The organism is Zhongshania marina (genome assembly GCF_002915595.1).
In the GTDB taxonomy this organism is placed as follows: Bacteria; Pseudomonadota; Gammaproteobacteria; order Pseudomonadales; family Spongiibacteraceae; genus Spongiibacter; species Spongiibacter marinus_B.
This window is the reverse complement of sequence record NZ_PQGG01000031.1, coordinates 1-113,146: the sequence shown is the minus strand read 5'-3', so window position 1 is coordinate 113,146 and position 113,146 is coordinate 1. Positions and strand designations below refer to the sequence as shown.

Annotated in this window: 118 protein-coding genes and 1 pseudogene (1 of these 119 cut by a window edge); 69 read left to right on the top strand and 50 right to left on the bottom strand. The window is 49.8% G+C overall.

Annotated elements, in window-relative coordinates; all coding sequences use genetic code 11:
• The 5 genes from C0068_RS13615 to def form a co-directional block, all read right to left on the bottom strand.
• Positions 1 to 78, bottom strand: partial view of a TrkH family potassium uptake protein gene (locus tag C0068_RS13615; RefSeq protein ID WP_103685027.1) — the 5' portion only. 1,371 nt of this gene lie to the left of the window's left edge; the window shows 78 of its 1,449 coding nt (coding positions 1-78); it begins with the start codon at positions 76 to 78; its stop codon lies off the left edge, out of view.
• 37 nt (positions 79 to 115) lie between these two features.
• Positions 116 to 1,489: a Trk system potassium transporter TrkA gene (gene trkA, locus C0068_RS13610; RefSeq protein ID WP_103685026.1), complete on the bottom strand. Its 1,374-nt coding sequence runs from the start codon at positions 1,487 to 1,489 to the stop codon at positions 116 to 118.
• Between the two features lie 133 nt (positions 1,490 to 1,622).
• The gene (gene rsmB, locus C0068_RS13605; protein WP_103685025.1) at positions 1,623 to 2,930 is read right to left on the bottom strand and encodes a 16S rRNA (cytosine(967)-C(5))-methyltransferase RsmB; all 1,308 of its coding nucleotides are present in this window, start codon (positions 2,928 to 2,930) and stop codon (positions 1,623 to 1,625) included.
• Positions 2,927 to 3,913 carry a methionyl-tRNA formyltransferase gene (fmt, locus tag C0068_RS13600; protein WP_103685024.1) on the bottom strand — a complete coding sequence of 329 codons (987 nt, stop codon included), beginning with the start codon at positions 3,911 to 3,913 and terminating at the stop codon, positions 2,927 to 2,929. The genes rsmB and fmt overlap by 4 nt, the downstream gene beginning before the upstream one ends.
• Positions 3,910 to 4,419, bottom strand: a complete 510-nt coding sequence (def, locus tag C0068_RS13595; protein WP_103685023.1) for a peptide deformylase — start codon at positions 4,417 to 4,419, stop codon at positions 3,910 to 3,912. Before def ends, fmt begins: the two co-directional genes overlap by 4 nt.
• 187 nt (positions 4,420 to 4,606) lie before the next feature.
• On the opposite strand from def, the gene C0068_RS13590 reads away from it, so the two are divergent.
• From C0068_RS13590 to C0068_RS13565, 6 genes are all read left to right on the top strand, one after another.
• Positions 4,607 to 5,632, top strand: coding sequence for a LysM peptidoglycan-binding domain-containing protein (locus tag C0068_RS13590; RefSeq protein WP_103685022.1), 1,026 nt, complete (start codon positions 4,607 to 4,609; stop codon positions 5,630 to 5,632).
• A gap of 60 nt (positions 5,633 to 5,692) precedes the next feature.
• Positions 5,693 to 6,778 carry a DNA-processing protein DprA gene (gene dprA, locus C0068_RS13585; RefSeq protein WP_103685021.1) on the top strand — a complete coding sequence of 362 codons (1,086 nt, stop codon included), beginning with the start codon at positions 5,693 to 5,695 and terminating at the stop codon, positions 6,776 to 6,778.
• A gap of 173 nt (positions 6,779 to 6,951) precedes the next feature.
• Positions 6,952 to 7,518, top strand: a complete 567-nt coding sequence (locus C0068_RS13580; RefSeq protein ID WP_103685020.1) for an L-threonylcarbamoyladenylate synthase — start codon at positions 6,952 to 6,954, stop codon at positions 7,516 to 7,518.
• Positions 7,519 to 7,558: 40 nt separating this feature from the next.
• Positions 7,559 to 8,461, top strand: coding sequence for an oxygen-dependent coproporphyrinogen oxidase (gene hemF / locus C0068_RS13575; protein ID WP_103685019.1), 903 nt, complete (start codon positions 7,559 to 7,561; stop codon positions 8,459 to 8,461).
• A gap of 21 nt (positions 8,462 to 8,482) precedes the next feature.
• A complete protein-coding gene (aroE, locus tag C0068_RS13570; protein ID WP_103685018.1) occupies positions 8,483 to 9,316 on the top strand; it encodes a shikimate dehydrogenase in 834 nt (277 codons plus the stop codon).
• Between the two features lie 34 nt (positions 9,317 to 9,350).
• On the top strand, positions 9,351 to 10,319 hold the full coding sequence (locus C0068_RS13565) for a calcium/sodium antiporter (RefSeq protein ID WP_103685017.1): 969 nt from the start codon (positions 9,351 to 9,353) through the stop codon (positions 10,317 to 10,319).
• A 3-nt stretch (positions 10,320 to 10,322) separates the two neighbouring features.
• Here C0068_RS13565 and C0068_RS13560 read toward each other — a convergent pair whose 3' ends face one another.
• On the bottom strand, positions 10,323 to 10,880 hold the full coding sequence (locus C0068_RS13560; protein WP_103685016.1) for a gamma carbonic anhydrase family protein: 558 nt from the start codon (positions 10,878 to 10,880) through the stop codon (positions 10,323 to 10,325).
• Positions 10,881 to 11,020: 140 nt separating this feature from the next.
• On the opposite strand from C0068_RS13560, the gene C0068_RS13555 reads away from it, so the two are divergent.
• The 3 genes from C0068_RS13555 to C0068_RS13545 all read left to right on the top strand — a co-directional run bounded on the left by C0068_RS13555 (position 11,021) and on the right by C0068_RS13545 (position 13,812).
• Positions 11,021 to 13,054 carry a M3 family metallopeptidase gene (locus C0068_RS13555; RefSeq protein ID WP_103685015.1) on the top strand — a complete coding sequence of 678 codons (2,034 nt, stop codon included), beginning with the start codon at positions 11,021 to 11,023 and terminating at the stop codon, positions 13,052 to 13,054.
• Between the two features lie 2 nt (positions 13,055 to 13,056).
• Positions 13,057 to 13,344: a YheV family putative zinc ribbon protein gene (locus tag C0068_RS13550; protein ID WP_103685014.1), complete on the top strand. Its 288-nt coding sequence runs from the start codon at positions 13,057 to 13,059 to the stop codon at positions 13,342 to 13,344.
• A gap of 87 nt (positions 13,345 to 13,431) precedes the next feature.
• A complete protein-coding gene (locus C0068_RS13545; protein WP_103685013.1) occupies positions 13,432 to 13,812 on the top strand; it encodes a SpoIIAA family protein in 381 nt (126 codons plus the stop codon).
• A gap of 70 nt (positions 13,813 to 13,882) precedes the next feature.
• Here C0068_RS13545 and C0068_RS13540 read toward each other — a convergent pair whose 3' ends face one another.
• The 6 genes from C0068_RS13540 to C0068_RS13515 all read right to left on the bottom strand — a co-directional run bounded on the left by C0068_RS13540 (position 13,883) and on the right by C0068_RS13515 (position 19,249).
• Positions 13,883 to 15,100 (bottom strand): saccharopine dehydrogenase family protein, encoded by a 1,218-nt coding sequence (locus C0068_RS13540; protein WP_103685012.1) that lies wholly within the window; start codon positions 15,098 to 15,100, stop codon positions 13,883 to 13,885.
• Between the two features lie 410 nt (positions 15,101 to 15,510).
• Positions 15,511 to 16,227: a ZIP family metal transporter gene (locus tag C0068_RS13535; RefSeq protein ID WP_103685011.1), complete on the bottom strand. Its 717-nt coding sequence runs from the start codon at positions 16,225 to 16,227 to the stop codon at positions 15,511 to 15,513.
• A 12-nt stretch (positions 16,228 to 16,239) separates the two neighbouring features.
• Positions 16,240 to 17,088 (bottom strand): alpha/beta hydrolase, encoded by an 849-nt coding sequence (locus tag C0068_RS13530; protein WP_103685010.1) that lies wholly within the window; start codon positions 17,086 to 17,088, stop codon positions 16,240 to 16,242.
• Between the two features lie 74 nt (positions 17,089 to 17,162).
• Positions 17,163 to 17,588 (bottom strand): CBS domain-containing protein, encoded by a 426-nt coding sequence (locus tag C0068_RS13525; RefSeq protein WP_103685009.1) that lies wholly within the window; start codon positions 17,586 to 17,588, stop codon positions 17,163 to 17,165.
• A gap of 161 nt (positions 17,589 to 17,749) precedes the next feature.
• A complete protein-coding gene (locus C0068_RS13520) occupies positions 17,750 to 18,613 on the bottom strand; it encodes a pirin family protein (RefSeq protein ID WP_103685008.1) in 864 nt (287 codons plus the stop codon).
• Between the two features lie 33 nt (positions 18,614 to 18,646).
• Positions 18,647 to 19,249 carry an FMN-dependent NADH-azoreductase gene (locus C0068_RS13515; RefSeq protein ID WP_103685007.1) on the bottom strand — a complete coding sequence of 201 codons (603 nt, stop codon included), beginning with the start codon at positions 19,247 to 19,249 and terminating at the stop codon, positions 18,647 to 18,649.
• Positions 19,250 to 19,361: 112 nt separating this feature from the next.
• Here C0068_RS13515 and C0068_RS13510 point away from each other — a divergent pair, with 112 nt between their 5' ends.
• Both C0068_RS13510 and C0068_RS13505 read left to right on the top strand, forming a co-directional pair.
• Entirely contained in the window at positions 19,362 to 20,258 is an 897-nt protein-coding gene (locus C0068_RS13510; RefSeq protein ID WP_103685006.1) for a LysR family transcriptional regulator, read from the top strand.
• A 44-nt stretch (positions 20,259 to 20,302) separates the two neighbouring features.
• Positions 20,303 to 20,869: a DinB family protein gene (locus C0068_RS13505; protein WP_103685005.1), complete on the top strand. Its 567-nt coding sequence runs from the start codon at positions 20,303 to 20,305 to the stop codon at positions 20,867 to 20,869.
• Here the strand turns inward: C0068_RS13505 and C0068_RS13500 are convergent, their stop codons facing one another.
• Positions 20,870 to 21,202: a hypothetical protein gene (locus C0068_RS13500; RefSeq protein ID WP_103685004.1), complete on the bottom strand. Its 333-nt coding sequence runs from the start codon at positions 21,200 to 21,202 to the stop codon at positions 20,870 to 20,872.
• Positions 21,203 to 21,409: 207 nt separating this feature from the next.
• A complete protein-coding gene (locus tag C0068_RS13495) occupies positions 21,410 to 22,732 on the bottom strand; it encodes an MATE family efflux transporter (RefSeq protein WP_103685003.1) in 1,323 nt (440 codons plus the stop codon).
• Between the two features lie 453 nt (positions 22,733 to 23,185).
• Here C0068_RS13495 and coxB point away from each other — a divergent pair, with 453 nt between their 5' ends.
• From coxB to C0068_RS13475, 4 genes are read left to right on the top strand one after another with little or no spacing between them, the layout of a single operon-like run.
• A complete protein-coding gene (coxB, locus tag C0068_RS13490; protein WP_103685002.1) occupies positions 23,186 to 24,343 on the top strand; it encodes a cytochrome c oxidase subunit II in 1,158 nt (385 codons plus the stop codon).
• A gap of 12 nt (positions 24,344 to 24,355) precedes the next feature.
• Positions 24,356 to 25,915 carry a cytochrome c oxidase subunit I gene (gene ctaD / locus C0068_RS13485; protein ID WP_103685001.1) on the top strand — a complete coding sequence of 520 codons (1,560 nt, stop codon included), beginning with the start codon at positions 24,356 to 24,358 and terminating at the stop codon, positions 25,913 to 25,915.
• 15 nt (positions 25,916 to 25,930) lie between these two features.
• Positions 25,931 to 26,500 carry a cytochrome c oxidase assembly protein gene (locus C0068_RS13480; protein ID WP_103685000.1) on the top strand — a complete coding sequence of 190 codons (570 nt, stop codon included), beginning with the start codon at positions 25,931 to 25,933 and terminating at the stop codon, positions 26,498 to 26,500.
• A gap of 40 nt (positions 26,501 to 26,540) precedes the next feature.
• Positions 26,541 to 27,521, top strand: coding sequence for a cytochrome c oxidase subunit 3 (locus C0068_RS13475; RefSeq protein ID WP_103684999.1), 981 nt, complete (start codon positions 26,541 to 26,543; stop codon positions 27,519 to 27,521).
• A 90-nt stretch (positions 27,522 to 27,611) separates the two neighbouring features.
• On the opposite strand, the gene C0068_RS13470 is transcribed toward C0068_RS13475, so the two are convergent.
• Entirely contained in the window at positions 27,612 to 27,863 is a 252-nt protein-coding gene (locus C0068_RS13470) for a DUF2909 domain-containing protein (RefSeq protein WP_103684998.1), read from the bottom strand.
• A gap of 53 nt (positions 27,864 to 27,916) precedes the next feature.
• Between C0068_RS13470 and C0068_RS13465 the strand changes: the two genes are divergently transcribed.
• From C0068_RS13465 to C0068_RS13445, 5 genes are read left to right on the top strand one after another with little or no spacing between them, the layout of a single operon-like run.
• Complete coding sequence (locus tag C0068_RS13465) at positions 27,917 to 28,663, top strand: SURF1 family protein (RefSeq protein WP_103684997.1); 747 nt, start codon at positions 27,917 to 27,919, stop codon at positions 28,661 to 28,663.
• A complete protein-coding gene (locus C0068_RS13460; protein ID WP_103684996.1) occupies positions 28,660 to 29,280 on the top strand; it encodes a redox-active disulfide-containing membrane protein in 621 nt (206 codons plus the stop codon). Before C0068_RS13465 ends, C0068_RS13460 begins: the two co-directional genes overlap by 4 nt.
• A gap of 36 nt (positions 29,281 to 29,316) precedes the next feature.
• A complete protein-coding gene (locus tag C0068_RS13455; protein WP_103684995.1) occupies positions 29,317 to 30,366 on the top strand; it encodes a COX15/CtaA family protein in 1,050 nt (349 codons plus the stop codon).
• Positions 30,363 to 31,274 (top strand): heme o synthase, encoded by a 912-nt coding sequence (cyoE, locus tag C0068_RS13450; RefSeq protein ID WP_103684994.1) that lies wholly within the window; start codon positions 30,363 to 30,365, stop codon positions 31,272 to 31,274. The genes C0068_RS13455 and cyoE overlap by 4 nt, the downstream gene beginning before the upstream one ends.
• A complete protein-coding gene (locus C0068_RS13445) occupies positions 31,274 to 31,942 on the top strand; it encodes an SCO family protein (protein WP_103684993.1) in 669 nt (222 codons plus the stop codon). The genes cyoE and C0068_RS13445 overlap by 1 nt, the downstream gene beginning before the upstream one ends.
• A gap of 8 nt (positions 31,943 to 31,950) precedes the next feature.
• On the opposite strand, the gene C0068_RS13440 is transcribed toward C0068_RS13445, so the two are convergent.
• From C0068_RS13440 to C0068_RS13430, 3 genes are read right to left on the bottom strand one after another with little or no spacing between them, the layout of a single operon-like run.
• A complete protein-coding gene (locus C0068_RS13440; protein ID WP_103684992.1) occupies positions 31,951 to 32,748 on the bottom strand; it encodes a metal ABC transporter permease in 798 nt (265 codons plus the stop codon).
• Positions 32,741 to 33,490 (bottom strand): zinc ABC transporter ATP-binding protein ZnuC, encoded by a 750-nt coding sequence (znuC, locus tag C0068_RS13435; protein WP_103684991.1) that lies wholly within the window; start codon positions 33,488 to 33,490, stop codon positions 32,741 to 32,743. Before znuC ends, C0068_RS13440 begins: the two co-directional genes overlap by 8 nt.
• On the bottom strand, positions 33,483 to 33,968 hold the full coding sequence (locus C0068_RS13430) for a Fur family transcriptional regulator (RefSeq protein ID WP_103684990.1): 486 nt from the start codon (positions 33,966 to 33,968) through the stop codon (positions 33,483 to 33,485). The genes znuC and C0068_RS13430 overlap by 8 nt, the downstream gene beginning before the upstream one ends.
• A 74-nt stretch (positions 33,969 to 34,042) precedes the next feature.
• Here C0068_RS13430 and C0068_RS13425 point away from each other — a divergent pair, with 74 nt between their 5' ends.
• Entirely contained in the window at positions 34,043 to 34,894 is an 852-nt protein-coding gene (locus C0068_RS13425; protein WP_146047900.1) for a metal ABC transporter solute-binding protein, Zn/Mn family, read from the top strand.
• A 34-nt stretch (positions 34,895 to 34,928) separates the two neighbouring features.
• Here C0068_RS13425 and C0068_RS13420 read toward each other — a convergent pair whose 3' ends face one another.
• Complete coding sequence (locus tag C0068_RS13420; RefSeq protein ID WP_103684988.1) at positions 34,929 to 35,195, bottom strand: hypothetical protein; 267 nt, start codon at positions 35,193 to 35,195, stop codon at positions 34,929 to 34,931.
• 261 nt (positions 35,196 to 35,456) lie between these two features.
• Between C0068_RS13420 and polA the strand changes: the two genes are divergently transcribed.
• Positions 35,457 to 38,231, top strand: a complete 2,775-nt coding sequence (gene polA, locus C0068_RS13415) for a DNA polymerase I (protein ID WP_103684987.1) — start codon at positions 35,457 to 35,459, stop codon at positions 38,229 to 38,231.
• A gap of 157 nt (positions 38,232 to 38,388) precedes the next feature.
• Here polA and yihA read toward each other — a convergent pair whose 3' ends face one another.
• On the bottom strand, positions 38,389 to 39,057 hold the full coding sequence (gene yihA / locus C0068_RS13410; RefSeq protein ID WP_103684986.1) for a ribosome biogenesis GTP-binding protein YihA/YsxC: 669 nt from the start codon (positions 39,055 to 39,057) through the stop codon (positions 38,389 to 38,391).
• A 172-nt stretch (positions 39,058 to 39,229) separates the two neighbouring features.
• Between yihA and C0068_RS13405 the strand changes: the two genes are divergently transcribed.
• From C0068_RS13405 to C0068_RS13395, 3 genes are all read left to right on the top strand, one after another.
• Complete coding sequence (locus C0068_RS13405) at positions 39,230 to 39,532, top strand: c-type cytochrome (protein WP_103684985.1); 303 nt, start codon at positions 39,230 to 39,232, stop codon at positions 39,530 to 39,532.
• A 42-nt stretch (positions 39,533 to 39,574) separates the two neighbouring features.
• Positions 39,575 to 40,201, top strand: a complete 627-nt coding sequence (locus C0068_RS13400) for a c-type cytochrome (protein WP_103684984.1) — start codon at positions 39,575 to 39,577, stop codon at positions 40,199 to 40,201.
• A 175-nt stretch (positions 40,202 to 40,376) separates the two neighbouring features.
• Positions 40,377 to 41,084: a thiol:disulfide interchange protein DsbA/DsbL gene (locus tag C0068_RS13395; RefSeq protein ID WP_103684983.1), complete on the top strand. Its 708-nt coding sequence runs from the start codon at positions 40,377 to 40,379 to the stop codon at positions 41,082 to 41,084.
• Between the two features lie 145 nt (positions 41,085 to 41,229).
• Here the strand turns inward: C0068_RS13395 and C0068_RS13390 are convergent, their stop codons facing one another.
• From C0068_RS13390 to C0068_RS13355, 8 genes are all read right to left on the bottom strand, one after another.
• The gene (locus C0068_RS13390) at positions 41,230 to 42,291 is read right to left on the bottom strand and encodes an alpha-L-glutamate ligase-like protein (RefSeq protein WP_103684982.1); all 1,062 of its coding nucleotides are present in this window, start codon (positions 42,289 to 42,291) and stop codon (positions 41,230 to 41,232) included.
• A 1-nt stretch (position 42,292) separates the two neighbouring features.
• Positions 42,293 to 43,825, bottom strand: a complete 1,533-nt coding sequence (locus C0068_RS13385; RefSeq protein WP_103684981.1) for an inactive transglutaminase family protein — start codon at positions 43,823 to 43,825, stop codon at positions 42,293 to 42,295.
• A complete protein-coding gene (locus C0068_RS13380) occupies positions 43,822 to 44,379 on the bottom strand; it encodes an ATP-dependent zinc protease family protein (protein ID WP_103684980.1) in 558 nt (185 codons plus the stop codon). Before C0068_RS13380 ends, C0068_RS13385 begins: the two co-directional genes overlap by 4 nt.
• Positions 44,380 to 44,492: 113 nt before the next feature.
• Entirely contained in the window at positions 44,493 to 45,872 is a 1,380-nt protein-coding gene (gene phrB / locus C0068_RS13375) for a deoxyribodipyrimidine photo-lyase (RefSeq protein ID WP_103684979.1), read from the bottom strand.
• A gap of 3 nt (positions 45,873 to 45,875) precedes the next feature.
• Positions 45,876 to 46,826 (bottom strand): YbgA family protein, encoded by a 951-nt coding sequence (locus C0068_RS13370; RefSeq protein WP_103684978.1) that lies wholly within the window; start codon positions 46,824 to 46,826, stop codon positions 45,876 to 45,878.
• 114 nt (positions 46,827 to 46,940) lie between these two features.
• Positions 46,941 to 47,336: a c-type cytochrome gene (locus C0068_RS13365; RefSeq protein WP_103684977.1), complete on the bottom strand. Its 396-nt coding sequence runs from the start codon at positions 47,334 to 47,336 to the stop codon at positions 46,941 to 46,943.
• A gap of 70 nt (positions 47,337 to 47,406) precedes the next feature.
• Entirely contained in the window at positions 47,407 to 48,132 is a 726-nt protein-coding gene (locus tag C0068_RS13360; protein WP_103684976.1) for a class I SAM-dependent methyltransferase, read from the bottom strand.
• Positions 48,133 to 48,221: 89 nt separating this feature from the next.
• Positions 48,222 to 48,740, bottom strand: a complete 519-nt coding sequence (locus C0068_RS13355) for a MarR family winged helix-turn-helix transcriptional regulator (protein ID WP_103684975.1) — start codon at positions 48,738 to 48,740, stop codon at positions 48,222 to 48,224.
• 250 nt (positions 48,741 to 48,990) lie between these two features.
• Between C0068_RS13355 and ectA the strand changes: the two genes are divergently transcribed.
• The 10 genes from ectA to C0068_RS13305 all read left to right on the top strand — a co-directional run bounded on the left by ectA (position 48,991) and on the right by C0068_RS13305 (position 59,262).
• The gene (ectA, locus tag C0068_RS13350; RefSeq protein WP_233208821.1) at positions 48,991 to 49,518 is read left to right on the top strand and encodes a diaminobutyrate acetyltransferase; all 528 of its coding nucleotides are present in this window, start codon (positions 48,991 to 48,993) and stop codon (positions 49,516 to 49,518) included.
• Between the two features lie 62 nt (positions 49,519 to 49,580).
• Positions 49,581 to 50,855 carry a diaminobutyrate--2-oxoglutarate transaminase gene (gene ectB, locus C0068_RS13345; protein WP_103684974.1) on the top strand — a complete coding sequence of 425 codons (1,275 nt, stop codon included), beginning with the start codon at positions 49,581 to 49,583 and terminating at the stop codon, positions 50,853 to 50,855.
• A gap of 130 nt (positions 50,856 to 50,985) precedes the next feature.
• Positions 50,986 to 51,369: an ectoine synthase gene (locus C0068_RS13340; protein ID WP_103684973.1), complete on the top strand. Its 384-nt coding sequence runs from the start codon at positions 50,986 to 50,988 to the stop codon at positions 51,367 to 51,369.
• A 48-nt stretch (positions 51,370 to 51,417) separates the two neighbouring features.
• A complete protein-coding gene (locus C0068_RS13335) occupies positions 51,418 to 52,854 on the top strand; it encodes an aspartate kinase (protein WP_103684972.1) in 1,437 nt (478 codons plus the stop codon).
• Positions 52,842 to 53,735 carry a TPR end-of-group domain-containing protein gene (locus C0068_RS13330; RefSeq protein WP_199176176.1) on the top strand — a complete coding sequence of 298 codons (894 nt, stop codon included), beginning with the start codon at positions 52,842 to 52,844 and terminating at the stop codon, positions 53,733 to 53,735. Before C0068_RS13335 ends, C0068_RS13330 begins: the two co-directional genes overlap by 13 nt.
• A 45-nt stretch (positions 53,736 to 53,780) precedes the next feature.
• A complete protein-coding gene (locus C0068_RS13325) occupies positions 53,781 to 55,202 on the top strand; it encodes a sodium/proline symporter (RefSeq protein WP_103684971.1) in 1,422 nt (473 codons plus the stop codon).
• A 251-nt stretch (positions 55,203 to 55,453) separates the two neighbouring features.
• Positions 55,454 to 56,368: an MbnP family copper-binding protein gene (locus C0068_RS13320; RefSeq protein WP_103684970.1), complete on the top strand. Its 915-nt coding sequence runs from the start codon at positions 55,454 to 55,456 to the stop codon at positions 56,366 to 56,368.
• 8 nt (positions 56,369 to 56,376) lie between these two features.
• On the top strand, positions 56,377 to 57,540 hold the full coding sequence (locus C0068_RS13315; RefSeq protein ID WP_103684969.1) for a methanobactin export MATE transporter MbnM: 1,164 nt from the start codon (positions 56,377 to 56,379) through the stop codon (positions 57,538 to 57,540).
• A 3-nt stretch (positions 57,541 to 57,543) separates the two neighbouring features.
• Positions 57,544 to 58,734, top strand: coding sequence for a hypothetical protein (locus tag C0068_RS13310; protein ID WP_103684968.1), 1,191 nt, complete (start codon positions 57,544 to 57,546; stop codon positions 58,732 to 58,734).
• Positions 58,735 to 58,809: 75 nt separating this feature from the next.
• Entirely contained in the window at positions 58,810 to 59,262 is a 453-nt protein-coding gene (locus C0068_RS13305) for a DUF3465 domain-containing protein (protein ID WP_103684967.1), read from the top strand.
• Positions 59,263 to 59,265: 3 nt separating this feature from the next.
• Here C0068_RS13305 and C0068_RS13300 read toward each other — a convergent pair whose 3' ends face one another.
• Positions 59,266 to 60,042, bottom strand: coding sequence for a sulfite exporter TauE/SafE family protein (locus tag C0068_RS13300; protein WP_103684966.1), 777 nt, complete (start codon positions 60,040 to 60,042; stop codon positions 59,266 to 59,268).
• Between the two features lie 564 nt (positions 60,043 to 60,606).
• Between C0068_RS13300 and C0068_RS13295 the strand changes: the two genes are divergently transcribed.
• From C0068_RS13295 to C0068_RS13280, 4 genes are all read left to right on the top strand, one after another.
• Positions 60,607 to 60,906 (top strand): helix-turn-helix domain-containing protein, encoded by a 300-nt coding sequence (locus C0068_RS13295; protein ID WP_103684965.1) that lies wholly within the window; start codon positions 60,607 to 60,609, stop codon positions 60,904 to 60,906.
• Positions 60,899 to 62,140: a type II toxin-antitoxin system HipA family toxin gene (locus tag C0068_RS13290; protein ID WP_103684964.1), complete on the top strand. Its 1,242-nt coding sequence runs from the start codon at positions 60,899 to 60,901 to the stop codon at positions 62,138 to 62,140. The genes C0068_RS13295 and C0068_RS13290 overlap by 8 nt, the downstream gene beginning before the upstream one ends.
• 81 nt (positions 62,141 to 62,221) lie before the next feature.
• Entirely contained in the window at positions 62,222 to 63,529 is a 1,308-nt protein-coding gene (locus C0068_RS13285; protein WP_233208820.1) for an RNA polymerase sigma factor, read from the top strand.
• Between the two features lie 73 nt (positions 63,530 to 63,602).
• Positions 63,603 to 63,938: a YciI family protein gene (locus C0068_RS13280; RefSeq protein ID WP_103684962.1), complete on the top strand. Its 336-nt coding sequence runs from the start codon at positions 63,603 to 63,605 to the stop codon at positions 63,936 to 63,938.
• On the opposite strand, the gene yihG is transcribed toward C0068_RS13280, so the two are convergent.
• Positions 63,935 to 64,840: a 1-acylglycerol-3-phosphate O-acyltransferase, YihG family gene (gene yihG / locus C0068_RS13275; protein WP_103684961.1), complete on the bottom strand. Its 906-nt coding sequence runs from the start codon at positions 64,838 to 64,840 to the stop codon at positions 63,935 to 63,937. The two genes, C0068_RS13280 and yihG, sit on opposite strands and share 4 nt — an antisense overlap.
• Before the next feature lie 198 nt (positions 64,841 to 65,038).
• Between yihG and C0068_RS13270 the strand changes: the two genes are divergently transcribed.
• The 18 genes from C0068_RS13270 (at position 65,039) to C0068_RS13185 (ending at position 83,114) form a co-directional block, all read left to right on the top strand.
• The gene (locus tag C0068_RS13270; protein WP_103684960.1) at positions 65,039 to 65,470 is read left to right on the top strand and encodes a YciI family protein; all 432 of its coding nucleotides are present in this window, start codon (positions 65,039 to 65,041) and stop codon (positions 65,468 to 65,470) included.
• Positions 65,471 to 65,495: 25 nt separating this feature from the next.
• Complete coding sequence (locus C0068_RS13265; protein ID WP_103684959.1) at positions 65,496 to 65,927, top strand: VOC family protein; 432 nt, start codon at positions 65,496 to 65,498, stop codon at positions 65,925 to 65,927.
• 19 nt (positions 65,928 to 65,946) lie between these two features.
• A complete protein-coding gene (locus C0068_RS13260; RefSeq protein ID WP_103684958.1) occupies positions 65,947 to 66,306 on the top strand; it encodes a DUF1428 domain-containing protein in 360 nt (119 codons plus the stop codon).
• An 84-nt stretch (positions 66,307 to 66,390) separates the two neighbouring features.
• On the top strand, positions 66,391 to 67,782 hold the full coding sequence (locus C0068_RS13255; RefSeq protein ID WP_103684957.1) for an ethanolamine ammonia-lyase subunit EutB: 1,392 nt from the start codon (positions 66,391 to 66,393) through the stop codon (positions 67,780 to 67,782).
• Positions 67,779 to 68,588, top strand: coding sequence for an ethanolamine ammonia-lyase subunit EutC (gene eutC, locus C0068_RS13250; protein WP_103684956.1), 810 nt, complete (start codon positions 67,779 to 67,781; stop codon positions 68,586 to 68,588). The genes C0068_RS13255 and eutC overlap by 4 nt, the downstream gene beginning before the upstream one ends.
• A gap of 163 nt (positions 68,589 to 68,751) precedes the next feature.
• A complete protein-coding gene (locus C0068_RS13245) occupies positions 68,752 to 69,738 on the top strand; it encodes a sensor domain-containing diguanylate cyclase (RefSeq protein ID WP_103684955.1) in 987 nt (328 codons plus the stop codon).
• A 145-nt stretch (positions 69,739 to 69,883) separates the two neighbouring features.
• Positions 69,884 to 70,300: a GFA family protein gene (locus tag C0068_RS13240; protein ID WP_103684954.1), complete on the top strand. Its 417-nt coding sequence runs from the start codon at positions 69,884 to 69,886 to the stop codon at positions 70,298 to 70,300.
• Position 70,301: 1 nt separating this feature from the next.
• Positions 70,302 to 70,520: a hypothetical protein gene (locus tag C0068_RS13235; RefSeq protein WP_103684953.1), complete on the top strand. Its 219-nt coding sequence runs from the start codon at positions 70,302 to 70,304 to the stop codon at positions 70,518 to 70,520.
• A 169-nt stretch (positions 70,521 to 70,689) separates the two neighbouring features.
• Positions 70,690 to 72,096, top strand: a complete 1,407-nt coding sequence (locus C0068_RS13230) for a PepSY domain-containing protein (protein WP_103684952.1) — start codon at positions 70,690 to 70,692, stop codon at positions 72,094 to 72,096.
• Positions 72,097 to 72,208: 112 nt separating this feature from the next.
• Complete coding sequence (locus tag C0068_RS13225; protein WP_103684951.1) at positions 72,209 to 72,640, top strand: acyl-CoA thioesterase; 432 nt, start codon at positions 72,209 to 72,211, stop codon at positions 72,638 to 72,640.
• Positions 72,641 to 72,844: 204 nt separating this feature from the next.
• On the top strand, positions 72,845 to 73,249 hold the full coding sequence (locus C0068_RS13220) for a GFA family protein (RefSeq protein ID WP_103684950.1): 405 nt from the start codon (positions 72,845 to 72,847) through the stop codon (positions 73,247 to 73,249).
• Between the two features lie 144 nt (positions 73,250 to 73,393).
• A complete protein-coding gene (locus C0068_RS13215; protein ID WP_103684949.1) occupies positions 73,394 to 73,792 on the top strand; it encodes a GFA family protein in 399 nt (132 codons plus the stop codon).
• 184 nt (positions 73,793 to 73,976) lie between these two features.
• Positions 73,977 to 74,822, top strand: coding sequence for a MipA/OmpV family protein (locus C0068_RS13210; RefSeq protein ID WP_103684948.1), 846 nt, complete (start codon positions 73,977 to 73,979; stop codon positions 74,820 to 74,822).
• 80 nt (positions 74,823 to 74,902) lie between these two features.
• Positions 74,903 to 76,141, top strand: a complete 1,239-nt coding sequence (locus C0068_RS13205) for a TIGR03862 family flavoprotein (protein ID WP_103684947.1) — start codon at positions 74,903 to 74,905, stop codon at positions 76,139 to 76,141.
• A gap of 17 nt (positions 76,142 to 76,158) precedes the next feature.
• A complete protein-coding gene (locus C0068_RS13200) occupies positions 76,159 to 76,413 on the top strand; it encodes a DUF2164 domain-containing protein (RefSeq protein ID WP_103684946.1) in 255 nt (84 codons plus the stop codon).
• 33 nt (positions 76,414 to 76,446) lie between these two features.
• Positions 76,447 to 79,116, top strand: coding sequence for a PD-(D/E)XK nuclease family protein (locus tag C0068_RS13195; RefSeq protein WP_233208828.1), 2,670 nt, complete (start codon positions 76,447 to 76,449; stop codon positions 79,114 to 79,116).
• Positions 79,113 to 82,472, top strand: a complete 3,360-nt coding sequence (locus C0068_RS13190) for a UvrD-helicase domain-containing protein (protein ID WP_103684944.1) — start codon at positions 79,113 to 79,115, stop codon at positions 82,470 to 82,472. Before C0068_RS13195 ends, C0068_RS13190 begins: the two co-directional genes overlap by 4 nt.
• Before the next feature lie 60 nt (positions 82,473 to 82,532).
• A complete protein-coding gene (locus C0068_RS13185; RefSeq protein WP_103684943.1) occupies positions 82,533 to 83,114 on the top strand; it encodes a hypothetical protein in 582 nt (193 codons plus the stop codon).
• On the opposite strand, the gene C0068_RS13180 is transcribed toward C0068_RS13185, so the two are convergent.
• From C0068_RS13180 to C0068_RS13155, 6 genes are all read right to left on the bottom strand, one after another.
• Positions 83,111 to 84,199: a CNNM domain-containing protein gene (locus C0068_RS13180; RefSeq protein WP_103684942.1), complete on the bottom strand. Its 1,089-nt coding sequence runs from the start codon at positions 84,197 to 84,199 to the stop codon at positions 83,111 to 83,113. The genes C0068_RS13185 and C0068_RS13180 overlap by 4 nt on opposite strands.
• Positions 84,200 to 84,311: 112 nt before the next feature.
• The gene (locus C0068_RS13175) at positions 84,312 to 86,072 is read right to left on the bottom strand and encodes a SulP family inorganic anion transporter (RefSeq protein WP_103684941.1); all 1,761 of its coding nucleotides are present in this window, start codon (positions 86,070 to 86,072) and stop codon (positions 84,312 to 84,314) included.
• An 11-nt stretch (positions 86,073 to 86,083) separates the two neighbouring features.
• Positions 86,084 to 87,757: a bifunctional protein tyrosine phosphatase family protein/NAD(P)/FAD-dependent oxidoreductase gene (locus tag C0068_RS13170; protein WP_103684940.1), complete on the bottom strand. Its 1,674-nt coding sequence runs from the start codon at positions 87,755 to 87,757 to the stop codon at positions 86,084 to 86,086.
• A gap of 20 nt (positions 87,758 to 87,777) precedes the next feature.
• Positions 87,778 to 88,665, bottom strand: a complete 888-nt coding sequence (locus tag C0068_RS13165) for an MBL fold metallo-hydrolase (RefSeq protein WP_103684939.1) — start codon at positions 88,663 to 88,665, stop codon at positions 87,778 to 87,780.
• Positions 88,666 to 88,686: 21 nt separating this feature from the next.
• Positions 88,687 to 89,679 (bottom strand): cytochrome d ubiquinol oxidase subunit II, encoded by a 993-nt coding sequence (locus C0068_RS13160; protein ID WP_103684938.1) that lies wholly within the window; start codon positions 89,677 to 89,679, stop codon positions 88,687 to 88,689.
• Positions 89,680 to 89,682: 3 nt separating this feature from the next.
• A complete protein-coding gene (locus C0068_RS13155) occupies positions 89,683 to 91,035 on the bottom strand; it encodes a cytochrome ubiquinol oxidase subunit I (RefSeq protein ID WP_103684937.1) in 1,353 nt (450 codons plus the stop codon).
• 232 nt (positions 91,036 to 91,267) lie between these two features.
• Here C0068_RS13155 and C0068_RS13150 point away from each other — a divergent pair, with 232 nt between their 5' ends.
• From C0068_RS13150 to C0068_RS13130, 5 genes are all read left to right on the top strand, one after another.
• Entirely contained in the window at positions 91,268 to 92,575 is a 1,308-nt protein-coding gene (locus C0068_RS13150) for a sigma-54 interaction domain-containing protein (protein WP_199176175.1), read from the top strand.
• The gene (locus C0068_RS13145) at positions 92,572 to 92,889 is read left to right on the top strand and encodes a hypothetical protein (protein WP_103684936.1); all 318 of its coding nucleotides are present in this window, start codon (positions 92,572 to 92,574) and stop codon (positions 92,887 to 92,889) included. Before C0068_RS13150 ends, C0068_RS13145 begins: the two co-directional genes overlap by 4 nt.
• Positions 92,890 to 92,978: 89 nt before the next feature.
• Entirely contained in the window at positions 92,979 to 93,797 is an 819-nt protein-coding gene (locus C0068_RS13140) for a Stp1/IreP family PP2C-type Ser/Thr phosphatase (protein WP_103684935.1), read from the top strand.
• A gap of 69 nt (positions 93,798 to 93,866) precedes the next feature.
• Positions 93,867 to 94,520 (top strand): FHA domain-containing protein, encoded by a 654-nt coding sequence (locus tag C0068_RS13135; protein WP_103684934.1) that lies wholly within the window; start codon positions 93,867 to 93,869, stop codon positions 94,518 to 94,520.
• Positions 94,521 to 94,656: 136 nt separating this feature from the next.
• On the top strand, positions 94,657 to 95,610 hold the full coding sequence (locus C0068_RS13130) for a quinone oxidoreductase family protein (protein ID WP_103684933.1): 954 nt from the start codon (positions 94,657 to 94,659) through the stop codon (positions 95,608 to 95,610).
• Between the two features lie 10 nt (positions 95,611 to 95,620).
• Here C0068_RS13130 and C0068_RS13125 read toward each other — a convergent pair whose 3' ends face one another.
• The 8 genes from C0068_RS13125 to coaD all read right to left on the bottom strand — a co-directional run bounded on the left by C0068_RS13125 (position 95,621) and on the right by coaD (position 102,592).
• Positions 95,621 to 96,028, bottom strand: coding sequence for a lysozyme inhibitor LprI family protein (locus tag C0068_RS13125; protein WP_158249997.1), 408 nt, complete (start codon positions 96,026 to 96,028; stop codon positions 95,621 to 95,623).
• A 168-nt stretch (positions 96,029 to 96,196) separates the two neighbouring features.
• Positions 96,197 to 96,463: a hypothetical protein gene (locus C0068_RS13120; protein ID WP_103685199.1), complete on the bottom strand. Its 267-nt coding sequence runs from the start codon at positions 96,461 to 96,463 to the stop codon at positions 96,197 to 96,199.
• Between the two features lie 465 nt (positions 96,464 to 96,928).
• Entirely contained in the window at positions 96,929 to 98,137 is a 1,209-nt protein-coding gene (locus C0068_RS13115) for a CaiB/BaiF CoA transferase family protein (protein ID WP_103684931.1), read from the bottom strand.
• Positions 98,138 to 98,173: 36 nt separating this feature from the next.
• Positions 98,174 to 99,097, bottom strand: a complete 924-nt coding sequence (locus C0068_RS13110; RefSeq protein WP_103684930.1) for an alpha/beta hydrolase — start codon at positions 99,095 to 99,097, stop codon at positions 98,174 to 98,176.
• 64 nt (positions 99,098 to 99,161) lie between these two features.
• Positions 99,162 to 100,340, bottom strand: a complete 1,179-nt coding sequence (locus C0068_RS13105; RefSeq protein WP_103684929.1) for a hydroxymethylglutaryl-CoA reductase — start codon at positions 100,338 to 100,340, stop codon at positions 99,162 to 99,164.
• A gap of 42 nt (positions 100,341 to 100,382) precedes the next feature.
• Positions 100,383 to 101,654, bottom strand: a complete 1,272-nt coding sequence (locus C0068_RS13100) for a dicarboxylate/amino acid:cation symporter (RefSeq protein ID WP_103684928.1) — start codon at positions 101,652 to 101,654, stop codon at positions 100,383 to 100,385.
• A gap of 193 nt (positions 101,655 to 101,847) precedes the next feature.
• Positions 101,848 to 102,099, bottom strand: coding sequence for a YfhL family 4Fe-4S dicluster ferredoxin (locus C0068_RS13095; protein ID WP_103684927.1), 252 nt, complete (start codon positions 102,097 to 102,099; stop codon positions 101,848 to 101,850).
• A gap of 7 nt (positions 102,100 to 102,106) precedes the next feature.
• Positions 102,107 to 102,592 carry a pantetheine-phosphate adenylyltransferase gene (coaD, locus tag C0068_RS13090; protein WP_103684926.1) on the bottom strand — a complete coding sequence of 162 codons (486 nt, stop codon included), beginning with the start codon at positions 102,590 to 102,592 and terminating at the stop codon, positions 102,107 to 102,109.
• Between the two features lie 178 nt (positions 102,593 to 102,770).
• Here coaD and C0068_RS13085 point away from each other — a divergent pair, with 178 nt between their 5' ends.
• Positions 102,771 to 103,541, top strand: a complete 771-nt coding sequence (locus C0068_RS13085; RefSeq protein ID WP_103684925.1) for a dienelactone hydrolase family protein — start codon at positions 102,771 to 102,773, stop codon at positions 103,539 to 103,541.
• A 108-nt stretch (positions 103,542 to 103,649) separates the two neighbouring features.
• Entirely contained in the window at positions 103,650 to 103,949 is a 300-nt protein-coding gene (locus tag C0068_RS13080) for an SET domain-containing protein-lysine N-methyltransferase (RefSeq protein WP_103684924.1), read from the top strand.
• 7 nt (positions 103,950 to 103,956) lie between these two features.
• Here the strand turns inward: C0068_RS13080 and C0068_RS13075 are convergent, their stop codons facing one another.
• The gene (locus C0068_RS13075) at positions 103,957 to 105,156 is read right to left on the bottom strand and encodes an Nramp family divalent metal transporter (RefSeq protein ID WP_103684923.1); all 1,200 of its coding nucleotides are present in this window, start codon (positions 105,154 to 105,156) and stop codon (positions 103,957 to 103,959) included.
• A gap of 109 nt (positions 105,157 to 105,265) precedes the next feature.
• Here C0068_RS13075 and C0068_RS13070 point away from each other — a divergent pair, with 109 nt between their 5' ends.
• A complete protein-coding gene (locus tag C0068_RS13070) occupies positions 105,266 to 106,642 on the top strand; it encodes an ABC1 kinase family protein (protein ID WP_103684922.1) in 1,377 nt (458 codons plus the stop codon).
• Between the two features lie 90 nt (positions 106,643 to 106,732).
• Here C0068_RS13070 and C0068_RS13065 read toward each other — a convergent pair whose 3' ends face one another.
• On the bottom strand, positions 106,733 to 107,314 hold the full coding sequence (locus tag C0068_RS13065; protein WP_103684921.1) for a YceI family protein: 582 nt from the start codon (positions 107,312 to 107,314) through the stop codon (positions 106,733 to 106,735).
• 35 nt (positions 107,315 to 107,349) lie between these two features.
• Positions 107,350 to 107,916 carry a cytochrome b gene (locus tag C0068_RS13060; protein WP_103684920.1) on the bottom strand — a complete coding sequence of 189 codons (567 nt, stop codon included), beginning with the start codon at positions 107,914 to 107,916 and terminating at the stop codon, positions 107,350 to 107,352.
• A 309-nt stretch (positions 107,917 to 108,225) separates the two neighbouring features.
• Here C0068_RS13060 and C0068_RS13055 point away from each other — a divergent pair, with 309 nt between their 5' ends.
• Positions 108,226 to 108,645: a MarR family winged helix-turn-helix transcriptional regulator gene (locus tag C0068_RS13055; protein WP_103684919.1), complete on the top strand. Its 420-nt coding sequence runs from the start codon at positions 108,226 to 108,228 to the stop codon at positions 108,643 to 108,645.
• A gap of 5 nt (positions 108,646 to 108,650) precedes the next feature.
• Here C0068_RS13055 and C0068_RS13050 read toward each other — a convergent pair whose 3' ends face one another.
• A complete protein-coding gene (locus C0068_RS13050) occupies positions 108,651 to 109,529 on the bottom strand; it encodes an LLM class flavin-dependent oxidoreductase (RefSeq protein ID WP_103684918.1) in 879 nt (292 codons plus the stop codon).
• 135 nt (positions 109,530 to 109,664) lie between these two features.
• Between C0068_RS13050 and C0068_RS13045 the strand changes: the two genes are divergently transcribed.
• Together C0068_RS13045 and C0068_RS13040 are read left to right on the top strand one after the other, a co-directional pair.
• The gene (locus C0068_RS13045; protein WP_103684917.1) at positions 109,665 to 110,633 is read left to right on the top strand and encodes a zinc transporter ZntB; all 969 of its coding nucleotides are present in this window, start codon (positions 109,665 to 109,667) and stop codon (positions 110,631 to 110,633) included.
• On the top strand, positions 110,624 to 111,133 hold the full coding sequence (locus tag C0068_RS13040) for an MgtC/SapB family protein (RefSeq protein ID WP_103684916.1): 510 nt from the start codon (positions 110,624 to 110,626) through the stop codon (positions 111,131 to 111,133). Before C0068_RS13045 ends, C0068_RS13040 begins: the two co-directional genes overlap by 10 nt.
• Before the next feature lie 57 nt (positions 111,134 to 111,190).
• On the opposite strand, the pseudogene C0068_RS13035 reads toward C0068_RS13040, so the two are convergent.
• Both C0068_RS13035 and C0068_RS13030 read right to left on the bottom strand, forming a co-directional pair.
• Positions 111,191 to 111,313 (bottom strand): annotated as a pseudogene (locus C0068_RS13035) (tyrosine-type recombinase/integrase); the annotation flags it as partial.
• A 190-nt stretch (positions 111,314 to 111,503) separates the two neighbouring features.
• The gene (locus tag C0068_RS13030; protein WP_103684915.1) at positions 111,504 to 112,451 is read right to left on the bottom strand and encodes an integron integrase; all 948 of its coding nucleotides are present in this window, start codon (positions 112,449 to 112,451) and stop codon (positions 111,504 to 111,506) included.
• Positions 112,452 to 112,848: 397 nt separating this feature from the next.
• On the opposite strand from C0068_RS13030, the gene C0068_RS19670 reads away from it, so the two are divergent.
• Positions 112,849 to 113,146 (top strand): hypothetical protein (locus C0068_RS19670; protein ID WP_233208819.1); only part of this gene is annotated, 298 nt, incomplete at its 3' end.

The following is a 113,146-nucleotide window of genomic DNA, read 5'->3' as shown; positions in this document are numbered from 1 at the left end:
AATGGCGGGTAGAGCCATAGTTAAACTGAATATCATCAGTAACATGCCGATGATTCGACCGATGATTCTCAGGTGCATAAATGCTCACCCTTCATTGCGATAAACTGGTTTGTCATCAGAAGAAGGTAAACCCGACCTGGAATAGTTTTTCGACCATTTTGATTTTGCTCTTATCGACGAGGAATAAAATCAAGTGATCTTCGGATTCAACGAGCAAGTGGCTGTGGGCGATCATGACCTCCTCGCCTCTGACTAACGCGCCAATGTTGACGCCTTCGGGTAAGACGATTTCATCCAGTCGGCGACCAACGACTTTGGAGGAGCGACTGTCACCGTGGGCAATAATTTCGAGCGCCTCAGCAGCGCCACGTCGCAATGAGTGGACATTGTAAATATCGCCGCGACGGACATAGGTGAGCAGGCTGCCAATGGTGATTTGCTGGGGTGAGATGGCGATGTCGATATCACCACCCTGCACTAAATCGACATAAGCCGGATTGGTAATTAAGGTGATTACTTTTTTGGCGCCCATTCGCTTAGCCAGCAAAGACGACATGATATTTGCTTCATCGTCATTGGTGAGCGCGAGAAACACATCAGTCTCTTCGATGTTTTCCTGGGCGAGTAAATCGTGGTCAGAAGCGCTGCCATGTAACACTATGGCTTTAGATAATTGCTCTGATAGGGCGCGGCAGCGATCGTAGCTGCGCTCAATAATTTTCACGTGATAACGGCTTTCTACCGCCCTCGCAAGGCGTTCGCCAATATTACCGCCGCCGGCAATAACCAAGCGCTTATAGGGGGTGTCTAAGCGACGCAACTCACTCATGACCGGCATAACATTCTTTTTGGCGGCGATGAAAAATACCTCATCACCGGCTTCAACCACGGTGTCGCCGCTGGGCAAAATGGCTGTTCCGCGCCGGAAAATAGCGGCAACACGGGTGTCGACGGTGGGCATGTGGTCGCGGATAGCGGCCAGCTCATTGCCCACCATCGGGCCACCGTAATACGCTTTTACGCCAACTAGCTGAACCTTGCCGTCGGCAAAATCTAAAACTTGGAGTGAGCCGGGGTACTGTAATAGGCGTTTAATGTAGCGTGTGACTAATTCTTCTGGGCTGATAAAGACGTCAATCGGCACAGCGTCATTGCCAAACAACTTTTCTACATTAGTGTAGGCATTGGAGCGAATCCGAGAAATTTTAGTCGGGGTGCGAAACAGTGTGTAGGCCACCTGGCAGGCGACCATATTAATCTCGTCGCTATTGGTTACCGCGATTAATAAATCTGCATCTGCGGCCCCCGCTCGGGCTAGCACGTCGGGGTGTGAGGCTTGGCCGGTCACGGTGCCGATATCTAGGCGATCCTGCAGCTCTCTGAGTCGATCAGAGTCTTTGTCTACAACAGTAATGTCATTGTGTTCACTGGCGAGGTTGGCGGCCAGTGTGCCCCCTACCTGCCCTGCGCCGAGAATAATGATTTTCATTGTTCGAAGTCGCCTGCGCTGCCTGTTATTGATTCATACCTGATACGGTTACCACAGCGAGATGACGCGTGCTGGGGTGAGAAAAACATAGTAACGATCAAGCCCGTCATTGTGCGGCGACGGGGTGCGCCACTCAATAGCCGCGATCAGAGTTTTTGCGAATTTTCGCGTAGAAGAAGCCATCGTGTCCGTCAATTTGTGGGAAAAGTTGTCGGCAACCTTCGCGATCTATCCCCCAATTGGCGTTTATTGGCACTAATTCGGCATCTGAATGATTGGCCAAAAATGCGGCTATTTGCGCTTCGTTTTCCGCAGGTAACAATGAACAGGTAGCGTAAACAAATATGCCGTTTGGTTTTAGGCTCTGCCAGAGACGGCCTAATAGCTTGGCTTGTAGTTCTACCAGCGGGCCGATATCTGTGGCGAGCCGGTTGAGCTTAATGTCGGGATTGCGGCGAATAACGCCGGTGGCGGAACACGGCGCGTCCAGCAAAATGCGATCAAAATGAATCCCATCCCACCAAGCGTCCATATCGGCAGCGTCGGCACTGAGGAGTGTTGCGCTAAGTTCGAGGCGATCTAAGTTGTCTTGAATTCGGGCAAGACGCTGCTCGTCTATATCAAGGGCGACAACTTCTGTTAATTGCGGCTCGCACTCTAAGATGGCGCCAGTTTTACCCCCTGGCGCAGCGCAGGCGTCTAGCACTCGCATGCCAGCCGATAGCTCCAGCAATTGGGTGCACAGCTGGGCGGCTTCGTCCTGCACGCTGACGTGACCGTCGTGAAAGCTGGGCAATTTGTCTACGCTACAAGCCTGCTCAAGACGTATGCCTAAGTCGGCGAAGGCACAGGCTTGGGCGGCGATGTCGGTCTTGGCAAGAATAGTTAAATAGTCTTCTCGGCTTTGCTGCAGTGCGTTTACGCGTAAACAAAACGGCGGATGGGCATTGCTGGCGGCGAGAAGATCCTCTAGCTGTTCTGGCCACGCCTGCTTTAGGGCGTCGAAAAGCCATGCTGGAAAGGCGGCATCAGCATCTGCGCTGAGTGCTGCGAATATGCTGTCTTGTTCGCGCTGGCAGCGGCGCAAAATCGCATTGGCCATACCCGATGCCCATTTTTTGCCAAGGCTTCGACAGCCTTCAACACTGCTATTGATGGCTGCGTGGGCAGGAATGCGGGTGTAAAAAAGTTGATATGCGCCAAGGTAAATCAGCATTTTTACGTCGCTGTCTTTGGCTTTTAAAGCCTTACTAAAAAAGGGCTTTAGGGCTGCGTCTAGCTTCCAGTAATACCGTAGGCTACCGTAGCAAAGTTCGCGATAAAGCGAGCGTTGAGACGGCTCAACATCCTGTTCGTAACGAGCTAATACGCGAGAGAGCGAACTACCCTCCTGCTCAATGTTTGCAAGGCAGCGCGCGGCGGCGACGCGGGGACATTTCATAGTGTGCCTGAGGGCGAAGCCATTAGTGTGCCGGGGCTAAACTGCTCAGCGCGGGCATTGAGAATATCGCGAGCAGACAGTACTTTGCCGCCGGGCATTTGTAAATCGAGAATACGCAGTGCGCCGTGGCCGCAGGCGATGGTGATGCCAGATTTATCCGCACTGAGAATTTCGCCGGCAACTGTGTTTGAGCCAGCCACAGAGACGGGTTCTGCCCGCCAGATTTTAATGCGTTGGTCGCGGCTGTTCGCGGCAAATTGCGTATAGCAGATGGGGAATGGATTAAAGGCGCGAATTTTTCTGTGCAGCGTGATCGCGTCCTCCTGCCAATTAATAAAGGCTTCGTCCTTGGTAATTTTTTTGGCGTAATTACTGAGGGCGTTGTCTTGAACTTCTTTGTGCGCGGTGCCTTGGGCTAGCGCAGACACGGCTTTAATCAGCGCGGGGCCGCCAATCTCTGCTAGTCGCTCAAATAGATCAGCGGCGGAGTCAGTATCTAGAATGTCACATTCGACCTTGCTAAGCATGGCGCCGGTGTCTAGGCCGGCATCCATTTGCATAATGGTAACGCCGGTTATTAAATCCCCCGCTTCAATGGCGCGCTGGATCGGCGCCGCGCCACGCCAGCGCGGCAGCAGTGAACCGTGAACGTTTATACAACCAAGGCGAGGAATATCTAAAACGCTTTGTGGCAGTAGCAAGCCGTAGGCGACCACTATCATTAAGTCTGCTTGATGACTGGCGAGAAGCTCGCGGTCGGCGGCCTCTTTGAAATTATAGGGCTGGTATACCGGCAGTCCCGCCGCTTCTGCACATTGCTTTACGGCGCTGGGCAGGGTTTTCTTACCGCGTCCCGCTGGGCGGTCAGGCTGGCTGTAAACGGCGACAATGTTGTGGCTGCCGTCGTCTATTAGCGCCTGCAGGTGTTGGGCGGCAAAGTCTGGGGTGCCAGCAAATATTAGCCGTAAAGGTGCTGTGCTCATGAGGATTGTTGCTTATGGAGTTTTTCCAGCTTGCTGCGAATACGGTTGCGCTTGAGCGGCGAAATATAATCGACAAACAGTTTGCCCAAGAGATGGTCATTCTCGTGTTGAATACACACCGCTAGCAGACCTTCTGGCTCCATTTCAAAGGGTTCGCCGTTGCGGTCTAAGGCTTTTACGCGAATATGTTGTGGCCGCACCACCGTTTCGTAAAAGCCGGGCACGGACAGGCAGCCCTCATCGTATTCAAAGGTGTCTTGGTCGATGACGGTGATTTCAGGATTGATAAACACCAGCGGTTGACTGCGGTCATCGCTAACGTCAATCACCACAATTTGCTCGTGTACATTGATTTGGCTTGCCGCCAAGCCAATGCCAGGTGCGTCGTACATCGTTTCAAACATGTCGTCGATTAATTGACGGACGCGATCGTCAACATCCTTAACGGGTTTTGCCACCGTCCGCAGTCTTGAATCGGGAAACTCAAGGATTTCAAGTACAGGCATAGTAGTTCGTGACCATTTATCGTGTAAGTTGTGTAACTATTGCTAAGATAATGATTGAGTAGACATTTTGGCCTACAAAATATTCGCCTGTTGTGGCGTATCCTCTATATTATACAGAGAGCGTATAAGAAATGCCTGATTCTTGCCATTTGCTGGCGGCCAGTTTAAAGAGTAATAGGATTTAATTATGAAGAACACGGTATTGGGGCTTTGTCTTGGTCTGGTGATGACGTTGGCCCAGGCTGGTGATGTGCTCTCCTTAAAAGCTGGTCACCCGCAAAGCTATGTGGTTAAAAAGGGCGACACGCTCTGGGCTATTTCAGGCATGTTTCTGGATGATCCGTGGCTCTGGCCGGAGTTGTGGTATTACAACCCACAGGTGAAAAATCCGCATTTGATCTACCCCGGCGACGTATTGAAGTTGATGTGGGTAGATGGCAAGCCGGTGCTGGTGAGAAATCCAGCGCCTGACAATAGTGTTGTAAAGCTAACACCAGAAATGCGTATCTCTGAGATTACCGACGCTATTCCGGCAATCCCTCTCGATGTGATTGCGCCCTTTTTAACCCGCAGCCGCGTTGTTAGCGATGCTGAATTGGAGCAGGCCCCTTACGTTTTGGCGGGTAAGCGCGGCAATATCGTTGCCGGCGCGGGGGATCAGATATTGGGGCGCGGTGATTTTAGTAATGATGAAACCTACGGCGTTTATCGTCGCGGTCAGGTCTACAAGGACCCCGTCACCGGCGAGGTATTGGGTGTAGAGGCTACTGATATTGGTACGGCCAATCTACTTGCTACCGAAAAAGACATTGCTACGCTGACCTTAAATCGCAGCACCCAAGAAATTCGCCGCGCCGACCGCTTCTTGCCGATGGAAATTCGTCATATTCATGCGCGCTTTGAGCCAAAGGCGCCGGCGGAAGACAGCAATGGTTTTATTATTGCGGTCGAGGGTGGTGTGACCCAGATCGGCAGTCTTGATGTGGTCACCTTAAATTTAGGTGAGCGCAATAAGCTAGAGCCCGGTGATGTGATGGCGATTTATTCTGCTGGCGGGGTTGTGACTGACCCCGTTACCAATGAGCGGGTAAAGGTTCCCGATGTACGCGCTGGCTTATTAATGGTTTTCCGCAGCTTTGAACGGGTGAGTTACGCGTTGGTATTAAAAGCAGAACAGCCGTTAAAAGTTGGTGATATCGTTAAAAACCCATAGTAGAACTGTTAACAGCGGGTCGCTAATCGCGGCCCTGCCACAACACGCAAGGATGCGAATGTGGAAATACTTGCCCGTCGCTGGCTACAAGCACAGCAAACCCTCACGCCGTCACCTGCGAATTTTCGCCGCTTGATGAGCGCGTTTAACACCCCTCATGCATTACTTGAGCGCCCCGCTTCTGAATTAATACAATTTGGCGTGAGTGCTAAGCAGCTAGATTTACTTGCTCAGGCTTTGGGGTGTTCAGATCATGGCGCAGTTGATGACATGCTAGACATTGCCAATGCTGAGCTCGTGTGTTGGCATGACGAGGACTACCCCGCCCTTCTAAAAGAAATTCACGATGCCCCGCCGTTGATGTATTACCGAGGTCGCCGTGAGCTGCTGAATCAGTTGCTGTTTTCTGTGGTGGGTAGTCGTCGCCCCAGCCGTATGGGTCATAGTGATGCAAAGGCATTTGCCAGCGCGCTGGGTCAGGCTGGCTTTACGGTGGTTAGTGGCATGGCGCTTGGCGTGGACGCCGCAGCCCATACTGGGGCTATCTCGACACCCGCCTCTACCATTGCGGTATTGGGAACGGGGGTGGACTGTTGTTATCCACGAAGCAATGCAGCGCTATATCAGCAAATAGGTGTAGAGGGCTTGCTTCTCAGCGAGTTTCCGCTCGGTAGCCTGCCGTTGCGCCACCAATTTCCGCGCCGTAATCGCATAATCAGTGGCATGAGCTTGGGTGTGCTGGTGGTTGAGGCGGCAATACACAGTGGCTCCTTAATCACCGCTAGGCAGGCACTAGAACAAAATCGCGAAGTATTCGCCATACCAGGATCTATTCATAATCCCGCTAGCCGTGGCTGTAATGCTCTGATTAAACAGGGAGCAAAATTGGTCGAAACCCTAGCTGACATCGTTGAAGAATTTGCTGGGTGGACGAGCGGCGAATTGCCATTAGAGACTGCGTCAACATCAAGCGAAAGCAGTGTTGCCTCTAAGGTTTACGACGCGCTTGGCTACGAGCCACAATCCCTCGATGAACTCGTGCAGCATTGTGGCTTGGGGGTAACTGCTACCTTGGCTGAACTCAGTGAACTTGAAGTAGAGGGTTGGGTTGAACAGCAGCGCGGCGGTTGGCTGCGTTGTCGATAAGCTCTCTGCTGTATTGTGAGCGAATAAAATTAGCGCAAGCAAATGTTCACGGCTTGCGCGGTTTGATTGCTGTTCCGTATTCAATCGTGAATTTACGGCTCATCGCAGGGTAAAAACGGGTATACTTTGGCCGCATTTTGTCGCTTTCGCTAATCACTATGCGGATCAATTTTATGGCCTTGCCAGAATCTTATCGTTTGCGCCGTGCTGCTGCCCTGCTGCGCGCGGGCGCTGTTGTGAGCCATCCTACTGAAGCGGTGTGGGGATTGGCCTGTGTGCCCTGGGATCGCACTGCGGTGGGGCGTATTTTGAGTATGAAAAATCGCGACCCCGCCAAGGGTTTGGTTTTGGTCGCTGATTGCCTTGCCCGTTTTGACGAAATACTGCCAAATCTGCCTGAGGCGGCGCGTAACACGGTCGAAGCCAGCTGGCCTGGGCCGCACACTTGGGTTGTGCCTGATTACGCGTGGGCACCGTCGTGGATTCGCGGAAGCCATCAGAGTGTGGCTATCCGCGTTAGTGGTCACCCACTTACAGCAGCGCTTTGTCGTGCTGCCAATACCTGTTTAGTGTCGACTTCCGCCAATCCAGCAGGGTATGAGCCCGCCAGAACCCAGCGTGAAGCGCAGCGGTATTTTGGCCCCCAAATTGATTATTACTTGCCAGGCCGCACAGGTGAGCGAGCGCAACCGACGGATATCCGCGATGCCTTGAGTGGCGAATATTTACGCGGTGCCTGAGTAGTATTAACGGCGCGAATTTTGCTGCCGTGGAGAGCTTATGAATAATGTAGATATCGCTGCGGTTAAGCAGTTTTTATTATCCCTCCAAGATCGTATCTGCGAGCAGTTGGAGGCGGCGGATGGCAAAGCGAAATTCGTCGAAGATGATTGGGGTCGCGGCCGCAGCCGAGTCATGACCGATGGCGCCGTGTTTGAAAAAGGCGGCGTGAATTTTTCCCATGTCCAGGGTGATGCCATGCCGGGCAGTGCAAGTGCTCACCGCCCCGAGTTGGCGGGCCGCAGCTATCAGGCAATGGGGGTGTCTTTAGTGATGCATCCACAAAATCCCTACGTGCCCACCAGTCACGCCAATGTGCGATTTTTTGTGGCAGAAAAGGCGGGAGAAGAGCCGGTTTGGTGGTTTGGGGGCGGCTTTGATCTTACGCCCTATTACGGTTTTGAAGAGGATTGCCGGCACTGGCATCAGGTGGCTAAAAAGAGTTGCGACCCCTTTGGCGGTGAGGTGTATGCCAAGTATAAAAAATGGTGCGATGACTATTTTTATATGGGGCATCGCAATGAGGCTCGCGGCGTCGGTGGCTTGTTTTTTGATGATTTGAATGACGGCGGTTTTGAACGCTGTTTTGAGTTTATGCAGGCGGTGGGTAATTCCTACACCGACGCTTATGTGCCAATAGTTGAGCGCCGTAAGGGAATGGAATGGGGTGAGCGTCAGCGCCAATTTCAGCTCTACCGCCGTGGTCGCTACGTAGAGTTTAATTTAGTGCACGACCGAGGCACCTTGTTTGGCTTGCAGAGCGGTGGTCGCACCGAATCTATTCTTATGTCACTGCCGCCCCTGGTCAGATGGGAGTATAATTGGCAGCCCGAAGAAGGTAGCCCTGAAGCCGCGTTAACTACGCAATTTTTGCCGTGTAGAGATTGGCTATCATCGGATTAATAAAGGCAGTATTTTTTGCTTATGGAAAGTAAAGATCAGTACGCAGTGTACGGAAACCCCGTTAAGCACAGCAAATCCCCCCAAATACATGCAGCCTTTGCTGAGCAAACTGGCCAGCAATTGCATTATCGCGCCCACAAAGTGGAGTTGGAGCGTTTTGCTGAGACCGCGGGCCAATTCTTTAGTCACGGTGGTAAGGGCTTAAATATTACGGTGCCCTTTAAATTGGACGCCTTTGAATTTGCCGACCAGCTCAGTGGTCGCGCCCGCCGCGCTGGTGCAGTAAATACCCTTGCTTTACAAGAAGATGGCAGCATTTACGGCGACAATACCGACGGTGTTGGCCTAGTTCGCGACATGCATGACAACCTTGGTTGGGAGTTGAGTGGACGTAGGGTGCTAGTTTTAGGTGCTGGCGGTGCGGTGCGGGGTATTCTTGGGCCTCTACTAAAACAAGGCCCCGCCCATGTTTTGGTGGCGAACCGGACGGTGGATAAAGCGCAAAGTTTGGCTGCGCATTTTGATTCGCTGGGAAATATCGCCGGCTGTAGCTATGACGGTTTGGCTGGTGGGCAATTTGACCTCATTATAAATGGCACTAGCGCGAGTATGAGTGGCGATTTGCCGCCCTTGCCTCACCATATCTTGAGCACGGAGGCCTGTGCTTACGATATGATGTACGGGCCTGAACCAACACCTTTTATGCGTTGGGCCGCAGGTGAAACCGCATGGGCAGTATCCGATGGCTTGGGGATGCTAGTTGAGCAGGCGGCGGAATCTTTCTGCATTTGGCGCGGAGTGCGCCCAGATACCAAGCCTGTTATTGAGTTAGTTCGTCAATCTTTGTCGGCATAAACTTTATGCCGATGGTCTAGTTGGAAATAATTGTATGTTATTAACCGTTGTCGCCTTGATAGTGGGTTTGGTTTTACTCGTGTGGAGCGCAGACCGCTTTGTTATCGGTGCCTCGGCTACCGCCTCAATCTTAGGTGTATCGCCTTTGGTGGTGGGTATTTTGGTAGTGGGTATTGGCACCTCTGCGCCGGAAATGTTGGTGTCTGCCATTGCTGCTGTAGACGGTCAGCCCGGCCTAGCCGTTGGTAATGCGCTGGGCTCAAATATCACCAATATCGCCTTAATTTTAGGTTTTACCGCCCTGCTAATCCCTCTTAATGTGCAATCTAAGCTGATTACCCGCGAAATTCCCCTGCTGATTTTGGTGATGTTGGTGGGTTTCGTCTTGCTGATGGATGGGCATTTAGGTGTCATGGACGGCAGCATCTTATTAGTAGGTTTTTTGCTGGTGGTGCTTAGGCAATTGTGGGAGGCCAAGCACAGCAAGGGCGACAGTATAGAGGCTGAGTTTGAAGCAGAAATTCCCCGCGATATGTCGCTGGGAGTTGCGCTAGGCTGGCTGTTATTTGGCTTTTTGCTGCTTATTGGCTCGGCGCGGTTGCTGGTGTGGTCAGCGGTGGAGATTGCCCAATTCTTCGGCTTGAGTGACTTGGTTATTGGATTGACCGTTGTGGCGGTAGGCACCAGTTTGCCGGAGCTGGCAGCGTCGGTTGCGGCTGCGCGCAAGAACGAACACGACATCGCGATCGGTAATGTGGTGGGCTCAAACCTATTTAACCTATTGGGGGTTATGGCCCTACCCGGGGTAATTGCGCCAGGTGTGATAGATGAAAAGGTCTTGAGCCGAGACTACCCAGTGATGCTTGTACTCACCGGGCTGTTCTTTTTGGTGGCCTGCGGGCCCCGTAAAGGGCGGCGTATTTCTCGTGTAGAGGGCGGCGGTTTACTGTTAATTTATATCGCCTATATCGTTTATCTGTTGCACGATGCGGGCGTCTACTAGGGTTTAACGTGATAGCGCTGCAATATGCCGATCTTTCAACTTGGCATAATTTGTAGCGCTATAGCTAAAGTACTTGTACTCCCCTTCACTAAGTTCCCGTACTGGTTTTGCCGGACTGCCCACATACAGCCAGCCGCTGGCTAGTTTTTTACCGGGTGGCACTAGCGAATTTGCACCAACTACCACATCGTCCTCGATTACGGCGCCGTCCATCACAATGCTACCCATGCCAATGAGTACGCGGCTGCCTATGGTGCAGCCATGCAGTGTTACGCTGTGGGCAACGGTGACTTCGTCGCCAATGCTAAGAGGGTAACCTTCGGGATTGTAGGGGCCAGCGTGGGTAATGTGTAAAACGCTATTGTCTTGAATACTGCTGCGGGCGCCAATTCGGATGCGGTGCATGTCGCCGCGCACAGTCGTGTTTGGCCAAATTGAACTGTCGTCACCAATACTCACATCACCTATAACCACGGCGCTGGGGTCAATAAAAACGCGTTCACCTAAGTGCGGAGTGTGCTCTTCAAATGTTCTGATAAATTGCTGGGCTTGGTAGCTCATTATTTTTCTCCGGTAGGCGTGTGAGGTACTTACTTTTCGGTGGCCCCGCCTGTTAAAAGAATACTAACAGGATTCGGCAGGGCGGTAGATTTGATACACTGGGTGCATTCTCGCTTTCCAGTTTATAGGTCTTTTTCACCATGACGGCTAATAGTTTACCAATTTTCTCTACCCTTGATCCTCAGGCAATGGCAAAAGAATGTGAGGATTTATTAGCGGAGTCGCGGCGGCAGGTGGCGGTCGTTGTTGCCGATGAGTGCAGTCCAGATTGGTCAAATTTAATGGCACCGCTGGAAGAAATTGATGACAAAATTGGTTGCTTCTGGGCGCCGATGAGTCATTTACACAGCGTTCTCAGTGGCGATGCATGGCGCGAAGCCTATAGTGCTTGCTTGCCATTATTGACGGCGTACAACAGCGAAATGGGTCAAAACCGCCCCTTGTTTGAGCGAGTGCAGGCCTTTGCTGAAAGTGATTCATTTAGTTGTTTAAGCGGGCCCCGCCAGCAAGCTGTGCGCAATATGCTGCGAGACTTCACCCTGTCAGGCGTTGCCTTAGAGGGCGATAAAGCCAGCCGATTTAGCGAAATTCAACAGCGCCTAAGCGAATTATCGACGGGGTTTTCAAATAATGTTTTGGACGCCACCGACGGTTGGGAAAAGTTAATTAGCGACGCTGCTGACCTAGCTGGTGTGCCAGCCACGGTGCTTGATAATTTGCGTGAGTCTGCTCAGGCCAAAGGTTTTGATGGTTATCGCCTCAGCTTGGATATCCCCACCTACCTTCCCATTATGCAGTATGCCGACAACCGCGAACTGCGCGAGGAAATGTACACGGCCTATGCAACGCGTGCCTCTGCTCAAGGGCCGCAGGCCGGTAAGTGGGACAACGGCCCCTTGATGGTAGAGATTTCACAGCTGCGCCAAGAAATGGCGCAGCTACTCGGTTTTGAACATTATTCTGAGTACTCCCTTGCCAGCAAAATGGCGGAATCTAGCCGGCAAGTTATCGACTTTTTGGAAGAACTGGCCGAGGCCAGCAAGCCGGTGGCAGCGAAGGAATTTGCTGAACTGGCGGCTTTTGCTGCTGAGCAAGGCGTCGGAGAGTTGAAGGCCTGGGACGTAGCCTATTTTAGCGAAAAGTTAAAAGAAGCCTCATTTACGCTTTCCCAAGAGGCATTGCGCCCTTACTTTCCAGTCGAAAAAGTGATGAGTGGCTTATTCAAGATCACCGGTCAATTATTTGATATTGAGATTAGTGCACTCAATGACGCTGATTTTTGGCATAAAGATGCTCAGTGCTATCGCATCTCTCGCAATGGCGAGGTGCTCGCACATTTCTATTTAGATTTATACGCCCGCAACAATAAGCGCGGTGGTGCGTGGATGGCAAACGCACGGGGCCGCCGCCTGCTAGACGATGGCAGTGTGCAGCAGCCAGTCGCGTTTTTGGTGTGCAACTTTTCGCCGCCAACCAGTGAGCGCCCTTCTCTACTAACCCATAATGAAGTGACCACCTTATTTCATGAGTTTGGTCACGGCCTTCACCATATGTTGACGCAAATAGATTGCCTGAGCGTGGCGGGTATAAGTGGCGTTGCTTGGGATGCGGTAGAACTACCCAGCCAATTTTTGGAAAACTGGTGTTGGGAAAAATCGGTGATCCCCGATATTTCTGCTCACTATCAAAGCGGTGAGCCATTGCCAGAAGAGTTGCTAGACAAGATGTTAGCGGCGAAGAATTTTCAATCTGGTATGCAGATGCTGCGTCAAATAGAGTTTTCTTTATTCGATTTTAAATTGCATATGCAGTCTGGCATTTGTGATGAGACGGATATAGATTCGGTTATTAACGCTGTTCGAGATCAAGTTGCAGTCTTTCAGCCACCGGCATTTAACCGCTTTCAAAATAGTTTTTCGCATATTTTTGCTGGTGGCTACGCTGCGGGCTATTACAGTTATAAATGGGCTGAGGTTTTATCAGCAGATGCTTTTTCTTTGTTCGAAGAGAAAGGCGTGATGAATGTTGAAGTCGGCAAAAAATTCCGCACTGAAATTTTAGAGCGCGGTGGCTCCGAAGCCGCCGATGTTTTATTTAAAAATTTCCGTGGTCGGGCCCCAGCGAATGATGCCCTATTGCGTCATTCTGGCATCGCTATTTCCAAGGGAGCGTAAACGTGGCTACGGTATTTAATCAACGTCGTTTTATAGCGGGAGCCGTTTGCCCCAAGTGTGCAGAAATGGATAAAACCGTGATGTACCGAGTGTCTGATGTAGAGCAAATTCGTGAGTGCGTGCGCTGCGGATTTAAAGAATCTATTCGTGACGACACCGGCAAAATTGAAGAGCCGACAACGCGTGTTAATCAGCCGAGGCCAGGTGAGAAAGTGCTGGCCCATGAGGACGAAGTGCATATTGTGTCTTTGATTGATCCCCGGGATGGCCGCAATCGCAACGATCATTGAGGAATAATACCGATTTTTTATTTATAGGGAACGCAAATGCGCTGATCTTGCCTATACTTTTTACAAAGCATTTGCGGAGGAAATTCTATGCTGGAGTTGTTAGCCCTTCCATTCCCCCACGTTGTAGGTGTTAGGGTTTCTGGCAAGATTAATCACACAGACATTGAAGTCATATTGAAGGAAGTTGAGCGCAAACTGATCGATGAAGATAATTTAAATATCTTTATTGAGCTCGATCATTTTGAAGGTTTTACGGTGCGCGGCTGGTTAAAAGAAATGCGGTTTTTAGCCAAGTATATAAACCGTTTTACACGTACAGCTATTCTCGGCGAGCCCCGTTGGTTTAACCGCGGTACAGCGCTTATTACACGTGCTTTTCCGAATATTGAAATTGACCACTTCATTCCTTTGCAAAAGGATGAAGCATTAATTTGGGTGAGCGAGCGGGATGTGGGTGCACTTGGTTAAGCTGTAGTTTGTGCTGAGTGGATTTTGTACTTAATTGCTGTACCAACGCCACTCAGCCTTTATGCAGATATTATCGAATCACGCTAAACGTTAGTCCTGAGTACGCCTTTAAACGCTCGATTAGAATATTGCCAAAGCAACTTGCGGGGGTGAGTAAGCCGCCTGCAAGTTCTGCTTTATCAATGTCACGGGCAAGGCAAATGCTGGCTTGGCCGAGCATTTTTGCGGTTGAGCCGTAGCCGGGGTCCTTGTCGCCGGTGACTCGACATTGTAGCTTTTTACCCGAGGCGGTTTTGCCATAAAAATACAGATCGTAAAAACCGTTTTCTTGTTCTTGCGGGCTGGGGCCTTCACCCGGTGACGGCAATACCCGAGATAAAATCCAGCGCCCAGGTTTGAGGCTGGCGGTGAGCATGAAGCCGGCGAGCCCTCCGCCAACGGCACCGGCGCGCAGCCGACCACTGAAACCTTTGCCAAGCATCATCGCCTCGTCGTAAAAAAAGGGCTTTGCGTAGGCTTCTTTTAGTAGAAAATTTGAGCGCTGTACTACGCGAGTGTTAATTGCCGCCATGATAAAGGGTGCCGTCCAGCTTCCTGAGATCTTGTCGAATTGGGCTAGGCCGGTGTTTATTTGACGCGCTTTGCTCTCTTCGTCGGGGCATAGGGAATAAGGATCGGCCATTTCCTTGCGCAATGCGGGATTAGTGGATGCCTCTTTCATTAGGTTGAGCAAGCTGGCAAAGGTTCCGCCGGACAAGCCACCTTTGGCGGTTTTTACCCGCATACTGACGGTGTCGCAGTACTCACCAAAGAGCTCTTTACTTTGTTGCTGGGTGTAGTACACACCGAGATCCGATGGAATGGAGTCGAAGCCGCAGCAGTTTACAATGCGCGCCCCGGATGCTTTAGCGGTGGCGTCGTAGCGCTCGATCATTTTTCTGATCCACTGGTTTTCACCTGTTAGATCGCAATAGTCGGTGCCGGTTTCGGCGCAAATTTTTAATAAGGTTTCGCCATATAGCGCATAGGGGCCGACCGTTGTTGTGACCACGTGGGTTTGTGCGCATAGCGCCCGCAATGCCTCCTCGTCGGCAGCGTCTGCAATGATGATGTCTAAGTCGGGCTTGTCGAGCTTGGCTTTTACCGCTTCTAGCTTCGCACTAGAGCGACCTGCAATGGCCCAGCGCAGAGTGGGTTCTTCGCGATTTTTGCTTAGGTAGTTGCATAAAATTTCGCCGACAAAGCTGCTGGCGCCAAAAACCACGATATCGTATTTATGCTCTGCCATTGTTGTCCCCTTTTAGTTTTAGTGTATTGCGCTAGGGAGGTGATTAGCGTCAATCAGGTGAATAGTGACTTATTGGGACAGGAGCTTAGCACTATTTGTTCACTGTAAACATTGTTCTTAAAAATGCCGAATATCACGACAAGCTATAGAGAGCCCATTTGTGGGAATAAGTGTTTGCGGTTGATTATTTATAATATGGTGTGTTGGTTTTGCAGTTGGCGCGGTCGGTGTCGTTAAGTATTTTTTCGCATTCTTGCAGACGCCATTCTCGCGATTGGTCATAGGACGAAAGTCCACAGGCGCTGATTAGGCTAGTGAAGATGATTAACAGCAAAAACCGCATAAATGAAAACCCGTTGATACATTTGAGTTAAAGATTGTACCGGACTACAGCCCACAAGAATATTTGCCTAATACTGACTAAGTACGCTACCTAGCATGGCGATAGCAAAGCCAATGACCGCTCCAAGCGGTGGACCACGGTGTTTGCGTATGGGTATTTGCGGGGCAATATCTTGAAATATTAGGTATAAAATTCCGCCGCTGGCAATTAGCATAATACTTCCCAGAATTTCATTCTGTTCACCTAAAAAAGTGTAACCTGCTAAGCCAAATAAGGGGCCGAGCGGCACTAGTGCGAGCATCATCATTAGTACTTTATTCGCGCTGCGTCCGGTATCGGTAAGCTCTTTGAAGGCGTTGAAGCCTTCGGGCAAATTTTGCAAACCAATCAGTACAGCGAGCAGAAGTGTGGTGTCTGCACCGCTTGCCGCTATACCGCCGAGGGCCAATGACTCGGGAATATAATCTAGCAGCATACCTGTTAATTGTGGCGCGGATCGGCGGTGAATATCTAAATATTTTTCTAGATAATAAAAAATGCCACCGCCACTTAGTAATAAGAGAATAGACCACGGAGAGTGATTGAGGTGCTCCAATGCATCAGGCGCTAATACTATGGCGACCGCGCCGAGTAGAATCCCTGCACCTAACGATATAATAGAGTGGCGTAGCTCTTCATCCAGCCAATGCTGTTGAATACGGGTTCGGCTGGCAATATAGCCGCCAATCGGAATACACGCGCCAGCTGCGGCGGTTAACAGAATAATTGTGAGTATGCCGTGCATAGTTACGTCTATTTACTGCGTTGCGGGTGCCAAAAAATCCTTAAAGCGTGGATCGAGGCTGCGAATAAATTCTTCTATATTTTCTGTGTAATGCGAGTCTTCACCGAGATTAGCGTTTATTTGGGTGTGGGATAAATCTACGCCTAATTGTCGCGCGTCCACCCCGAGAGTGCGCGCCTTTTTGACGAAGGCACTTGCCTGTGCACAGCTATTGTCGCGCTGAGTTGAGCACACAGCTAGCATCGGTTTTACTTTGCTGTGGAGATGCTCAATGGCGGAGGTTTTACGCCAATAGACGGGATCTTTGCCAAAGGCCCGATCATAGAGGCGCGGATGTTTTTCACTCATAATTTTAGTGATATCTAGAGCGGCGCTGTCGAGGAGAATACCGCCTTGTATTTGCTTCATTGCCTCGGCGTCATAAAGAGCGGCATCAGTTAATACCAGGGAAACTAGATGCGCGCCGGCGGAATGCCCCATTACGACAAGTTTGCCTGGGTCTGCGCCCCACTCTGTACTGTGTGCCTGCAGATAGGCAAGGGCTTTGGCGACGTCGCCCGCCTGCCGATAGGGATCTGTCTTTGGCAGCATGCGGTAATTAATGGAAACGAATACCCAGCCTTGTTTTACCCAGCGCTCAACTTTGGCTTTAACTACGCTGTGATTTTGTTTGTCGCCAATTCGCCAAGCGCCGCCGTGAACCATAAATAATATCGGGCTATTTAGTGATTTTGCTGGCAGATAGACATCGAGCTTTTGTTCTTTGGCCTCACCGTAAGGGAGATCGGTGAGGGTGTTTGCCTGCGAGTGCGGGGCAAGAAAAAAGCCAAAAATACAGCTGAAAAGAATGGCAAGCTTCATCCGTGTGCTCCTTTAAGCTGTGTTGTTTAAAGGACGCCGTTGCGGATTGTCGCAGCGGCGATGTACTTGGCGCTTTACTGTTTGTCGTTGGGTAGGTCGCAGCTAGCCCTGTTTGCCCAGAGCGATTCTAAAATGGCGCTGCGGGTAACTAGGCCGATTAATTTGCCCTCATCAATCACGGGGTAGGACTTAGGTTTGTTCTTACCCATTTTTTGCGCGAGGTCGATAATAGATGAGTCAGCTTCAACGGCTAGCACTTCCCTGCTCATGACATCGTCTACAACCGGCGACCCTTCGCAGTGATAGCTGCTGACTAATACTGAATGTATACAGTCTTGCTCTGAAACAAAGCCGACTAGTTCGTTATTGTCGTTAATTACGGGCAGGCCAAAAACGCCGTGTTTAAGTAGAGTTTGTACGACTTCGCCGAGATCACAGCCTTGCTTTACCAGTGGTGATGGTGAGGTCATTACGTCGCGGACGAGCATTGAGCTTGTCATAAAATACTCCTGTAGAGCTGAGCTCTAATATATCCTGCTGGGATTAATAGCGTAAATGCAAAGTTTCGATTAAGACAAAAGCTTTTAACTATTAACAGTCGAGAGTTGACGAATGTGCTCTGTATCTAAGTGTATTTTATGCCCATCTATTCCGCTAGTTACTACGCGATGGCAAGTACGCCGTCTCGATAGTCTTTGAGTGCCTGTTCAATTTCATCACTGCTGTTCATTACAAAAGGCCCGTATTGAACAATCGCTTCGCCAATTGGCTGGGCTGCTAGTATGAGCAGCCTAGCGCTATTTTTGGTTTCTAAGCTTAGCGTGTCGCCGCTGCTGAGTATGGCGCTGCGGTTACTGCTGAGAACTTGGTCGCCAATAGCGACTTCACCTTCGTAAACATATACCAAGGCGTTGTGGTCTGTCGGCAAATTGAGGCTGACATTCTCAGCTGAGCCGAGTTGCAGATCGATATAAATTGGGTCGGTACTCATCGAGCGACCGTCAAGACCATTTATATAGCCAATGGCGTCGTGGCCATTAATATTGCTGCGGCCGGCAATAAGTACAGCTTTGCTATGCTCGCTTAAAACTAAGTTCGGGATGGCGTCAGCCGGAATATCTTGGTAACTTGCCGGCTGCATTTTTTCCGCTGCCGGAAGGTTGATCCATAGCTGAAAACCCCGCATGCGACCGGCTTCTTGTTGTGGCATTTCGGAATGAATAACCCCGCGCCCAGCAGTCATCCATTGCACGCCGCCGTCTTTGAGATGCCCTTTGTTACCGAGATGGTCTTCGTGAAGCATATGACCTTCAAGCATATAGGTTACGGTTTCAAAGCCGCGGTGCGGGTGCGAGGGGAAGCCCGCCAGATAGTCAGCGGGTTCATCGGAAAAGAATTCATCCAGCATCAAGAAGGGATCATGACGAGTGGCGTTTGACTGCCCTATGCTGCGTTTGAGCTTTACGCCGGCGCCGTCAGAGGTTGCCTGTGCAGGAATAATGCGGGTCACAGTGCGTATCGTCATGGTCATTCTCCAATATATCTTGGCTAAGTCTGCTTAAGCGGCCTTTTCAAGCAATTGTTTGCGGGCGTCCGCTAGGGCTTTATCGGCCACTTCTGGCCCCATGTTTAGTCCTTCCGCATAGACAAACTCAATATCACTGATACCCATTAGGCCGAAAATATGGCGTAAATACGGAGTTTGTGTGTCTAGTGGGGTGTCTTTGTACTGACCGCCACGTGCGGCAAAGACATACACTTTTTTATTGCTTAGTAATCCTTCTGGGCCGTTAGCGGTGTAGCGAAAGGTCTCACCGGCGCGGGCGATGTGGTCAATATAGGCTTTAAAGGTGGATGGCACGCCGAGATTGTAAAGCGGTATGCCAAGGATGATGATATCGGCATCGCGCAGTTCATTTATCAGCACATCTGATTCGGCCACGATGCGCTTTTGGGCATCGTTTCTATTTTCTGCTGGTGTTACAAACGCAGAGAATCGCTCACCATCTAAATGGGGAAGTGGGTTGCTATGTAGATCGCGGGACACCAACGCAGAATTATCTAAGTTACTGCGTAGGGCTTGAATAAATTCATTCGCCATTTGGCTTGATTTGCCACCTTCGCCAAATAAGCTGCTATTTATATGAAGAATATTCATCATGATTTGCTCCAAAGTGGGTATCAGTAAGTGTTCGATGACTTCATTAAACTATTGATAAAGTTGTTTAAAAAGCGCAATTTATTGACATTAATGATCAGAAAAGTTGATTTATATGTCTGGACCTAGAACAAATCTTGAGCAGTGGCACTGCTTTTTGGCAGTTGTGGATGAGGGTAGTTATGCCCGCGCTGCGGAGGTGCTGCATAAAAGCCAGTCGGCGGTGACCTATACCATTCAAAAGATGGAGGAACAGCTCGGGGTTAAGGTATTTGAAATTCGCGGCCGGAAGTCTGAGCTAACTGAAGTTGGGCAAATGCTGTATCGCCGTGGTAAGGCTTTGATTGACGAGGCGCTGCGTTTAGAAAAATCAGCTAAGTCCGCCGCCCTAGGCTGGGAGCCACAATTGCGCATAGTGTGCGACACCTTGTTTCCCAGTCACGCCATGTTGGATTGCTTGGCGGATCTTAGCGAAAGCTGCCCGGACACTCGCATTGAATGTGTTGAAAGCGTATTAAGTGGCGCCGAAGAAGCCCTGCTTGAGCGGCGCTGCGATGTTGCAATAACGGGCATTGTGCCGCCAGGGTTTTTAGGTGATCACTTACTGCGGGTTAAATTCATTGCAGTTGCACACCGAGATCATCCGCTACATAAGTTGGATCGCATGCTAGATTATCGAGATTTACGGCCTTTTCGGCAGCTTGTGGTACGGGATTCGGGGGTGAGGCGTCAGCGCGACTCGGGTTGGTTGGAGGCATCTCAGCGTTTAACCGTTAGCCGCATGGAGGTATCGATAAAAGCGGTGGCAAGGGGCTTGGGTTTTGCGTGGCTTCCCGAGTTGGTCATGCGGGAGGAGCTAGCGAGCGGCGAAATTGTCCCGCTCCCAATGATGGAGGGTGGTGAGCGTTTTGCCGATCTGTTTTTGATTTTACCAAATAGGGATCTTGCGGGGGCGGCTGCGCTGCGCTGTGAGCAATTATTAAAGGCTTCGGCGGCCAGTTTGTCGTGTTGAAGTTGTGTGGTTTGGCCATGTGTTGGACTAGTGGAGTTTGAGAAATGGGGCGTCAACAGCAATATGTTTTGATGGGCCGTTATAACCGCGATATGAATCAGCGTCTTTATGCGGCGGCGCAGTCACTAAGTGAAGAGCAACTAGCAAGTAATGTGGGGGCGTTTTTTCAGTCTATTTTGGGGACCTTAAACCATCTTCTGGTGGCAGACATTATGTGGCTGCAGCGCTTCGCAAAGCGATCTTTTGCAGGGGCGCCGGTACTGGTTGAGATTGCGGCGATGCCTGCGCCTGCTGCGCTAAACGAGGTGTTGCATGAGGAGTTCGATGCTTTGTTCGGCGCTCGCCGGGTGATTGATACGCAGATTTGCCGCTGGACCGAGTCCTTAACGGAAGACAGCTTTGATCGGCCTTTAGAGTATAAAAACAGCAAGGGCCACGACTTTAATAAGCCATTTGGTTTGGTGCTGCAGCATTTCTTTAATCATCAGACCCATCATCGGGGGCAGGTCACTACCCTGCTAAGTCAGCAGGGTGTGGATGTGGGCCTTACTGATTTGCTGCTGTGGATTGATGAATTGCCCCATGATGATGGCGGCATTCCTAGCAAATGATTAGTTGGAGGCGACGTTATTGGACGCAACGGTCGCGCGGTTATAAAACTCTGCGATTTCGTTATATGCCCTGGCGACTCTTTCCATGCGACCTATGGCAACATTGTGGGCAAATGGTGAGGCTTTACGGCCGCATTCCTGCAGTCTTTGATCCGCATCTTGTATATAAAATTTGACTTCCGCTTCAAGCTGAACGGCTTGTTCGAAACTGGTGTCTTTCAAATCTGGGATTTCTGGAGCGCGGTAAACGGCGCGGGCGGCACATTCGGCGAATACGCTCGTGCTGATTAAACATAACAGCAGGCTGCCGAGTAAGTATGTGGCTTTTTTCATTGGTCATACCTCTTAAAAAAATGACACTGAAAGATCGCAGGGAAATGCAGGTGGATGTTTTGATACCTAAATACACAAATATTGTTACCGATATTCGCGAAATAATCAATCGCTATTAGGTTTAGATTGAAAATCTGAGCTTGTCAGCGTTTGCGCGGGGTATGTATGGGCTTAAAACCACAGAGAAGTGTTACTAGGGGTAGCGGATTAACTTGAACTGGCTTTTAGCTCTTTTAGAACGCAGCGCCGAAACATAAGGGCTAGGCTAAGTCCTCTAGCAAGGTTAAAGATGCAGAACGCAAACCACAGGCCATTATTGCCCCAGTGCTGGCTAAGGCCCCAAAGCGGTAAAAACACTAGGCAGACGCAGAACAGCATGCACCACTGCATGGCCTTGGTTTTGAGGGTGCCTATATAAATACCGTCTAATAGATAGCTTGGAGCGCACAGTATTGGCAGCCATACTAGCCAACCATAGTAATCACGCACGAGCTCTCGAACGGCGGTCAAATCTGTCATCACCATAATAATGGGTGGCTCTAGTAAAAAAAGCGCTGCGCTTACGGTGACGGCGGTAATTGCGCAGTATTTCGCACAGGCTCGGCAGGTGGCGATTAGCATTTGAGCGTCGCGGTGTTTATACGCTTCCCCCACTAAGGCTTCTGCGGCATGGGCAAAACCATCTAAGCCGTAGGCACTAATCATCATAAGTTGTAGCAATATCGCGTTTGCGGCGAGTTGATTTTGTCCTAACGCCGCGCTTTGGGCTGTGAAAAAAGCAAAGCTGAAAAGAAGTGCTGCGGTGCGGATAAAAAGCTGCAAATTACTGCTAAGCAGTTGCTTTATTTGGGGTCCGTACCGCCAAGTTTGCTTAATACCGAATGAAATGCTGTGTTTTAAACTCGATCGCACCGCCCATAATGCTAGACCAAAACCGCAGTACTCACTTATAACGCTGGCTATTGCCGCGCCGTCGCTGTGAAGGTTCAGTTTGACAATAAAAAGATAATCTAGCGCGATATTAAGCACATTGGTGCCGATGGCGATAAGTAGTGGCCAGCGCGTGTTTTGCTGCCCAATAAGCCAGCCGATAACGACGTATGTAGCTAATACGGCGGGCGCGCTGAATAGGCGGATATGTAGGTAGCTTTGGGCCAGCGGCAGCAGAGTGCTGTCGGCATTCATTAAGCGGAGTCCGAGATGGCTTAATTTGTGACCGGCCAAGAGTATAAATAGTGCAATCACTAGGCTTAGTAGCAGTGCTTTTAATAGCAGCCCTGCACTTTCCTGCATATTGGCCGTTTGCGCACTAGCGCCGGTGGTTCCCATTCGTAAAAAGCCAAAGCCCCAATATAAAAAGGCAAGAAGGCTGGTGCTGATGGCAACTGCGCTCAAATAACGGCTGTCGCCAAGGTGTCCGAGAATGGCGGTATCCACAATGCCAAGCAGCGGAGCTGATAAATTGGCAAGGATCATGGGCCACGCGAGCGCTCTGATGCGGCGGTGAATTTGGCGATCACGTGGGGGCATGGTCAATTCTTAATGTTTGCAGCGGATGTGGTGAAGATTTGCACATAAATGGGGCGAGTGGAAATCGATCACGAGATCAAAAGAAAAATAGATTTTACCCCATATCTAGTGGTTCTGCCTTGGCAATAACCCTTTAATTGGTGGGGATAAGGTAAAAGAGCGGGAGTTACCTAGAAACTCTCGTAGTATTCCTGTGCTGCAGAGTAGCGCTGGTGCATTTAACGGGTTTATAATTGCGGCGTTTTGTCGCACCCAAAGCAGTGTTAATGGGTATGTGATGCACAAATTACGAATGAATCTCAATACGGATTTCACGAAATTCGCACTGGGATTTGTTTGTGTCTGTTTAAGAGTTCAATTTAACGATTGTGTTCCCCCGCAGATCAAAAACTTGTACATCGCTCGCTCTAGCCGGCTAAGGGGTCTTTATTAACTGTACATGGAGACACGGGAATGTATTTACAAGCGAAACGGCTTTTCAAGCTGGCGCTTAGTCCTGTGCTAATGCTGCTAAGTCTGTTTAGTACCGGCGCATGGGCCGAACAGGCCGAGCGTTGGCAAACCAATATGACCCCCGGTATTACCGAGGTTGGTCATCAAATTTACGATTTGCATATGTGGGTTTTCTACATCTGCGTCGTAACAGGCATAGTGGTTTTTGGCGTGATGTTTTACTCGGTATTTGCCTACCGTAAAGAACGTCATCAGGAGCCGGCAACTTTTCACGAAAATACCCGCGTGGAGATTGCTTGGACAATAGTTCCATTTCTAGTTTTGTTGTTTATGGCTGTTCCAGCCACCAAAACACTTATTCAAATCTACGACACCGATGATGCTGATCTAGATATTTTGATCACCGGCTACCAGTGGAAGTGGAAATACGAATACATCAACCCGAATGGCGACAATATCAGCTTCTTTTCTAATTTGTTGACCGATGGCGCAGAAATTGCGAACACCGAAGACAAAGGTTCTAACTATTTGTTAGAAGTTGATGAGCCTGTGGTTATTCCAGTTAACAAGAAAGTACGTTTCTTGGTAACGGCGAACGACGTATTACACGCTTGGTGGGTACCTGCACTGGCGGTAAAACGCGATGCGATTCCTGGTTTTATCAACGAGGCGTGGACTAAAGCGACTGAAACCGGTGTTTTCCGTGGTCAGTGTGCCGAGCTTTGCGGTCGTAACCACGGCTTTATGCCGATAGTGGTTAACGTCGTTGAAGAGCCTCAGTACGAAGCGTGGTTGGGCGAGAAACAAGCCGCCGCTGCTGAAATTAAAGAATTGATGGCGAAAGATTTTTCTTTGGAAGAGCTGGTTGAGCGCGGTAAATCAGTTTACACCAGCAGCTGTGCAGCGTGTCACGGAGCAAACGGTGAAGGCGGCGTCGGTAAAGCGATTGCTGGCAGCCCAATTGCGACGGGTGCAATGAAAGAGCACACAGCGCGTGTTGTAGACGGTGTGCCTGGCACAGCTATGCCGGCATTTGGTAGTCAGCTAAATGAGGTGGATCTTGCTGCTGTAATTACATATCAGCGCAACGCCTTTGGTAACAACATGGGTGACATGTTGCAGCCAGTTGACATTTACAAATTCAAGAAAGGTCAGTAGGGGGATTACACCATGGGTGCTCATCACGGACCTGCAAAAGGTTTAACTCGGTGGTTATTTACCACCAACCACAAAGACATCGGTACGATGTACTTGTGGTTCAGCTTTGCGATGTTCTTGCTTGGCGGTTCTTTCGCCATGATTATTCGCGCCGAGCTGTTTCAACCAGGCCTACAAATAGTTCAGCCTGAGTTTTTCAACCAAATGACGACCATGCATGGTCTCGTTATGGTTTTCGGTGCCATTATGCCGGCCTTCGTTGGCTTGGCTAACTGGATGATTCCGATGATGATTGGCGCGCCAGATATGGCTCTGCCACGGATGAACAACTGGTCGTTCTGGATTCTGCCACCAACATTCTTGTTGTTGGCATCTACCCTCCTGATGGAAGGTGGTGGTCCTAACTTCGGTTGGACGTTCTACGCGCCATTGTCTACAACGTATGCGCCACCAAGCGTGACCTTCTTTATATTCGCGGTTCACGCCATGGGTATATCGTCGATCATGGGTTCTATTAACATCATTGCTACAGTAGTGAACATGCGCGCGCCTGGCATGACCTACATGAAAATGCCAATGTTTGTATGGACTTGGTTGATCACTGCGTTCTTGTTAGTTGCTGTTATGCCAGTATTGGCGGGTGCAGTGACCATGATGTTGATGGATATTCACTTCGGCACTAGCTTCTTCAGCGCTGCCGGTGGTGGTGACCCAGTACTGTTCCAGCACGTGTTCTGGTTCTTTGGTCACCCAGAAGTTTACATCATCATTCTGCCAGCATTTGGCGTGGTGTCAGAGGTTATCCCAACCTTCTCACGCAAGCCTTTGTTCGGTTATGACTCAATGGTTTACGCAACTTCATCAATCGCCTTCTTGTCGTTCATCGTATGGGCTCACCATATGTACACGGTAGGTATGCCGATTGCTGGCGAACTGTTCTTTATGTACGCCACGATGTTAATTGCGGTGCCAACAGCGGCTAAGGTGTTCAACTGGATCACCACTATGTTCAAGGGCTCTATCACCCTTGAAACGCCGATGCTGTTTGCCATTGCCAAGGTGTTCTTGTTCACCGTAGGTGGTTTCTCTGGTCTGATGCTCGCTATTGCGCCTGCTGACTTCCAGTACCACGACAGCTACTTTGTTGTTGCCCACTTCCACTACACGATGGTTGCTGGTGCGATCTTCGCCCTGTCTTCTGCTGTGTACTACTGGATTCCAAAGTGGACCGGCAAAATGTACAACGAGACAATGGGTAAAGCGCATTTCTGGATCTCGTTCATTGGCTTTAACCTGACCTTCTTCCCGCAGCACTTTGTGGGTCTGGCAGGTATGCCGCGTCGTATCCCTGACTACAACCTGATGTTTGCTGACTTCAATATGATGTCATCCATCGGTGCGTTTATTTACGGTACTAGCCAGTTGTTGTTCTTGTTCAATATCGTTAGAACAATTACCCACGGCAAGCCGGTCAGCGATCCAAAAGTATGGGAAGGTGGTACTACTCTGGAGTGGACAGTGCCTACGCCTGCGCCATACCACACCTTTACGACTCCGCCAGAACTTAAGTAAGGGCTGGATGTAATTATGGCGACTCAGGCAGACAAAAATATCAAGAAGCTCAGCATTAAGTTGCTGGGCTTGGTAGTGATAATGTTTGCCTTCGCCATGTGGGTAATGCCCCCGCTTTACGATGCTTTGTGTGAAGCGTTGGGCATTAACGGTAAAACCGGTCAGCAGTACACAGTTGTAGATAGTCAAATCGATACAAGTCGAATTGTGAAAGTGCAGTTTGTTGCGCAAAACAATGAAATGATGCCGTGGGAGTTTGCGCCCAACACCAGTCAGGTTGAGGTTCACCCCGGTGAATCTAGCCAAGTCACCTATTACGCCAAGAACACGCAGAATAGGTATATGGTGTCACAGGCGATTCCCAGCATTGTTCCGTCCCGCGCTGCTGAGTATTTTCACAAAACAGAGTGTTTTTGTTTCAATCAGCAGCCATTGGCGGCGGGCAAAGACGCAGATTTGGCACTACAATTTATTATTGATCGTGACTTACCGGACGATATCCACGTAATTACCTTGTCGTATACGATTTTTGATGTAACCGAGATGGCGGCGAAACAGGATTCTGTTGCGGCATCATCGAAATAGAAAAGAGATTTTTCTCCCCCGAGAAAATGGAGATTTAACAATGGCGGGTCAAAGCAATACAGGGCACGAAACCTACTACGTGCCCGACAGTAGTAAGCTTGCTATCAGCGCATCGATTGGCATGACAGCTATCGTTTATGGTGCTGCCAGCGTCATTAACGATAGTAGTTACCGTGCAGGCGAAGAAACCAACTCCGGCTTTATTTTATGGGCTGGCTTACTTTGGTTTGCTGCTACTTTGTTTGTTTGGTTTAGCACGACAATTCGTGAAAACCGCGCGGGCATGAATAGCGCACAGCTAAAGCAATCCTATGTGATTGGTATGCAGTGGTTTATCTTTTCAGAAGTCATGTTCTTCGGAGCATTCTTTGGTGCCTTATTCTACATCCGTAACCTGTCAGCGCCTTGGCTTGCTGGTGAAGGTGCAGGTGCAATGAATACACTTTTATGGCCTGGTTTTGAATATTCTTGGCCATTGCTGGAAACACCACAGGACGCAATTGGTGGTGTGCAAGCACAAGCCGCAGCGGGACATTTGGCAAATAACGGCGAGTTCGTTGGTGCGGAGCACAGCTTGTCCTTCCCAGGTTTTGCAAACATTGCTCACTGGTTACCGCTCTACAACACAATAATTCTGTTGGCATCTAGCTTCACTTGCCACATTGCTCATATGGGCATTAAGCAGAATGACCGCAAGAAGTTTAATTTGTGGTTGTTTATCACTGTTGCTTTGGGCTGTATCTTCTTGTACTTGCAGTATATGGAGTACCACGAAGCCCTTTTTGAATACGGCATTCGTCTGAACAGCGGTGTTTACGGTACCACCTTCTTCATGCTGACTGGTTTCCACGGCTTCCACGTGGCGATGGGTACCTTCATGTTGCTGGTGCAGTGGCTGCGTTCTAAAACCAAAGGCCACTTCTCTGCAGAAGACCAATTTGGCTTTGAAGCTTCATCTTGGTACTGGCACTTTGTTGACGTGGTTTGGGTATTCTTGTTCTTGTTCGTTTACATTCTGTAAGCGCACACTACTAGCAGCTCAGTAAATTTGGCCGGTACATCTGTTTACTACGGTAAGCAGGTGATACCGGCCAAGTTCATTATTGAGTGCCTAGGGTGTTTGTAGAACGGCTTTACCGGAATCTAAATAGCGCTGGTCCCAAGGCGCCTTTGAACCAAGTTTTCCGGTGAAAACACCATAGAACAAGAAGCCCATCAGTAATGTGGCAATGATTAAGCGAACCTTTAGCGATTGCCATGTTCGCATAGTCGTACCACGGTCTTGCATTAAAAAGAACAGCCCGCTAAATAGGCTGATGACAAGTGCGATAAACAGCACAACTATGACAATCTTTAACCACATACCGGTAAGCCTCCTCTATTGTTTGCCGCAGTATACACAATAGGATTTCATAAATGGCCAGCCAGCGAACACGCTTTCAATGGCAGCTCGATTGGAAATCGGTGCTGGCAATCATTTTAATATTGCCGGTGTTGGTGAGTCTCGGGTGCTGGCAGTTGCGCCGCGCCGACGAAAAGCGCGTTCTGCTGGCTGATTTTGAAGAGCGCCGAATGCTGCCGGCGGTGAATATTGCAGAACTCGACGACTACCCCAATTATCGACCCGTATATGCAGAGGGCGAATATGATTCCGAGAAATACTGGTTACTCGATAACCGAATTTCTCACGGTCGATTCGGATATGAGATAATGGCGGTTTTTATCCTGAGCGACGGCAGTGAGCTGCTAGTTGATCGTGGTTGGATTGCGGGAGATGCCTCTCGCCGCACATTGCCAGAGGTTTCTATACCAAAAGGTCCCGTTAAGATTAGCGGAGAACTGTATCGAAGCGAAGAGAAGAACTTCAGCTTGGGTAGCGAGATACACACTGAGTGGCCACGTCGCCAGCAGTGGCTGGATATCGATGTCGCAAGACAGGATTTTGAAAACATGTTGCCGACCAGTTTGCGGCTTGAAGGCGGCAGTGTTGGTGCTTTACAGACTGAGCGATTGATAGTGAATGTTTCGCCAGCAAAGCATACCGGCTACGCCGTGCAGTGGTTTGCAATGGCGGTGGCCTTAGGCATTATTTTTATTTTTCTTAACACAAATCTGGCAGTGCTACTTAAGCGCGGCAAAGATGAAGAGAACAAAGAGCTATGACAACAACTGCAGATCCTAAGCGTGGCAAGCGTCTTCTTAGTTTGATATTGGGTATTCCTATCGTCGTTATTTTATTGTCCAGCGCAGTTTATTATCTGGCCAAGGAAAATATTATTAATTTCCGCACGGTTAATCGCGGCACCTTGATTCACCCTCCCGTGCAGCTTGGCGAACTACATCCGCAGCGTATTGATGGCGGCGAATTTTTGTTTAACCGCGCAGAATCGCGCTGGGTATTTATGGTAGTTGGTGGTCAGGATTGTGTTGATGCCTGTGAGCGCATGCTTTATTTAACGCGACAAACTCATACCGCGCTGGGTAAAAAAGTGGATCGCGTCGAGCGCATTTATCTTGCGGTTGATGGGCCTTTGTCACCGAACTTGCGCGATTTCATTGAGGCGGAACACAGTGATATGACGGTGTTGCATACAGACGGCACGCCATTTTTAAGCAAGTTAAAAAACCTTGAAATTAATCCATTTGATCCGCGTGCTTTCTATGTTGTCGATCCGATGGGTTGGGTAATGATGTATTACCGCGCAGGGGATACTGAGCAAGAAACCCTGACCACACTAGGCAAGGACGTCCTTAAAGATATGGGGCGCCTGATTAAGTAATCGGCGCGGGACAAGTAGCGAATACGGAATTTAACAATGGCTTTTTTTAATACGCCAGAGCAGCGCAAAGCAGGTTTTCGTCTGACATTTATCGCCTGCCTTGTCGCAGTGATTGTCTTGGGTATGGGCGTTTTTACGCGTTTAGCTGACGCGGGCTTGGGTTGCCCAGATTGGCCTACTTGCTATGGCCATGTTTTGTGGCCAAATGAAGATCATGAAGTTGCGCGCGCAAATGAGGCGTATCCAGACACACCTGTAGAGCACGATAAAACTTGGCCAGAGATGATACATCGCTATTTGGCATCTAGTTTGGGTTTGTTCACTATTGGGATTTTGGTTTTTTCACTGCGTAGTCGAGAGCCAAAGCAGCCGGTAAAACTGCCTATGTTTCTGCTGGGATTTATTATATTGCAGGGCATGTTTGGTATGTGGACGGTAACCTTAAAGTTGTGGCCCCAGGTAGTAACGGCTCATCTTTTAGGTGGGTTTACTACGCTTAGTTTGCTGTGGCTACTTACTCTGCGGCTTAATAATTTTCACTGGCAAATTCCCGCAATTGCCGAAGATAAATTAAAGGCTATCCGGCCCTTGGCGGTTATTGGTTTGCTGATTGTTGTAATCCAAATTGCTTTAGGTGGTTGGACTACGTCAAATTATGCCGATATCGCCTGCCCAGATTTCCCAACCTGTCAGGGTGCGTGGTTGCCGCCAATGAATTTTGCGGAAGGCTTTAATATTACCCAGCATATTGGCCCTAACTATTTGGGCGGTACGATGGATAATGCTGCGCGGGTGGCTATTCATTTTAGCCATCGGGTAGGCGCTATTGTGACAGCGGCTTACCTAATATTTTTAGCTATAAAATTATGCGGCTTGAGTTTGGCGGCGGCGAAGAAACTTGCTGTCGCAATTGTTGTTGTGCTTACAGCGCAGATCAGTTTGGGCATTAGTAATGTAGTGTTTCATTTTCCGATCGACGTTGCCGTCGCACATAATTTGGTCGGTGCCCTATTACTCCTTACTCAGGTCACGACGACTTATTTTGTTTATACAGCGGCGGTAAACCGCGGGGGAATTCGAGTATGACGCAGCCAAAGGTCGAGTCAGCAAACTGGCGAGATTATTACGAACTGTGTAAGCCCAATGTCGTACTCTTGATGTTGCTAACCTCCGTGATTGGCATGTTTATGTCGGTACCGGGCATGGTGCCTTGGGAGCCTCTGGTATACGGAAACCTTGGCATTGCACTGTGTGCGGGCGCGGCGGCGGCGGTAAATCATTTGGTAGACAGCCGTATCGATTTAGTTATGGCTCGTACTCACAATCGTCCTATTGCTCAGGGTCGAGTAAAAACCCGAGATGCTGCAATTTTTGCGGCGATTATCGGTGGTTTAGGTATGGCGGTTTTGCTTATTAAAGTAAATGCCTTAACCGCGTGGTTGACCTTGGCTTCACTACTCGGATATGCCGTTGTATACACTCTCTTTCTCAAACGTGCGACGCCACAGAATATTGTGATTGGCGGCATCGCTGGCGCAGCGCCACCACTATTAGGTTGGACGGCGGTAACTAATCAGGTAGACGGCCACGCACTATTACTGGTGTTGATAATTTTCATCTGGACGCCACCGCATTTTTGGGCGCTGGCTATTCATCGTCGCGATGATTACGCCAAGGTCGAAATTCCGATGTTGCCTGTTACCCACGGCATTGGTTACACCAAATTACATACCCTGCTTTATACAATCTTGCTATGTGTTGTTACCCTGTTGCCTTTCGCCACGGGTATGAGTGGATCGTTGTATTTACTCGGCGCAGTGTGTTTGGGAGCTGGGTTCTTGTACTGGGCGATTGTGTTAATGCGCGGAAATGATCCAAAGGCGCCTATGGCAACGTTTAAGTATTCCATTATTTATTTGATGGCTTTATTTATGATCATGCTATTGGATCATTATTTATTGCCGGCGATGACTATTTTTGAGGTTGAATACTGATGTCTGAAGAGAAGCAGTTAAGTCCGACCGCGAAGCGTGATCGCGGTATTCGTTTAACGGTGTTGGCCATTGTTTCAATAGCCATAATATTGGTGGGTGGATTCTTTTATGCCTTCACCCGCGCACGGGTTATGACAACGGAAGAGCTCAAATCCCAGGGTGCGTATTTATATGAGAACCCGCGCCTACTGCCTAATTTCGCTTTGGAAAATGATCGTGGTGAGCGTATCACGCCGACCACTTTTCAGGGGCAGTGGAGTGTTGTGTTTTTTGGGTTTACCTATTGCCCAGATGTTTGCCCCACTACCTTGGCGCAGTTAAAGGCTTTTTATCTAGAGTTAGATCCAGAGGTACAGGCCGACACGCAAATTTGGTTGGCGAGTGTAGACCCCGCCCGCGATACCCCTGAGCAGCTGCATAGTTATTTGGATTTTTTCCATCCCGCATTTCGCGGAATTACCGGCGATTTTTTAGAGATTCACCGCTTCGCAACGTCGCTGAATATTCCGTTCACCAAGGTGCCCGGTGGTGGCAGTAATTACCTTGTAGAGCACAGCGCCAATGTTGCTTTGATTAATCCAAAAGGGCATTCCGTTGGCTTTTTTAAGGCACCCTTAGAAATTAGTAAGATGAAGCGCGCGTATTTATCTATTCGGGAATATTATTAAGTCTCGGCTTAGTTGCGGCGGCGCCGATAGCTTGGCGCCAACTGCCCCAATACAAATAAACCGCCAGCGCCGAGCACTATGCTTGGCCCAGCGGGTGTATCCCAATACCACGCCCCCGCCAAGCCGCTGATAACGGCAATTGCCCCGCACAACATCGCCAGCGCGGCAGCCTGCTCTGGGCTACGGGCAAAACGCCCCGCCGCCGAGGCTGGGATGATTAGCATGGCGGTGATCAGCAAAACCCCTACTATCTTCATGGCAACGGCAACTGTTGCAGCGACCATCAACATTAGCAATAAGCGTAGACGTTTTACCGGCAGGCCTTCTATTTCGGCCAGTTCCGCGTGGGCGGTAATGGCAACAAGCGCGGGCCAGTAGCGTATTAACAGTGCGATTACCAAAGCACAAATGATGCTTAGACTGATTAAATCGTCGCGGACAATAGCTAATAAGTCTCCAAATAGAAAAGCGTTTAAATCTAATTGCTGCCCATCTAAAAACGATAGGCAGACTAGTCCGAGGGCGAGGCTGCTGTGAGACAAAATGCCAAGCAGGCTATCTAAGGCAATGTCTCGCCACCACTGCAGAGCAAATAATATGCTGGCAATGAGCAGGCAGGTGATTAAGACGCTGTACTGTAAATTTACTTGCAGCGCGAGGCCGAGCGCGAGACCTAGCAGCGCCGAGTGGGCTAAGGTGTCACCGTAATAGGCCATGCGTTGCCACGTAACTAATGCGCCGAGTGGGCCGCACAAAACGGCCAGTAGCAGGCCCGCGAATAATGCGTTTAATAAGATGTCAGTCATGGTGATGGTGCTCGCACACCACATCGCCGTGGATGTCGTGTTGGTGGTCGTGGTCGTGTTGATAAAGCGCGACAGCTTCGGCGTGGCGGCGGCCAAAAAGTGATAAATAAGCGGGATCGTTGCTTACATGTTCTGGGTGGCCGTGGCAGCAAATATGCTGGTTGAGGCAAATAACGGTGTCGGTTTGCGCCATTACCCAGTGCAGATCGTGTGACACCATCAGCACCGCGCAGCCCAATGAGTCGCGCAGTTGGTTTATTAATTCATAGAGTTCAGTTTGGCCGTTGATATCGACCCCCTGGGCGGGTTCGTCCAGCACTAATAAATCTGGCTCACTCAGCAAGGCGCGGCTCAGCAGTACGCGCTGGGTTTCACCCCCGGAAATATCGTGTAGTGGCCGCTTGCGTAAGTGGCTGATGCCGGTGCGTTCGAGTGCGGTATCGATATTGCGGGTATTTGCCATTGCCAAAAACCGCTCTACGCTCAGTGGCATAAGGGGATTGAGTGAAAGGCGTTGCGGCATATAGCCGATGCGCAGATTTGCCTGCCTGAATACGGTGCCGCTATCTGGTTTGACGAGGCCTAAAGCAATTTTGACCAGCGTGCTTTTTCCAGCGCCATTGGGGCCAATTATGGTCATGATTTGGCGGGCCGAGAGACTGAGGCTCACATCGTCTAGCAGGCTTTGCTGGTGATGTTTTAGCGATATTTGGTTTAGCGCAAGTAGTGGCGAATTATTCATTGTCGCTCAACTCCTGACAGTTCGCGCAGCAACCAACGACTTCCACGCAGGGGGCTTCAACAGCGAAGCCGTGTTGAGTGGCCGCGGCGTTAATCGCGCTATTAATAACGTCTGTATCTAGTTCTATTGCATTGCGACATTGGCGGCAGATTAAAAAGTGGCCCTGATGGTGATGGTTTGGATTCTTGCAGCCAACAAAGGCGTTCAATGAAGCAATGCGGTGAACGAGACCGTTTTCCAGCAAGAAATCGAGGGCGCGGTAGACAGTCGGTGGTGCGGGACGGCGATCGCTATCTTTCGCAATCTCTTCGAGAATGGTATAAGCCCCTACCGGTTGGTGGTTTGCCCACACACAGGCCAAAACTTGCTCGCGAATGCGGGTAAATTTTACTTGGCGACGTTGGCATAACTCCCTTGCGCGGGCCAAGGCGTCATCGATGCAATGCTGATGATTATGCTGTTGGAGTATATTGTGCATCGAGTTCCAATTCGCTTCGGAATAAAATGTTATAATATTGCATTAGTGTGGTGTTAAACAATGGGGAAGATCAGTTGAAAGCAGTAGTTTGGGGTGTATTAACGGCTTGGATGCTCAGCAATATCGCGTGGGCAGACAGCAGCAAGCCCGTTGTGCTGTCCAGTATTATGCCGCTGCAATTAATCGTTCAAGATGTCGGTGGTGATGCGATTACAGCAGAGCTGCTCGCGCCAGCCACTGTGTCTCCCCACGATTTTCAGCTGCGCCCCTCAGACGCTCAGCGCGTCCACTCCGCCGATTTGGTGGTTTGGGTTGGGCCTGTTATGGAAACCTATTTAGAAAAACTACTGCGTAAACAAGACAATGCGGTAGCCCTATACCCTGATCTAAAGCATGACGAAGATCCTCATTTATGGATGGATGCTGAAGAGGTTCAAAGCATAGCGCGGCGCGTGGCGCGGCTTTTGTCAGACCGCCTTCCCTCTCGTGGCGCCTATTTCCACGCCAATGCCGCGCGATTTAGCACTGAATTTCGGCAATACGATAAGCAATTGCGGGAGGAAATAGATCGCCGCGAAGTGCTGCCCTATTTATTGCTACACGATGGTTTTAGCCGTTTTGAGCGCCACTATGGTCTTCCGGCGGGTGAGATGGTGATATCTGGCTCAGATCGCCTGCCAGGTGCAAGGCATATCGTTGAACTGCGTAAACGCTTGCAGGCCGGTGAGTTTGCTTGCGTGTTTCGCGAGCCGCAATATGCGCCAGCAATGCTGAAGGCATTAACCGTAGGTCTTGAAATACCGGTAATTGAAATAGACCCCTTGGGCGCGAAAATACTCGCTGGGGGCAAAGAAGGCGGTGCTGACGGGTTTCTGGAATTATACCGTCAGCTCGGGCAGGCATTTCTGGCCTGTTTTGATCATTAGCAGCCAGTAAAGACGCGTCATAAGCGGTTAGCGCTTAGTCGTCTATACGTGGTGTCATCGCACTACTGATTTTGTCGTCTAGCTCTAAATTCAAGCTGGCGGCAACAACATCCAAGTTTTTCTCAAGAAAGCGCGCTGCTGAGTTTTCGCTAGTGTACTCGACGGCGGGTTCTAGTGGCTTGCTGTCGTTAGTCTGGTTGTAGGCTAAGACCATCGGCTCAGTAACTGCGACATTGGGTTCTGCGGCAATTGCTGTGGCACTGGCAACCAAGATAAGGGCTGCGCTGATAGTTTTGTTCATGTGACTTACTCCTCTCAATATGGGCATGTTTGGCCCTCTACAAGATAAAAGGTTACCTTGTGTTACGTAAGGTAACACAACAAAGAAAGAAGTCTGCTTAAATTTTGTTAATTTCCCGTTAATGTGGCAAATTGCCAAGTAATCACGTTACTAATAATGTGAAAATCGGTAACACGGAGGCGATTTTCGACAGATTAATGATGCTGGTACGGGTCGTGGTACACTGCCGTTTCCCAATTATTGACGTGCCAATTCACCCCCATGACAGCAATAAAGCCCCTAGTTTTAGTAGATGGTTCCTCATATTTGTACCGTGCCTTTCACGCTCTGCCGCCGCTAAACAATTCAAAGGGGCAGCCTACTGGCGCAATTAAAGGCGTTATTAATATGTTGCGCCGTTTAAAAAAGGACTATCCCGGTAGTCCAATTGCAGTGGTTTTTGACGCCAAGGGAAAAACCTTTCGCGACGATATGTACCCGCAATACAAGGCGCAGCGCCCGCCTATGCCTGATGATCTGCGCAGTCAAATTCAGCCTATAAACGACATTGTCGACGCAATGGGCTTACCGCGATTGGTTATTGAGGGTGTTGAGGCTGACGATGTAATTGGTACCTTGGCGGCTCAGGCGGGTAAGGAGCGCCCAGTGTTGGTGTCCACCGGTGATAAGGATATGGCTCAGTTAGTGAATGAGCATGTAACCTTGGTTAATACCATGACCGATACCGTGATGGATATCGCGGGTGTAAATGAAAAGTTTGGTATTCCGCCGGAGTTAATTATCGACTTTTTGGCGCTGATGGGCGACAAAGTAGACAATATCCCCGGTGTTGCCGGTGTTGGTGAGAAAACAGCGCTTGCCCTGTTGCAGGCCTTGGGTGGCTTAGATGACATCTATAAAAATCTCGACAAGGTGCCAGACTTACCGATACGTGGTGCCAAAGGAATAGCTAAGAAGCTCGCAGACAGTCATGAGCAGGCCATGCTGTCGTATACCTTAGCGACCATTAAATGCGATGTGGCCTTAGATGTCTCGGTAGCGGATTTGCTACCGACGGAACCTGATAATGCACGTTTATTGAGTCTGTTTACCGAACTTGAATTTAAAAGCTGGATTGAGGAGTTAAGTCGGGCAGATCGCGCAGAGTCCTTGGCTCAGGATGCCCCCTCAGCGCAAGATGGCAGCGTGGCCAGCGGCATTGAAGGTGCCGCTCTGCCCTTTTCCGGCGAGGCAGATTATCAGTTGATTCTTAGCCAAGCCCAGTTCGACGAGTGGCTAAAAAAGCTGCAAGCCGCGCCGCTTTTCGCCTTTGACACCGAAACGACCAGTTTAAATTATATGGAGGCGCGGGTTGTCGGGGTGTCTTTTGCGGTGCAGGCTGGCCAAGCCGCTTACCTGCCTTTTGGCCACGATTATTTGGACGCACCCGATCAGCTCGATGAGGCTGCGGTACTGGCTGCCCTCAAGCCGATTCTCGAAGACGCTAATAAGCGCAAGCTGGGCCAAAATTTAAAATATGACGCCAATGTGCTCGCAAATCACGGGATTACCTTGCGCGGCATTGCCGAAGACACCATGTTGCAGTCCTATGTTTTGGACTCCGTGGGCAGTCGCCACGACATGGATTCATTGGCGTTAAAGTATTTAGATCACACGACGATTCACTTCGAAGATATCGCCGGTAAAGGTGCAAAGCAGATAACGTTTAATCAGATTGCCTTGGAGCAAGCTGGGCCCTATGCCGCAGAAGATGCTGATATCACCCTCCGCCTACATCAGGCCATGTCGCCGCAACTAGAGGCGAGTTCGGTGCTGATGTCAGTTTATCGCGACATCGAATTGCCTTTGGTGCCGGTTCTATCTCGAATCGAGCGCAACGGCGCGCTGGTGAGTCGCGACCTGTTGAAGGTACAGAGCCATGAGCTGGGTTTAAAAATGCAGGCCCTAGAAAGCGAGGCCTATGAACTGGCTGGCGGTGAGTTTAATTTGGCGTCGCCAAAGCAGCTGGGCGAAATTTTGTTTGAGCGTTTGCAGATCCCCGTTATTAAAAAGACCCCAAAGGGCGCGCCGTCCACCGCCGAAGAAGTGTTGGTAGAGTTGGCACATGACTACCCTTTGCCCAAGGTGATTCTTGAGCATCGCGGCATGGCAAAGCTCAAATCCACCTACACCGACAAATTGCCGCTGCTGATTGCGCCGGCTACAGGTCGCATACACACGTCTTATCATCAGGCCGTTGCCGCTACCGGACGTTTGTCGTCCTCCGATCCAAATTTACAGAATATCCCTATACGCAGCGCCGAGGGGCGGCGGATTCGTCAGGCGTTTATCGCGCCGGCGGATCATGTGATTATGGCGGCGGATTATTCTCAAATTGAGCTGCGCATTATGGCGCATTTGTCGGGAGATCGCGGCTTGATTGATGCATTTGCCGCGGGAGAAGACATTCACAAGGCTACCGCCGCAGAGGTATTTGGGGTTGCCTTAGATCAAGTGAGTGACGATCAGCGCCGTAACGCGAAAGCCATTAATTTCGGCTTAATTTATGGCATGTCGGCTTTTGGTCTTGCGCGGCAGCTACATATTGGTCGCAAAGAGGCGCAGGAATACATCGATCTGTATTTTGAGCGTTACCCCGGTGTGCTGCGTTATATGGACGAAACCCGTATGTTGGCGTCGGAAAAGGGCTATGTAGAAACCTTGTTCGGCCGACGTTTATACCTGCCCGAAATTAATGCCAGTAACGGTATGCGCCGGCAGGCGGCGGAGCGCACGGCGATTAATGCGCCGATGCAGGGTAGCGCGGCAGATATTATAAAACGTGCGATGATTTCAGTAGACCGCTACCTCAGCGACAGCGGAGTTGACGCAAAAATGATCATGCAGGTGCATGATGAATTGGTCTTAGAGGTAGCTCCCGCAGCATTGGATACAGTGAAGAAGGACGTTGTGGTGTTAATGATGGCCGCTGCGGATTTGTCCGTGCCACTAGAAGTGGGGGTAGGCGTCGGCGCAAATTGGGATGAGGCGCACTGATTTGCATAATCGCAAATCTGCGTCTACTTTTAATAGGCTGTTGCTCTTAAATGTATGTAACAGCCCCGCGTTAGGAGACTTGTCTCCCCCTGACTCCTGAGGAGTAGGATTGCCCGGTGAGTTCAGCGCGCCGGGCCTTTTTACGTGTGCGGTATTCTTAGCTATCGGCTGCTGGTTCATCCTCGCCAGCGCTATCTATTTCATCAAATGCCCGCGTATCTAACCATTGGTCTAGTTGCGTGCGTAGGGCTTGCAGGCCGTCGCCGTTATGGGCAGAAAATAATTGCACACTGATTAAATCGCCATATTCGGCCAGCTCTCTGCGCACTGACAGCAGGGTTGCCTGTGCCGGTCCGCGTTTTAGCTTGTCGGACTTGGTGAGCAAAATATGCATGGGCATGGCACTTTTGGTCGCCCAGCCCACCATTTGCCGGTCGAAATCGGTTAATGGATGGCGAATATCCATCATCAGCACCATGCCGCGCAGCGATTCGCGTTTTTGCAAATAAGCTTCTAGATTGCGTTGCCACTCGTTCTTTACCGCTAGGGGGACTTTGGCAAAGCCGTAACCCGGTAGGTCGACGAGTCTTTGCCTGCCGGTTTCATCTAGGACGAAAAAATTTAATAATTGCGTTCGCCCAGGCGTCTTACTGGTTTTAGCCAGCTTTTTGTTCTCGGTTAGGCGATTGATTGCACTGGATTTCCCCGCATTTGAGCGGCCGGCAAAGGCCACCTCTGCACCGGAGTCGTCTGGGCAGTGCATAAGGCCTGGTGAGCTTTTTAGATAGCTGGCGCGGCGGTAGTTAAGGGCGGGTGAAGAATCCATAATTTGTCCGAGAAAATTGCTAATGCAGGGGCATATTAGGGCAATAATTGGCCCCCATGCCGACTAGTTGTGTATAATGCCGCAGTTTTTGTGCGGGGTCACTTTAGCTGCTGAAAAGCCCCCTGCTTTCTGAAAAGCGGTGTTTGCTTATTGGAACTTGGAGACGTAGATCATGTGTAAATGGTTAGTAGCGGCACTGTTTTTGGCATCTAGCGTGTTTGCAGTTGCCGCCGAGCAGGCGATTGTAGATCGTTATCAGGCATCCTGCTATGCCTGCCACGGATTTGGTGCGAACGGTGCGCCAAAAACGGGTGTTGCGGCAGATTGGGCGCCGCGCATGGAAAAAGGCATGGAAACCCTAGTGAAGCACGCTGATGAAGGCTTTAATACAATGCCGCCAAAAGGCTTGTGCTTTGATTGTAGCGCTGACGAATTTAAAGCATTGATTGAGTACATGGCGACGCCAAAATCTTAAGCAGTGCGTGACAGAATTATCTTGATTAAAGAGTGTGTGACAATGAATAAACCACTACTAGTAATGATTGCCTCATTAATGTTTGCCGGATCTGCTGCGGCATTAGAAGGCAATGCCTCTGCCGGTAAGGCGAAGGCAGCTCCCTGTGCAGCCTGTCACGGTGCTGACGGTAATAGCGCAGCGCCAACCTTCCCTAAATTAGCGGGACAGGGCGAGCGCTATTTGGCCAAGCAAATTCATGACATTAAATCTGGTGAGCGCCCTGTGCCAATGATGGCGGGACAGACAGACAATTTGTCAGACCAAGATATTGCTGATATTGCCGCGTTTTACGCGAGCAAAGCTAGCAGCACTGGCCAGACCGATCCGGCATTGTTAGAAAAAGGCGCCGCTATTTACCGTGGCGGTATTGCTGATCGCAGCGTACCAGCTTGCGCAGCATGTCACTCGCCCACTGGCCATGGTATGGCGGCGGCTGGCTTCCCTGCATTGAGTGGTCAGCATGCTGATTACACTATTGCCCAGTTAAAGGCCTTCCGCGCTGCAGCAGATGGTCGTGAGGGACGTGCAAATGATGGCGATACGCAAATTATGCGCTCTATTGCCTTTAAAATGAGTGATTCTGAAATTGAAGCGGTAGCAAGCTTCATTCAAGGTTTGCACCAGTAAGGGCAAACAGATAAAAAAGGCGGCTTAGGCCGCTTTTTTTATTGCTGTAAGATGGCAGTATGTCGGAATCATTGAGTTTTAATATGGTCTCAGACAACTTATAACAATTTTATGTATATTACATTGCCATTCGCTAGGGTGTGATTGGTAAGACGTTTTTAAATGAGGGGGCTTCATGTTTAAGAAAATGTTCTCACTGGCGACGGTATTCAGCTTTTTGTTATTGGTATCTGCCTGCAGCGACGGCGCAGAGCCAGCGGCAGCCAAAGTTACACCACCAGTGGCAAATGCCACCCAAAGCCAAGCGCAACCGACGGATGCTGGCGACAAAGGCGAGCGCTTTATTCGTATTGCCCAGCCGGTAAGAACCAGTAATCCAGATAAAATCGAAGTGGTAGAAGTGTTTTGGTATGGCTGCAGTCACTGCTTCCATTTTGACCCCATGATAGAAGCATGGAAGAAGCAATTACCTGCAGATGTTGATTTTCATCGCTCCCCTGCCATGTGGAATGACTTGATGGTGGTACACGCCAAGGCCTATTACGCAGCGTTGACTTTAGGTGTATTGGATAAAGTGCATGAACCTATTTTTAATGCCATCAATGTTGATCGCAATATGCTGAAGGACGCAGATGCACTGGCGAAATTGTTTACCGAGCATGCTGGGGTTGATGCGGATACTTTCCGTAAAACCTTTGATTCTTTTGGTGTGAATAGCCAAGTTAAGCAGGCCGATGCGCGGGCCCGTTCTTATGGTATTGCGGGTACGCCGGAATTGATCGTCAATGGTAAGTACCGTATTACTGGCCGTTCTGCCGGTGGTCGTGCGGAAATGCTAAAAGTTGCTGAGGAATTGATCGCTAAAGAGCGTGCAGCAAAATAAGTTCTTAGTTTGGGCGGGCGATTTGGAATTTGGTCGCCCTCCTCTTAGAAGGCTATTCTGCTTGGGTTTTGATTTTTCGCAGAATATGAAGCATTAAAAAAAGACCGTTTAGCACATTGTGCTAAGCGGTCTTTTTTTTGAAAAACTAAGGATTACTTGGCGGGGAGTCGCTGCTAGTTTCGGTATTAAGGCTCGCCAAAACCTCGGTCGCCAAGGCTTCGTTGCTGGTGACAAGAGAGGCCTGGGCAAACTCTCGTTGGCAGAATGCTAAACGCTTTGCCGGTGACGGCTTGTGTATGCCCTTGGCGGCAAGACGGTCGATCTCTTTTTCCACCGTGCGGCAACGCGCGGCGAGTCCCGCATCGTTCGCGATCTGAATATTCAGCCCTGGGCGGGCATTCAGTTCTAGCATGAGTGGGCCGCGATCCTTGTCTAGCACCATATCCACCCCCAAGTAACCTAAGCCTGTCAGCTCATAGCAACGGGTCGCTAATGACATAAACCCGTCCCAGAACGGCAGTTGAACACCGCGCACGGGGTTGGTGGTGTCAGGGTGGCTATTAATAAACTTGTTTAGCCAAGTGCCGTCTAGGGTGATACCTGTGGCTAAGTCGACGCCGACACCGATAGCCCCCTGATGCAGGTTTGCTTTTCCCCCTGATTGCCGCGTTGGCAGGCGCAGCATGGCAAGTAGTGGGTAGCCCTTTAATACAATAATGCGGATATCAGGGACACCCTCATAGCTGATTGCGCTGAAGATTGGGTCGGGTGTCACACGGTACTCAATCAGTGCGCGGTCACGGTGGCCACCTAAGGAGTAAATTCCAGACAATATGCCAGACAGGTGGAATTCTATATCTTCTTTGCTGAGCAGGCGGCCAGAGGTTGTGCGGTAATAACCTTCAAACTGATCGGCAATAACAATAATGCCATCGCCACCTGCGCCCTGTGCGGGCTTAATTACAAAGTCGCGGTGGTCTTTGACGATCTCGGAGAGGCTGCTGATTTGTTTGTCGGATTCAATAATTCCATACATAGGCGGTACGTGAATACCGGCTTCTACGGCGCGCTCTTTGGTTTTAATTTTGTCGTCGACTAAGGGGTACAAATGGCGCTGGTTATAGCGCAATACAAAATCTGCATTGCGCTGGTTAATACCCATCACCCCTTTTTTACGCAGTTCTTTCCACGTGCTGAATAAGGACATGTTATTTGCCTTTAATCATGGCGTTAAAGCGGAATAGTTCAGTTAGGCGATAGCCTCGATAATGGCCTAGTGCCAGCATCATCGACATAAACACCAGCAACATGCCTGGGAACGTGAACACAAAATAGGCCCAGGGCTCGTAGGTCATCATTAAGTGTGACAACGTCGCAGCGATAAGGGTGCCGATGCCCACTTTACCGGCGTGAACTCCGCCGCGCTCTTCCCAAACAATCGACATACGCTCAATCGACATGGTCAAAATAACCATTGGGAACAGAGCAATAGAGAGGCCGCGATCTAATCCTAAGCGGTGACCAAGTACGCTGATGAGCGCCATGATAATGACCACGAAGGTAAGCACCACAGAAAGCCGCGATAGCAATTGTAAGTGCAGATGTTCGAGGTAGGATCGCAGCGACAAGCCGAGTGCGGTAATGAAGGTAAATAGAATGACACCCCAGAAAACTTGAGTTTCTCTAAAGGCGAGGCCAATCAATACCGGTGTAAATGTACCCAGCGTTTCTAAGCCGATGACATTGCGCAGCAGTAAAATAAGCATGACGCCAATCGGAATCATGAGAATGATTTCGAAGGTTTGCTGGGACTGAAGCGGCAGGTCATACAGCGACAATGCCCATAGTTTATTCTCTTTGCGCTCGGCAATAGACTGCGCGAGCATAATGGAATTCATAGTTCTTTGATTGGCGGTAACTTCGATTTTTAGATTGCGACCGCCCTCAACAGCGGCCATTGGTTCGTCACCCGTCCACCAAACAACGCGATCATTAGGTAGGCCCTGGGCGCCGGTTTCAGGATTGAAATACAGCCAGCGTTTGCCGTTGTAACTGCGCATCCATAATTCCGACACCTGAGCAACGCTGCTAACCAAGCGCAGGGTGTGTACTCGTTCAACGGGAATATGTGCGGAGGACAGCAGTAGCTCAAGAACGCGGGATTTATTGTCCTGTGTGTAGTCATTACCCAGCAGCAAGCGGGAATTGTCGTTGCTGGGTTCGTTAATGAGCTTAATGGCTTCGCGGATAAAGGTTTCGATGTCAGCAGATTGCTCGCGAATCGGCTTGAGCAGTGCTTCTACCGCGACTTTCTCGACGCCGATAAGCTCAGGGCTTTCGCTAAACTGTGGCCCAGGCTCAGACTCTGAGAAGCGCGAATTACTGCGCTTGGTAAGCATTAATCGATAAAACAGTTGTTGGTTGCCCTCGGCGCGTCGCGCAGACCAGACCGCTTGGCGATTGTCGCCAACAACATCGGTATTCACGCCGTAACTTTTAGAAATAAAACTTTCGTTCAGGGTGATGAATTTGCTCCACACCGGCGGCAGATACATTTGTACCTTGACGGGACTATTGTCGCGGGCAGTAAAGCTGAGCTTGGCGTCGATAACCCACACCGGCTCAGTTGTTTCAGAGGATACGGGAATATTGAGAACAAAAATCTGCCATGCGGTGCTGGCGACACCAATAAGTAATAGTGCCAGCGCCAGTACCCTGACATGCAGTTTTACGCCCTTCATTCTTTTTGCTCCTCGGAGTTATCTTGTTTGGCGCAGAGCGTTTTGTCCTGCAGATATTTTTTACTGGGGTCGACTAAGGCATTAAATGCCGTTAGTGGCTCCGAACCAACCAGCATGGGCTTGGAAAACTGTCTGCGGTCGGCCAAATTCACTTCTACTTTATGAGATTCACCGCCAACACAAAGGGTGAGCTCTAGCACGGGACGGCGGCTGTAGTCCTTTTCGTCTTCATCGTAATCAGATGCGCGGCGCTTTATACGAATATGTTTGCTAAGCGGCAGGCTCACCGATTTAAGGGTGTCGTCGGGCAATACTAAATCGAAGTGCACAATGTCATCAGCACCGTCTTTGCCCTTTTCTACCTGTGAGTTTATCGCATTGATAGAGGCACTTTCTGCGCCGGTATCAATTTTCGCTTTGTAGCGAACACCTAGTTCTTCGATATAAACGTATTCGCTTAAGCCAAATATTTTATGAGAGCCTTCATCGGCGTAACTAGCTGTGGTGAATAAAAGCGTATTAGTTAGTAGTAGCGTAAAGAAAACAAATCGCACGGTCTCTCCTTTTCATCTTATTGTGCCCCCAAGTGCCTATATAGAATAGATCAGGCCGGCTAGTGTTAGCCAGTGCAGTATAGCTGCAGAGCATTAAATATGTCTGAGTGGGCTTAGTCTCTTATTTCCTGAAAAAGTGCGAGGGTAATATTTCGGCTTTCTTTATGGTCGACAATCGGCTGTGGATAGCTAGCTGTGGCGGGTACTTGGTGTAGTTGCTTTCCCTGTAGGCCTTTTAGCTCAGGTACAAAGCGCAAAATGAATTGACCCTGAGGGTCAAAACGCTGACCTTGGGTGGTGGGATTAAAAATTCGAAAATACGGTGCGGCATCGGTGCCGGTAGAGGCGGCCCACTGCCAGCCACCGTTGTTTGAGGCGAAATCGGCATCGATGAGGTGTTCTAGAAAGTGCCGCTCGCCCCAGCGCCAGTCGATGTGTAGATCTTTGCAGAGAAAAGATGCGGTGATCATTCGCAGTCGATTGTGCATCCAGCCGGTTTCTTTAAGCTGGCGCATTGCCGCGTCAACTATGGGGTAGCCGGTTTGTCCTTCACACCAAGCCTCAAATAGCGCGGGCTTATTGGGCCACGGAATCGCGTCGGTGTAGCTTTGAAAAGCTCGCCCTTTTACGACTCGGGGAAAATGAAAGGCAACGTGGCGGTAAAATTCTCGCCACAGCAGCTCGTTTAGCCATGTTCCAGCATCGCTTTTGGCATCCCATATGTCTTCACCGCATTCCTGTTGCAGGCGCGCCAAGCATTGGCGCGGGCTGAGTAAGCCTAGCGCCAAGGCTGCAGAAAGCCGAGAGGTGCCATTTAGGGCGGGAAAGTCACGGTGTTTTTGATAATCGCCGGCTCGCTCGGCACAAAACTGCCGTAGCTGCTGTAACACGCCCTCCTCATCTGCTGGCCATGCGCTGGAATCCTTCTCTTCGCCAAAGATCGGGCATGGTGTAACGGCACTGATTGCGCCGGGCGCTTTAACGGTCGGTCGACGCATTACCCTGGGAAACTGCGCGGCGAGTAGGTCGCGGCAGCGTCGAGAAAAGGGCGTGAAGACTTTATAGGGTGTGCCGTCAGATTTGCTCAGGGTGAGTGGGCTGATCAAACTATCGTCAATAAGGTGCAGAGCTATGTCTAATTGCTTGGCGCAGCGCTCATCGCGATTAATTTCATCGACTAGCCACTCGCGGTGTGCGTAGACGGCGCTTATCTCGTGTTCGCGGCAATAATGCTGCAAATGACGGGGCGCGTGTTTAAAGTGTTCTGCATCGATGATGTCTAGTGGAATACCAAGGCTGGATAGCTGGCGCTGCAAATCATCTAAGGCGCGCCGTAAAAATTGGCGCCTAATTGGCGCAATGCCGTGCTCGTCCAGTTGCTGCGGACATAATAAATAGACGGCGCGCACAGATGCGTGGTTTTTGCTGGCACTACAAAGTGCGGGATGATCGAGGCTGCGCAGGTCATTGCGAAACCAAATAAGTCCAGTCATTGCTTATAAACCGATACGCAGTTTTAGGTCGCGTGGGTAAGGGGAAAAGTAGTATTGGTCTAGCAAGTAATCGACCTGATATTTCTTTAAAAACATGCTGAGCATTTCTAGCGGAACCAAAAGGGGCAGCATGCCAGCGGCGTATTCTTTGATCACATCGCTGAGTTGAGCTTTGTCGGTAGAATCCAAATGGTCTTTGAAGAATCCTTGAATGTGCATCAGCGTATTGGTGTGGTTTTTAATGGTGGCGGGTTGCCGAATGGCTTGCATAAACTTTTGAATATAGCGGTCGGCCATATCATTCAGATCGCCAGACTCAGCAACTATGGGGCCTAGTTCGCGGTAAAGCGGCTGATTGTGCGCGAGCAGTAAAAACTTGTGACGACGGTGGAAGTCTTGCAAGCGCTTGGCGCTAAGCCCTTCGGCCATCATCGCTTGCCAGCGAGAATAGGCCACTACGCGCAGCACAAAATTTTCACGTAAATGCACGTCATTTAGGCGGCCATTTTCCTCTACCGGCAGTAAAGGTTGAGCATCCATTAATTGCTTGGCAAATAGCCCGACACCGATTTTGCCGAGCCCCGTGCCCTCTTCCGAATACACTGGAACCCTTTCCATGCCACAGCTAGGTGATTTTGCACAGAGAATATAGCCGCTGATGTAGTCGAGGCTTGCCGCTGTGTCGCGGGCGAACACCTTCATTTTTTCCGTCACATCTAGACTGGTATCGGCGCTGCCTAGCAAGCGTGGATTCTCGGCGTCGCCGACTAAGCGGATCGTAGGTCTTGGTACGCCCATGCCAATCGCTTGTTCGGGGCAAATTTTCACAAAGTCGAAGTGCCGCGATAATTCTTCAGAGGCAAATGGAAGGCGCTTATGGCCACCATCGTAGCGCACTTGATCGCCCAGCAGGCAGGCGCTTATACCAATGCGAATTGACGGGGTGTCACTCATAGCTTGATAAGTCCTTGCTCATAAATTTAGTTTTGCTATTACGAGCTTAGCCTATTGCCAGATCATTGTGAGGCCGATAGTGATAATTGTATTGGCGCATAACTAAGTTTGTGATTACTCACTTTGCCCCGAGAGGAATAAAATGAGTCGGGTAAATTCCTCATCGCTACAGCCTATGCACATACCCTTGGGTGGCATGCTGTTAATGCCATTGATCGTGTTGTGGAGTAGTACATTCATGCCCTTTTGCAGTCGCGGCGCCCAATCTGCAGTATTGCCGCTTCGCGGCGCGCTGGCCACGCCGGTGCTGTGGCAGCCGTAGCAGCTTTGAATATAGAGGGATTTCAGGGCGGGGTCGCTGGGCATGCGATTCCGTGGCGTGCTTGCAGCGCTTTGGCTCGCACCGTTGCTAGACGCAGATGACGGGTCTGGGCTGGGGCCGCAGGCCGAAAGGCTAACTAATACCGCTGTGGCTAGTAAAATATTGAGTATTCGATATTGAAAACGCATAAAACCTGTCCGGTTTAAAGTTAATAAAACCTAAAGTTTACGCGTGAATCTGCTGCTTTGTCTCTTTGCTTTATACCGCCGCTGCGTCTTTGCGGGCGAGCAGCTTAATTGTGGGCTTTAAATTGGGCCGAAAATTAATTTTGCGAAAATGGTGGGCTTCTAAAAGTGCAGTCAGCGCAGGTTTTGAGAAGTACAGCAGATGTTCCGGCGGTCGCACAGCCGTCCATTCCAGCAGGTTTTGTTGAACAGAGAAGTGCGCAATGTCGGGGGTGGTTAAAAACAGCACACCGTTTTCATTGAGCAGAGTGTAAAGTGCGTCTACAAAGCTGTGTGGCTCTGCTAGGTGCTCTATTACTTCGCAGCAATAGATTATGTCGAAGCGCTCAGCGCTAGCGGCTAAGTCTTGAGCGCTAATTTTTCTGAAATCGCCCATCGGATACTGTTGGCGGGCAAATTTTATACTCGCCTCATCTAAATCAATACCGCAAGCCTCTAGGCCCAGACTGCGGGCGGCTTCTACCGCAAAGCCGGCGTTGCAGCCAACATCCAAAAACTTACTGCCCTTGGTGAGGCGCTTTAAAGACCAGATTCGTTTTTTTGCTCGGCGCTGCTTAGATTTTAACTTGCGGGTGTACTGCGGGGTTTTGTGATAGTCCTGATAGTAGCGAAGCAGCTCATCTGCGGCGGGCATGGGGTGAACGTGAAGCAGGCTGCAGTTGGCGCAGCGATGTAATTTGTGTCCATTTTTGCTGCCCACCAAACTTGATTCGGTGCTGTGGCAGGTGGGGCACTCCATTCGCAATTCCTAATCTGGCAGTCTACTTAGCTCAGTGATGAGTCTCCCAATGTACAGCTTGAATGTGGCGCTTATATGACGGTGGCGAATTAAACTTCCTTGTTGTCAAAACCGAAGGTGCGGTTCTCTTCCTCGCTTTGGCGATCAATTGCACCAACGTCTAGCAGCGGTGCGGCGTCTATATGCTGGGCGTCCATCATGTGGGCAACGCGCTGAAGGGCGCTGATGATTTGCGTTTGCTCCCAGTCCTGTAGATCGCTGAACTGGCGAATGAAGTAATCCTGCAGGGGCATGGGAGCATTGCGAATTAAGTCATTGCCGGCGTCAGTAAGGCAGGCGTAAACCTTGCGTTTATCTTGTTGTGAGCGTTCGCGCATCACCAATCCGCGTTTTTCTAGGCGATCTAAAATACTAGTAACCGTCGCTTGGCTAAGGCTGATTTGATGGGCGACGTCGCTAATAATCGCGTCGCCTTGATCCCGCAGGGTTTGCAGAATCAACATTTGCGGGGCGGTAAGTCCCGCGGTCTTCATTAGATGCTTAGAGTGCAAATCAATGGCGCGGGTTACCCGTCGCAGCGAGATTAATACTTCGTCAATTCGATTCATTTCAATTTTCTTAGATTCCCTTAGCGGCCCAATGGTAGCGGCTTAGCGCCAGTTTTGCACCAGATAAACTACGTTGTTGTCAATAGCTAAACTTGAAGTTGTTAAGATAAATCACGTATAATGCTTCGTGTACTAAGCAATTAATCAGGAGGTTGAGTTCACAATTTAGTGATTAAATAAGATGTAAAGCGATAAAAATGCCGCTTTATATACTATTTGCTTATTAAATTAGTATGAACACAAATAAATTGTGTTGAAATCAAATAGCGCGATGCAAGCCGACGCTGCCACGCTTCGTTTTCGCCAGCCAACGGCGGAAGATGGCTATGCCCTAAATCAATTAGTGGCGGCCAGCCCCCCACTAGATACCAACTCTGTTTACTGCAATCTGCTGCAGTGCACCCACTTTGCCGCGACCTCAGTTGCTGTAGAAGAAGATGGTCGTTTGGTTGGATTTATCTCAGCCCACCGCCCACCAGAAAAAAGTGACACGGTATTTGTATGGCAGGTGGTTGTCGACAAATCTCAGCGTGGCCGTGGATTGGCAAAGCGGATGCTGAAGGAAATTATCAAACGCCCGGCTTGCGAGGGAGTGAGCTTTTTAGAAACCACAATTACCCCAGATAACGAGGCCTCTTGGGCGCTGTTTCGCAGCTTTGCCAGAGACCTAAATACCGAATTGAATCACGATATTTGGTTTGAAAAAGACGCCCATTTCGGCGGTCAACACGACAGCGAGGCGCTGCTCCGCATTGGGCCATTTGTCGCACAAAAATAAGCGGCAGGGCTAGGTGCAGCACCAACAAATATAGACTCAGGGATGCTAAGGGAGATATGAATATGACAATCTTTGACAGACTCGAATCAGAAGTACAATCTTATGCGCGATCTTTTCCCGTGACCTTCGACAAGGCACAGGGTGAGCACTTGTACGACACCAACGGCAAGCAATACATCGACTTTCTCGCGGGCGCAGGCACACTTAATTACGGCCACAACAATCCGGTATTAAAGCAGGCGCTGGTTGATTACATCATGCGCGACGGCATCACCCACGGCCTAGATATGCACACCTCGGCTAAGGGCGATTTTTTGCAGGCCTTTAATGAGCATATTCTTGCGCCGCGTGATATGGAATACACCTTCCAATTCACCGGCCCTACCGGCACAAATGCGGTAGAAGCTGCCTTGAAACTGGCGCGTAAAGTGACGGGTCGCACCTCAATCGTGTCGTTTACCAATGGCTTTCACGGCGTGACACTTGGCGCAGTTGCCGCTACGGGCAACAGCCACCATCGCGGCGGTGCCGGTGTTGCACTTGGCGATGTAAACCGCATGCCCTACTGCGGTTACTACGGTCGCGACGCTGACAGCTTAAAAATGATGGATAAATTATTGTCAGATCCATCATCCGGCGTAGACCTTCCCGCGGCTATGATTGTAGAGCCAGTGCAGGGCGAGGGTGGCTTAAACGTCGCTAATAATGATTGGTTGCGTGGCCTAGAAAAGCTGTGTCGCAAGCACGAAATATTATTAATTGTTGATGATATTCAAGCGGGCTGTGGCCGAACTGGTACCTTTTTCAGTTTTGAAGCCAGCGGCATTAAGCCAGACATTATTACCATGTCTAAATCATTGAGCGGTTACGGTTTACCCTTTGCGATTGTGTTGCTGCGCCCCGATTTAGATGTATGGGAGCCGGGTGAACACAACGGTACTTTCCGTGGTAATAACCATGCATTCATCACCGCCGCAGCGGCTATTCGCCACTACTGGACGGATGAGAAATTCGCCGCCGAGATTGTTGAAAAATCAGCGATTGTAAGCCACCGCTTCAAGAAAATTTCTGACCGCTACGGTGTAACAAAATTACAGCCTAAAGGTCGTGGCATGATGCAGGGCTTGGCTTGCCGTGACGGCGAAACCGCCGATGAAATTGGTCGAGCTTGTTTTGAGCGTGGTTTAATTATTGAAACCTGCGGTAATCGCGGACAGGTAGTTAAAGTCTTTTGCCCGCTCACTATTGAGAAGGCTGAGCTAATGCGCGGCCTAGATATTCTCACCGATGCGATTGACGAAGTTTTAAGCAAAGCGGTCGAAAAAAAAGCCTCTTGAATGAATGAGTAATGCGCCTCTTCTACAGGATTTATTCTGTGGAAGAGGCGTTTATTAACGGTTTGTTTATGCCGCCAGTTCATTACAAATTACTGCGGATTTAAAAATTAATGAATGAAAGGATGTTCAAATGATTGTTAGAACGCTAGCAGAATGTGAAAACTCAGAGCGTTGTGTCGCTACCGACACTTGGAAAAGTGTTCGCATGATTTTAAAAGACGACAAAATGGGCTTTTCTTTTAATATCACTACCATTTTTGCGAACACCGAAACGCCGATTCACTATCAAAACCATCTCGAATCGGTGTATTGCATCTCAGGTAATGGCGAAATTGAAACCGTAAATGATGGCAAAATTTATAAGCTAGAAGCCGGCACCATTTATCTTCTAGATAAGCACGACAAACACTTGTTGCGCGGTGGCAGCGAAGATATGCAAATGGCCTGCGTATTTAATCCGCCGCTGAGTGGCAAAGAAGTACACGATGAAAATGGCGTTTACCCTATCGACTAATTCTGCTGAAGACCGAAAGCAAATTTCAGTTATTCAACGGAGAGAAAAATGACACACAGTGTAGAGAAGATCGGCGGCACGTCGATGACCAATTATGAAGCGGTTAGAGACAATATCGTGCTTGCCGGTGGTGAAGATGGCAATGTTTATGGCCGTATATTTGTTGTCTCCGCCTACGGTGGCGTAACCGATTTACTATTGGAAAATAAGCGCAATAGCCACCCTGGTGTTTACGCCCTGTTTGCCGACGATGGCGCAGAAACACTTTGGCGTGATGCCCTGAGCAAAGTGGGTAACACCCTTAAAGAAATTAATGCCGGCTTGTTTCCAGATGTTGAACAGTTGGCAGAGGCAAACAAATATATAGAAGGCCGCTTATTTGAGGCAGAGCGCTGCATGGATAATTTGCACCGCCTTTGTCAGCACGGACATTTTGGTTTGGAAGATCACTTGCTAACAGTGCGTGAAATGTTAGCGAGTATCGGTGAAGCCCATAGCGCATGGAATACCGCGAAGCTGCTTAGTCGCGATGGCGTTAATGCTCGCTATGTAGATTTGTCGGGCTGGCGTGCTGAAGAGGCACTGCCATTAGATGATCATATAAGTGAAGCATTGGCCGGCATTGATTTGTCAACAACACTACCTATTGTGACGGGCTACGCCCACTGCAAAGAAGGTTTAATGGCCAGTTTTGATCGCGGGTATAGCGAAATGACCTTTAGCCGTATGGCGGTGATTAGCGGTGCGCGTGAGGCAGTAATTCATAAGGAATACCATTTAAGCAGTGCGGATCCGCGTTTAGTCGGCGCCGATAAAGTGGTGCCGATCGGCCGCACTAATTATGACGTCGCTGACCAGCTGGCGAATTTGGGAATGGAGGCAATTCATCCTCGCGCTGCAAAAGGTTTACGCCAACAGAATATTGCACTGCGGGTAAAAAATACCTTTGAACCTAATCACGCGGGAACCTTAATTGACTGTGATTATCGGAGCGAAAAGCCCTGTGTCGAAATTATTGCCGGCCGTAAGCAGGTCTATGCCCTAGAGGTATTTGATCAAGACATGGTTGGTGCTCTCTGGCAGTACGAACAAAAAATACTGGCGGCAATCGAGCGTTTTAAAGGCACGGTGATTACCAAAGATATCAATGCAAACACCATTACGAATTATCTTGGGGTGAATTTAAAAACCGTTAAGCGAATTGTAAGTGCTGTAAAAGAGCTGTTTCCTAGTGCGGAAGTCAGCACGCGCAAGGTTGCGATTATTTCTGCAATCGGCAGTGATATGCAGGTGCCTGGTATGTTGGCGAAAACCGTTTCGGCTTTAGCTTCGGCGAATATCAGCGTATTGGCAATGCACCAATCTATGCGTCAGGTAGATATGCAGTTTGTGGTGAATGAAGACGATTATGAAATGGGCGTAGCGAGCTTGCACCGTTGTCTTGTTGAAGTACATGACCACGGCGACGCAATATGCGCAGCATAATAAAAAAACTGGTTTATGTGGTGGGTGTTTTTTTTCCGCTGATGCTTTCAGCGGCGCCCGCCGCTAGCGCAAATGACGAGGCGGTAGATGCGGCGATTAATGAATTAAGTGAGCCGCTCTACTCGCCTTTTATTGAACGCTATATGTTGGATGAGATTCGCAATTTGCGAATTGATATGGAGCGTGCTCATCGCGAAATGGCAGCAGAAGTTGTCGATCGAGAGCTCAGCGCTGCTGACAAGGCCGTGTCATATGCTACTAGTACCGTTACCTACTTCTTCTATTTAATTGCCGCGGTGAGTTCTGCACTGGTGTTAATCGGCTGGAATTCGATTCGTGATATTAAAGATAAGGTGCACAAAGTCGCCAATGAACAAGTGGCAGAGTTGGTAGAGGAATATGAAAAACGCCTGCGAACAATTGAAAAACAATTAAAACAAGAAACCGCGCATATAGAATCTAATCGCGAAGAAATTACCCTCACTCAGGAAATACATTCCCTTTGGTTGCGAGCCAGTCAGGAATCTAGCCCTGCGGGGAAAATAGCAATCTACGATCAAATACTCTCCCTGCGCAAAGATGATATTGAAGCCATAACCTATAAGGCAGATGCGGCCTTAGATCAGAATGAACCCCAGTGGGCAATAAACCTCTGCCATCAGGCTTTGGTATTAGATGATGCAAATGCCCATGCGTTTTATCAGCTAGCCTGTGCGCATACCTGCCAAGGTAATTTAGATGATGCCGCACGCTATTTTACCCACGCTGTGGCCCAGTCTGAATCTTATCGAGAAGAGCTGCACCGAGATCCGGCTTTGTCAGAGCTGCGAGAGCATCCTTTATTAATTGAGCTACTCGCTCCGGTGCCGACAAACGCATAGGTATTCATTTAAGCCAACACACCTGCAAACATCACGGAATTAGATATGATAACAGCCTGGAGTTTTGCCGCCTTTCTCAGTGTATTTGTGCTTATCGGCCTGTCGTCGCTATTTTTTAATACCCATCAAAGTAAAGATTATTATTTGGCCAGCAATACCATAAAGCCCTGGTTGGTGGGTTTGTCGGCGGTGGCGACGAATAATAGTGGCTATATGTTTATCGGCGTTATTGGCTATACCTATACAGTAGGTCTGTCGGCGTTCTGGGTAATGGTAGGTTGGATTTTTGGTGATTATATTGCCTCTCACTTCGTTCATCGAAAATTGCGGGCGGCGACGGAAAAAACCGGCGAAGTAAGTTACCTCGGCGTATTGGCGAATTGGAATGGCAGTGTACTCCCTGGCTATCAGCGACTTGCCGCACTAATTTGCTTATTACTTCTTACCGCATACGCGGCAGCGCAATTATTAGCGGGCAGCAAGGCTCTACATGTATTGTTTGACTGGCCAACATGGGCCGGCGCAGTCTGTGGTGCCGTGCTAGTCGCGGCCTATTGTTTGGCTGGTGGTATTCGCGCATCTATCTGGACTGACGCAGCTCAGTCGGTTGTGATGATTAGCGCTATGGGCATCCTTATGTGGGTGGCGATTGCGAATCTTGGTGGTGTGTCTGCAACGCTAACTGCCCTGCAAGACGTGCCAAATTATATGGACTGGTTCCCAGAAGACCTCGCCTTTCCCGGCGTACCCGGCGCATTCCTGTTTGCTCTAGGTTGGTTGTTCGCCGGCTTATCCGTTGTTGGTCAGCCCCATGTGATGGTGCGCTTTATGACCTTGAGCAGCGGCGACGATATGAATCGCGCCCGAGTGTGGTACTACCTGTGGTTCACCGCATTTTATTTAATGGCGACAACGGTTGGTCTATTGTCGCGTTTGTATTTACCTGAGGTCGGTAGTTTTGACGCCGAATTGGCATTGCCGACGATGGCGCAAACCCTATTGCCTCCCGTACTTGTCGGTTTAATCTTGGCTGGTATTTTTGCCGCCACACTTTCCACGGCAGATTCCCTAATTCTGAGTTCCTCGGCTGCATTCACCCACGACCTCATGCCCAATAATATTGAGCGCCCGTTCTTGATTAAGGCCTCCACCTTGGGTATATGCATCTTGGCCTTGGGCTGGGCCTTGCTTAGTGCGCAAAGCGTATTTGCGATGGTGGTGATGGCGTGGTCTGGGCTAGCTAGCGCCTTTGTTCCGATGTTAGTTGTGCTCATTTTTGGCGGCCGTCCAAGTCAGGGTGTTGCCATTACAATGAGCTGTGTGGGTATAACAACGGCTTTAGCGTGGCGATACTTTGATCTGCACAATATGGTTTACGAGGGTCTACCAGGTATTCTCGCCGGAATATTGGTGTATTTCTTGGCTAAGTTATTTGTGAAGAATAATGGCGCTAGTGCTGTTACTTAGCATTAAATATATTCGCAAAGCTAGGTTATCGTCCGTGCTCACATTACTTGCGTAGATTTGTCATTGTATTAAGGCAATAGTAGTCGCCTAGTTTGTGGAATATTTTTCCTTTTCAGTAAGGCCGCATTAGCTTCGGCAGGCCCCTCCTTCCCTGCTTCATTTTCATATTATCAGCCTGACTGCGACAAATAGTCGCATTCTCGCCGTGGGGCGATACGGTTAAACTGTTAGTAATTTCGGAGGAGTTATAAATGAATTTGCTTACAAAACTCGGTGTAATCGTTGCCACCTCTTGCTCTCTTATCGCCTGTGGTGGCTCTTCTGGTGGCGGCAGCAAGGACGCGACGACGGGTGAGCTCACTAGTGAGCTTAGTATTCCATTTATTGCCCGCGCCTATGACACCGAAATAAGCTGCGGTGCCCAGCTAAGTGGCTTGGGTAGTGACGCTGCCTCGGGGACCATTCGTGGCTTTGCCTTATATATTCACGATGTTGTGCTGATTAACAGCGACGGCACAGAGCTACCTCTAAGCTTGGACGACAACGACTGGCAAAATAGCGGAGTCGCATTGCTGGACTACCAAGACAAGCTAGACAACTGTGAGAGCGATACTGCGAAGCCGACTAATAATATGCTTGTAGGCAGTGTTCAGGGTGACCTTGTTAATGTAGATCGCATTCGTTTTACAGTGGGCGTGCCTAGTGAGCTAAACCATGAAGATATTACTGCAGCCGCATCGCCCTTAAATCGTACTGACATGCATTGGTCATGGCAGTCGGGCTATAAACATCTACGCATGGATGTTAGTCCTGATGGCGGTGTGATGAAGCCAGATAACACAACAGCAACTACGTGGAATATTCATTTAGGAAGTACGGCTTGTGTTGGTAGTCCGCAAACTGGCGAAACCTTAAGTTGTGGCGCAAATAACCGCCCCACGATTGAATTAGATATTAGTGACATCGCGAATCAACAGCTCGTCATTGATTACGGAAAATTAGTAGAGAACAGCGCCTTAATGACTGACCAAGGTGGCGCACCTGGTTGCATGTCTGGTCCAACAGATTTGGATTGCATCGAAGTATTTGATGCTTTGGGTATGGGGCTTGGCGAAAACAGTGATCCAACAGAGGGTCAAACGGTGTTCAGTGTTGAGTCGCTTTAGAGCATAGTATGAAACGAAACGTTGTTTTGGCCGCATATGCGGCCTTTGTTGTGTTAGCACTGTCGGCCTGTGGCGGTGGTAGTGAAACCCGTTATCAAACGGGTGAGAGTTCTGTTACTCGTGAATTCAATTGGAATATCCCTGAACACGTTCCCTTGCCAATTGTTCCTAGTGACAACCCGGTCGACGAAGCGATGTTTCAGCTCGGTCGTCACTTATTTTACGATTTGCGCCTGTCTGGTAATGGCAGTCAATCCTGTGCATCGTGCCATCATCAAAGTATGGCATTTGCCGAATCATTAGAGCGCTCAATTGGTTCCACTGGTGAGCTCCATCCACGCAATGCTCAAAGCTTGGTAAATGTGGCGTTTAACACTACGTATACTTGGGCTAATCCGGCGTTAGTAACATTAGAACAGCAAATCCTAGTACCATTGTTTGGAGAATTTCCGGTTGAACAAGGTATTACCGAAGATAATAAAGATGCAGTGTTAGCAGCAATAGGTGCCGATGCCAAGTATCAACAGCTCATTGCCGAGGCCGGTATAGACGCTCTGAACTTCAATACGATTGTTAAAGCACTCGCTACATTTGTGCGCGGCATAAATTCTTTTAGCAGCGATACCGACCGTTACGAAAATGGCGAGGCAAATGTACTCTCCAGCGCTGCACTCAAAGGGCGAGAATTATTTTTTAGTGAAGGCCTCGAATGCTTTCACTGCCACGGTGGTTATAACTTCACTAATGCCACTGCCGATAGCAGTCAGCTATTTGTCGACACCCCATTTCACAATACGGGTCTATACAATATTGACGGCCAAGGTGCCTACCCAGAAATAAGCCAGGGCATTATTGAAATTACTGGCAAGGCCAGTGACATGGGGCGTTTTAAAGCACCGAGCCTGCGCAATGTTGCACTTACCGCACCTTATATGCACGACGGTAGCATTGCCACGCTTGAGGAGGTAATCCGTACCTACGCTGCCGGTGGTCGCAATATCAGTAATGGTGTGAATGCGGGCGACGGTCGCGCCAATCCATTTAGAGATGGCTTTGTGTCTGGCTTTGATATAAGTGAAGACGATATTCAGAACCTCATTGCCTTTCTGGAAAGTCTGACCGATTTTGAACTCATTAATAATCCCCGCTTTGCTAATCCTTGGGAAAATTAAGCAATGAAGAATACGCTGCTGTTTATTGCTGTTTTGGCCATAAGCCAAGCGGCGATTAGCCATGAAATATCGAGTGATGAGGCGCCGCTGATTGAGACGGGCTTGTCAGTCTATTTGTCTTATAGCTACCGCGACAAAGCTTATGCAGATCCAGATACAGACTGGCAAATTCCGGGCGCTTTAATGGGCGGCGAAGCCCTGCCTATTGAGGATGATGTCGCCTTGGATGACGCGACCGCCGATTATCGTTATGCCTTTAGTGCCGACAACGGAATTCAACTTAGCGCGGAAGCACACGGTGCTCACGGAGAAACAGAATTTAAATTCGCCCATTACTGGTATATGCATCAGTGGCGATTTGACGACAAAAAGCTCCGGCTAGAGGCGGGAAAGATGTTCGCCGCATTTTCGCCACATGCAAATTGGCACGCTAGCCAAGATGCATACAGTGAAGCGAGTTTAAGCGGCGATATTTTTTGGGGGCGCAGCATAGTTGATACCGGCATTCGTGGCAGCGTTCAATACGAGGCCTGGCAATACGGTGCTGAGTTTTGGCAAGGCCACAGTTGGCTTGCTGACAATGGTCACGCTGTTGATATTTTCGCGCGCTACAGTGGTATATACCGCAAGGCTAAATTTACTGTGGGCGCTTGGCTGCTAAGTGCTGAGACAGAAAAGCGTCGGGACACTCGCTATTTTGGCGGCCACAGTCATGGCAATGTTGTCGTTACTAGCAATGATGCATATTTTTCCGGAGATGTACTAGCTAGTGGTATTGATGCTCAAATGGACATCGCCACAGCTTGGAATGGCATCTTGCGTATCGACCTCAGTCTTAGCCAGTTAGAGAATGATGGCATAGTGGTAGAGTCGCAACGCCAAGCAGCATTGGACAGCAAATATCAGTCTGTGCAGCTCGGGGCTGCATGGCGACGAGGCCGTCATGAGGTAGCTGCGCGCTATGAGTATTTGTCTTTAGATAATAGTCTGAGCGGCTCTGCGGCAATATTAGTGGGACGCGGTACGAGCCTAGATAACCCTGAGGGCGTTGATCCCGAGCGAGCGACACTCAGTTATCGCTTTCATTACAATCCCAATCTTAGTTTACGTAGCGAATGGGTGGATGAAACGGTTGCAAATGTAAGTCAGCAGCGTTGGGTTGCGGGTTTTGTTTTGCGAGGTTTTTTTGAGTAGCCCAAATTAATAAAATGTAAAAGCTAAGAAATTTGTGTAGGCTAAAAATTCAAATCTCTGCTTGAGTTTGGCCCTATGAAAAAATGGATTTTCATTGCCCTTATCCTTGCGGGGCTTTTTCAACTTTATCAAAACAATCCCCAGTTTGCTGAGCAGCCCCAGGCATTTTTATTGGCCAGCGACGAAGAAGCCTCTGCACAAGATCGATTAGCGGAGGCCTTTCAGCGTCAACTTAGTGATATTCAGGTGGGGGGCAGCGGCCGCGTGATCAAAATTTTGGCGGATGACACCAAAGGCAGTCGTCACCAAAAATTCATTCTTAAACTCGCCTCCGGTCAAACGCTATTGGTTGCTCACAATATCGATCTAGCGCCGCGCCTCGACGGTTTGCGCCTAGGCGATAGCGTCACATTCTACGGCGAATACGAGTGGAATAAGCACGGTGGCGTTTTACATTGGACGCACCACGACCCCGCCGGAAGGCATATTGGTGGTTGGTTAGAACTTCGCGGTAGGCGCTATCAGTAGAGTTTAGCCTTCTAGCACATTCCAAAGTCCCAGCGCGCTAATTAATAGCAGTGCTATCCCCATTACTCTAAAGAACATCGGCGTTTCAGCTTTTAGCATGCGCTCGTGGAAGCGCAGGCCAATAAAGTGACCGATGGCGGCACAGGGTAATAACCAAAGGTGATGAATGAGTTGCAAGCTCACACCGGCGTAAATAAATGCCGCAAGTTTGATGCTGACCAAAATAAACCACAGGGCAAACAAGGTGTCGCGCAGACGTTCGCGGGCAACGTGTTGTGCCGCGACGGCAATAATCAATGGTGCGCCAATAAGCGAGGTACCGCTGATATAGCCGCCGGCCATTAAAAAGAGGGCATCGATAAATTTGCTATTACTTTTAAAAGGTTTGTTGGCAATGTAAGTAATGGCGTAAACCGATACCACCACAAAAATAATAATACTGAGAATATTGGCCGGCATCGTGATCAAGCCAAAAACCCCCAGTAGTTTTGGCACAATCATGATCGCAAGCATATATCGAAGATAGCGCCAGTCGACGGTGCTTTTATGGGTGCGTTGGGCAGCGGTAGATTTGCGGTTGTTAAGTAGCAGCGTAATCGACGAGAAAAATAATAATTGCACTGAAATTAAAGGCAAAAACACCAAGGGCTGATTATGAACCAGTAGCAAAAACGGTAATGACAATACGGCGCCGCCAAAGCCCAATCCAGAGCGAACAAAGCCGCTCCAAATGAAAATTAAACCAATCAGTAAATACTGATAATAGTGAAGCTCAGACATTGGAATCCAAAAAGTTGGGGTGATCTACAGCAAATGCGAAGAAACTAAATTGTAAGGCGCAGCGCCGTGTATTGGTAGCGCCGGCTTAAATGGGAGCAATATTTATTTTCTGATTCCCGCCGTCGCCTATAGCTAATACCAAGAAAGGGCGTACTCTGGAGTAGCCACCGCTACCGCGGTGGTATCTCAAAGATCTATTCGCTTTATTGGCGATGGCCTATCCAAACGTCGTCGCCCCACTGAATGGAGTTCAGAAAATGAGTAAAGAACAAAAGAGCAATAAAGAAACCAAGAAAAAGCCGCTGTTAACACAGAAAGAAAAGAAATTGGCGAAGAAGGATAAAATGAACACGAGCAAAAACTCGCCTTTCTCCTGATACGAAGTGAAGCCGTGGGTGCTATAGCACCTGCGGTACGACATTCTGTTGTGTATCTCCGGCATACTATTTTGTTCAACACATTGTTGATGAGTTACCATTAAATAAGCTTATATATAAACCAATATTGCTATAATTTGGTATTTATGGTGTTATATTTAAACCATTAATAAGTGTGTGTTTTACAATGGATAATATTGGCCCATACGCATTACCCACTGATGCTTCAGTCCGCTTAATCAATGCCGTGCGTGATAATCGAATTGCCTACGGTTGGTCTATACGCGAATTATCACGGCGTACAGGTGTTTCTGAGAGTACGCTAAAGCGATTTGAGCGCACGGGCATTCTGACCTCAGACAAACTACTCGTTATATTGAGTACTTTGCGTTTAATGGGGCCCGTTGTGGCTGCACTTGAATCCCGCGAACATTGGTCTTTAGAGCAACACGAACGATATAACCGCAAGGCTTGGCGTGATGCGTAAGTTGACGGAAATAGATGTTCACCTAAATCTTCTTGGTGAGGCGACACCGCTGTGCCGCTTGAGTCTGTCACCTGACGGGAAATTAGCTTGGCGCTATAGTACCGAAATTCTTGATAGTGGCCTTGAGGTTTCGCCGCTTACGGCGCCGTTAAATCGTGATACCCATGTCATTGATATTCGAACACGGCTTGGTTTACAGGGATTACCTGGATTTATCGCCGATGCGCTTCCTGACCGATGGGGAATGCGAGTAATGGAAGTTGCCTTGGCCGAGGCTGGTCTGCTTGACCCGTCGGTGTGTGATCGACTTGCATGGCAGAGTGATCGTGCAATTGGCGCATTAGAATTTCAGCCTAGCTCGGACTATATCAATGAAGAAACTAGCTGGAGTTTACGTCAATTACAAAGCAGCGCACGTAATGTCGCGGCGGGTAATTCTGAGGTTCTATCGCAAGCATATAAACATGCGGCCGGTAGCGCAGGTGGGGCTTATCCGAAATTCTCACTGGCAATAAATGATGACGGCGCACTGACAAGTACCGATACATTAAGTGAGGGATACCGCCCAGTCATCATAAAAGTACCGGTGGAAAGTGACTTACAGAACCGCGTTGAAATTAGCTATGCGCGTATGGCGGAACACACAGGTATCGCGGTGCCACTCTGTGAGTTGCTAGAAGACGAGGAGCGCGGTTGGTTTGTAATTGACCGATTTGATAGAACAGCGACGAATTACGCATACAAATTACATCAGTGTACGCTTGCCGGTTTGCTAGATATGGATATTGCTGAGCAGGCGATTTCCGCTGAAATGGCTTTGGCAGCTTGCCGGCATTTGACACAGGAACAAAGCGACGTCGTCGAACTATATCGACGCATATTATTTAATTATTTAGCTCATAATTGTGACGATCATGGTAAGAACTTTTCCTTCTTGATGGACGGCGCAGGGCATTGGCGACTGTCGCCGTGGTATGACGGCGCCTATTGTAAGGTGAATGGTGGCCATGCCATGCGTCTAGGACGGCTTCGTGTTCCCACCAGCCGTAATCGTTATCTTGAGTTGGCCCGCCATGCAGGTATTCGTAAAACAGACGCTGAATTAATACTAGAAGAAATTATGGCCACGCTAAATGACTGGCCGAAATATGCTGAGCAATTTGGCGTTTCAGAATTAAATATTTCTGAAATTAATCAAGTGTTACAAGCTAATTGCCGCAGTGCACAAACCTAGTTTTTCTGTGTGAGTAGGCGCTAAGAAATAATATAAGATGTTTCCGCGTAGAGCTGCCTTCCATAAAGGGCTGGGTTAGTATTGGCAAAAATCCAAAACAGCAGAGATGTGAGCTTGGCGAAGGCTACGGCGCAGGTACACCAACAAATTGAGGCGCTATATCGGTGCGAGTCGCGCCGTGTATTCGCGACCTTGCTGCGTCTGCTTGGCGATTTTCAATTGGCTGACGAGGCCTTGCAAGATGCCTTTACCGCTGCACTAAAGCAGTGGCCTCTTGACGGCGTGCCGGCAAATCCTCGGGCATGGCTAGTATCTACGGGGCGATTTAAAGCCATAGACGGATTGAGGCGTCAGTCGCGGTTTGTGCAGGGTATTGACGAGCTTGCCGATCAGCTTGAGGTAGATACCCCCGATTTCGTCGCCTACGCGGATGAAGATATCGAGGATGACCGTCTGCGGCTTATCTTTACCTGTTGCCACCCCGCTCTTGCTGAAGAAAGCCGCGTCGCGCTGACTCTGCGCGAAATCTGCGGCTTGAGTACGGAGGAAATCGCCAGCGCCTTTCTCAGCCGGCCCACCACCATCGCGCAGCGCATTGTGCGGGCCAAAGCAAAAATTCGCGATGCACGCATCCCTTATCAAATACCCAGTGCGGCGGAATTACCGGAGCGTATTAATGCGGTATTGCAGGTGCTTTACCTGATGTTCAACGAGGGTTATTCCGCGTCCTCGGGGGCCAATATTACGCGAGCAGATGTTTCCGCTGAGGCGATTCGCCTGGCGGAATTATTGTTAAATTTGAATCGAGACAGCAGTGCAGACACCGAAATAGCCGGACTGCTGGCCTTAATGTTGTTACAGGAATCTCGCCGTGCCGCTCGTACCGACGCACAGGATGAATTGGTGTTGATGGCGGATCAGGATCGTCGTCTTTGGAATAGCGAGTATATCGATAAGGGCGTGGCTCTAGTGCGCCGGGCTCTCAAAGATGGCCGTTTCGGCCCCTACTCTATTCAAGCGGCCATAGCTGCAATTCACGCCGAATCGACGTCGGCAGAAACCACCGACTGGCATGAAATTGTGGGCCTGTACGATGTTCTACTCAGGCTAAATACCAGTCCAGTTATTGCCTTAAACCGCGCAGTAGCGCTTGGAATGCGCGACGGCCCAGCAGTGGGGGCAAGCGCAGTTGATGAAATTTATGAAGCAGGTGACTTGGCAGATTACCATCTTTTACACGCCGCGCGGGCCGACTTTAAACGTCAGCTAGGGCAGTATCAGCCGGCCTTTGCGGCCTACAAAGAGGCGCTTGGCTATGCCCGGCAAATGCCAGAAATTCGCTTTTTAGAAAAGCGCATTGCCGAGATGCAGGCGAAATTAACAAAATAATATTGGGCTTGTTGTCGATTTAGATCGCCCTTATTCGACTAGGATAAGAATAGCTATTTAGAGGGTAAAACGAATGAAGTATTTATGTTTGGTTTATGGCGAAGAAGCAAAAATAGCGGCGATGGACGACGCCGAGTGTATGTCCTGCGTTGAGGGCTTGTTAGAGAGCGGTCATTTCATTGCCGGTGAGGCGCTACAGCCGGTGGAAACGGCCACTACCCTGCGCATTCGCAACGACAAAACAACCTTCACCGACGGCCCTTTTGCGGAAACCAAAGAGCAGTTAGCGGGATTTTATTTGCTAGAAGCCCGCGACCTTAATGAGGCGCTAGACAAGGCCGCAAAAATTCCACCGGCCCGTGTCGGCTCCATAGAAGTGCGGCCAATACGCCAGCTGCAGCCAGCTTAGGCGGGGTCAGTTTTGCCGTGCAACTGGCCTAGAAGTTCGTCTTTTTGCGCCCATAAGTCAGACACCCACTGCTGAAACTCTGCCCTAAACTGCTGATCGTTCAAATAATCGCGGCTTAAAAAGCGGGGTGGAATGCTTTGCCGTTCTATACGAACCACTACCTTGTGTATTTTGCCACACAGAAAATGCCAAAAGCTGCGGTCATCGCTGGGGTAGTGAATCGTAATATTTAAGAGGGTGTGCAACTGCTCCCCCATTGCCCCCAGCACAAAAGCCGCGCCGCCGGCTTTGGGTTTGAGCAAATACTGATACGGTGACTCTTGGCTGCGGTGTTTGTCTGGGGTAAAGCGGGTGCCCTCCATAAAATTAAACACCGTGACCGGCGTGTACTTAAACTTTTCACAGGCCTTGCGGGTGGTTTCTAAATCCTTGCCCTTTAATGCCGGATTCTTTTCGATCTCCGCCGCCGAATAGCGTTTCATAAACGGAAAATCCAGCGCCCACCACGCCAAACCAATCACCGGCACCCAGATAAGTTGTTGTTTAAGAAAGAATTTAAGCATAGGAATTTTGCGAAATAGGGCTTTCTGCGCAACCAAAATATCTGCCCAGGACTGGTGATTACAGGTAACAAAATACCAGTCTTTAGGGTCTAGCCCCTCGGCGCCTTTAATGTCCCATTCGATGTCATTAACGACACTAAGCAGCAAATTGTTAAAGCCTACCCAGAGGTTCGCTATTTCTATCGACACAATCGTAAACCAGCGACGGGTGGTCGCCAGTGGAATAAGTAGCTTGAGTATTGCGGCAAGAAATAAAAATGGGACTAGCATTAGGGTGGAGCAAATAATCAGCAGCATAATCAGGCTGCCGCGCACAAAGGGGGGAAGGAATGTCAGCATGGTTTCGCATCTGTAACTTTTATGATGTTTGCCATTGTAATGCCAATATTGGGTGTGAGTAAAAACTTTGCCAACTACTCGTATATCACGGTCTTGTGACGACGGAATGCAGGGGAAGAAAAAATATTTTGCATATCCTGTCGAATTGACACACCACGCTTCGACTATAGAAAGAAAGTGATCATGAAGGAGTGATTTATGAAATGTATCGTTTTAATGAAGGCAAGCGCCAGTAGCGAAGCGGGTGAAATGCCAAGTGAGCAGTTACTCACAGAGATGGGCGCGTTTAATGAAGAGCTGGTAAACGCGGGCATTATGCTAAGTGGCGAAGGCTTACACCCAACGAGTGCCGGTGTACGGGTGCACTTTGGCGACGGAGCCCCTCGCGCAGAGCATGGCCCGTTTGCAGAGGGTAAAGAACTAGTGGCGGGGTTTTGGATGTGGCAGGTGGCGTCAATGGAAGAGGCCATCGCTTGGGCAAAGCGCATCCCCAATACCGACGGTGAACATAGCAATGTCGAAATTCGTCCGGTATTTGAGGCCGAGGATTTTGGCGAAGAATTCACCCCAGAACTACAAGAGCAAGAGGCGCGCTTGCGCGCAGCGATGGAACAGCAACAGCAGCAATAATTTGAACAAGCTTAAGGAGAACACGGTGAAAATTAATCCCTATTTGAATTTTGCTGGCAATTGTCGGCAGGCCTTTGAGTTTTACGCCGCGTGCTTAGATCTTGAGCCCGTGATCATGGGGGTGACAGAAACCCCAGTGGCGGAACATTTCCCCGCCGATTGTCAGCATTACGTCATGCACGCCCAAATTGATAACGGCGAGGGTCTAACTCTAATGGGTTGCGATGCCCCCGCCGAAATGTATGAACGGCCGGCAGGTAGCAGCGTCGCAATTCAAGCCGACACAATTGTTGAAGCGGAGCGTATTTTTGCGGCGCTGTCTGAGGGTGGCAATATCACCATGCCAATAGCAGAAACCTTCTGGTCTCAGCGTTTTGGTTCCTTTGTCGATAAATTTGGTATTTCGTGGATGGTAAATGGGCCTGCCCCACTTGGGGCCGAGCCTGAATGTGCTTAGTTAATATGGAGATAAAACGATGAACTATGTAGATGGTTTTGTATTGCCTGTGCCAGAAAAAAACTTGGACGCGTATTTTGAAATAGCCAAGACCGCAGGTGAAATTTGGAAGGAGCTCGGTGCGCTAGAGTATATGGAGTGTGTCGCCGACGACGTAAAAACCGGCGTGCACACCTCGTTTCCGCAAAGCGTGAAGCTAGAAGAAGGCGAAGTGGTGGTGTTCTCTTACATTGTTTATGCCTCGCGCGAAGATCGCGATCGAATTAACGAGGCTGTCATGAAGGACCCGAGAATGCAGGCAATGATGGGTCCAGATATGATGCCATTTGACGGTAAACGGATGATTTTCGGTGGTTTCAAAGCGCGGGTAGCTTTATAGCTAGCCGCATTTCCTTTTGCACCAGACGACAAAGCTTGGTAGCTTCAAAGGCTAGTGGCTTTTCGTCTATGCAAAAGGTGGTCAATGCCGTTTAGCGTCAACCTCGGTTATCAGCATTATGTTTTTGCCGACCTAAAAACCTTGCTCGCCAAGGCGACCCCCGCTCGTTCTGGCGATGTGCTTGCCGGCATTGCCGCCAGCAGCAATGAAGAGCGTGTCGCGGCACAATATGCTTTGGCCGATGTTCCCCTCAGCCACTTTCTTAATGAGCTTGTTATTCCCTATGAAGATGACGAAGTAACCCGGCTGATTATTGACAGTCACAACACCCAAGCCTTTGCGCCTGTCTCCCATTTGAGTGTTGGCGAATTTCGCGATTACTTGCTGTCGGATGCGGCCACAACAGAATCGCTACAACAATTAGCGCCGGGCCTAACACCGGAAATGGTCGCCGCAGTGAGTAAAATAATGCGGGTGCAAGACCTTATTCTAGTTGCCAAAAAATGCGAGGTGGTCACGCGTTTTCGCAACACCCTTGGGCTGGCGAATCATTTTTCAACGCGCCTACAGCCCAACCACCCCACCGACGACGCGGCGGGAATCGCGGCGAGCATTATTGACGGTTTGCTCTACGCCAGTGGCGATGCGGTAATCGGTATCAATCCCGCGTCAGATAACACTCAGACTGTGTCGCGATTATTGCATTTGCTAGAGGATGTTATCACCCGTTTTGATATTCCCACCCAGTCCTGCGTGCTTACCCACGTGACAACAACATTGGAACTTATCAATCAGGGCGCGCCGGTAGATTTGGTATTTCAGTCTATTGCTGGCACAGAGGCGGCCAACGCTAGCTTTGGTGTGAATCTACCACTATTGGCAGAGGCCCACGCCGCCGCACAGTCTTTGCAGCGTGGCACCGTGGGCAATAATGTAATGTATTTTGAAACGGGGCAAGGTAGCGCGTTGTCTGCCAATGCGCATCACGGCGTAGATCAACAGACCCTAGAAACGCGTGCTTACGCCGTGGCGCGAGCGTTCTCGCCGCTGCTAGTAAACACCGTGGTGGGCTTTATTGGCCCAGAATATTTATACAACGGCAAACAGATTATTCGCGCAGGCTTAGAAGATCACTTCTGCGGAAAACTGTTAGGTCTACCTATGGGCTGTGATATTTGTTACACCAACCATGCCGAAGCGGATCAGGATGATATGGACATGCTGCTCACCCAATTTGCGGCGGCGGGTGGGAATTTTATTATGGGCATACCTGGTGCCGACGACATAATGCTCAACTATCAAACCACCTCCTTTCACGACGCACTCTATATTCGCCGCCTTTTTAAGCTGCCGCCAGCCCCGGAGTTTTTTCAGTGGCTGCAAAGCTCAAATATTATGGACAGCCAGGGCGCGTTGTTTTCCGGTGAATTGCCGGCGCGTTTTGCGCATGCGCTTTCTTTGAAGGGGCAGGCATGAAGGAGCTGAATACACAGAGAGATGTCTGGCAGGTGTTGCGAGAATACACCCCAGCGCGCATTGCCCAGGGCCGTGTTGGCGTGTCGCTACCAACGGGTGCGAATTTACTATTTCAACTCGACCACGCCCGAGCCCGCGACGCCGTGCACTGCCCTTTTAATGCTGCGCAATTTGCCAGTGATTACCGCGCCAAGTTTTCTACTGAGCAGGCGGCCTTAATACTACAAAGCGAGGCCGCAGATCGCACGCAGTATTTACAGCGCCCAGATCTTGGCCGCCGGCTAGCAGATGCCCAATGGCATAAGCTAAGACAAACCGCGAATAATGCTCAGCCTTTTGATATTGCGATAGTCGTGGCCGATGGCCTGTCGTCGGCAGCCGTCGAGCATCATGCTCTGGCTCTATTGGAATTCTTTATTCCCGCAGTGCATGCGCAAAAGCTCAAGTTAGCACCGCTATGTATCGCAACTCAGGCGCGGGTCGCCCTAGGGGATGATATTGGCGAGGCCTTAAAGGCGCGTCTAGTAGTTGTGCTAATTGGCGAGCGCCCGGGCTTGAGTTCACCGGATAGCTTAGGCGCGTATATCACCTATGCACCAAGGCGCGCATGTAGCGACGCCCAGCGCAATTGTATTTCAAATATTCGCAGTGGCGGCCTCAGCTACCAACAAGCCAGCGATACCGCCATGTACCTCATTAGCTCCGCTTTAAAGAAATCCCTGAGCGGGGTTGGTTTAAAGGATGAGTCGGTGGTCTTAGACGGGCAGACCACAACACATATCCCATTCTTTAAGCCGTCAAAGTAGCTTTATCCACCCATTTGCCGGAGTGCAAACTATCATAGGGATAAGCCCGTATGGGACAATCCGCGCCTTAAGCTCACAATGTCACAACGATATGAAATGTTCACAGCGATAAATTTTGACGCCAAATTGGGCGCCGAAGGATGGCTTATGTTGAGGTGCCGTAGTGGAAATCCCCCGAACTCCCGATAACGAGAGCAAGCGCTTAGCCTCGCTGCAATCCCTGAACATTTTAGACACCCCCTTCGAGGAACGCTTTGACCGCATTACTCGTTTTGCCAGTGAATTATTTGATGTTCCCATCGCCCTTGTCAGTTTAATTGACCAAGACCGCCAGTGGTTTAAATCGGCGCAGGGATTAGATGTGCGAGAAACCTCGCGGGCGATTTCCTTTTGCGGTCACACCATATTAAGTCGCAATATTATGAGCACCGCTGACGCGAGTGTAGACGAACGCTTTTTTGATAATCCGCTAGTATTAGGTGAGCCGTATATTCGTTTTTACGCGGGCTGCCCCCTCTTGGCAGAAGACGGCAATGCGCTGGGCACCTTATGTCTTATCGACCGCCGCCCACGGATCTTAAGCCAAGATGATCTCGACGTGTTTAGAGACCTAGCACTAATCATTGAACGAGAAATCATTCGTCCAGAATTAGATATATTGGATGAGGTTACCAGCATCAGCACCCGAAATAGCTTTTCGGTACTGGCGGAAAAGGGCCTAGATTTATGTGCTCGCCGAAATATTTCCGCGTCTTTGGTATTTATAGAATTAGATGATGCTATCGGGAATAAAAATCAAACAGAGAGCGCAGAGCGCGATAAAATGCTCGTCCGGTTTAGTGAATGTTTGAATACCCATTTAGAACAATCTGCCTTGGTAGCGAGGGTGGGCGAAAATCAATTTTCTGCACTCTTGGTCGATGCATCGGCGGCAGAGGCAGAGCTGGCTATGATGAAATTTAAAACCAAAGTTGAAGAATTGAATCGAAATGAAAATTGGCTTTCGCCATTATCATTAAGTCATGGCATTGCCGAGTTTAATTCTGGAAAACATTCTACCGTAGAAAAATTGCTCACAGACGCTGATTTAATTATGTATGACAATAAAAAACAAAAGCGTTATGCCGCAATGAAAAGTGAATGTGTTTAGTAACAAATTTATTACACAGATTCTAATTTCTAAGCTATTCCAGCAATAACTTCACGCCCATATTGCCTTGTTGTAAAGCCGTCGCTTTCGGCGTTACTATGTTTGCCATTCAATTAAGTATCCCTTATTAACATTGGGAGTTTGTATGGCCGATATCCAATACCCTATCTCGGGTTCATGTCAGTGTGGCAATGTGAGCTACCAGTTATTGTCGCCACCCTTAAAGGTAATGGCATGTCATTGCAAAGAATGCCAAAAATTATCGACCAGCGCCTTTAGCCTTACTGCATTAGTGGCTACAGATACCGTCGTCTTTGAGGGCGAGTTGGTGCAGTGGGAGCGCTTAGCGGAAAGCGGCAATAAAAATTACGCGAAGTTCTGCCCAGTATGTGGAAATCGGATCTATCACTTTAATCCAGATCAGCCCGAGGTGATCAAGCTAAAGGCCGCCAATCTCACCGACACGAGCATTCTCAAACCAGAGGCGCATATTTGGGTTAGCCAAAAGCAGGCGTGGTTTCACATTCCTGATGACGTGCCGCAGTTCGACAAACAGCCATAGTATGGGCGTAAGAATACGAATAAGTATCATCGTTATGCTGGCGCTGGCTAGTGTTAGCGCCTGTAGTAACCGTCGACTTTACGAGGCGAGTCATCAAAACCGCTTACAGGAATGCGAAAAGCTACCCGCGAGCCAGCGGCAAGCCTGCACGGCGGAATACAGCGAATCCTATGACGAGTATCGTCGTCGCGTAGCGGCAGAAAAACAGTCGCAAATGTAATGCGCTGCTTCTGCGCGGCGGCTGCGACATCATGTCACATTACCCAGTGTTTAAACTTTGCTAAAATACGCCGCCTGCTCAGCGCTGCGCGGGAGAGCTATGTGATTAGCTCCTCAGCCAAGTCGAGTTTAAAGCAGCTTTTTCGCCGCATACTAATGGGTCATCTCTTATGTCTAGCAATTCCCCGCGCCGTCCATCGTCGCTTATAGGCTGGTTGCTGCGCTGGCATCCTCGGCTTGGTGCAGTGGTGGGCTTGGCCATTATTGCATGGGGTTTGAGCGGCCTAGCCCACCCAATTATTTCTCGCATACAACCCTCCGCTGAGGCATACCTTTACAAGCTAGAGGCGTTTTCAACGGCAGACTTACTCAGCGTTAGCGAAGCTGCAAAACGTGCCGGCCTTACACAGTCATTGACCGCCGTGCGCCTTTTAGTTTGGCAAAATCAAGCCTATTACCGCCTGCAAACCGACTCCGACATTATCTGGTTGAATGCGAATAGCGGCGCAGTCGTCGACAATGCCGAGCGTGATTACGCGGTATTTCTAGCGCGCCACTACTTGGGCGACAAGCACAGCGCAGTAAAATCCATCAGCCTGCAAACCGAATTCGATGAAGATTATGTATTTGTAAATCGCTTGCTGCCGGTGTGGCGAGTCGCCTTTGAGCGTGAAGACGGCATGCGGGTTTATGTAGACACCGCCAGCGATCGCCTCGGCACCGTGGTGAATAACACCAAGGCGGCAACGAGTGTATTTTTCCGCAACCTTCATTCATGGATTTTTATTAAAAACGACAGCCTGCGTTTGACGTTAATGAGCATTTGCCTTGTTGGAGGTGGTGTCATAGCACTGGCGGGTTTGCTGCAATACTTTCTGCAGTGGCGCGCGGGTCGGGGTTGGCGACAAGGCCGCTCTGCCTTAAAAGTTCATCGCTTATTGGGTGTCACCGTCGCCATTACCGCCGTTACCTTCACCGGCAGCGGCCTATATCATTTATGGCAAAAGCAATTTGTATTGCAGCCTGTAGCGGTGCCGACCCAGAGCGTTCCTGCAGAGCAATTAGCCGTAAATTGGTCGGCCGTAAATGCAAATATTGTTCAGGCAGATATGGTGGCTATAGACGGTCAGGCGTATTTCCGCACGTGGTATGAGGGTGAGCTACATTATATCGATGCTACAGATGGTCAAGTCTTAAATGATGGTGAGCGCTTACATGCAATAGCTTTGGCGGCGCAATATATGCCTACAGACGCGCCAATCAAAGCGACGCGAACCGTAGAATCCTTTAATGATGAATACGGTTTTGTAAACAAGCGCCTACCCGTTATAGCGGTCGATTATGAGCGCGCCGATCACCTCAGCGTATATGTAGAACCGCGCAGCGGCGCACTGGCAACAGTCGTGAGAGACGCTGACCGCTACGAGGGATTTAGCTTTGCTTTTCTGCATAAATGGCATTTTATCGACGGCCTTGGCCACACCCCGCGCGACATCATTTCAGCCTGCTTTGCCGCCGGTATTGCCCTCACGTTTTCTCTGGGAATGTTTCTATTCATACGCCGAGCCAGACGCTGATCTGGCTTCTCGCTCGCTGTTGCACGCCTAAACGCTGCCATTTCAAGCAAGAAATGAGTACAGTAAGCCCTCTACTATTCCTACTTTGTCGACTATTAAGCAGTGAGTCCCCATGTCCCGCAAAACCATAGACCTACCCGAGCGCTTTCAATTTAGTACCGAATACACCGTCCTCTATTCAGACGTAAATGTGGCCAACCACCTAGCCGCAGATCGCATCCCCGCCATCGCAATTGAAGGGCAGCTGCGCTTTGTTATTGCCCTTGGCTACGAACACGCCACTGCCTTTGAAGAAGCCGGATTAATAATGGCCCATTCAGAAATCTCATACCTGAGTGAAACCGACTACGGCGACAGGCTGCGTATAGACGTAGCAGCCATCAACTTCACCGCCAAGAGCTTTGAGCTCGCCTTTCGATTATTTAATTTGAGCAAAAATATCGAGACTGCCCGCCTCCGTAACACCATGCTATTTTTTGACTACAACACAAAATCTGTCTGCGCAGTACCGGCGGGCTTTAAAGAAAAAGTAGCGGCAATGTAATTCGTTAGTGCTTTGCTTTTTTGTTTGCGGTTTTACTGGCATATGGTAGAAAGTTTATTAATATTTGGGGTCAGTGTAAAAACTCCAGATCGTAGCTTGTTCAAGATTTAACGTACACAATGTGGTAATGCTCTTTTGTTCCAATGGGTGAGTTTTTACACTGACCCCAAATATCCGGTCTAATAAATCCGGTGGAGTTTAAACATGGCCAATGGTAGTTGCTTGTGCGGTAATATCCGTTACGAAGTAGAAATACTTCCAGAAAAGATATTTAACTGCCATTGTAAGTTTTGCAGAAAGGCGCATGGTGCGGACTACGCGACGGTGGCTGTCGTAAAGTATTCTACGTTCAAATTATTTGATGAGAAGGGTTTTCTAAAAGAACACCAAAATGGCGCGGGTGGCTTCCGAGCATTCTGTTCTGAGTGTGGTACGAGGCTTATAAACTACGCTCCTGATAAGAATATGTTTTTTGCTATCATGCTTTCGACAGTAGATAGTCCAATTAGCTTTAAACCAGTAGCTCATGCAAACACAGAGTCAAAAGCAAGTTGGTGTGAGCCGTATGCAGGAATTCCTCAGTTCAGTGGGTTTCCTGATGGCCTGTGACGCGGCTATTTAATATTTGGGGTCAGTGTAAAAACTCCAGATTGTAGGACGCTCAATATTTTAACGTACACAATACATTAATGTTCTTTTGTTCCAATGGATGAGTTTTTACACTGACCCCAAATATCTAGAAAGGAGCCCGCTATGAAGGGAAGCTGCTTGTGTGGAAAAATCGAAGTAGAAACGCCTGATAATACGGATCTTGGTCTTTGCCATTGTTCGATGTGTCGTCGTTGGTCAGGTGGGCCAATGTTCGCAGTGCATTGTGGCTCGGATGTTAGCTTTACCGGTGACGCGCCAACTAGGTATCAGTCATCTGACTGGGCGGAGCGTGGTTTTTGCTCAAACTGTGGCACACATCTTTTTTATCATTTGCTCCCTAATAATGAATATATTCTTCCGGCGGGTTTGTTCCAAGATCAAGATTTCCAGCTATCTAATGAAATATTCATTGATGAAAAGCCGGATTTCTATGAGTTTAGTAATCAAACCACCAAGCTAACTGGGCAGCAGGTATTTGAGCAGTTTGCGCCTGATAGCTAGGCAGGTAATTGGCCGCTGTTATTTAAAAGTGGCGATGCAAGTTCAAAATCGCGGTGCTAGTTGAGTGGTCTAGGCTAGCGCATGTCGCGTAGGAGTATTTTGTTCTTCGCTAATCCGCGTCGCTTTTTAAGCGATATGCTATAAGCTTGTTCGACAACGCCTTATTGAAATCACCGAGAATTTTATGAGTCTTGTTTTGCGAATATTGGTTTTACTTGCGCTTTCTACTGGCGTGTATGCCAGTGACGAGCAGCGCTTGCCAAAATGGGAACTCGGTGTAGGTTTGTCGGCCTTTAGCCTGCCGGATTATCCCAGTGCAGACCAAGATCAAACTTATGTGCTGCCCTTCCCTTATATTATTTATCGTGGTGAGCGTTTAAAGGCGGGTCGCGATGGTCTGCGTGGCCTGTTGTTTGAAAGCGGGCGCTGGGATCTCGATATCTCTGCGGGCGGCAGTTTGCCGGTGAATAGCGAAGATAACCGTGCGCGGGAGGGCATGGATGATCTCAATGTGAGTCTTGAGTTAGGGCCATCTCTGCGCTTTAAATTTGTTGACACGCCAGATCAAAAGATTCAATTGCGATTAAATTTACGTGCTCTATTGGCAGCAGATGATTTCCCGTCTTTGGACTACGAGGGTTGGTTATTCAATCCAGAATTGCGCTGGCGTCAGCATTACGGCGAGCGCTATGTGCTGGGTAGTTCCTTACAATTGCGCTACGGAAGCCGCGACTACCACAATTATTTTTATGGTGTGGCGCCACGGTTTGCTACTGCATCGCGGCCCAGCTACCAAGCAGAGCGCGGATACAATAGCGCAGGTGTGAGCGCCTACGCGGCGGCAAGGCTGGATCGCAACTGGCGAATTACCGCCTCGGTCTCGTATTACGATTTACACGATGCGGCGTTCAACGACAGCCCGTTGTTTCGCAAGAATAGCGGTGCCTACATTGGTTTTTCTATATCGCGAATTTTGTGGCGCTCAAAAACCACCGTCGGCCCTGCCCGCATAGATGACGTAGCGCTGTAGTTCCGCAATTGCGCGAGTAAGTCTCAAAAGCGAGGCGAATCCGGTACAATCTCTGCACTGTCATTTACCGAGTTGTCCCCATGCCTGATTCAGTTACTCACCTAGCCGCCGTGGTCATTGGCGGTGGCCCTGCGGGTCTGATGGTGGCTGAGCAATTGAGCAAGGCGGGAATGATAGTAGACGTATATGACGCTATGCCCACCGTTGGCCGCAAATTTTTGCGGGCTGGTATTGGCGGTTTAAACCTCACCCACAATGAAAACTGGCAAGACTTTATTGGCCGCTACGGTGATAAGGCAAGCATACTTCGGCCCGCGTTAGACGCATTCACTGCAAACGACCTCCGAGCCTGGGTTGCAGGCTTAGGGGTAGAGACCTTTGTCGGTAGCTCGGGGCGGGTTTTCCCGCTAGAAAAAAAGGCCGCACCACTACTGCGGCGCTGGTTGAGTCGACTTCGAGAAAACGGCGTGCGAATTCACAGCCGCCATCGCTGGATGGGCTGGAATGATCGGGACGAATTACTCATCCAAGGCCCCGAGTCACAGCTGACCATCAAAGCAGAACATTGCTTTTTTGCGATGGGTGGCGGTAGTTGGTCGGCGCTGGGTTCAGACGGCCATTGGCTGGCGCGGTTTAAAGATCGCGGTGTGCCCTGCCAGGCATTTCGGCCAAGCAACTGCGGTTTTGAATATAGCTGGCCGGCAGATATTAAAACGCAGCACAGCGGGGAGCCGCTAAAGTCTATTGCGGTGTCGATACGCGACGCTAAAGGCATCGACTGGCGTCAGCGCGGCGATGCAGTTATTGCAAGTTACGGTATTGAAGGCGGGCCGGTGTACGGCATTTCTGCAGCGATGCGCGACGCCATTGAGCAAGATGGACATTGCACAATGTACTGGGATCTCGACCCAGACAAATCGATAGAGAAGTTGCAGCAGGCGCTTGCAAAGCGCCGCCCTAAAGATTCCCTCGTCAATGTGCTGCGCAAGCAGTGTGGTCTTAACGGCAGCAAATTGGCGCTGTTTAAAGCCCTAACTAGTAAAGAGCAAATGGCTGATATTGACGCCCTGCCCGCCCTTATCAAACACCTGCCGCAAACCTTTAGCGCCACCCGTGATATAGACGAAGCAATTAGCACCGATGGCGGAATTTGTTTTACCGCCGTAGATGATAAGCTGATGTTAAAGCAAATGCCGAATAGCTATTGTGTAGGTGAAATGTTGGATTGGGAGGCGCCAACTGGCGGCTATTTGCTAACCGCTTGTTTCGCCACAGCGGTGTGGGCGGCAAAGGCCGCCTTGGCGGGCAAAACAAATTAAAATATGACGGAGATGAGATGGCTATTATTGAATTTTCTAAGGAAGAAAAAGACATTATTATCGCCAAGGTTCAGCGCTACTTCGAAGATGAATTGCACCAGGATCTAGGTAAGTTTGACGCTGAATTTTTGACGGATTTTTTCTCTGAAGAGATTGGTGCGTATTTTTATAATCGCGGCCTAAATGATGCGAAGATGGTGTTAGAAGACAAGTTGGTTGATATTGGCGATGCACTTTACGAAATTGAAAAGCCAACTAAATTTGTAAAATAAATTTATTTTTAAAAGGAATACTGCGTGGCCGTAATGGAATTAAAAGAGCTGCTGAGTTTTGCTGGTCACAGCATTATTCTTATGCCCAGCGATGCGAGCGCGCGACAATGTCGGGATCGCATCGCGCGCCTGCGCGGCAGCCATGACCAAGCATTTATAGAAACCGTTACGGTAATGCCCGTTGATCAATGGCTGGCGGAATTGTGGGATGCCACCTTCCCCGCTAAACAAGTGCTGCGCCCTATCCAGCTACTGGCCTTGGCCCGCGAAATTATAGAGAACAGCGAATTTTTTCCCGACAACTGCCTAAATAGCATGGCGATTACCCGCCAGTTTGTAGATGCCTTTCAGCTGCACGCCCAGTATCAACTCAGCAGTGATCAAGACTATTACCGCTTCTCTACAGAGTACCAAGCTTTTTATCACTGGCGACAAGCCTTGCAGGAAAAGCTGGATGCGCAGTCGGCCCTGAGTGCGCAGCAATTGCCGGCGCAGTTGTGCGATTTGCTGGAGCAGTCAGCCTTAGACCTACCAGATCAGTTGGTGCTGAGCGAAGGTTTGGAACTCAGCCCCGCCGCGCAGAACTTTATCGAGCGCTGTGCCGATAAAATAGCTATATCAACGCTGGCTGAAGATCGGCCGAGTAACGCTGTGCCGATATTATGTTCGGCGCCACAAATTCAGCAGGAATGCGAGGCTGTTGCCGGGTGGTTAAGCGAAAAATTTAGCGCTGAAACCAAGGCAGGAACCGCATTAGAACATTCTTTATTCGCGATTCTGGTACCAGATATGAATCGCTATCGGGGAGTGTTAAATAATGTGCTGCAGCGGCAGTTTTACCCTAATGATCTGTTTCCGACGCAAAATCAAGAAGTGCGTGAGCCGTGGTTGTTTGACGCTAGCGAAACCCTTATGTCTTATCCGCTAATTAAAGCGGCGTGGGATATTATTTCGCTTAATACCAGACCGCTACCGCTTGAACAATTAAGCCGCATATTGCGGTCACGCTTTGTGCGCGGGTGGCCAGAAGCGCGGAGTGTTCGCGCAAACCTAGATCTTCGCTGGCGGGATCGTCTCGGCCCAGAAACCAATTTGCGCAATGCCCTGTCGCTGGCAAAAAAAATTGAGTTAGAAGACCCCAGTGTTAGTGATTTTTTGCATGAATTAGAGGCTATGGTAAATGCCGCTCCGGCCACGCAGCTGCCCTCATCGTGGGTGCGATTTTTTGATCAACTGCTTTTAAGCTCAGCCTGGCCAAATGCCAGTGATGACGATGAAATTGTACAGCAATGTCGCCGTGGTTTTAGTCAGGCCATGGATGTATTCCGCGCCTTAGATCGACAGCTCGGAGACATTAGTCACGACACGGCGCTGTCTTGGTTGCAACACATACTCAGCACTAAGCGCTTTTCGGTTAGCCGCAACTGGGCCTGTCCAGTGCGAATAATGGAATACGATGACGCCATCGGACTGCAATTTGATGCAGTGTGGATTATGGGCTTAGATGACAGCGCTCTGCCCCGCCGGGTTGAGCCCTCTGCTCTTCTACCACTGGAGCTACAGCAAAAAGCAAAGTATCCAGAGAGCGATCCGGGCCTGTGTTTACAGCGCGATCAAAAACTCCTGTCGGGCTTGCTACAGTCAGCGCCGCAGCTGCGAGTGAGTTATTGCCGCGAGAATGAAACAGGTAGTCCGCTGGGCTTGTGTAATTTGCTGGCAGAATATGTTGAAGAAAATGTGCCAGTGCCAACAGAGCGATTTGCGGCGCAGGGTGTAATTAGCATGCCGAGCGTGGATGAGGTGCGGCCGGTGGATCCCGGTCAGCGCAATGGGGTTCGCGGTGGCACGGGACTATTTAAAGAATATGCCAGCAGTCCCTTTTTTGCGTTTTTAAAATATCGCTTAAATTTACGGGAATTTCCCGTGGCTGCCGAAGGTTTGGATCATCGTGTGCAAGGGATTTTGATTCACGACACCATGCAGTATGTATGGGAAACACTGCAAAACAAAGCGGCGCTCGACGCCTGCAGTGCTTTGCAGCTAGAGGCGGTGGTGCGCAAAAGCTGCGAGCGAGCCTTAGAAAACCCAGAGCTTAGTGTGGCGCGCTTTGGGGAATCCCTACTGAATATTGAAAAAGAGCGCGTGATTACCTTGGTCTGCGCGTGGATGGAAAAAAATGAGCGCGCGCGCTTACAAGACTTTGAGGTAGTGGCGACCGAGCAGCTAGTTGAAAGTGAATTGATGGGTATACCGCTGAAAATTCGCATGGATCGCATCGATAAAATTGGCGAAAAACGCCTAGTAATAGACTATAAAACGGGAACGATTGATGGTCGCTCCCTTAGCGTTGACAATTTAACGGAACCCCAGCTTCCGATTTATGTGTTGGCGCAAAAAGATGAAGCGCAGCAGCTTGACGGTGTGATGCTGGCGCAACTTAAAAGTCCCGACGATTTAAAAATTCATATGCGCAGTAATTGGGCAAATAGCGTGCTTGCCAAAAAGCCCCACGGTAATGACGTCGATAATCCCGAAAAGTGGCAGGCAGAATTAGAGGCCTGGTCAAATACCTTGCAAGACATGGCGGCGGGAATATTGGCGGGTAATATTGAGCACGATTTCAGTCAGAATCACAGCCGAGGTTTTAGTGCGTTTCTCTTGCCGCTGCTGCGTGATTTAAGTGTTGAGGAGGATGCGCAATGAGTCAGTATCCTCGTCCACCAGATCAAGATCAGCGCGAACAGGCGGTAGACCCTCGCAATTCGGTATTGGTGCGGGCGCCAGCAGGTTCGGGTAAAACTGGGGTGTTATTGCTGCGCTATTTGCACTGTTTGCTCACCGTGGATCAGCCCGAAACGGTAGTCGCGATCACCTTTACCAATAAAGCCGCCGGCGAAATTAAAGAGCGGGTGGTATCGGCACTGCAAGACGGTGCAAAGGCCTTGGCGTGTTTGGCAAATGGCGAGCAGCTGGCGAGTGTCGAGAGCGGTTTTGAGCACGATATTCGCGAAGCGGTTTTTAAAGTACTAGAAAAAGACGCGGCCAATCATTGGCATTTATTAAAGAACAGTGCGCGTTTGCGCATTACTACCTTTGACAGTTTTTGTGGGAGTTTGGTACGCCGTTTGCCGCTGCTATCTGGGCTTGGCGCTGCGGTTCCGCTCACAGATGCTGAGGCACTTTATCGGGAGGCAATTCTCAGCTTATTTAGACAGTTAGATGATAAAAATTGCCCCCCTGCCCTCGCACTCGCTCTGCAAAGTTTGCTTGCCTATGGCAGTAATCGCATCGAAACGCTGCTGCCACTTTTGTCGGCATTATTATCTAAGCGCGACCAATGGTTGCGTGATGTTATTAGCGGCGATCTCGATGTTATGGAGGCGGCGCTGGCAGAGGAGGTAGCGGCGCAGTTTGAGCCGGCATGGGCAGCCCTGCAGGATTTAAATATTGATCAGCTTATTAACGCGTTTATCGCATCGTCCGCTGAAAACGAGGCCCATGCCTGGGCAGCGGATTTGCGTAGCAGCAATGAACTAGGTATTGCAGAGTTTGAGCTGGTTCAAACCTTGGCGTCCAGCATGCTTAGTGGCAAAGGTGAATTATATAAGCCGCGCTCACTGAATTATGCAGGATTAAAAGCGGGTCAGGCTGGCACCGCCGAAGCCAAGGCTTGGCTCAAAGGGCTAGAAGATGACGGCTTTTATGAGGAGGCGTCGCAGAATTTTGCATGTATTGCCAGTTTGCCGCCGCCGTATTTTCCCGAGAGCAGCCGAGAATTGGTTGGGCATTTTCGTATCGCCCTCGCCTATTTATTAGCGCATTTGCGCCTGAGCTTTGAGCACAAAGGTGGGGTGGATTTTGGCGAGATCGCACAGCGCGCCATTACAGCCTTAAGCGCCGAGCATGGTGAAGAAGTTGGCGATGCCTTATTACTTGAGGATCGCGTTCGCCATATTTTGGTCGACGAAATGCAAGACACCTCGGTGAGCCAAATAGATTTGCTAGAGGCTTTGTGCCAAGGCTGGGAAGAAGACGACGGTCGCAGTGTGTTTTTCTGCGGTGATTTGCAACAGTCGATTTATGCGTTTCGCGGCAGTTTGGTCAGCTTATTTGACGAGCTGCAGCAGCGCGGTAGCTTCGCGGGCAAAATCTTAAAACCTCTGCAGTTGAAGGCCAACTTTCGGTCCTCGCCGGATTTAGTGAATTGGGTAAATGACTGCTTCAAGATCCTCTTTACGGATCGTGGCCGCTACTACGAAGCGGCCCTACCCCAGCGCAATAACGCTGGCGAAGTGTGTATTCACCCCCAGGTTTTGGGCCAGCAGGTAGATGCCAAGCTCGGCGCCGGTCAAACGGAAGCTCAGCAGATTGTGGAGTTGATTCAGCAAGTACAAGCCCAAGATGTTGAGACAGGTAAAACGTCGTCGGTGGCAATACTGGTTCGCAACCGTGGTCATCTAAAACATATTGTGCCGGCATTGAAGGCGGCGAAGCTGACATTTTCTGGTCAAGATATTGATAGCCTTAACACCACGCCCGCGGTGATGGATTTTATGGGTTTGCTCAGAGCCCTGTGGCATGAGGCTGATAATGTGGCCTGGGCGCGACTGGTGCGCGCGCCATTCGTTGGCTTGAGTTGGGACGATTTGCTATTGCTGCGCGAAGCCGGTGGTCTGCTCCGTGATGCGATTATGGATGCCACTATATGCGCTGGCCTTAGCCAAGATGGTCAGCGAGCGCTAACTCACCTTCGAGATGCCGTGGTTTGGATAGAGAGCTGCCCGCAAAGTCGCGATTTGCGTTGGGCGCTGCGCAGCGCCTGGCATTTACTCGGTGGGCCGGCCTGTATTGAACCCCATCAACAGGGAGATATCGATCGAGTTTTAGGCTTGCTAGACCAGTATGCGCCAGCGGGTTTGCTTGAAGATATTGGAGTATTAGAGCGCGCTTTAGAGCGGTTATACGCTACGCCCCCCAGTAGCAATATCGAGTTAATGACCATTCATAAGTCCAAGGGATTGGAGTTTGATGTGGTGATTTTGCCAAGCACGGGGGCGGCTGGCCGCAATGCTGACCGCGATCTATTGGCGTGGCAGCGTCTGCGCGGCCATATGATTTTTGCTCCTAAACCGCAGAGTTCGGCGGGTGATCCGGCGGCTGAAAAACTGTATCGCTATATGAGTGATGCACAGGCCCGCGCACTGGATGAAGAAATAGACCGGCTCATATACGTTGCCCTGACCCGCGCCAAGCGTACTTTGCATGTGTTTGGCGTGGCGCAAATGAATAGTAAAGGCGATGTTGCGCCAACGTCTGGCAGTATTTTGCATCGCCTGTGGGCCAGTGTTGGCGACGCATTTGAGCGCTGTGACATTATTGAAACCGACGATGCTGTGCCACCGCTGCGGGTGCCGATGGCGCCCCGTCTACGGGAGTTAAAAATCGCGTGCGAGCCGGTTTGGCAGCCGCCGCTACCGCCGGAATCACCGTTGCAGCGGGCGCAGCGTCAAACCGAAAATGCGGTGCTGGAAGACAATATTGAAGATCGTGCGGTGGGTATTGTATTCCACGAGCTGATGGAGCGTTTGGGGCGCCGCAATGACCGCGAGCAGTGGTTGCTGGATACCGACAGGCTCCGGCGCGGCGTTACCCAGCGTTTGCGCCATCACTGTCATCCGGAGCCAGATTTAGATAACAGCGTGGCCCGAGTGATGGACTTGGTTAGTAATACCCTGTCCTGCGACAAGGGGCAGTGGATATTGGCCAGCTATCAATGGCAGGCCAGTGAGCAAACAATCCGTCGAATGATAGGCGGGCAGTGGCAAACATTGATACTAGATCGTGTATTTATCGACGAAGATCGCTGTTGGATCGTGGATTATAAGACCGCAAGGGCTAAAGGAAATGTGCAGCGCTTTTATGAGGAGCAGGCGGAAAGATATCGCACAAAAATGCGAATTTATCAGCAAGCTTTACACGCAACTGGGGTAGAATGCGCGATCACAACGGCATTGTATTTTCCGGCCCACCAACACCTGTTGGTATTGGACGATACCTAAAGCCGTGACACCAAATAGAGAGTAGATGGCCCAGTGGGCTAATTAGGAACGATTTTTTGCATGAAAAAGCAGCTTGGTTTTTTATTGTTATCAACCTTATTGGCGGCGTGCTCACAGCTAAAAACGAGTAAGCCAATTGCGCCGGTAAACCTGCTAGATACCACACAGGTAGAAGAGAACCTGCAAATTGAAGAGTCTGATGACGTTCAGACGCTGGCCAGCAGCGCAGCTCGAGAAATGCTACTGGGTAAGTGGTATGGCATTCGTAGATTAAAAGACGGCGGCCAAAAAGAATGGCTTACCGAGCGCTCGGCTGATGGAACTTACCGTGTCGATTTTCGCTTTGTCGCCGCCGATGGCAGCGCTCGCTCGCAGTCTGAGGTTGGTTTTTGGGGAGTGTCTGGCGATATCTATTTCCGCATATTTCGCGGCTGGGTGACGGTTGAAGGCATGAAGCCCGCCGACCCTACGGTGGCGGAGCATTACGACGCCTACAAAATTGACGGTTTAGATGGTGAGTACTTTAGCTATATGCACAAAGTGAGGGGCCAGCAATACACGGTTAAAAAAATGCCTAATGACTTCCGTTTGCCGGTAACGGTAAATAGCCAAGAAGTTGAACCCATCACCTTTAGTTATTAATCCGTTTTCGGCGCCTGCCACGAGGTGGCGGCGCTGATTTTTTCGTCGTCGAAGACACCGAGTCGACGCGCCCTCTTCGCCCATAGTTCGCGGGCCAATACTTGCATATCTACGGCGGTATCGGTCTCGTCGACAATCTCCATGCCCAGCATGGTTTCTACCAAATCTTCCATTGTTACCAAACCCATTACGCTGCCGTATTCGTTAACGACGAGGGCAATTTGAAGGCGCATTTCCGTTAGCTTTTTTAGCAGTTCGGGGGTTGGTAGTGATTCGGGAACTACGAACAGCTCACGGCGTAAACTGCTTAATGGTGAGTCTGGGCTGCGGGCCATCGCGAGCATAAGTTCGTCCTTGCGGATAAAGCCGGTGATATTGTCTGGGTCATCGGCGTAGACGGGGATTCTCGAGAATAGAATGGCTTCGTTGCCCTCCACTACCTCTTTCACACTGGCACTTTCCGGCACGCTAAAAATAACCAGTCGCGGAGTCATGACGTCGCGGGCCTGTAGTGATCTAAATCGAATAAGACTGGCGACAGCGCTGGATTCTTCTTGATCTAAAATTCCTTCGCTTACGGCAACTTCAGCTAGGGCGACAAATTCCTCCCGGCTAATTGAGTGGGAGCCCGCGCCACGGGATAGCAAGCGGGTTACCACCTGAGCCATTGCGACCAGTGGCGTCATCGACCACATGATAAAGCGTAAAATTATGGCGCAAGGTGGCGCCAATTGACGCCAGAATAAGGCGCCTAGGGTTTTGGGAATAATTTCAGAAACAAATAAAATTAATAAGGTGAGTACCGCAGAAATTAGTCCAAAATAGGCTTCGCCAAACAGAGCAGTGGCCTGTGCCCCTGCCCCAGCCGCCCCTACGGTATGGGCGATGGTGTTTAAGCTGAGGATGGCTGCCAGTGGTCTGTCTACATCTGTTTTATACCTGCGCCACAAGCGGCCATTGCGATGCCCGCGCTCCTCCTCCGCGGCGATATAAGAAGGCGTAACACTAAGTAATACAGCTTCTAATACGGAGCATAAAAAAGAAACGCCTAGGGCGATGGCAACATAAATGAACAGTAGGATCATGGCGGAATCAGCATAAAAGTGTATGGCAGATTGCCGCATTGCCAGCGGATAAAGTCAAGCAAAGTCGGGTGAAAATGCTTTCATGCAAGGCGTGAGTCAAAGGGAGCACTTTCTATATATTCCAGTTGGCTGCGCTGCCCTCCTCTGGCGTTGCCGTTAAAGCGAGAATTTTCTGAACACCTAGATGGTGACTTAAAAATATTTCGCCGCTTAAATGTTTAATAAAATCTGTTTTTAAAAGTACATCCGTCACCGGCCCTTTTACTTCTGATAAATGCAGCTTAATACCACTGTCATTTAAGCGATGATTGATAGATTCCAGTGCGTCTAGTGCACTGAGATCAATCTCATTTACCGCTGTACACATTAAAATAACGTGGCGTACTGTTGGGCTTTTTTCTAAGAGTTCGTAAATTTTATCTTCAATAAATCCGGCGTTGGCGAAATATAAACTTTCATCCACGCGTAAAGAAAGAATCTCGCTATGGGTTATCACCTTGTGACGGTTTACGTTGCGGTAGTGTTCAGTGCCGGGAACCTCGCCAACTACGGCCATATGTGGTGTAGAGGTTTTATATAAATGCAAGGCAAGTGAGGCGAATACGCCGCAGGCTACGCCACTTTCTACGCCAGCAAGTAGAGTGACTAATAAGGTGGTAGCAACAGCAATAAAATCGCTGCGGGCATAGCCCCAGCTCTTTTTCAAAATTGAAAAATCTACTAGCGATAACACTGCGACAATGATTGTTGCTGCCAGTGTTGCCTTGGGCAAATAGGCGAGGTATGGCGTAAAAAATAGTGCGGCCAATCCAATGCCAACGGCAGTGAATATGCCTGCGGCGGGGGTTACCGCGCCGGCATCAAAGTTGACGACAGAGCGCGCAAAACCGCCGGTAACAGGGTAGCCGCCGGAAAATGCGGCAGCCACATTGGCGGCGCCCAAACCAATAAGCTCTTGGTTCGGAGTAATTTTTTGACGCCGTTTAGCGGCTAGGGTGTGGCCCACCGAAACGGATTCAACAAAGCCAATAACAGAAATAAATATTGCCGAGACGAGTAGTTCGCGCCAGGCACTGTGATCTAATCTTGGGATTTGTAAGCTGGGTAGACCGCTTGGAATGTCACCGACTAGCTTGACGCCGTACTGACCTAGATCAAAGCTGTAAGCGGCAAGACTGGTAGCAATAATACCCATTACTGGGCCAGTTTTTGACAACATTCCTGCCGCCTTATCGCTAAGACCGGCGCGCATTAAGAGAGGTTTTAAACCACTCCTGACCCAAAATAAAAACGCGAGTACGGGTAGTCCGACGGCTAGTGTGTGTAAATTTGTATTTTTAATTTCTGAAATTAAAGATTGTAATAAGTGGTATAAATTTTCGCCGGAGGCGCTGATGCCTAATATATGCTTTAGCTGGCTGATGGCGATAATAATTCCCGACGCGGTGATAAAGCCGGCAATAACGGGGTGAGATAAAAAATTGGCTAAAAAGCCCATCCGCAAAATGCCCATTCCCAGCAGAAACATACCGGAAAGCAAGGCTAATAGCAGCGCGGCTTCTATGTAGCTGACACTGCCCGGTGCTGCGATATGGCCGATGGCTGATGCCGTCATAAGGGAGGCAACGGCAACAGGCCCTACAGACAGGGTACGGCTGGTGCCGAAAATAGCGTAAGCCACTAGCGGTAGCATGCTTGCATACAAACCCATTTCCGGCGGTAAGCCCGCTAACAAGGCGTAGGCGAGGGACTGCGGAATCAGCATGATGGTGACAATCACCGCCGCCAAGAGGTCGCTTATAAACGTGTCGCGCTGATAGTTGGCGGCCCAGCTTAAGATGGGGAAGTATTGTTTAATCGCTGCTATTTTCAAGATTTTATATCCTAGGCATCATCGTCCATGACGGGTTTAACCAACCATTCTTTGCCCTTGAGCATACCTTGCCAGTATATGGGAGGTAGTAATTTTTCTTTTAAAAACCACGCAGCTCGGGTGGGCTTGGTACCGTTAATTATCCATTTGGGCATGCTAGGTAAGAGTTTTCCGCCATAGCCAAATTCTGCGAGTACAATTTTGCCGCGCTCTACGGTAAGAGGGCAGGAGCCGTAACCATTGTAGTGAGCAATTTTGTGCGTGCCTTGCCGGTCGGCAATGATATTTGCGGCCACGATGGGAGCTTGTACCCGCGCCGCTGCTGCGGTTTTTGCATTGGGTGCATTGCAGACATCACCGAGAGACCAAATATTGTTGAAGCGCTTGTGGCGCAGTGTGTACTGGTCTACGTCTACCCAGCCAGCGTCGTCGACAAGTGGGCTGCTGCGAATAAAATCAGGTGCGGTTTGCGGTGGGCAGACGTGAATCATATCGAATTCGCGGCTCACAATGTCGGTGCCCCCGTCAGCGTTGGCGGTTTCGAAATAGGCGGTTTTTTTGTCGCCGTCGATACGTACTAATTTGTGATTTAATTTTAATTCTGCTTTGTATTTTTTTACATATTCCATTAATGCAGGTACGTAGTCGGCCACGCCAAACAGCACTGCACCGGCATTGTAAAATTCAATATTAATATTGTTAATATCTTGGTTTTTATACCAGTGATCGCCGGATAGATACATGGCCTTTTGCGGCGCTCCGGCGCATTTAATCGGCATGGGAGGTTGGGTAAACAAGGCGCGGCCACGTTTTAAATTGCGAACCAATTCCCAGGTGTAAGGCGCAAGATCATAGCGGTAGTTAGAAGTGACACCGTTGCGGCCAATGGTTTCGCTAAGCCCTTCAATTCCGTCCCAGTTGAGTTTTATTCCAGCGGCGACTACTAGGCGTGTGTATTTAATAAGCCGGCAGCCTTCGAGGGTAACGGTGTTGCTGTCGGGGTCAAAGGCGGCAACGGCGGCTTTGATCCAATCGGCACCTTTGGGAATGAGCGAGGCCATGTCGCGTTTTGTTTGTTCCGGCGTAAAAACACCTGCGCCAACTAAGGTCCAGCCGGGTTGGTAATAGTGTTTGTCGGCGGGATCAATGATTGCAATGGATAGTGTCTTATCTCTGGCTAGCAGGCTGGCGGCGGTTGCAATGCCCGCTGCGCCGCCGCCAACGATAACCACATCGTATGTTTTTAAGGATTTAAGTTCGCCGCGCTCGCCGGCAATGCGCGCAGCCACTCCGCTCATGTCGTAACCTGCGGCTTTGGCGGTGGCAACAATATCGACCAGTGGCAATTGCTTGGCTTGGCTTAGCGCCCACAGGGTGGTGGAGCGCATACCGCTGCGACAGTAAGCGTGCACAGGTCCGTCACTCGCTAGTAATAATTTGCCAAAATCAGCGGCTTCGTCGTCGCCGACTTTCCCAGTGGTAACAGGGAGGTAATGACATTTTATTCCGTGCTCAGTGGCGGCTTTTTCAATTTCAGAAAAAAGCGGCTGGTCTACGCCCTCACCGTCGGGGCGGTTGCAAATAAGAGTGCGCACGCCGCGGCTTGCTAGCTCACCAATATCGCTAGCTTGTAATTGTTGTGAAACACTTAAGTTGGTATGCAATTCTTTAATGTTGATCGTCATTTTCCGATAGCCTCAGTGATTTAGAGTAGGTTCAGTGGCAATTTCAGGTAGACCACGTCGTTGGTATCAGCTTTGGGTAGGTGGCCGGCGCGCATATTTACCTGCAGCGAGGGCAGGATTAATCTGGGCATCCCCAGTGTGGCGTCGCGCTTTTCGCGCATGGCGACAAAATCACTTTCGCTCACACCTTGGTGTACGTGAATATTGTTTTCGCGCTCTTGTTTGACGGTAGTTTGGTATTCAACGTTGCGACCGTTGGGCATGTAGTCGTGGCACATGAATAGGCGAAGCTCGTCGGGTAAGGACAGGATACGTTGAATAGAGCGATATAAAATTTTGGCGTCGCCACCGGGGAAGTCGGCTCGGGCGCTGCCCCCGTCGGGCATAAACAGCGTGTCGCCGACAAAACCAGCGTCGCCCATGATGTGGGTCATGCAGGCCGGGGTATGGCCGGGGGTGTGCAGGGCGTGGCAGCGCATTTCTCCCACCATATATTCGTCGCCATCGTTAAATAAGTGATCGAACTGGGAGCCGTCGCGGCAGAACTCAGTGCCTTCGTTAAATATTTTGCCGAAGGTGTTTTGCACCGTGGTGATTTCGGCGCCTATGCCAATTTTTCCGCCTAGCTGCTCTTGAATATAGGGCGCTGCGGAGAGGTGGTCGGCATGAACATGGGTTTCGATTATCCATTGCAGCTCTAAGTTTTGGTTGCGTATATAGTCAATGACTTTATCGGCGCCATTTAAGCTTAGCCGGCCTGCGGCGTAGTCGATCTCCATTACGGAGTCCACTACCGCGCAGGCATTGGAGCCGGGATCTTTTACCACATAAGTAAAGGTGTTAGTTGGTTCGTCAAAAAACGCGATTACTTCAGGGCTAGTGTTCATATCGATTTTAAATGTTGTCATTTTTAAAACTCCTTCTTAAGCTTATTCATAAGACAGTGCGGTGGCTTTGCCATGAAATATTCGGTAGACAAAATAGGTGTAAAACAAAATTACCGGCAGGGTGATCACCACGCCCACCAAGGTAAATTGCAGAGACTTCACTGAGGCGGCAGATTCCCAAATAGTCAGGCCGCCAATGATAATGTCGGGGAATAAACTGTAGGCTAATCCTAGGCTTGCCATCAGACAGATCGCGACGGTGCTGACATAAATTAAGTAGCTACGGTTTTTATCGAGCATGGTGGGTTTGTTTAGCGCCGCTACGATGAGGCCGTAGCAAAAAAGGCAAATCATCGGAATGGGCATTAAGTACAGCGCATTGGGCAGGGTGAACCATTTCTCGGCAATCGTGCTGCTTACCAGCGGGGTGGCAATAGACACCATAAACAGCCCTAGCCCCATCGGCCAAATTGCCATGCGTGCCCAGCCGATGGCCTTGTTGCGCAGTTCACCGTCGGTTTTCATTAGCAGCCAACCGCAGCCTAAAACCAAGTAGAGGGCTGGTAAGGTCATGGCGATTAGGGCGGAAAACAATAGGCTGGTGGTGCTGGCTTGAAGGCCGGTGATGTAGGCGCCGAGCATCCAGCCCTGTGCTGAGGAGCTAATTAAGGAGCCGGCAAAAAAAGCTTTGTTCCACAGGCCGCGCCGGTGATCGCCGGCTTTTACCCGTAAATCAAAGGCCACGCCGCGCAGAATTAAGCCCATCAGCATGATAGTGACTGGTAAATACAGGCTGGTGAGAATGATGCCGTGGGCGGTGGGGAAGGCGATCAGTAACACGCCGACGCCCAGCACAATCCAGGTTTCATTAGCGTCCCAGAAGGGGCCAATAGAGGCGATCATCATGTCTTTTTCGGCCTCGCCTGCCAGCGGTACTAACATGCCAACGCCGAGGTCGTAGCCGTCGAGAATCACATAGATCAATAAGGCCAGACCCATAATGCCCATGTAAATAATTGGTAGCCAATATTCCATTGCTTAAACCTCTTTGTTAACGGTTTGGGGCGCGTTAATAGCGCTTAGGCTTAGTGACGCAGCGGGTTTGCGAGACAAGTTGAGGAGGGCGCCGATATAGGAGGCCAGTAAAAAACCGTAGAGCAATATATAGCCAAACAAGGTGCCGCCGACGGTAGCGCTGCTGTGCTCGGCGACCACGTCTTGCACTTTTAATACGCCGCTGACTATCCACGGCTGGCGGCCAATTTCTGTGACATACCAGCCCGCTAAGACAGCGACCCAGCCTGAGAAAGTCATCGCCGCGAGGGAGTACAGCAGTGGTTTGGTCGCGGTGTTTTTATTCCGTAATTGCCATGCTGCCCACCATGCCACCAGTAACATGAGTCCTCCGACGGCTAACATGATGCGGAAAGACCAAAAGACGATGGCAACGGGTGGATGTTCGCCTTCAAATTCGTTGAGGCCTTTTACTTCGCCCATTGGGTCGTGGGTGAGAATAAGGCTCGCCGCATAGGGGACTTCTATGGCGTAGCGGTTGCTTTTACTCGCTTCGTCGGGCAGCCCAAACACGGTAAAGGGTGCGCCTTTTTCGGTTTCCCACACCGCTTCCATGGCCGCTATTTTGGCGGGCTGATGTTCTAGGGTGTTCAAGCCGTGAAGGTCGCCAATGAAGATTTGCACTGGGGCGAGGACGGCGGCGATGACCACACCGGTTTTCATGACCTTCCATGTTGCGGGGCCATCCACATTGCGCAGCGCTCGCCACGCGCTAACACCCGCGATCAAAAAGGCTGAGGTTAGTAGGCAGGCGATGAGCATATGGAAAAAACGGTAGGGGAAGGAGGGGTTAAAAATCACCTCCATCCAGCTATCGACCATGACTACGCCATTTTCAAGGTAGTAGCCAGTGGGGGTTTGCATCCACGAGTTGAGACTAAGAATCCAGAAGGCAGATAGCGTTGTGCCAAGGGCGACAAGGAGAGCGCTGATTAAATGCATGCGATTAGACACGCGGTCCTTGCCAAATAGCATGATGCCGAGGAAGGAGGCCTCTAAGAAAAATGCACTCAGCACTTCATAGCCTAGCAGTGGGCCAGCGACATTGCCGGCCTTTTCCATAAAGCCTGGCCAGTTGGTGCCAAATTGAAAGCTCATGGTAATGCCCGATACCACACCCATTGCAAAGGTCAGGGCAAAGATTTTTACCCAGAACAGGTAGGCGTATTCCCAGGCTTGCTCGCCGGTTTGGGTAAAGCGCACTCGGAAAAACAGCAGAATCCAGGCAAGGCCAATAGAAATGGCGGGAAATAAAATATGAAAGCTGATATTGGTCGCGAATTGAATGCGGGCCAAAACGAAGGGGTCGAAATCCATATTGAGTCTCCCAGAATACCGTTGTCGCGGCGCTATTTTCTAGCTTGCCGTCTATGTCTGTCGGTAGAGCAAGCCACGTGCCACCGTTAAATTCATAAAATTAATATTGCCTAAGTCATTGTTTTTGAATAGATATGTTTTAGTCATCGGGTATTGTGCGGTTTAAAATACTGGTAAATTTATTGATTGCTTGCCACTATTGGCAAAACAAAATGCCAAAAATGACACTGCTATGCAGCTAATCGCTAAAGATTCAGACAAAGACGTTGCTTCGATGCTTGATGGCTTTGATTATCCCGCCATCCTGGTGTCTGCCGATTACAGAATATTGGCAACAAACGAGCTTTACCGTTCAACGTTCGGTGAAATCGACGTTGATAAGGACGCGCGCTGTTATCAAGTCTCCCACGGTTATAAGGTGCCCTGTGATCAGGCCGGGGAGAGTTGCCCCTTGCTCGCCTGCAAAAGCTCCAGAGAAAAGGAGCGCGTGTTGCATGTTCACACAACGCCGAGGGGAAAAGAACATGTTGATGTCGAGATGCTGCCGATTTGTGGTGACGATGGCGAGTTAAAATATTTTGTAGAAATTCTCAAGCCCGTTCACATCGCGAGTGCCGAGCTGAGCACTCAAAATATGGTGGGTCGCAGCCGCGCTTTTAATAAGCTTGTTGAAATGATTAATTTGGTGGCGGCGAGAGATACCTCAGTATTATTGATGGGAGAGTCTGGTACTGGAAAAGAATTAGCGGCTAAGGCGATTCATGATGCCAGCAGCCGCAGCGGACGTCCGATGATTACTGTTGAATGCGCGGGTTTGACTGAAACCCTATTTGAGAGTGAATTATTTGGCCACGTTAAAGGCGCATTTACTGGTGCTACATCTAATAAGCGCGGCTTGTTAGAAAGTGCAGAAGGTGGCACGCTATTTTTAGATGAAATTGGTGATGTTCCCTTGGGTATGCAGGTTAAGTTGCTGCGTTTAATTGAGACTGGAACTTATCGAGCGGTGGGTAGCACAGAGCTTAAGCGGGCAGACTTTAGATTGATATGTGCCACCCATAAAGATTTGTCTAACAATGTGGCCTGTGGCGAGTTCAGAGAAGATTTATATTATCGAATAAACGCTTTCCCGATAGTATTGCCACCATTGCGAGAGCGTGGAGAAGACATCGCATTAATCGCAAAATCGATACTCGAAAAATTTAGTAAAAAAGATATGTATCGATTAACTGAGACCGCGATCAAGTTATTAGAAAAATGCTATTTTGCAGGGAATATTCGCGAACTTAGAAACGTGCTGGAGCGCGCTATTATTTTTGCACATTCTAATATTATTGACGTAAAAGTATTAGAGCGTTGTATGTTAGACATTAGTCCGCGAGTCAATCAAAAAGAACAGCATTGGGAAGATTTAAAAACCAAAGAGCTACGCTACTTGAATGAGTTGCTTGATTTTTGCGACGGCGATAAAGCTAGGGCGGCGGAAATTGCAGGCATTAGTGTGCGATCTTTGTATAGAAAACTTGGCACCGCCATATGAGTACGGTGCGGGATAATACTTGGTATTGCTGCAATCTTGGTGATGCGACCTTGGCAGCTCCCGCTTTGGATAATATTCAAGCGCAGGCCGAAGCGGTTTTGGCCAATGATGTAAAAGCTGATGAGTGTGCGGTGTATTATCGCCACGAGTCCGAAGGGCGTTTGCACTGCGAGTTAGTGGTGTATTTTTCTCCGCGAGCAGCACGTATGCCAATAGCGGTGAATTTGCGCCCGTGTGCTAAACCGGCAATGCAGGGCTTAAGTTTGCTGTTTGGGACGGCGAATTCTTGGTCGATTCTGTTTTCAGAGATCTAGTTACGGCGGCGTTTACCTTCCCCTCGACATTGACCATCTTAAAAGTCGCTGTCTATACTCAGGCTTCAACTCCCACTAAGCGTAAAATCATGGAAGAAAAAACAATAATACGTGCCTTCGGTTTGACCGATATTGGCCGAGTGCGTGATCACAACGAAGACGCAATTCACGTAGCCCTTGATGATGCTTATGTTTTGGTGGCCGACGGTATGGGCGGGCACAATGCTGGCGAAGTGGCTAGCGCCCTTGCTATAGCGGGTTTTACCCAATATCTGGCGGCAGATTCAAGTGGCGACGACACCGTTGCCGAGATGTCTGAGTTCTCATTGCAGACTTTAGCGCTGCGCGATGCAATTTACGCGGCCAATATCGCAATTTATGAGGATGCACTTAACAATACCGCACGCCAAGGAATGGGCACCACCTTGGTGGCAGCGAGTTTTGAGGGGGCTAGGCTTGCAGTTGCCCATGTTGGCGACTCGAGACTGTACCGATTTCGCGACGGCTTTTTAGATCAGCTCACCACCGACCACACGCTGGTTCAAGAGATGTTAGATCGCAAGGAGTATACGGAAGAAGAAGCCCGTCGCTCCCGCAATAAAAATGTGATTACCCGAGCCCTGGGCCTCGCTGATGTTGTTGAAGTAGACCTCTTAGAGGCGCTGCTGCGGGAAGGGGATGTGTATTTATTATGTTCCGACGGCCTCACCGGAATGGTGGCAGATGCCGAAATTGGTGAGGTTTTAGCTAGCTGCGGCGCTGAGCCAGAGGCAGCCGCTACTCAATTATTGAAAATGGCGAATAATTCCGGTGGCAATGATAATATTTCGATTATTGTTGTGTATGTAGACAAAGTTGTAGCTGGGCAGGAAAGCTCCTCAGACGAAGAGCTGGACTGGTTTGATTAGGGTGATTATCTGCGCTGCCGTGCCGCCGCGCCTCACCTAGGGAATGCTGGTCAATTACGGATAAGGATTATGGCTAAACTGGTTCTCAGTTTTCAGGGTAGAGTACTTGAAGATTTTCCGCTCAATAAAGAGCGGTTATCTATTGGTCGTGCGCCCGACAATGATATTTGTATTGAAAACTTGGCGGTCAGTGGCCGTCATGCGGCTATTGAAACCGTGTTGAAAGACAGTTTTCTTATTGATCTTGGCAGCACCAACGGCACATTTGTTAATGGTGGTGCAATTACTCGCCATCATCTCAAGAATGGCGACTACATTACGATTGGTAAGCACTCACTAACTTATCACGGCGAAGCCTATTCCAGCGGTGATGCCGAGGTCGAGAAGACCATCGCTATGCGGCCAAGCGCTAAGCCTGCGGCAGCGGCACCAATACCGATGATTGGTAAATTGCAGGTGCAAAATGGTGGTTCAGCTGGGCGAGAAATGACCTTGAACAAGCCGCTAAGCAAATTGGGTAAGGCGGGCTTTCAAGTTGCGGCAATTAGCCGTCGCCAGCAGGATTATTATTTAGAGCATATTGAAGGCAAAGATGGTCGCACCCCCAAACTCAATGGGATTGAGATTGGTTTGCAGCCCCGCCAGCTAAGCAGTGGCGATGTGGTCGAAATTGCCGGCACCCAGTTAAAGTTTGTCATGGTTGCTGCGCCGCAAGAGATGTAATTAACCTACTCTGCTTCCTGCAAGGCACGAGCTTAGCGTCGTGCCTTTTTTAATTGTGGTCTCGCGAACTTGATAGCGCTTAGCGATTCAAAGTGAGGCTTTGCCTTAGTTGAGAATTCATTTTGGGAGATATGTAATGAAAGCCGCTGTTGTTCACGCCTACGACGCCCCACCTCGCTATACCCAAATTGATGATCCAAAGCCCGCCAGCGATGAAGTCCTGATTACGGTGAAGGCAGCAGCCCTAAGCCAGCTAGTGCGATTACAGGCGGCGGGGAAACATTACTCCAGCCCAGCACCACCCTTTGTGCCGGGGGTGGATGGCGTTGCTTATTTAGAAAGCGGCGAGCGGGTTTACTTTGCTTTTCCCGCTGCGCCGCTAGGGGCGATGGCTGAAAAGACCGTGGTGAAGGCGGCTTACACCGTCGCAATACCCGATAGCGTTGACGATATAACCGCGGCGGCGATAGCGAATCCTGGAATGTCGTCGTGGGCGGCCTTGCTTGATCGCGCAAATATGGTGAGGGGAGAGTCGGTACTAATTAATGGCGCAACGGGTGCCTCGGGCCGCTTGGCGATACAGATTGCCAAGCACCTAGGCGCGGGCCGGATCGTTGTGACGGGGCGAAATCCCGCAAGCGAAGCGGAGTTACGTCTGTTGGGTGCGGATGAGTTTATACCCTTAAAGCAATCGGAGGATGAGCTTGTGGGGCAATTTCGCGATGAAATTGCCAAGGGAATAAATATTGTCTTGGATTATTTGTGGGGGCCGTCGGCGGGTGCTTTCATTGCGGCTGCGACGAGTCATGGTGCAGCTAAGGCGGCTGCGCGAATTCGTTTCGTTAATATCGGTTCACTTGGCGGGACTGAGCTTGCCCTTCCTGCGGCGGCCCTGCGCAGCAGTGGCTTAGAGTTAATGGGCAGCGGTTTGGGTAGCGTGTCTAATGCTGCGCTGGTGCGGGCGATAGGGGATATGATGAAAATTGTCAGCCGTGTGGGTTTGCAAATTGAAACTCGTAGTGCGCCTTTGGCCGAGGTAGAAACCGCGTGGAAGGAGCAAAGCGCGGCGCGCTTGGTGTTTACCGTATAAGTATTTAACTTTACGGCGTGCAGGCGCCAAGGGCTGGGTGGCAGATATGCACCTGAATTTCTTTTTGGCGCTCTTCATACAAGTCAGCCATGCACAAATGGTATTGCATGGTGGCCATGCTTCCGCCCCAGCTTAACAGCAGGTGGCAGTGCTGCTCTGCGTAAGCTAACCACGCGTCTTGTGCACTTTGAATATCGTCGGGCTGTGGGCCAAAGCCCTGATTCTTAGATTTAGCAATCGCGAGTATTTCTGCAAGTGCGTCGTCAAACGCCGCTTTTTGTTCGTGGTGCCGTTCGGCAGCGCAACTATTCATTTCTAGCTGGGTGCCATCCAGCGTGCAACTGGCAGTGTCTGATTCTGAGGAATACGCCAGTGCAGTGAAAAATATAATGCCAATTTTAAAGCATAGTCTAAGCATGGAAGCCTCCATCTGCTACGGGGCGAAAACGTTGCTCTGATGCTTCGACCCATAATGAGGTGCGGTGTTATAAGCTCAGGGCGGTAATTAGCGTCAATATTCCCGATTTAGGCTTCAATTGGCAAGGATGAGGCTTAGCGCCATCGCACAGATATTCCGTGATTCTTGCTACAAATCGAGATTGCGAGTTAAAACTTCCGCAGATTTAATAATTCGTTTGGTGCGATAAAGATCTGGGTGCTTGTCGTCGGCGCTGTAGCCAGCGGGTTCGCCGGTGCCATAATTAACCAGCCAAGAGGTTTCTGGTCGGCGCTCTCCCAACAGCTTTTTCAGCTCTGGTGCGGTTATGCCCAATGCCTCTGCCGCTGCATTATTGCTGCAGCGAGTTTTGTTTTCATTTAGGTAATTCAATATAGCGGTAATTTTATCCTGCATGTTCAAACTGTTTCCTTGCAAATTAGTGCTGGCATAGCTTGCCAATAAGAGCGCAGCACAAGGCTTTGAATTGATGGCGTAGCTGATCGCTTTTGGTGAAATTGTTGACGAAAGCGCGTAATCACTACATCTGTATTTAAAAAGTCGATCTGGCGATGCTGGCCCAGCGAGCATAAAAACCCGCTAAATTACCAACCAGTTTTAGGAAGGCGAGGGAATACTGAAAGGCATTGCGGTGAATATTATGACGTAATGCCAGCTATTTGTCTGTAATAGCGATTTTACGACGCTTAAAAGTGTGAATTGGCATTGCTATCTGCGTTTTGAATGATTCAGACACCGCAATGTGTGAAAAACAAAGAAACAGCGAAGCGGATACTTCTTTCGCTGTTTCTTATGCATTTATTTTGTTACGAACTGCAAAATTATTGAGAGCAGCGCGACCCATGGTGAATAAATGTGCGACTAAATCACTGCGTTATTTTTTAGTGATTCTAATTTATCTGCGGACATATTTAGTAATTTTCGCAATACTTGCTCGGTGTGTTGACCAAGGCTAGGCCCTGCCCATTGAGTGCCACCGGGTGTGCCATCTAGTTTAGGGCACATGCCCGGAATGGTGACGCTATTGCTTGCGTCGATGGCCACTTTTTCAAATAGGCCACGAGCTTGAAAATGTGGATCATTCGCCATGTCTTCCGCATTGTAAATGGGGCCGGCGGGTACTCTCACCGCTTCTAGCCTTTCAATTACGCTTTGTATGGGGTGCTGACTGCACCAAAGGCTAATTGCGTCATCAATCTTTTGTTGATGGACTACGCGACCTGCATTGTCAGCCATCGCCGCATCTGCAGCAAAATCGTCGCGCCCAATCTCGGTCATTAAGCGTTTAAAAATGGAATCGCCATTGCCGCCGATAATGACAAATTTATCATCTTGGCAGCGATAGGTGTTGGTTGGAACAATGCCGGTTAAGGTGGTGCCAGAGGCTTCGCGAATAATTCCTTCCTCGGCGTATTCGGGTACGACGGACTCCAGCATATTGAACATAGTTTCGTAGAGTGCAACGTCAACGACTTGGCCCTTGTGCACACCGCGTTCGCGCGCATTGAGGGCCATTAATATGCCGATAATTGCGTGGAGCGAGGCAATGCTATCACCTAGACTGAGATTGGGCCTTACGGGGGCCTCGCCGGGAAAACCAATGAGGTGACGGAAGCCGCTGATTCCCTCGCATACCGAGGCAAAGCCGGGCTTTTCTGCGTAAGGGCCGGTCTGGCCGTAGCCAGAAATACGGGTGTAAACCAGATCGGGGTTGGTCGCCTTTAAGTCTTCTGGCCCTAACTGCCATTCTTCCATTACACCGGGTCGAAAATTTTCTACTAATACATCGCAATGCGCCGCTAACTCGCGCACCACAGCTTGACCGTCAGGATGACGTAGATCGACGGTCACCGATTTCTTATTGCGACCAATGCTGTACCACCACAGGGAGGTGTCGCCCTTCATACTGCGCCAGCGACGGATAGGGTCACCAATGCCGGGTGGTTCTATTTTGATTACTTCAGCGCCAAAGTATCCAAGCATGGTGGTAGTGAAGGGGCCGGCGATAAGCTGGCCTAACTCTAAAATACGAATGCCCTGCAGGGGGCCGTGGGCTAGTTCTTTAGTCATAGTGGTATTGGCTCAAAATGTGAATTTGCGAGGCGCTTAGAGTGCGAGTACGCGACGCAAAAATTGGTGGTTAGACTGCATTATCGCAATGCTGACTTCCGCATCTGGGGCTATGGCTTCAAAGGCGTGGGGCGCGCCGGGCACAATATGCATTTCGCAGTTGACGCCCGCCTCTTGAAGACGCGAGGCATAGCGTTGATCTTCTTCGTAAAAAAGATCTACGTCGCCAACAGCTATCCAACTTGGGGGCAATCCACCGAGATTTTCACGGCGGGCTGGCACGGCGTAAGGTGGCGTCTGATCGAGCCCCGGTACTTGGCCGAGGTAGTAAGTCCACGCGCCGCGATTGTTTTTATTATTCCACAGCCGGTGTTTAATATCGTCGAGTTCACTACGGCTTGCGGTGCGATCATCTAGCATGGGGCAGAACAGTGCTTGGCCCGCAGGCTGTACGCCGCCCTTATCGTGAATCCGCTGAACTAGCCCTGCCGCCAACCCGCCACCGGCACTTTGTCCGGAAATAACAAAGCGATCTGCAGAAACACCCAGATGTTCAGCGTTATTAATAATCCATTGCCACGCCTCAAAACAGTCGTCGCTGGCGGCGGGAAAAGGATGCTGCGGCGCCAGACGATAATCTACGGAGACCACGGTGATGTTTAAGTCTTGTGCGTAGCGCGCACATTCAAGATCATTCATTAGCGCGCTGCCTATGATATAGCCGCCGCCATGTATCCATAGCAATCCAGCGCCTGATTGCTCGCCCTTCGTTTGGTAAACGCGGATACCGCAATTATCCAGTTGGTGTTGCTTGATGGTAATACCAGGGATAGATTTGGCGCGACTTTGACGTAGGCTTAGAAATTGCAGTAGTGGAAGTAAAAAGCGATTGTGAAAAGGCACAGCAGGAATTCGGCGATACGCCTTTTGCAGTTGTGGATTAATGTTTTCAATATTCATATTTTTAATTTATTTCTTATCATTGTTGTGCATTTTTGCTGTAGCACTTTAGCGGTAGAAAAGCCTAGGGTCGATTGCGACCTAACTGGTCGTGGCTAGAAACCCATTCGTCGGAAACGATTGCCGCCGCTAAAGAGAGGTCTCCAGCGAGTACGGTTGCCGCAATAATTTCTGCTAATTTTCTGGCTTTTCCCTGTCCGTAGCAATCCATCATTTCTAGGCATTCGCGCTGGGTTGGCAAGCCGGTGCCGCCGCCATAGCTGGCACAAATTATGGAAGGCAGGGTGACGGAATAGTACAAATCCCCCGCTGGCGTTAGGTCCATAAAGGCGATGCCAGTGTGAGATTCCACCACATTGGCCTCATCTTGGCCGGTGGCAATAAACATCGACGCAATACCGTTGGCGGAGTGCGGGCCGTTATAGGCTGAGCCCGCGAGCAGGCTGCCAAGCACTGTGCGTTGGCGAAGGCGAAACATACGTTCGGGATCGGCGCGCATTAGGTCTTTTAAAACGTCTTTGCCGATAGTTGCCTCTGCAACAACCTTCTTGCCACGGCTGTGCAGAAGGTTCATGTGCGAGTGCTTTTTGTCGGTCTCTATGCCGCTTGATAGCGAGAAGTTTTCGATTACACCGGGGTAGTTGCCCAGTATCCACTGGCAGGCTTTGTGGGTTGCTTTGCCAGTCATGTTTTGTCCGGCTGCGTCCCCGGTGGTGTAATTAAAACGGGTAAATAATTTATTAGCGATGACCCATTTTTGAATGTGTTGTAACTTGCCTACCGAGGTGGTGCTTTCCGCTTGCTGGCATATAGTCGGGTGTTGTTGATCTAGCCAGTCTGAAAAGTGGCGAGCGTCGCGTGCGCTGGCAAATTCGAATAGTGGCGCGCGCTGCATAAATTCTTCAATCACCGTGACGGTGGCGCCACCCGATTCTGAAATTACCCGCATGCCTCGACTGTAAGAGGCGATCAAGGTGCCTTCGGTGGTCGCCATGGGCACATAAAACACACCCTGGGCATGTTCGCCATTAATGAGGTAGGGGCCGGCAACGCCAAGCGGCATTTGCACCACGCCAATAAAGTTTTCGGCATTGCCTTCAACGCTGTTTGGATCAATTGAATAATGACTGGTGTGCGTGAGTTTTACGCCGGTTTGCTGTTCTATAAATGCGCGGCGCAGCGCGGCGGCATCTTCGGAATAATTATCCCCCTTAATACGGGGGATTGGCTTGCGATCAGTCATAAAGCATCCGTTTTATTGTTATTGCTAGTTTGTTTGTGGCGATTATTTTGACGCGATTAAGGTGTCCTCACCTTCACTGCGGGCAATGACGACCGCCGCGCAGGAATCGCTAAATACATTAACAGCGGTGCGAATCATATCGAGTATGCGGTCGGTCACTAATAGTAAGCCAATCCCTTCGAGTGGCAGACCAATGGCACCGAGAATAACAGATATGGCAACTAGGCTTGCGGCGGGGATGCCGGCCACGCCAATAGAGGTAAGCAGCGCAATCATGACAATAGTGAATTGCTGAACGAAACCTAATTCCAAGCCGTAAACCTGGGCAATAAACATGGCGGCGACGCACTCGTATAAGGCCGTGCCATCCATATTGACGGTTGCACCCAAGGGCAGCACGAAGCCACTGACCTGCTTGGATACGCCAGATTCCTCTTGAATACTTTTCAAAGTGAGCGGCAACGTGGCGGAGCTAGATGCGGTTGAGAACGCCGTCAGTAGCGCCGGCGTCATGGCGGCATAGTGTTTTTTGGGGCTAACCCCTGCGACGTATTTAAGTACCAGTGGCAGTGCGACAAAGGCGTGAATGAGCAGAGCGAGCAGGGCGGTGAAGAAAAATAGCAGCATAGGTTTGAAGGCCGCGAAGCCGGTTATGGCGACGGTTTTTGCCACTAGGCCAAACACCCCAATGGGCGCAAATCGCATAACCCACATAGTGATTTCGGTCATGATGTCCATAACGCCCTGCCAAAAATGGGTCAGTGTCTTGGCGTGTTCAGATTTACTGCGGGCGAGGAAGAAACCGAATAATAAACTGAAAAAAATCAGCCCCAACATTTCGCTATTGGCGGCGGCGTTGACGACATTGGTAGGCACCATGCGCACAAAGACTTGCACAATATCGCTTGCGCCGCGACCCTCGACCTTGGATAAGGTGTCGCTGAGTTCTGGGTCATTGCTGCTGATGGTTGCGGCTAATGCTTGGTTGTCGCCGCTACCGGGGGCGATAACATTGACGACAGCGAGGCCAATCAAAATGGCAACGAGACTACTAGATGCGTAAAACAGCAGGGTTTTACCGCCTAGCTTTTCCAGCTTGTCGCCACCTACGCCAGCCATGCCGCTGATAATTGAAGACATAACCAGTGGCACAATTAGCATTTTTAAGGCATTGAGAAACATCGTCCCTAAAAACGCGTAAACCGCAGTGAAATGTAAACTGCCGATGCCTGCGTCGGGGCCACCGATAACACCCGCTGTTACGGCGAGCAGAATAGCGGCAGCGATTTGCCAGTGCAGGGGAATATTTCGCATAGTGGGCGTCACTCTTTGGCTCAATTAATGAGCTTGGGTAAAAGATGTTATTAATTCAGGCACCGGCTTTACTCTAGCGCGCTAGGGCGATAATGGCCAGTGAGGTATAGGAATAGCTTAGTCTGGCTAGGGTGTTAGCAACGGCTGGGAGAGATTTTAACCGATGGGAGGTAATTTGCGCCGGCGAGCTTTTCTAGCCGACAGCAATTAAGGTTTCGTATTTTTTCATCAATTGTTCTTCGGTTTCCATCCGCGCGGGATCGAGGGGAATGCAATCGACGGGGCAAACCTGCTGGCACTGGGGTTCGTCAAAATGCCCAACGCATTCGGTGCAGCGATCTGGGTCAATTTCGTAAATACTGTCGCCCTGATAAATTGCCTCGTTTGGGCATTCGGGCTCACAGACGTCACAGTTAATACATTCGTTAGTGATAATCAGTGCCATAGCGTACTCATTTACGGGCAGGGAAGCGGCTGTTTAATGCCTTGCTAACATTGTCAGGTACAAAGCGTGACACATCGCCACCCATGCTAGCGATCTCGCGCAGCAGGGAAGAAGAGACATAAGAGAGCGACTCGCCCGGGGTGAGGAAAACCGTTTCAATGCCTGGAGCTAATGAGCGGTTCATATTCGCCAGTTGTAGCTCGTACTCGTAATCCGCCACGGTTCTAACGCCGCGCAAAATAATGGTGCAATTCTGCGCCTTTGCCAATTCAACCGTCAGGCCAGTAAAGCTGCAAACCTCGATGTTCGGAACATGCGCCAAGGCTTCTGCACATAAATCCATACGCTCTTTTAGGGCGAACATCGGCTGCTTTTTTTCGCTGTTGGCAACGGCGAGCACCACGGTGTCAAATAGCTTGCAAGCGCGCTCAACCAAATCGATATGGCCACGAGTGATAGGATCAAACGTCCCAGGATAAACAATACGTTTCATAAATCACCGCCGGATCTGTGGGGCGGAAATGGTAGCGAAATTAGACAGGTGTCACAAGTTGATACTGAGAATTGCCATAATGGCGTCTTAGCGATGAAATTTTCGTGATTCTGCCTTTATGGCTCGCAAAAGCGGTATATTCGATGTCGTTGTCATTAATACGTAGAAGGAGTTAGGCATGAGATTTATGATTTTCTTGTTCGCGGCTATATTGTTGAGCGCGAGTTTGCAGGCAGCAGTGGTTGAAGAAAAACTCACACTGCCAAATAAATTGGGAACGGCGGTGATGTATCACGACGACGCAGCCACCAAGCCCGCCCCTGCGGTAGTTGTTGTGCATGAGTGGTGGGGCTTAAACGATTATGCGCGGCAACGTGCCAAGCAGCTTGCCGAAGCTGGTTATACCGCTATTGCGGTTGATATGTACGGCACCGGCAAGTCGGCCACGCATCCTAAAGATGCAACGTCATTTATGAATGCCGCCCTTGCCGAACCAGAAAAAATGAATGCGCGCTTTGATGCGGCCTTGGCCATTTTACGTAAGCAGTCGTCGGTGAATGGCGACAAATTATTTGCGATTGGCTACTGCTTTGGTGGCGCTGTGGTGCTGAATCAGGCGCGGCGCGGACTTGATCTAGCCGGTGTGGCAAGTTTTCACGGTTCCTTGGGCACCGAGATGAAGGTGGAGCCAGGCACGATTAAAGCCAAGGTTTTAGTCGCTACCGGCGGTGCAGATACGATGGTGCCAGCAAAACAAGTGGCGGGTTTTGTCGAGGAAATGACAGCGGCTGAAGTTAATTTTGAGCTGCTGAGCTTTCCCGGCGTGATGCATAGTTTTACTAATCCTGGTTCTACCGCCGTTGGTAAAAAATATGACATGCCCCTCGCGTATGATGCCCACGCAGATCAAGTAAGTTGGGCGGCGCTGATGTCGATGTTGGCAAAGTAAGATTGGCGCAGTGATTGCTTCGCCCTGTTACTTGATGTGATGCGTAACAGGGCGGGAGCAATTGTCCCGCCTCCAGTTTGTTTTTTACGACAATGGCAGAGGCGGTGTATGGCAAAGTGTTATCGGGTAGAAAAAAGTGCAATTCACGGCAAGGGCTTGTTTGCACGCAGTAATATAGCAGAGGGCACCGTGTTGGGTTTTTGCGCAACCCGTCCCGCACAGGAGGCTGGCCTGCATACGCTGACGATGGCCGACGGGCGTTTGATCGACGTCACCTGTTCACTCAAGTATATCAATCATCATAAATCTGCCAATGTCATTTATTACGATGACTTCAGCGTTGTTGCGTTGCGTGATATCGCAGCGGGAGAAGAGCTCCTGCACGACTACGGCGACGAGTGGAGCTAGACATCAATTACGATAAAAAATATTGCCCGCCAATAAACGTAAATACCAAGAGTGCCAATACAATCGCCACATTGCTGAGTTTGCCGTAGCGCAAAGCTGGCATGATGATGCGGTTATTTAAGTAAAGTAGCGTGAGCGCTAAAAACGGCATAAATAAAGCGCCGGTGACGGAATATAAAATAATCAGCCAAACAGGTTTGCCCATATAGAGCAGGGCAATGGGTGGGATGGCGATATACAGTAGGGCCAGCCGATACGTGCTGTTACGTGTATCGACGGTCTCGACATTTTTGCGCCACTGGGCGCTTAGATCGGTGAAAATATACGGCACTCCCTGCCATACCCCAAGCATAGAGCTGAACACCGCAGCCCACACGCCAATTAAAAATAGCTCTTTGAAAATGGGACTTAGCAGCACGCCGAGCTGGTCGGCCATTGCCAGCAGAATATGTGTTCCAGACTCCGACGCCGGTGCAGATTGCGCCGCGAGGATCATAATGCCCATGCCGAATAGCGCTGTAATTGTGTAGGCAACGCTGAGATCAATGCGGGCAAGACCGAGTGAGTCAGTATTGTGCCAGCCTTTTTCTCGCATCCAATAGCCGTAGCAAAGCAAGGTAACGCTGCCGCCGACCCCGCCAATTAGTGCCATCACTAAATTAAAATGCTGATTGATATCGCTGAGGCTTGTCCTTGTATCGCGGCCAATACTCGACCAGTCGCTGGCTAGCAGCGCCGCCATCACGGTGGCAAACATCAGCAAAATGAGTATTTTCATCGCCTGTTCAAATAGTGAATAGCGGCCAAATAGAATTAATGCTATAGCGAGCAGGGAGTGCAGCGACGCCCAGCTATTGATTGAGAGTTGTGGGAACAGTGCATTAGCCGCCAAGCCGCAGGCGGCCATTAGTGCGGCGCCGACGAGAAAGGCCCAAATACATAGATAGACTAGAAAATAGTAATTCATCCAGCGCGGCAAATACTGCAACCATCCGGCTAACAGAGTCGTGCCGCTGCCGAGCTGCCAACGCGCGAGGCCTTCGTTAAGGGCGAGTTTAATCAGTGCGCCAAAGGCAATGGCCCACAGTAAAGAGCTGCCGAGGCTGGCGCCAGAGACGGCGGCGGCGACTAAATCCCCCGCACCTAATCCGGTTGCCGCCACAACAAAGCCGGGGCCAATCAGGGTGAGGGCGCGGAGCTGTTTCATAGTGCTTGTCCTGTTAGGATGCAGGTTATTGCTGTTCGTAGCGGAATAGTAAGTGACTAAGGTCTCTTGCGGTAGTGATGGGTATTGTTGAAAAGGGCATAGATGATTTATGGGTGACAAGGAAAAATCGCTACACCGACTTAAAACCGGCGCGTTTTCTCGTCGTTTTGAGCTGTCTAAGCTGGGGGTTCGCTACGGTGCGCGGGCGGTGCGGCAGAGTCTTTGGCAGCGCCTTGCCGGCGACGACGATGCGGCGCTGGCCAAACGAACAGAGAATATCGATTTTTTTGTTGAGGAGTTAGGGCGCTTAAAAGGCAGCGTGGTAAAAATCGGTCAGATGATGGCGACCTACGGCGATTATATGATGTCGCCCGAGGTTGCTGAGGCCTTACATAAATTAGAAGACAATACGCCGCCGATGTCGTGGCGAGCAATTCAAAAAGTATTGCTTAAAGAACTTGGTGAAGAGGCGCTACTGGCATTAGAGATCGACGAGCAGCCCTTGGCGGCGGCGTCATTGGGCCAAGTGCATCGTGCGGTGCTGCGCGGAACCGGCGAACAACTGTGTATAAAGGTGCAGTATCCGGGGGTGGAAGATACTATCGACGCCGACTTTAGCGCAGTAATGCAGCTAATGAAGGTGTCGCGCTTAATGCCTAGCACCCGAAATTTAGATGAATGGTTTGGCGATATTCGTTTGCTGCTGCATAAGGAAGTGGATTACGAGCAGGAGCGTCGCGACCTCGATTTTGTAAGAAACGCGCTGAGGGAAGACCCTCGTTTTGTGGTGCCCAAAAGTTACCCCGAGTTTTGTACGCGGCGGGTGCTGACCATGAGTTACGAGCAGGCGGCTTCGGTCAATGCCCCTGAAGTTAGTGAGTTATCTCAGTCACGTCGCAATCGCTTGGGTAGCGCGGTGCTGGAATTATTTTTGAGTGAATTATTTGAATGGCGCCGCATGCAGACCGATCCGAATTTTGGCAATTTTCGGGTCCGCATCGATGAAAGCGGTGAAGACGATAAATTGCTGTTACTGGATTTTGGCGCTATGCGCATATTGCCGGATGGCTTTGCCGGTGAGTTTTGCGACATGTTGCTGGCGGCCTGTCAGCGCAACAAGTCGCTGTTTTTAGAGCGGTCGATTAGCTTGGGTTTTATGAAATCGCACTTTCCCCAGTCGGTACTCGATAACTTTGTGGATATCGGTATTGATATCGCTGAGCCGCTGCGTCCCATCGACGAGACTGTGCCGGCGCGGGCTATTAATGCAGAGGGGCAATATTGGTGGCGTAACAGTGGCTTGCCGCAGCGTATTGCCAAGCGCGCGGTGGCGGCATCTATCAGCAAATATTTTGCGCTGCCACCCAAGGATTTTTTATATGTGATGCGTAAGCTGATGGGGGTATATGCCTTAATCGCCTTGCTAGACGCGCAATTCAATGCGGATGGCGTGGTAGAAAAATACCTGCCCAAGGCTGAGAAATAAAAAAGGCCGCAAAGCGGCCAAATATATTGAGACTGAATGAGGGTAATTCCTAAACTTCGAGTACTTGTACGCCAAATAAGTTCATTTGGTTTACATCATTGTTTGGGCAATACCTTCAATATCAAGAGTTAGCTCGACAATTTGTGAAGCAGGGCCAAGATCATAGTCGATACCAAAGTCTTTTAAGGCTATTTCGGTAGTGCCGTGGAAGCCCTGACGCACGCCGCCCCAAGGGTCTTTGCCGCCGCCAATTTCAGTTACCGCAATCGTTACTGGCTTGCTCACTCCGTGCAAGGTCAGGGTGCCAATTAGCTCAGCCTTACCGTCGCCAAGTGCTTTAAAGCTAGTGCTTTTAAAGGTGGCAGTGGGGTATTTGTCGACAGCCAAAAAGTCTTTGCCGCGCAAATGCTTGTCGCGCTCGGCGTGGTTGCTGTCGATACTGGCGGTTTTAATGGTGACGTTTACGGTCGAGGCCTCAGGTTTTGCTGGGTCGTAATTAAAGCGGCCTTCAAAGTCATTAAAGCGACCGTATAACCAGCTGTAACCAAGGTGCTTAATTTTAAACTGTACAAAGGCGTGGGCGCCGGCCGTGTCGATTTTATATTCGGCAGCGTGCAATGCGCCGCTGAATCCCAATAGTGCGGTGAAGCCTAATGCAATTAACTTTTTCATCGTTCACATTCCTTTTGTGGTGTTTGCGTGGTTGATTACGGTTTTGGGTTGTTTGCGTCTCGGCCCAGCATTTTGATCAGGGTCGAATCGCGGTTAATAAAATGATGTTTTAACGCGGCAAGTGCGTGAACACCAGCCAATAAAATAAGCACCCAAGCGAGAATTTCATGAATTTCGCCGGCGATGTCCTCTTGGTCAGGTAAGCCGTGTAATGTCGCCGGCACATTAAATAAGCCGAAAACGTCAATGGGACGACCGTCGGCGGTAGATATTAAATACCCTGCGACCATCAGCGCCAGCATCAGAGCATACAAGGCGTAATGGGTGAGGTGCGCGGTGATGCGCTCCCAGGCTTTTAGGGCGGGGTCGTCGCTGGGGCGAATATTCATGCTGCGCCAGCCAATACGGGCCAATAAAAGGATAAATAATAAAATACCAATGCCCTTGTGGATGCTTGGCCCGTCTCGATACCAAGGGTCGTAGTAAGACAGTTGGCGCATCCAAATACCTAGCGCGAACATGCCAATGACCGCCAAAGCCATAAGCCAGTGCAGGCTAAGGCTTACCCAGCCATAGCGGCTAGCGGTGTTCTTTGCTGGCATAAGGTGTGCTCCCTTTGACCTGATGTTGCTATCGCGAGCTTTGCATTACGGCTATGTCACGCCGGTAATGCCGCTTAGTCAACAATCACTCGTTTTTCACTGCGATCTTGTTATGGTCTGAGTATATAAACAATAAATTAATAGAAAAGTGCAAAATTTAGGGTGAATTGATCAGTTTATTAGATTTAAACCCCCCGACTAGATACTAGCACTTGGTTTTACACAGCATGAAAATATGTCTTGAGCAAATTATTGCGAGCAAATATACTTGATAGATATTTTACTATTCAAGTATTAGGGTTGATTGTTATGGAATTGCCAGCCTCTCTGAGTTTGTTAACCGAACTCGCGTCTTTGAGCTCTGCGTTTATAAAGCAAGCGGATCGGAAGCTCAGCGTTCACGGTATTAGCTTTGCGGAATTTATGGTCATGCATCATTTGAGCAAGGCCGCTGATCTGACCATGAGCCGCACTGAGCTTGCTGATGCGGTGAGCTTGTCGCCCTCGGGTATCACTAAAAAATTAAACCCTATGCAAAAGCTGCATTTGGTTGAGAAAGAGGTGAATCAGCGCGATGCGCGTTTTAGCTTGGTGAAGCTGACGACGACGGGGGTTGAGATATACAACGACGCATTAGTTAGCTGTATTCACTGCGCCAATGACTTAACCGAGAACGTCACTGGCAAACAGCTGAATACCCTGCTCGAGATCTTCGCAAAATTAAAATAGTGGCCTTAGCGCCCTGCGAGCATATTTGCCAAGCGGTCGACCTCGGCAATGTCTGCGCTAGCGGGTACTAATTGAATTTCGTCACAGCCTAGGGCTTCTATTGCATCCAGTCCGTCTTTAATGGCAATTGGGTCGTGCATGGTCATAGTCTTGGCGATGTTGCGGGCATCTTCTTCGCCAAAGGTTTTTAGATAGTCGAATACATAATCGCTTAAGGCCGCTTCGGCATTGTTTGCTAGCGAATACCAAAACCCCGCCATGCGGTAGGGTTTGTCTTGCCGTCCAGATTCCTGCCACGCGGTATCGGCAGAGGTGAAAAAGTGATTGATTAAGTCGGCGTTGCCATCCATCGCAAAACCGTACAGACCGTCGGCCCACTTCGACACTCTTTGGATGCTTTTGGGGCCCATCGCGCCAACCAATATTGGTGGGCCACCTGCTTGCACGGGGTTTGGGCCAATTTCCTCGAGGCCGTCAAGCAGCTCACCACGCCACACCTTTTTCATGGTCGCAATTTGATCATCCATTTTTTGGAAGCGATTTTTAAAGCTGGCCTCCAGTGCTGCATAGTCTTTATCACGCCCGCCAACACCGACAGTTACCATGACACGACCCTCTGACAAAATGTCGAGGGTGGCAATTTCTTTTGCTGCTTGCACTGCGCTGTGCATGGGCAGCACATATAAGGCGGGAATAATGCGCACGCGCTCAGTGGACGCGGCGGCGAAGGCCAAGATATTGCGCATCTCATAGCTGTAGCCGGTGACGCGTTCACCGCAGGACAGACTGTAAAACGGGCCTTGATCGATGATTCGGCACCAGTCTTTAAAATTTTGACGACTAATACCGCGCTGCATATAGGGAAGACAAACACCGATTTTCATATCTATTCCTGCGTTGCTTTTATTTTCTTATTCAAGGGCTGGTGGGCCTTAACGTGCCCCACCTTGTGAGTGCGTGGTTGTTTTGTGAAAGCTGTGAGATTATCAAATACATAAGCCAAGAAAGAGATAATCGGTATGGATGATTTTTTGATATTCGCCAAATTGCTCGATGGCAATGGTGGCGCTCGAGATGTTAGCGCCGAGGAGATAGCCCAGTGGCAGCCGGCACAAGGTTTGTTGTGGCTGCACTTTGACTACAGCAAGGCTGGCACATTGCAGTGGTTGCAGGAACACAGCGGCCTAGACGATATTGCGATAGCTGCACTGGTCGCCGAAGACACGCGCCCCCGCGCAACCTCCCATGCCGGTGGTTTGCTCATGGCGTTACGGGGCGTGAATATGAATCCCGAGGCCGACCCAGAAGACATGGTGTCTATTCGCCTCTGTGTTGATCAGCATAGGATTATTAGCTCACGCAAACGTCGATTGCTGTCGGTTGACGACATTGTTGAAAGTTTCGCTGAGGGCGAAGGGCCACAGAATAGTGCTGATTTTGTCGCCATTTTATGTGATCGCTTAGTGCGTCGCATGGCGGGGCCTATCGACACCGCAGAAGATAAGGTGGATGAGCTAGAAGAGATGCTGTTGGGAAGTGCCCGCGCAAAATTACGCAGCGAGCTTGGTCAGGTGCGGCGTCAATCTATTGCGCTGCGGCGTTATCTTGCCCCGCAGCGCGAGGCCTTAAGTTGGGTGCAGAGCGAACGCTTGCCGTGGTTTGGTGATGTTCAGCGTTTACAGGTTCGCGAAGTGAGTGATCGCCTCGCCCAATACATCGAAACCTTAGACAGCATCCGCGAGCGAGCGGCGGTGAGCCAAGAAGAATTGGTGAACCAAATATCTGAAGAATCCAATAGCCGCATGTATGTGCTATCAATTGTCTCTGCAATATTTTTACCCTTGGGCTTTGCTACCGGCTTGCTCGGTATTAATGTGGGCGGAATCCCCGGCGCTGATAATAGCGATGCATTTGCGATATTTATTGGCATTTTAGTTGGTATATCAGCGGCGTTGCTGGTGTTTTTTCGGTATAAAAAATGGCTATAGATTTCATAGATGTGGCGGCACTTTCTATCGCGCCATTAAAGTGGGCGGGGGTGCTGAGTACTATTGTCGCCGGTGCGATCATTGGTTTAGAGCGGCAAATTAGAGGCAAGCCCATTGGCATTCGTACCGCCGCGCTTATCTGCTTGGGCACCTATGTGTTTATGGCGATGGCGGCATCAGTCGAGAATGGCGTGACTGACCCTTCCAGGGTAATCGGACAGATAATCACCGGTATTGGCTTTTTAGGTGCAGGGGTGATTTTGTCCCGCGACGGCATGGTGATGGGCGTTACGTCTGCAGCGGCAATATGGGTATTGGCTGCTATTGGCGTCATGATTGGTTTAGATAAATACGGCCCCGCATTACTCATTGCCTTGATTGTGGTGGGCATCTTGGTTGGCGTCGATGTGCTGGAAAACAGTTTTCATTCCCTGCGCAAAGGTGTACATCAAAAAATTACCGGGCGGCGTTATCAGAAAAAAACGCCACCGGAAAAGTGAGTGGCGTGTTGACTAAGCCGAATAGCATAAAGCGGACAGCTAACAATCTTAAAGCTCTCAAATCCCAAGGCTGTCGGCAGGGCTTAAAACTCCCTTTCCGCCGCGATTGACCACGTGTGTATAAATTTCCGTTGTTGAAATATCGGAATGCCCGAGAAGCTCCTGGATCGCCCGGAGGTCATAACCGGCTTCTCGGGCCTGTTCACACTAATTTAGTTGTCGCTGCTGGGGTCCATTTTTTCATCCTGCAAGGCGGAGGAAGCGTAGTTTGGTGGTGCCAAAGTAGCGACTGACAACGCAGCGGGGTGAAAAAATGGGCCCAGCCCTTTGGGTTATGTCTAAAAAAGCACCACTCGTCGTTGCTCATTGCTTATTTGGGCCCACCAAACCTCGCAATTCGCTCCTCGATTGGCGATTTTTTAGACATAACAGCGACAGCTAAATTAGTGTGAACAGGCCCTAGCAAATGTGTGGCAAATGAATGCCTCAAACTGTGTGATTTCGCGGGTTTATTGATACCAGCAGCTTGCACAGCTTTTCGTATTTGTTTGGATAAAGCTGACGGGTGTAAGTGATGGCGACGCAGAGTACCCGATCTTGGGTCTTTGCCGATTGTTGTTGACGGGAACAAAAACTGCCACGCGATATCTGTGGCTGCGCTCGGGTATTTTTTGCTCAAAGCGTTCGGTAGATATACCTCGCCATAACCATCAAGAAGATCCTGAGCATGTAGTCGTTTTACATGGTCTATTTGCTGTATCAACCGCGACTTGAGTCGTTGAGGTAGCATTGTGGTGCGATCTTTATCGCCCTTGCCGCCACGGACAAAAATATTATTGCTGCCAAAGTCGATATCCTTTACCCGAAGGGATAATAACTCGGCCTTGCGCAGCCCCGTTCCATACATGAGTTCAACCTGAAGACGATGAACACCCCTAAGATGAGAAAGTATCGCCGCGATCTCTTCCCTGCTGTAAACCACCGGTAATCGTTTTGGGGCGGGTGCCGGACTAAACCTCAGATCTCCAACATCCACCCCCATGAAGCGCTTATACATATACACAAGCGCATTTAGCGCAATGCGCTGCGTACTGACTGAACAATTCCGCTGTTCTGCCAGATGAGACAGAAATGCCTCAATTTCATGCGAACCCAGATGCTTGGGGTGCTGGCGAGAATGGAAGCGGATAAAGTTTTTTATCCAGAACAAATAGGTCTGCTCGGTTCGGTACGCGAGACCGTTTTGTCTGATATGTAACCGAAGCTCGTCAAGAAACCGCGTTGATCCTTGCGCAACTGGTGGGCGGATATCGTCCATAAATACACCCCTATAATACTGGTTTTATATACAGTATTGTGATCGTGGTGTGCAGTCAAGAGCTTGTTCAGTAGAAGCGGGCTCACTAATTCCGGAAGCTTTAGTCTAAACTGTTGATTTCTCGAAACATGGGTTTATGATCGAGCGAAAGGAATTTCAGAAAAATAGAGGGAACGAGTCTTGCTAACATCGATAGCCAATTCCATGAAGTACAATCAAGTGCATGATATGGCAATGGTTTTTGACGCCATTCAGAATCCGGCCTCGGAGATAGGGGGCCAAAGTGATATAAGGCCCCAGTCTTCTGAATAAAACTGTTCGATGTTATATCAAGCCCAAATTTTCTTGTCACACGAATAAGGCTGTATAAATAAACAGTATATAGGCGGAGGGACTTATGGCAAGAAAAACTAATAAGGAAGTTGACGAGATGGCCTCTCAGTCTTACCGTAAAAGCAACCGCGGGGCGCGAAGAACAAGTCGTGATTTGTTGCTTCAGACCCCGCGGTTGCTTTTACGTAAAGCCCTCTCTCATCGCGGTAATAATTTCTTTTTGTGCTCGCTACAATTCAGGCGCTTTGCTTTACTGGAGCAAACAACATTACGGTGTGTTTCCTGCTGTAATAGCGCCACATCGAACAAGGCCTTGATCGAGATATTCGAAAAGCACGAATACTCGATAAGTTGTCGTTATG

Bases quoted from the DNA above. Each gene is read 5' to 3' on its own strand.
- trkA (WP_103685026.1), bottom strand. From the start codon at position 1,489: ATGAAAATCATTATTCTCGGCGCAGGGCAGGTAGGGGGCACACTGGCC.
- rsmB (WP_103685025.1), bottom strand. From the start codon at position 2,930: ATGAAATGTCCCCGCGTCGCCGCCGCGCGCTGCCTTGCAAACATTGAG.
- fmt (WP_103685024.1), bottom strand. From the start codon at position 3,913: ATGAGCACAGCACCTTTACGGCTAATATTTGCTGGCACCCCAGACTTT.
- def (WP_103685023.1), bottom strand. From the start codon at position 4,419: ATGCCTGTACTTGAAATCCTTGAGTTTCCCGATTCAAGACTGCGGACG.
- C0068_RS13590 (WP_103685022.1), top strand. From the start codon at position 4,607: ATGAAGAACACGGTATTGGGGCTTTGTCTTGGTCTGGTGATGACGTTG.
- C0068_RS13580 (WP_103685020.1), top strand. From the start codon at position 6,952: ATGGCCTTGCCAGAATCTTATCGTTTGCGCCGTGCTGCTGCCCTGCTG.
- hemF (WP_103685019.1), top strand. From the start codon at position 7,559: ATGAATAATGTAGATATCGCTGCGGTTAAGCAGTTTTTATTATCCCTC.
- aroE (WP_103685018.1), top strand. From the start codon at position 8,483: ATGGAAAGTAAAGATCAGTACGCAGTGTACGGAAACCCCGTTAAGCAC.
- C0068_RS13565 (WP_103685017.1), top strand. From the start codon at position 9,351: ATGTTATTAACCGTTGTCGCCTTGATAGTGGGTTTGGTTTTACTCGTG.
- C0068_RS13560 (WP_103685016.1), bottom strand. From the start codon at position 10,880: ATGAGCTACCAAGCCCAGCAATTTATCAGAACATTTGAAGAGCACACT.
- C0068_RS13555 (WP_103685015.1), top strand. From the start codon at position 11,021: ATGACGGCTAATAGTTTACCAATTTTCTCTACCCTTGATCCTCAGGCA.
- C0068_RS13545 (WP_103685013.1), top strand. From the start codon at position 13,432: ATGCTGGAGTTGTTAGCCCTTCCATTCCCCCACGTTGTAGGTGTTAGG.
- C0068_RS13540 (WP_103685012.1), bottom strand. From the start codon at position 15,100: ATGGCAGAGCATAAATACGATATCGTGGTTTTTGGCGCCAGCAGCTTT.
- C0068_RS13535 (WP_103685011.1), bottom strand. From the start codon at position 16,227: ATGCACGGCATACTCACAATTATTCTGTTAACCGCCGCAGCTGGCGCG.
- C0068_RS13530 (WP_103685010.1), bottom strand. From the start codon at position 17,088: ATGAAGCTTGCCATTCTTTTCAGCTGTATTTTTGGCTTTTTTCTTGCC.
- C0068_RS13525 (WP_103685009.1), bottom strand. From the start codon at position 17,588: ATGACAAGCTCAATGCTCGTCCGCGACGTAATGACCTCACCATCACCA.
- C0068_RS13520 (WP_103685008.1), bottom strand. From the start codon at position 18,613: ATGACGATACGCACTGTGACCCGCATTATTCCTGCACAGGCAACCTCT.
- C0068_RS13515 (WP_103685007.1), bottom strand. From the start codon at position 19,249: ATGATGAATATTCTTCATATAAATAGCAGCTTATTTGGCGAAGGTGGC.
- C0068_RS13510 (WP_103685006.1), top strand. From the start codon at position 19,362: ATGTCTGGACCTAGAACAAATCTTGAGCAGTGGCACTGCTTTTTGGCA.
- C0068_RS13505 (WP_103685005.1), top strand. From the start codon at position 20,303: ATGGGGCGTCAACAGCAATATGTTTTGATGGGCCGTTATAACCGCGAT.
- C0068_RS13500 (WP_103685004.1), bottom strand. From the start codon at position 21,202: ATGAAAAAAGCCACATACTTACTCGGCAGCCTGCTGTTATGTTTAATC.
- C0068_RS13495 (WP_103685003.1), bottom strand. From the start codon at position 22,732: ATGCCCCCACGTGATCGCCAAATTCACCGCCGCATCAGAGCGCTCGCG.
- coxB (WP_103685002.1), top strand. From the start codon at position 23,186: ATGTATTTACAAGCGAAACGGCTTTTCAAGCTGGCGCTTAGTCCTGTG.
- ctaD (WP_103685001.1), top strand. From the start codon at position 24,356: ATGGGTGCTCATCACGGACCTGCAAAAGGTTTAACTCGGTGGTTATTT.
- C0068_RS13480 (WP_103685000.1), top strand. From the start codon at position 25,931: ATGGCGACTCAGGCAGACAAAAATATCAAGAAGCTCAGCATTAAGTTG.
- C0068_RS13475 (WP_103684999.1), top strand. From the start codon at position 26,541: ATGGCGGGTCAAAGCAATACAGGGCACGAAACCTACTACGTGCCCGAC.
- C0068_RS13470 (WP_103684998.1), bottom strand. From the start codon at position 27,863: ATGTGGTTAAAGATTGTCATAGTTGTGCTGTTTATCGCACTTGTCATC.
- C0068_RS13465 (WP_103684997.1), top strand. From the start codon at position 27,917: ATGGCCAGCCAGCGAACACGCTTTCAATGGCAGCTCGATTGGAAATCG.
- C0068_RS13460 (WP_103684996.1), top strand. From the start codon at position 28,660: ATGACAACAACTGCAGATCCTAAGCGTGGCAAGCGTCTTCTTAGTTTG.
- C0068_RS13455 (WP_103684995.1), top strand. From the start codon at position 29,317: ATGGCTTTTTTTAATACGCCAGAGCAGCGCAAAGCAGGTTTTCGTCTG.
- cyoE (WP_103684994.1), top strand. From the start codon at position 30,363: ATGACGCAGCCAAAGGTCGAGTCAGCAAACTGGCGAGATTATTACGAA.
- C0068_RS13445 (WP_103684993.1), top strand. From the start codon at position 31,274: ATGTCTGAAGAGAAGCAGTTAAGTCCGACCGCGAAGCGTGATCGCGGT.
- C0068_RS13440 (WP_103684992.1), bottom strand. From the start codon at position 32,748: ATGACTGACATCTTATTAAACGCATTATTCGCGGGCCTGCTACTGGCC.
- znuC (WP_103684991.1), bottom strand. From the start codon at position 33,490: ATGAATAATTCGCCACTACTTGCGCTAAACCAAATATCGCTAAAACAT.
- C0068_RS13430 (WP_103684990.1), bottom strand. From the start codon at position 33,968: ATGCACAATATACTCCAACAGCATAATCATCAGCATTGCATCGATGAC.
- C0068_RS13420 (WP_103684988.1), bottom strand. From the start codon at position 35,195: ATGAACAAAACTATCAGCGCAGCCCTTATCTTGGTTGCCAGTGCCACA.
- polA (WP_103684987.1), top strand. From the start codon at position 35,457: ATGACAGCAATAAAGCCCCTAGTTTTAGTAGATGGTTCCTCATATTTG.
- yihA (WP_103684986.1), bottom strand. From the start codon at position 39,057: ATGGATTCTTCACCCGCCCTTAACTACCGCCGCGCCAGCTATCTAAAA.
- C0068_RS13405 (WP_103684985.1), top strand. From the start codon at position 39,230: ATGTGTAAATGGTTAGTAGCGGCACTGTTTTTGGCATCTAGCGTGTTT.
- C0068_RS13400 (WP_103684984.1), top strand. From the start codon at position 39,575: ATGAATAAACCACTACTAGTAATGATTGCCTCATTAATGTTTGCCGGA.
- C0068_RS13395 (WP_103684983.1), top strand. From the start codon at position 40,377: ATGTTTAAGAAAATGTTCTCACTGGCGACGGTATTCAGCTTTTTGTTA.
- C0068_RS13390 (WP_103684982.1), bottom strand. From the start codon at position 42,291: ATGTCCTTATTCAGCACGTGGAAAGAACTGCGTAAAAAAGGGGTGATG.
- C0068_RS13385 (WP_103684981.1), bottom strand. From the start codon at position 43,825: ATGAAGGGCGTAAAACTGCATGTCAGGGTACTGGCGCTGGCACTATTA.
- phrB (WP_103684979.1), bottom strand. From the start codon at position 45,872: ATGACTGGACTTATTTGGTTTCGCAATGACCTGCGCAGCCTCGATCAT.
- C0068_RS13370 (WP_103684978.1), bottom strand. From the start codon at position 46,826: ATGAGTGACACCCCGTCAATTCGCATTGGTATAAGCGCCTGCCTGCTG.
- C0068_RS13365 (WP_103684977.1), bottom strand. From the start codon at position 47,336: ATGCGTTTTCAATATCGAATACTCAATATTTTACTAGCCACAGCGGTA.
- C0068_RS13360 (WP_103684976.1), bottom strand. From the start codon at position 48,132: ATGGAGTGCCCCACCTGCCACAGCACCGAATCAAGTTTGGTGGGCAGC.
- C0068_RS13355 (WP_103684975.1), bottom strand. From the start codon at position 48,740: ATGAATCGAATTGACGAAGTATTAATCTCGCTGCGACGGGTAACCCGC.
- ectB (WP_103684974.1), top strand. From the start codon at position 49,581: ATGACAATCTTTGACAGACTCGAATCAGAAGTACAATCTTATGCGCGA.
- C0068_RS13340 (WP_103684973.1), top strand. From the start codon at position 50,986: ATGATTGTTAGAACGCTAGCAGAATGTGAAAACTCAGAGCGTTGTGTC.
- C0068_RS13335 (WP_103684972.1), top strand. From the start codon at position 51,418: ATGACACACAGTGTAGAGAAGATCGGCGGCACGTCGATGACCAATTAT.
- C0068_RS13330 (WP_199176176.1), top strand. From the start codon at position 52,842: ATGCGCAGCATAATAAAAAAACTGGTTTATGTGGTGGGTGTTTTTTTT.
- C0068_RS13325 (WP_103684971.1), top strand. From the start codon at position 53,781: ATGATAACAGCCTGGAGTTTTGCCGCCTTTCTCAGTGTATTTGTGCTT.
- C0068_RS13320 (WP_103684970.1), top strand. From the start codon at position 55,454: ATGAATTTGCTTACAAAACTCGGTGTAATCGTTGCCACCTCTTGCTCT.
- C0068_RS13315 (WP_103684969.1), top strand. From the start codon at position 56,377: ATGAAACGAAACGTTGTTTTGGCCGCATATGCGGCCTTTGTTGTGTTA.
- C0068_RS13310 (WP_103684968.1), top strand. From the start codon at position 57,544: ATGAAGAATACGCTGCTGTTTATTGCTGTTTTGGCCATAAGCCAAGCG.
- C0068_RS13305 (WP_103684967.1), top strand. From the start codon at position 58,810: ATGAAAAAATGGATTTTCATTGCCCTTATCCTTGCGGGGCTTTTTCAA.
- C0068_RS13300 (WP_103684966.1), bottom strand. From the start codon at position 60,042: ATGTCTGAGCTTCACTATTATCAGTATTTACTGATTGGTTTAATTTTC.
- C0068_RS13295 (WP_103684965.1), top strand. From the start codon at position 60,607: ATGGATAATATTGGCCCATACGCATTACCCACTGATGCTTCAGTCCGC.
- C0068_RS13290 (WP_103684964.1), top strand. From the start codon at position 60,899: ATGCGTAAGTTGACGGAAATAGATGTTCACCTAAATCTTCTTGGTGAG.
- C0068_RS13280 (WP_103684962.1), top strand. From the start codon at position 63,603: ATGAAGTATTTATGTTTGGTTTATGGCGAAGAAGCAAAAATAGCGGCG.
- yihG (WP_103684961.1), bottom strand. From the start codon at position 64,840: ATGCTGACATTCCTTCCCCCCTTTGTGCGCGGCAGCCTGATTATGCTG.
- C0068_RS13270 (WP_103684960.1), top strand. From the start codon at position 65,039: ATGAAATGTATCGTTTTAATGAAGGCAAGCGCCAGTAGCGAAGCGGGT.
- C0068_RS13260 (WP_103684958.1), top strand. From the start codon at position 65,947: ATGAACTATGTAGATGGTTTTGTATTGCCTGTGCCAGAAAAAAACTTG.
- C0068_RS13255 (WP_103684957.1), top strand. From the start codon at position 66,391: ATGCCGTTTAGCGTCAACCTCGGTTATCAGCATTATGTTTTTGCCGAC.
- eutC (WP_103684956.1), top strand. From the start codon at position 67,779: ATGAAGGAGCTGAATACACAGAGAGATGTCTGGCAGGTGTTGCGAGAA.
- C0068_RS13240 (WP_103684954.1), top strand. From the start codon at position 69,884: ATGGCCGATATCCAATACCCTATCTCGGGTTCATGTCAGTGTGGCAAT.
- C0068_RS13235 (WP_103684953.1), top strand. From the start codon at position 70,302: ATGGGCGTAAGAATACGAATAAGTATCATCGTTATGCTGGCGCTGGCT.
- C0068_RS13230 (WP_103684952.1), top strand. From the start codon at position 70,690: ATGTCTAGCAATTCCCCGCGCCGTCCATCGTCGCTTATAGGCTGGTTG.
- C0068_RS13225 (WP_103684951.1), top strand. From the start codon at position 72,209: ATGTCCCGCAAAACCATAGACCTACCCGAGCGCTTTCAATTTAGTACC.
- C0068_RS13220 (WP_103684950.1), top strand. From the start codon at position 72,845: ATGGCCAATGGTAGTTGCTTGTGCGGTAATATCCGTTACGAAGTAGAA.
- C0068_RS13215 (WP_103684949.1), top strand. From the start codon at position 73,394: ATGAAGGGAAGCTGCTTGTGTGGAAAAATCGAAGTAGAAACGCCTGAT.
- C0068_RS13210 (WP_103684948.1), top strand. From the start codon at position 73,977: ATGAGTCTTGTTTTGCGAATATTGGTTTTACTTGCGCTTTCTACTGGC.
- C0068_RS13205 (WP_103684947.1), top strand. From the start codon at position 74,903: ATGCCTGATTCAGTTACTCACCTAGCCGCCGTGGTCATTGGCGGTGGC.
- C0068_RS13200 (WP_103684946.1), top strand. From the start codon at position 76,159: ATGGCTATTATTGAATTTTCTAAGGAAGAAAAAGACATTATTATCGCC.
- C0068_RS13195 (WP_233208828.1), top strand. From the start codon at position 76,447: ATGGAATTAAAAGAGCTGCTGAGTTTTGCTGGTCACAGCATTATTCTT.
- C0068_RS13190 (WP_103684944.1), top strand. From the start codon at position 79,113: ATGAGTCAGTATCCTCGTCCACCAGATCAAGATCAGCGCGAACAGGCG.
- C0068_RS13185 (WP_103684943.1), top strand. From the start codon at position 82,533: ATGAAAAAGCAGCTTGGTTTTTTATTGTTATCAACCTTATTGGCGGCG.
- C0068_RS13180 (WP_103684942.1), bottom strand. From the start codon at position 84,199: ATGATCCTACTGTTCATTTATGTTGCCATCGCCCTAGGCGTTTCTTTT.
- C0068_RS13170 (WP_103684940.1), bottom strand. From the start codon at position 87,757: ATGACGATCAACATTAAAGAATTGCATACCAACTTAAGTGTTTCACAA.
- C0068_RS13165 (WP_103684939.1), bottom strand. From the start codon at position 88,665: ATGACAACATTTAAAATCGATATGAACACTAGCCCTGAAGTAATCGCG.
- C0068_RS13160 (WP_103684938.1), bottom strand. From the start codon at position 89,679: ATGGAATATTGGCTACCAATTATTTACATGGGCATTATGGGTCTGGCC.
- C0068_RS13155 (WP_103684937.1), bottom strand. From the start codon at position 91,035: ATGGATTTCGACCCCTTCGTTTTGGCCCGCATTCAATTCGCGACCAAT.
- C0068_RS13150 (WP_199176175.1), top strand. From the start codon at position 91,268: ATGCAGCTAATCGCTAAAGATTCAGACAAAGACGTTGCTTCGATGCTT.
- C0068_RS13145 (WP_103684936.1), top strand. From the start codon at position 92,572: ATGAGTACGGTGCGGGATAATACTTGGTATTGCTGCAATCTTGGTGAT.
- C0068_RS13140 (WP_103684935.1), top strand. From the start codon at position 92,979: ATGGAAGAAAAAACAATAATACGTGCCTTCGGTTTGACCGATATTGGC.
- C0068_RS13135 (WP_103684934.1), top strand. From the start codon at position 93,867: ATGGCTAAACTGGTTCTCAGTTTTCAGGGTAGAGTACTTGAAGATTTT.
- C0068_RS13130 (WP_103684933.1), top strand. From the start codon at position 94,657: ATGAAAGCCGCTGTTGTTCACGCCTACGACGCCCCACCTCGCTATACC.
- C0068_RS13125 (WP_158249997.1), bottom strand. From the start codon at position 96,028: ATGCTTAGACTATGCTTTAAAATTGGCATTATATTTTTCACTGCACTG.
- C0068_RS13120 (WP_103685199.1), bottom strand. From the start codon at position 96,463: ATGCAGGATAAAATTACCGCTATATTGAATTACCTAAATGAAAACAAA.
- C0068_RS13115 (WP_103684931.1), bottom strand. From the start codon at position 98,137: ATGACTAAAGAACTAGCCCACGGCCCCCTGCAGGGCATTCGTATTTTA.
- C0068_RS13110 (WP_103684930.1), bottom strand. From the start codon at position 99,097: ATGAATATTGAAAACATTAATCCACAACTGCAAAAGGCGTATCGCCGA.
- C0068_RS13105 (WP_103684929.1), bottom strand. From the start codon at position 100,340: ATGACTGATCGCAAGCCAATCCCCCGTATTAAGGGGGATAATTATTCC.
- C0068_RS13100 (WP_103684928.1), bottom strand. From the start codon at position 101,654: ATGCGAAATATTCCCCTGCACTGGCAAATCGCTGCCGCTATTCTGCTC.
- C0068_RS13095 (WP_103684927.1), bottom strand. From the start codon at position 102,099: ATGGCACTGATTATCACTAACGAATGTATTAACTGTGACGTCTGTGAG.
- coaD (WP_103684926.1), bottom strand. From the start codon at position 102,592: ATGAAACGTATTGTTTATCCTGGGACGTTTGATCCTATCACTCGTGGC.
- C0068_RS13085 (WP_103684925.1), top strand. From the start codon at position 102,771: ATGAGATTTATGATTTTCTTGTTCGCGGCTATATTGTTGAGCGCGAGT.
- C0068_RS13080 (WP_103684924.1), top strand. From the start codon at position 103,650: ATGGCAAAGTGTTATCGGGTAGAAAAAAGTGCAATTCACGGCAAGGGC.
- C0068_RS13075 (WP_103684923.1), bottom strand. From the start codon at position 105,156: ATGAAACAGCTCCGCGCCCTCACCCTGATTGGCCCCGGCTTTGTTGTG.
- C0068_RS13070 (WP_103684922.1), top strand. From the start codon at position 105,266: ATGGGTGACAAGGAAAAATCGCTACACCGACTTAAAACCGGCGCGTTT.
- C0068_RS13065 (WP_103684921.1), bottom strand. From the start codon at position 107,314: ATGAAAAAGTTAATTGCATTAGGCTTCACCGCACTATTGGGATTCAGC.
- C0068_RS13060 (WP_103684920.1), bottom strand. From the start codon at position 107,916: ATGCCAGCAAAGAACACCGCTAGCCGCTATGGCTGGGTAAGCCTTAGC.
- C0068_RS13055 (WP_103684919.1), top strand. From the start codon at position 108,226: ATGGAATTGCCAGCCTCTCTGAGTTTGTTAACCGAACTCGCGTCTTTG.
- C0068_RS13050 (WP_103684918.1), bottom strand. From the start codon at position 109,529: ATGAAAATCGGTGTTTGTCTTCCCTATATGCAGCGCGGTATTAGTCGT.
- C0068_RS13045 (WP_103684917.1), top strand. From the start codon at position 109,665: ATGGATGATTTTTTGATATTCGCCAAATTGCTCGATGGCAATGGTGGC.
- C0068_RS13040 (WP_103684916.1), top strand. From the start codon at position 110,624: ATGGCTATAGATTTCATAGATGTGGCGGCACTTTCTATCGCGCCATTA.
- C0068_RS13030 (WP_103684915.1), bottom strand. From the start codon at position 112,451: ATGGACGATATCCGCCCACCAGTTGCGCAAGGATCAACGCGGTTTCTT.